Source organism: Kitasatospora sp. NPDC003701, assembly GCF_053587085.1.
Map to the genome: position 1 here is coordinate 1 of NZ_JBSFNM010000044.1, position 80,995 is coordinate 80,995.

General features: G+C 74.4%; 72 protein-coding genes and 5 pseudogenes. 32 read left to right on the top strand and 45 right to left on the bottom strand.

The window, feature by feature from the left end; translation table 11 throughout:
- The coding region (locus ACWDRR_RS30985) for a hypothetical protein (RefSeq protein WP_449775565.1) at positions 1-222 on the top strand (222 nt) is incomplete at its 5' end.
- Between the two features lie 7 nt (positions 223-229).
- On the opposite strand, the gene ACWDRR_RS30990 is transcribed toward ACWDRR_RS30985, so the two are convergent.
- The gene (locus ACWDRR_RS30990; RefSeq protein ID WP_449775566.1) at positions 230-1,273 is read right to left on the bottom strand and encodes a substrate-binding domain-containing protein; all 1,044 of its coding nucleotides are present in this window, start codon (positions 1,271-1,273) and stop codon (positions 230-232) included.
- A 389-nt stretch (positions 1,274-1,662) separates the two neighbouring features.
- On the opposite strand from ACWDRR_RS30990, the gene ACWDRR_RS30995 reads away from it, so the two are divergent.
- From ACWDRR_RS30995 to ACWDRR_RS31005, 3 genes and pseudogenes are all read left to right on the top strand, one after another.
- Positions 1,663-3,741 carry an alpha-galactosidase gene (locus tag ACWDRR_RS30995; RefSeq protein WP_449775567.1) on the top strand — a complete coding sequence of 693 codons (2,079 nt, stop codon included), beginning with the start codon at positions 1,663-1,665 and terminating at the stop codon, positions 3,739-3,741.
- Positions 3,742-3,819: 78 nt separating this feature from the next.
- A pseudogene (locus ACWDRR_RS31000) lies at positions 3,820-5,511 on the top strand (NPCBM/NEW2 domain-containing protein); the annotation flags it as partial.
- A 39-nt stretch (positions 5,512-5,550) separates the two neighbouring features.
- A pseudogene (locus ACWDRR_RS31005) lies at positions 5,551-5,964 on the top strand (NPCBM/NEW2 domain-containing protein); the annotation flags it as partial.
- 94 nt (positions 5,965-6,058) lie between these two features.
- Here ACWDRR_RS31005 and ACWDRR_RS31010 read toward each other — a convergent pair.
- From ACWDRR_RS31010 to ACWDRR_RS31025, 4 genes are all read right to left on the bottom strand, one after another.
- Positions 6,059-7,276, bottom strand: a complete 1,218-nt coding sequence (locus tag ACWDRR_RS31010) for a PP2C family protein-serine/threonine phosphatase (protein ID WP_449775568.1) — start codon at positions 7,274-7,276, stop codon at positions 6,059-6,061.
- A gap of 119 nt (positions 7,277-7,395) precedes the next feature.
- A complete protein-coding gene (locus tag ACWDRR_RS31015) occupies positions 7,396-7,902 on the bottom strand; it encodes a DUF6328 family protein (protein ID WP_449775569.1) in 507 nt (168 codons plus the stop codon).
- A gap of 46 nt (positions 7,903-7,948) precedes the next feature.
- Complete coding sequence (locus ACWDRR_RS31020) at positions 7,949-8,428, bottom strand: flavin reductase family protein (RefSeq protein WP_449775570.1); 480 nt, start codon at positions 8,426-8,428, stop codon at positions 7,949-7,951.
- A gap of 349 nt (positions 8,429-8,777) precedes the next feature.
- The gene (locus ACWDRR_RS31025; RefSeq protein WP_449775571.1) at positions 8,778-10,364 is read right to left on the bottom strand and encodes a threonine/serine exporter family protein; all 1,587 of its coding nucleotides are present in this window, start codon (positions 10,362-10,364) and stop codon (positions 8,778-8,780) included.
- Positions 10,365-10,493: 129 nt separating this feature from the next.
- Between ACWDRR_RS31025 and ACWDRR_RS31030 the strand changes: the two genes are divergently transcribed.
- The 4 genes from ACWDRR_RS31030 to ACWDRR_RS31045 all read left to right on the top strand — a co-directional run bounded on the left by ACWDRR_RS31030 (position 10,494) and on the right by ACWDRR_RS31045 (position 14,312).
- On the top strand, positions 10,494-10,781 hold the full coding sequence (locus tag ACWDRR_RS31030) for a hypothetical protein (RefSeq protein WP_449775572.1): 288 nt from the start codon (positions 10,494-10,496) through the stop codon (positions 10,779-10,781).
- 227 nt (positions 10,782-11,008) lie between these two features.
- The gene (locus ACWDRR_RS31035) at positions 11,009-12,079 is read left to right on the top strand and encodes a fatty acid desaturase family protein (protein WP_449775573.1); all 1,071 of its coding nucleotides are present in this window, start codon (positions 11,009-11,011) and stop codon (positions 12,077-12,079) included.
- A 71-nt stretch (positions 12,080-12,150) separates the two neighbouring features.
- Positions 12,151-13,296, top strand: coding sequence for a glycosyltransferase family 4 protein (locus tag ACWDRR_RS31040; protein ID WP_449775634.1), 1,146 nt, complete (start codon positions 12,151-12,153; stop codon positions 13,294-13,296).
- A 56-nt stretch (positions 13,297-13,352) separates the two neighbouring features.
- Complete coding sequence (locus ACWDRR_RS31045; protein ID WP_449775574.1) at positions 13,353-14,312, top strand: alpha/beta fold hydrolase; 960 nt, start codon at positions 13,353-13,355, stop codon at positions 14,310-14,312.
- Positions 14,313-14,517: 205 nt separating this feature from the next.
- On the opposite strand, the pseudogene ACWDRR_RS31050 reads toward ACWDRR_RS31045, so the two are convergent.
- The 8 genes and pseudogenes from ACWDRR_RS31050 to ACWDRR_RS31085 form a co-directional block, all read right to left on the bottom strand.
- A pseudogene (locus ACWDRR_RS31050) lies at positions 14,518-15,081 on the bottom strand (ATP-binding protein); the annotation flags it as partial.
- Positions 15,082-15,225: 144 nt separating this feature from the next.
- The gene (locus ACWDRR_RS31055) at positions 15,226-16,461 is read right to left on the bottom strand and encodes a low temperature requirement protein A (protein ID WP_449775575.1); all 1,236 of its coding nucleotides are present in this window, start codon (positions 16,459-16,461) and stop codon (positions 15,226-15,228) included.
- 251 nt (positions 16,462-16,712) lie between these two features.
- Complete coding sequence (locus ACWDRR_RS31060; protein WP_449775576.1) at positions 16,713-17,879, bottom strand: alpha/beta hydrolase family protein; 1,167 nt, start codon at positions 17,877-17,879, stop codon at positions 16,713-16,715.
- A 95-nt stretch (positions 17,880-17,974) separates the two neighbouring features.
- Positions 17,975-18,271, bottom strand: a complete 297-nt coding sequence (locus tag ACWDRR_RS31065) for a hypothetical protein (RefSeq protein WP_449775577.1) — start codon at positions 18,269-18,271, stop codon at positions 17,975-17,977.
- Between the two features lie 307 nt (positions 18,272-18,578).
- Entirely contained in the window at positions 18,579-19,622 is a 1,044-nt protein-coding gene (locus tag ACWDRR_RS31070; RefSeq protein ID WP_449775578.1) for a hypothetical protein, read from the bottom strand.
- Positions 19,619-19,771, bottom strand: coding sequence for a hypothetical protein (locus tag ACWDRR_RS31075; protein WP_449775579.1), 153 nt, complete (start codon positions 19,769-19,771; stop codon positions 19,619-19,621). Before ACWDRR_RS31075 ends, ACWDRR_RS31070 begins: the two co-directional genes overlap by 4 nt.
- Before the next feature lie 110 nt (positions 19,772-19,881).
- Complete coding sequence (locus ACWDRR_RS31080; protein ID WP_449775580.1) at positions 19,882-20,184, bottom strand: putative quinol monooxygenase; 303 nt, start codon at positions 20,182-20,184, stop codon at positions 19,882-19,884.
- Positions 20,185-20,604: 420 nt separating this feature from the next.
- A complete protein-coding gene (locus ACWDRR_RS31085) occupies positions 20,605-21,519 on the bottom strand; it encodes a spherulation-specific family 4 protein (RefSeq protein WP_449775581.1) in 915 nt (304 codons plus the stop codon).
- A 383-nt stretch (positions 21,520-21,902) separates the two neighbouring features.
- Here ACWDRR_RS31085 and ACWDRR_RS31090 point away from each other — a divergent pair, with 383 nt between their 5' ends.
- Positions 21,903-22,337 carry an ester cyclase gene (locus ACWDRR_RS31090; RefSeq protein WP_449775582.1) on the top strand — a complete coding sequence of 145 codons (435 nt, stop codon included), beginning with the start codon at positions 21,903-21,905 and terminating at the stop codon, positions 22,335-22,337.
- Between the two features lie 102 nt (positions 22,338-22,439).
- On the opposite strand, the gene ACWDRR_RS31095 is transcribed toward ACWDRR_RS31090, so the two are convergent.
- From ACWDRR_RS31095 to ACWDRR_RS31105, 3 genes are all read right to left on the bottom strand, one after another.
- Positions 22,440-23,645, bottom strand: a complete 1,206-nt coding sequence (locus tag ACWDRR_RS31095; RefSeq protein ID WP_449775583.1) for an FAD-dependent oxidoreductase — start codon at positions 23,643-23,645, stop codon at positions 22,440-22,442.
- A gap of 185 nt (positions 23,646-23,830) precedes the next feature.
- Positions 23,831-24,655, bottom strand: a complete 825-nt coding sequence (locus tag ACWDRR_RS31100) for a hypothetical protein (protein ID WP_449775584.1) — start codon at positions 24,653-24,655, stop codon at positions 23,831-23,833.
- Between the two features lie 247 nt (positions 24,656-24,902).
- Positions 24,903-25,604, bottom strand: a complete 702-nt coding sequence (locus ACWDRR_RS31105; RefSeq protein WP_449775585.1) for an NAD(P)-dependent oxidoreductase — start codon at positions 25,602-25,604, stop codon at positions 24,903-24,905.
- A 132-nt stretch (positions 25,605-25,736) separates the two neighbouring features.
- On the opposite strand from ACWDRR_RS31105, the gene ACWDRR_RS31110 reads away from it, so the two are divergent.
- Both ACWDRR_RS31110 and ACWDRR_RS31115 read left to right on the top strand, forming a co-directional pair.
- Complete coding sequence (locus ACWDRR_RS31110; RefSeq protein WP_449775586.1) at positions 25,737-26,447, top strand: TetR/AcrR family transcriptional regulator; 711 nt, start codon at positions 25,737-25,739, stop codon at positions 26,445-26,447.
- Positions 26,448-26,581: 134 nt separating this feature from the next.
- Positions 26,582-27,277, top strand: a complete 696-nt coding sequence (locus ACWDRR_RS31115) for a hypothetical protein (protein ID WP_449775587.1) — start codon at positions 26,582-26,584, stop codon at positions 27,275-27,277.
- Positions 27,278-27,303: 26 nt separating this feature from the next.
- On the opposite strand, the gene ACWDRR_RS31120 is transcribed toward ACWDRR_RS31115, so the two are convergent.
- The 4 genes from ACWDRR_RS31120 to ACWDRR_RS31135 form a co-directional block, all read right to left on the bottom strand.
- Entirely contained in the window at positions 27,304-27,936 is a 633-nt protein-coding gene (locus ACWDRR_RS31120; RefSeq protein WP_449775588.1) for an isochorismatase family protein, read from the bottom strand.
- Positions 27,937-28,059: 123 nt separating this feature from the next.
- Entirely contained in the window at positions 28,060-28,665 is a 606-nt protein-coding gene (locus ACWDRR_RS31125; protein ID WP_449775589.1) for a TetR family transcriptional regulator, read from the bottom strand.
- Positions 28,666-28,986: 321 nt separating this feature from the next.
- Positions 28,987-29,337, bottom strand: a complete 351-nt coding sequence (locus ACWDRR_RS31130) for a nuclear transport factor 2 family protein (protein WP_449775590.1) — start codon at positions 29,335-29,337, stop codon at positions 28,987-28,989.
- Positions 29,330-29,941: a TetR/AcrR family transcriptional regulator gene (locus ACWDRR_RS31135; protein ID WP_449775591.1), complete on the bottom strand. Its 612-nt coding sequence runs from the start codon at positions 29,939-29,941 to the stop codon at positions 29,330-29,332. Before ACWDRR_RS31135 ends, ACWDRR_RS31130 begins: the two co-directional genes overlap by 8 nt.
- 367 nt (positions 29,942-30,308) lie before the next feature.
- On the opposite strand from ACWDRR_RS31135, the gene glsA reads away from it, so the two are divergent.
- A complete protein-coding gene (gene glsA / locus ACWDRR_RS31140) occupies positions 30,309-31,925 on the top strand; it encodes a glutaminase A (RefSeq protein WP_449775592.1) in 1,617 nt (538 codons plus the stop codon).
- 26 nt (positions 31,926-31,951) lie between these two features.
- Here glsA and ACWDRR_RS31145 read toward each other — a convergent pair whose 3' ends face one another.
- The 5 genes from ACWDRR_RS31145 to ACWDRR_RS31165 form a co-directional block, all read right to left on the bottom strand.
- Entirely contained in the window at positions 31,952-32,275 is a 324-nt protein-coding gene (locus ACWDRR_RS31145; RefSeq protein ID WP_449775593.1) for a hypothetical protein, read from the bottom strand.
- 137 nt (positions 32,276-32,412) lie between these two features.
- Positions 32,413-33,261, bottom strand: a complete 849-nt coding sequence (locus ACWDRR_RS31150; protein WP_449775594.1) for a helix-turn-helix domain-containing protein — start codon at positions 33,259-33,261, stop codon at positions 32,413-32,415.
- A 364-nt stretch (positions 33,262-33,625) separates the two neighbouring features.
- Positions 33,626-34,663, bottom strand: coding sequence for a GNAT family N-acetyltransferase (locus tag ACWDRR_RS31155; protein WP_449775595.1), 1,038 nt, complete (start codon positions 34,661-34,663; stop codon positions 33,626-33,628).
- Complete coding sequence (locus ACWDRR_RS31160; protein WP_449775596.1) at positions 34,656-35,921, bottom strand: YcaO-like family protein; 1,266 nt, start codon at positions 35,919-35,921, stop codon at positions 34,656-34,658. Before ACWDRR_RS31160 ends, ACWDRR_RS31155 begins: the two co-directional genes overlap by 8 nt.
- An 88-nt stretch (positions 35,922-36,009) precedes the next feature.
- Complete coding sequence (locus tag ACWDRR_RS31165; protein WP_449775597.1) at positions 36,010-36,141, bottom strand: hypothetical protein; 132 nt, start codon at positions 36,139-36,141, stop codon at positions 36,010-36,012.
- A gap of 651 nt (positions 36,142-36,792) precedes the next feature.
- Here ACWDRR_RS31165 and ACWDRR_RS31170 point away from each other — a divergent pair.
- On the top strand, positions 36,793-37,794 hold the full coding sequence (locus ACWDRR_RS31170; RefSeq protein ID WP_449775598.1) for an AraC family transcriptional regulator: 1,002 nt from the start codon (positions 36,793-36,795) through the stop codon (positions 37,792-37,794).
- 352 nt (positions 37,795-38,146) lie between these two features.
- On the opposite strand, the gene ACWDRR_RS31175 is transcribed toward ACWDRR_RS31170, so the two are convergent.
- A complete protein-coding gene (locus ACWDRR_RS31175; RefSeq protein WP_449775599.1) occupies positions 38,147-38,512 on the bottom strand; it encodes a hypothetical protein in 366 nt (121 codons plus the stop codon).
- Positions 38,513-38,655: 143 nt separating this feature from the next.
- Here ACWDRR_RS31175 and ACWDRR_RS31180 point away from each other — a divergent pair, with 143 nt between their 5' ends.
- From ACWDRR_RS31180 to solA, 4 genes are all read left to right on the top strand, one after another.
- A complete protein-coding gene (locus ACWDRR_RS31180) occupies positions 38,656-39,015 on the top strand; it encodes a hypothetical protein (RefSeq protein WP_449775600.1) in 360 nt (119 codons plus the stop codon).
- Positions 39,012-40,019 carry a hypothetical protein gene (locus ACWDRR_RS31185; protein WP_449775601.1) on the top strand — a complete coding sequence of 336 codons (1,008 nt, stop codon included), beginning with the start codon at positions 39,012-39,014 and terminating at the stop codon, positions 40,017-40,019. Before ACWDRR_RS31180 ends, ACWDRR_RS31185 begins: the two co-directional genes overlap by 4 nt.
- Positions 40,016-40,411 carry a roadblock/LC7 domain-containing protein gene (locus ACWDRR_RS31190; protein WP_449775602.1) on the top strand — a complete coding sequence of 132 codons (396 nt, stop codon included), beginning with the start codon at positions 40,016-40,018 and terminating at the stop codon, positions 40,409-40,411. The genes ACWDRR_RS31185 and ACWDRR_RS31190 overlap by 4 nt, the downstream gene beginning before the upstream one ends.
- 250 nt (positions 40,412-40,661) lie before the next feature.
- Positions 40,662-41,762, top strand: a complete 1,101-nt coding sequence (gene solA, locus ACWDRR_RS31195) for an N-methyl-L-tryptophan oxidase (RefSeq protein ID WP_449775603.1) — start codon at positions 40,662-40,664, stop codon at positions 41,760-41,762.
- Between the two features lie 116 nt (positions 41,763-41,878).
- Here the strand turns inward: solA and pip are convergent, their stop codons facing one another.
- Positions 41,879-42,838 (bottom strand): prolyl aminopeptidase, encoded by a 960-nt coding sequence (gene pip / locus ACWDRR_RS31200; protein ID WP_449775604.1) that lies wholly within the window; start codon positions 42,836-42,838, stop codon positions 41,879-41,881.
- Positions 42,839-43,152: 314 nt separating this feature from the next.
- Between pip and ACWDRR_RS31205 the strand changes: the two genes are divergently transcribed.
- Entirely contained in the window at positions 43,153-44,094 is a 942-nt protein-coding gene (locus ACWDRR_RS31205; protein WP_449775605.1) for an RICIN domain-containing protein, read from the top strand.
- Positions 44,095-44,149: 55 nt separating this feature from the next.
- On the opposite strand, the gene ACWDRR_RS31210 is transcribed toward ACWDRR_RS31205, so the two are convergent.
- The 4 genes and pseudogenes from ACWDRR_RS31210 to ACWDRR_RS31225 all read right to left on the bottom strand — a co-directional run bounded on the left by ACWDRR_RS31210 (position 44,150) and on the right by ACWDRR_RS31225 (position 54,607).
- The gene (locus ACWDRR_RS31210; protein ID WP_449775606.1) at positions 44,150-45,886 is read right to left on the bottom strand and encodes an amidase; all 1,737 of its coding nucleotides are present in this window, start codon (positions 45,884-45,886) and stop codon (positions 44,150-44,152) included.
- 404 nt (positions 45,887-46,290) lie between these two features.
- A complete protein-coding gene (locus ACWDRR_RS31215; protein ID WP_449775607.1) occupies positions 46,291-49,047 on the bottom strand; it encodes a molybdopterin-dependent oxidoreductase in 2,757 nt (918 codons plus the stop codon).
- 152 nt (positions 49,048-49,199) lie between these two features.
- Positions 49,200-50,012, bottom strand: a pseudogene (locus tag ACWDRR_RS31220) (FAD binding domain-containing protein); the annotation flags it as partial.
- Positions 50,013-50,278: 266 nt separating this feature from the next.
- Complete coding sequence (locus tag ACWDRR_RS31225; protein ID WP_449775608.1) at positions 50,279-54,607, bottom strand: molybdopterin-dependent oxidoreductase; 4,329 nt, start codon at positions 54,605-54,607, stop codon at positions 50,279-50,281.
- 223 nt (positions 54,608-54,830) lie between these two features.
- Between ACWDRR_RS31225 and ACWDRR_RS31230 the strand changes: the two genes are divergently transcribed.
- Positions 54,831-55,610 (top strand): HAD hydrolase family protein, encoded by a 780-nt coding sequence (locus ACWDRR_RS31230; RefSeq protein WP_449775609.1) that lies wholly within the window; start codon positions 54,831-54,833, stop codon positions 55,608-55,610.
- A gap of 43 nt (positions 55,611-55,653) precedes the next feature.
- Here the strand turns inward: ACWDRR_RS31230 and ACWDRR_RS31235 are convergent, their stop codons facing one another.
- On the bottom strand, positions 55,654-56,514 hold the full coding sequence (locus ACWDRR_RS31235) for an alpha/beta fold hydrolase (RefSeq protein ID WP_449775635.1): 861 nt from the start codon (positions 56,512-56,514) through the stop codon (positions 55,654-55,656).
- A gap of 63 nt (positions 56,515-56,577) precedes the next feature.
- The gene (locus ACWDRR_RS31240) at positions 56,578-56,949 is read right to left on the bottom strand and encodes a gamma-glutamylcyclotransferase family protein (RefSeq protein WP_449775610.1); all 372 of its coding nucleotides are present in this window, start codon (positions 56,947-56,949) and stop codon (positions 56,578-56,580) included.
- A gap of 223 nt (positions 56,950-57,172) precedes the next feature.
- Here ACWDRR_RS31240 and ACWDRR_RS31245 point away from each other — a divergent pair, with 223 nt between their 5' ends.
- Complete coding sequence (locus ACWDRR_RS31245) at positions 57,173-57,940, top strand: hypothetical protein (RefSeq protein ID WP_449775611.1); 768 nt, start codon at positions 57,173-57,175, stop codon at positions 57,938-57,940.
- Positions 57,941-58,042: 102 nt separating this feature from the next.
- Here ACWDRR_RS31245 and ACWDRR_RS31250 read toward each other — a convergent pair whose 3' ends face one another.
- Positions 58,043-58,237: a hypothetical protein gene (locus tag ACWDRR_RS31250; RefSeq protein WP_449775612.1), complete on the bottom strand. Its 195-nt coding sequence runs from the start codon at positions 58,235-58,237 to the stop codon at positions 58,043-58,045.
- Positions 58,238-58,444: 207 nt separating this feature from the next.
- Here ACWDRR_RS31250 and ACWDRR_RS31255 point away from each other — a divergent pair, with 207 nt between their 5' ends.
- Together ACWDRR_RS31255 and ACWDRR_RS31260 are read left to right on the top strand one after the other, a co-directional pair.
- The gene (locus ACWDRR_RS31255) at positions 58,445-59,086 is read left to right on the top strand and encodes a TetR/AcrR family transcriptional regulator (RefSeq protein WP_449775613.1); all 642 of its coding nucleotides are present in this window, start codon (positions 58,445-58,447) and stop codon (positions 59,084-59,086) included.
- 73 nt (positions 59,087-59,159) lie between these two features.
- Complete coding sequence (locus ACWDRR_RS31260) at positions 59,160-59,873, top strand: VC0807 family protein (protein ID WP_449775614.1); 714 nt, start codon at positions 59,160-59,162, stop codon at positions 59,871-59,873.
- A gap of 52 nt (positions 59,874-59,925) precedes the next feature.
- Here ACWDRR_RS31260 and ACWDRR_RS31265 read toward each other — a convergent pair whose 3' ends face one another.
- Positions 59,926-60,858, bottom strand: a complete 933-nt coding sequence (locus ACWDRR_RS31265; protein WP_449775615.1) for a MerR family transcriptional regulator — start codon at positions 60,856-60,858, stop codon at positions 59,926-59,928.
- A gap of 60 nt (positions 60,859-60,918) precedes the next feature.
- Here ACWDRR_RS31265 and ACWDRR_RS31270 point away from each other — a divergent pair, with 60 nt between their 5' ends.
- The 5 genes from ACWDRR_RS31270 (at position 60,919) to ku (ending at position 67,019) form a co-directional block, all read left to right on the top strand.
- Complete coding sequence (locus tag ACWDRR_RS31270) at positions 60,919-61,683, top strand: maleylpyruvate isomerase family mycothiol-dependent enzyme (protein ID WP_449775616.1); 765 nt, start codon at positions 60,919-60,921, stop codon at positions 61,681-61,683.
- A 292-nt stretch (positions 61,684-61,975) separates the two neighbouring features.
- Positions 61,976-64,264 (top strand): FUSC family protein, encoded by a 2,289-nt coding sequence (locus ACWDRR_RS31275; RefSeq protein ID WP_449775617.1) that lies wholly within the window; start codon positions 61,976-61,978, stop codon positions 64,262-64,264.
- Between the two features lie 130 nt (positions 64,265-64,394).
- Positions 64,395-64,640, top strand: a complete 246-nt coding sequence (locus tag ACWDRR_RS31280) for a hypothetical protein (protein WP_449775636.1) — start codon at positions 64,395-64,397, stop codon at positions 64,638-64,640.
- Positions 64,641-64,778: 138 nt separating this feature from the next.
- On the top strand, positions 64,779-65,741 hold the full coding sequence (locus ACWDRR_RS31285) for a hypothetical protein (protein ID WP_449775618.1): 963 nt from the start codon (positions 64,779-64,781) through the stop codon (positions 65,739-65,741).
- 213 nt (positions 65,742-65,954) lie between these two features.
- Positions 65,955-67,019: a non-homologous end joining protein Ku gene (gene ku / locus ACWDRR_RS31290; protein WP_449775619.1), complete on the top strand. Its 1,065-nt coding sequence runs from the start codon at positions 65,955-65,957 to the stop codon at positions 67,017-67,019.
- A gap of 125 nt (positions 67,020-67,144) precedes the next feature.
- Here ku and ACWDRR_RS31295 read toward each other — a convergent pair whose 3' ends face one another.
- The 3 genes from ACWDRR_RS31295 to ACWDRR_RS31305 are packed head-to-tail and all read right to left on the bottom strand — an operon-like array spanning position 67,145 to position 70,763.
- Positions 67,145-69,229 (bottom strand): xanthine dehydrogenase family protein molybdopterin-binding subunit, encoded by a 2,085-nt coding sequence (locus tag ACWDRR_RS31295; RefSeq protein ID WP_449775620.1) that lies wholly within the window; start codon positions 69,227-69,229, stop codon positions 67,145-67,147.
- Positions 69,226-70,221: an FAD binding domain-containing protein gene (locus ACWDRR_RS31300; RefSeq protein WP_449775621.1), complete on the bottom strand. Its 996-nt coding sequence runs from the start codon at positions 70,219-70,221 to the stop codon at positions 69,226-69,228. The genes ACWDRR_RS31295 and ACWDRR_RS31300 overlap by 4 nt, the downstream gene beginning before the upstream one ends.
- On the bottom strand, positions 70,218-70,763 hold the full coding sequence (locus tag ACWDRR_RS31305) for a (2Fe-2S)-binding protein (protein WP_449775622.1): 546 nt from the start codon (positions 70,761-70,763) through the stop codon (positions 70,218-70,220). Before ACWDRR_RS31305 ends, ACWDRR_RS31300 begins: the two co-directional genes overlap by 4 nt.
- A gap of 214 nt (positions 70,764-70,977) precedes the next feature.
- Here ACWDRR_RS31305 and ACWDRR_RS31310 point away from each other — a divergent pair, with 214 nt between their 5' ends.
- The gene (locus ACWDRR_RS31310; RefSeq protein WP_449775623.1) at positions 70,978-71,394 is read left to right on the top strand and encodes a hypothetical protein; all 417 of its coding nucleotides are present in this window, start codon (positions 70,978-70,980) and stop codon (positions 71,392-71,394) included.
- A gap of 24 nt (positions 71,395-71,418) precedes the next feature.
- Here ACWDRR_RS31310 and ACWDRR_RS31315 read toward each other — a convergent pair whose 3' ends face one another.
- The 4 genes from ACWDRR_RS31315 to ACWDRR_RS31330 all read right to left on the bottom strand — a co-directional run bounded on the left by ACWDRR_RS31315 (position 71,419) and on the right by ACWDRR_RS31330 (position 74,207).
- Positions 71,419-72,405, bottom strand: coding sequence for a SigB/SigF/SigG family RNA polymerase sigma factor (locus ACWDRR_RS31315; RefSeq protein ID WP_449775624.1), 987 nt, complete (start codon positions 72,403-72,405; stop codon positions 71,419-71,421).
- A 296-nt stretch (positions 72,406-72,701) separates the two neighbouring features.
- Complete coding sequence (locus tag ACWDRR_RS31320) at positions 72,702-73,154, bottom strand: ATP-binding protein (RefSeq protein WP_449775625.1); 453 nt, start codon at positions 73,152-73,154, stop codon at positions 72,702-72,704.
- A gap of 170 nt (positions 73,155-73,324) precedes the next feature.
- Positions 73,325-73,783 (bottom strand): STAS domain-containing protein, encoded by a 459-nt coding sequence (locus ACWDRR_RS31325; protein ID WP_449775626.1) that lies wholly within the window; start codon positions 73,781-73,783, stop codon positions 73,325-73,327.
- Positions 73,784-73,970: 187 nt separating this feature from the next.
- A complete protein-coding gene (locus tag ACWDRR_RS31330; protein WP_449775627.1) occupies positions 73,971-74,207 on the bottom strand; it encodes a DUF6296 family protein in 237 nt (78 codons plus the stop codon).
- Between the two features lie 128 nt (positions 74,208-74,335).
- Between ACWDRR_RS31330 and ACWDRR_RS31335 the strand changes: the two genes are divergently transcribed.
- Together ACWDRR_RS31335 and ACWDRR_RS31340 are read left to right on the top strand one after the other, a co-directional pair.
- Positions 74,336-74,761, top strand: coding sequence for a helix-turn-helix transcriptional regulator (locus ACWDRR_RS31335; protein WP_449775628.1), 426 nt, complete (start codon positions 74,336-74,338; stop codon positions 74,759-74,761).
- A 720-nt stretch (positions 74,762-75,481) separates the two neighbouring features.
- Positions 75,482-75,889 (top strand): nuclear transport factor 2 family protein, encoded by a 408-nt coding sequence (locus tag ACWDRR_RS31340; protein WP_449775629.1) that lies wholly within the window; start codon positions 75,482-75,484, stop codon positions 75,887-75,889.
- Between the two features lie 57 nt (positions 75,890-75,946).
- Here ACWDRR_RS31340 and ACWDRR_RS31345 read toward each other — a convergent pair whose 3' ends face one another.
- The 3 genes and pseudogenes from ACWDRR_RS31345 to ACWDRR_RS31355 all read right to left on the bottom strand — a co-directional run bounded on the left by ACWDRR_RS31345 (position 75,947) and on the right by ACWDRR_RS31355 (position 77,691).
- Positions 75,947-76,315 (bottom strand): low affinity iron permease family protein, encoded by a 369-nt coding sequence (locus ACWDRR_RS31345; protein ID WP_449775630.1) that lies wholly within the window; start codon positions 76,313-76,315, stop codon positions 75,947-75,949.
- 367 nt (positions 76,316-76,682) lie between these two features.
- Positions 76,683-77,141 (bottom strand): annotated as a pseudogene (locus ACWDRR_RS31350) (SRPBCC family protein); the annotation flags it as partial.
- 118 nt (positions 77,142-77,259) lie between these two features.
- The gene (locus tag ACWDRR_RS31355; protein WP_449775631.1) at positions 77,260-77,691 is read right to left on the bottom strand and encodes a hypothetical protein; all 432 of its coding nucleotides are present in this window, start codon (positions 77,689-77,691) and stop codon (positions 77,260-77,262) included.
- Between the two features lie 434 nt (positions 77,692-78,125).
- Here ACWDRR_RS31355 and ACWDRR_RS31360 point away from each other — a divergent pair, with 434 nt between their 5' ends.
- Together ACWDRR_RS31360 and lanL are read left to right on the top strand one after the other, a co-directional pair.
- On the top strand, positions 78,126-78,293 hold the full coding sequence (locus tag ACWDRR_RS31360; RefSeq protein ID WP_449775632.1) for an SflA family class IV lanthipeptide: 168 nt from the start codon (positions 78,126-78,128) through the stop codon (positions 78,291-78,293).
- A gap of 2 nt (positions 78,294-78,295) precedes the next feature.
- Positions 78,296-80,866: a class IV lanthionine synthetase LanL gene (gene lanL / locus ACWDRR_RS31365; protein ID WP_449775633.1), complete on the top strand. Its 2,571-nt coding sequence runs from the start codon at positions 78,296-78,298 to the stop codon at positions 80,864-80,866.
- The last annotated feature ends 129 nt before the right edge of the window (positions 80,867-80,995 follow it).

Consider the following 80,995-nt stretch of genomic DNA (forward strand, 5'->3'; position numbering starts at 1 on the left):
CTCCACGACCTGGTCCGGCTCTGCGGCGGGCTGCCGCTGGCACTCCAGGCGGTCGGGTCCGAGCTGATCACCCGCGGCGGGCTGCCGGTGGAGCGTGAGTTCGCGGAGCCGCCGGTGCGGAACGCTCGACGAGAGGCCCCGGCACCGCACGAGCAGAGCCCGGGCACCGGGCGGGTCGGCGCGCAGCGGGTGGCCGCCCGCCCGTGGGGCGACCCCCGATGACGACCGGTCAGGCGCAGGTGACGCCGGCGCTCTTCCAGCTGGCGGCGTCCACCATGGTGGTCTTGGCGAACGCCTCGGCGGGGATCTCCTTGCCGTTCTTGAGCCTGTCGTACATGGTCTGGACGGCGAGCGCGCCGACGTCCTTGCCGTTGATGAAGAGGGCGGCCTTCATCCCGGAGGGCTGGGTGCCGCTCCAGTCCTTGCAGGCGAGGTAGGCGCCGAGGCCGACGCCGATCACGTTGTCGGCGCTCAGGCCGGCGTTGCGCAGCGCGGTGACGCCGCCGTGCACGTTCTCGTCGTTGCAGCCGACGACGACCCAGTGCTTCACGCCGGGCTTGGTGTTGATGATCGCGGCGACCCTGTCCTGGGCGCCGGTGGGGGTGTTGTCGGTGGCGACGTCGATGGTCTGGACGCCGGGGGCGACGGTGCCGAAGGCCTCCTTCGCCGCCTTGACGCGGTCTCCGCAGACGGTGACGTCCTGCTTCCAGGCCGCGATGACCCGGGTTTCGGCGGGGTTCCAGCCCGCCGCCTTGAACTCGTCGGCGGCCCGCCTGCCGACGTCGGTGCCCATCTGGGCTCCGGAGAAGCCGACCCGCGGGACGAGGTCGCTCTTGGCACAGAGCGCCGGGTCCGGGCCGGTGGAGCAGATCTGGTCGTCCGAGGTCAGGAGCGCGACCTTGGCGTCCTTGGCGGTCTGCACGACCTGCGGGCCGACCGCCGGGTCCGGGACGACGACGATCACTCCGTTGGTCTTCTGGGCGATGGCCGCCTGCACTTCGCTGACGGTCTTGTTGGCGTCGCTGCCGAGGTTCACGACCTTGAGGTCGATGCCGAGCTCCACGGCCTTCGCCCTGGCGCCGGCGGCCTCGCCGACGAAGTACTCCTGGTCGCCCTGCTTCTGCAGGTAGGTGAGCGAGATCCTGCCGTTCACCTTGGCCACCGACCCGGCGCCGTCGGTGGAGTCCTGGCCGTTGGAGCAGGCGGTCGTGCTCAGGCCCAGGGCGAGCAGGAGGCCGCCGGCGGCGGTACGACCGGTGGTGCTTCGGATCATGGGGGGAACGCTCCTTTGTGCCGGTCGGGGGGTGGTACCGGCACGGGTGGGGACGGAGGGTGGCGCCGAACGGCCAGGGCTGAGCGCATGTTCGATAAGCGATCAGAACCAAACGGATTTCAACGTGATGTGAAATATCACATGACTCGCGGATCTCCCGTCAAGCACGTTGTCACGCCGAGATCAACCTGTGACATGACATGGCGCGAAAGGGCATCCGTCGCACCCGACGGGCTGAACCGGCATCATCGGCCGGTCCGTGCAAGGCACTTGAGCACGGCCCGAACGTGTGCCTATGCTGCGTTGCTTTCTGTTGGGAGTTCAAACAGAAACCAACGGCAACGGACTGCCGATCCCCCACCCCCACTTGCGCACCCTGGAGCGCCTCCATGCGGATACCCCTGCCCCGTGCCCTGCCCCGCGCCCTGGTCGCGCTGTCGCTCGCAGCGACCGGACTCGGCGCCCTCGTCCTCGGCCCGGCCTCCCCCGCGGCCGCCCTGGACAACGGACTCGCCCTCACCCCGCCGATGGGCTGGAACTCCTGGAACACCCTGGGCACCGCGGTGACCCAGGAACAGGTCCTCCAGACCATCGACTTCATGTCCGCCAACGGGCTGGTCCAGGCCGGCTACGACACCGTCACCATCGACGACGGCTGGTCGCTCGGCCACCGCGACGGCCAGACCACCGACCTGGTCAAGAACTCGTACGGCGCCATGCAGCTCTACGACGCGAACCACAACCCCGTCAGCGGCACCGACGGCACCGGCTTCGACCCGACCACCGGCCACCTCGTCGCCGACCCGGGCCGCTTCCCGGCGCACACCGTCAACGGGCAGACCCTGAACGGGATCCAGTACCTGTCCTGGTACGCCCACAGCAAGGGCATGAAGTTCGGCCTCTACGCCACGGACACCTACACCACCTGCCAGGGCCGCCCCGGCAGCCTGGGCCACGAGTCCACCGACGCCGCCGACTTCGTCTCCTGGGGCGTGGACTTCGTCAAGTACGACGACTGCCCGTACGGCCCGCAGATCATCGGGCCCGACGGGCACAACTACTGGACGCAGGGCGAGGGGAGGGAGCTGACCCGGTCCGTCTACGCCCGGGTGCGCGACTTCCAGCGGGCGCTGGACTCCGCCTCCCAGGCCCAGGGGCGCCCGCGGGTGGCCCTCAGCGTCTCGGCGCAGCCGGTGCACAGCGGCGTTCCCTACCTGCTGGCCTCCGACGACCCGGCCCGCACCGACCCGGTGGTGGTCACGGCCGGCACGCCCGCGTTCCAGGCGCCCGGCTACGCCCCGACCGGCGTGTGGTGCGGGCAGGTCGCCAACCTCTGCCGGATCGGCGGCGACCGCGGCCCCGACCTGGAGGGCGTGCTCTACAACGGCCAGTTGCAGACGGCCCTGAAGTACCCGGGCAACGCCCGGCCGGGCAGCTGGAACGACATGGACATGATGTTCGCCGGCTGGCAGAACCCGTACGGCGTGTACGGGGTCACGGACACCTGCACCTGCCACAAGCCGATGTCCCTGACCGAGTCGCGCAGCGAGATGTCGATCCTCGCCATGATGGCCTCCCCGCTCATCTCCGGCGCGGACCTGCGCACCGCCGCCGACTCCCAGCACACCCGGGACGGCCTCACCTGGTCCACCGGCATCACCGCCGACCAGCTGGCCGTCTACAAGAACGCCGACGTCATCGCGATCGACCAGGACCGGCTCGCCAAGCCCGCCACCCTGGTCGGCGCCCCGCCCACCAGCAGCACGGCACCGGTCGTCCTCAAGCGGCAACTCGCCAACGGTGACACCGCCGTCGCGCTGATCAACCAGGACCCGGCCGGCTACCGGAACATCTCCACCAGCCTGAGCGACCTCGGCCTGACCGGCCCCGGCTACTCGGCCAAGGACCTGTGGACCGGCTCCACCGGCAACGTGACCGGCAGCCTCGGCGCCCAGGTGGAGCCGCACGGCGTCGCCCTGTACCGCCTCAAGGCGCTGCCCGCCACCATCCCGGCGGCGGTCATCGGCGACGGCCGCTACCACGGCATCAGCGCGGGCGGCACCGGCGGCCAGGCCCTGGAGGTCCAGGGCACCTGCAGCGCCCCCGACGGCTCCCCCACCGACATCAACACCTGGTGGAACACGCACACGTCGGAGCAGTGGAACTTCGCCGCGAACCCGGACGGCACGGTGCACATCACCGACAACTGCTACACCGGCACGCAGATCCACGGCACCCTCACCGGCGGCGCGGCCGGCCAGCCCGCCCGGGCCCAGAACGCCTACGACCCCGGCAACCCCGCCCAGAAGTGGCGCGTCGTCCAGAACACCGCGACCGGCGCACTCACCATCACCAACGTCGCCACCGGTCTCGTCCTGTCCGCGCCGCAGGCCGCCGCGACGTCCCCGGTCGTGACCGGTGCGCCCGACGGATCGTTGGCCGGGCAGTCCTGGAGCCTGCTCTCCTGACGCCCCCTGTTCCCCCGGCTCCGGCACCTCGCCGGAGCCGGGTCCGGCTCCACCCACCACACCCTCCCTGGAGGACCCTTGCGCTCCCCCAGCACCGCACCGCCACGCCGCGGGACGCTCTCCCGCCGCATGGCATCGGCAGTGACGGCCCTGTCCCTGTTCACCGGCGGCGGCGCCCTCGCCGTCGGGCTCCAACTCGCCACCGCGCCACCCGCGCTGGCGCTGGACAACGGCCTGAACCTGACACCGCAGATGGGCTTCAACAACTGGAACTCCACCCAGTGCGGCACCCAGTTCGACGAAGCCATGATCAGGGGCATCGCCGACGCCTTCGTCAACAAGGGCCTGAAGGCCGCCGGCTACCAGTACGTCAACCTGGACGACTGCTGGGCGCTGCCGGAGCGCAACGCCGCGGGCGACCTCGTCCCCGACCCGGTCCGCTTCCCGCACGGCATCAAGGCGCTCGCCGACTACGTCCACGCCAAGGGCCTCAAGTTCGGCCTCTACTCCAGCGCGGGCGACCACACCTGCGACGCCAACGGCTTCCCCGGCGGGCTCGGCCACGAGCAGCAGGACGCCCGGCTCTGGGCCTCCTGGGGCGTGGACTACCTCAAGTACGACAACTGCCACAACCAGGGCATCGACGCCCGGACCCGCTACAAGGCGATGGGCGACGCGCTGAAGGCGACCGGCCGCCCGATCCTCTACAGCATCTGCGAGTGGGGCAGCACCGGCCCGTGGGCGTGGGCGCCTCCGGTCGGCAACTCCTGGCGCACCACCGGCGACATCAGCGACACCTGGCAGAGCATGATCTCCATCGCCACGGCCAACCAGGGCCTGGCCGGCTACGCCAAGCCCGGCGCCTTCAACGACCCCGACATGCTGGAGGTCGGCAACGGCGGCATGACCGCGACGGAGTACCGGACCCACTTCAGCCTCTGGGCCGAGATGGCCGCACCCCTGATGATCGGCACCGACCTGCGCACCGCCGTCCCGGAGACCCTGGAGATCCTGACCAACGCCGACGTGATCGCGGTCGACCAGGACCCGCTGGGCCGGCAGGGCACGGTGGTCTCCAGCCAGCAGGGCCTGGTGGTGATGTCCAAGCCGCTCGCGGACGGCGGCCGGGCGGTCACCCTGACCAACGAGGGCTCCTACGACGCCACCATCACCGCCACCGCGCAGACCCTCGGCATCGGCGGGGCCGACTCGTACACGGTCAAGGACCTGTGGTCGAAGCACTCCACCAGCGGCAACGGCACCGTCAGCGCCACCGTGCCGGGACACGGGACCGCGATGTTCCGGGTCGCCCCGAGTTCGCCCGTCCCCCCGCCGACCGGGGTGACGCAGCTGAGCGACCTCCCGTTCTCCACCGCCACCAACCAGTGGGGCCCGGTCGAACGGGACCGCAGCAACGGCGACCACCAGGCCGGTGACGGCCACACCCTCGCCATCCGCGGCGCCACCTACGCCAAGGGCCTCGGCGTGCACGCGCCCAGCGAGGTCGGCTTCCACCTCGGGGGCGCCTGCCGGAACCTGGTCACCGACGTCGGGATCGACGACGAGACCTACGGCAACGGCTCGGTGGTGTTCCAGATCCTCAAGGACGGTGCCAAGGTCGCCGACAGCGGCCCGATGACCGGCAAGGACCCGGCCCGGCACCTCACCGCGGACCTGACCGGCGCCACCACCGTCCGGCTGGTGGTCACCGACGCCGGTGACGGCACCAGCTACGACCACGCCGACTGGGCGGGCGCGCACATCGCCTGCGGCCGCGGCCCGGCCGCCGGCGCCCACCCGCTCTCCGACCTCGCCTGGGTCTCCGCCGGCAACAGCTGGGGCCCGGTCGAGAAGGACATGAGCAACGGCGAGAACCAGGCCCGGGACGGACGGACCATCACCGTCGCGGGCACCACGTACGCCAAGGGCCTGGGCGTCAACGCGCTCAGCGAGGTGGTCTACTACCTCGGCGGCTCCTGCACCTCGCTCACCACCGACGTGGGCGTGGACGCCGAGGCGAACGGCCGCGCCAGCGTCTCCTTCGAGATCTACAAGGACGCCGCCAAGGTCGCCGACAGCGGCCTGATGACCGTGAGCTCCGCCCCCAGGCACCTCACCGCCGACCTGACGGGCGCCGACGAACTGCGCCTCGTGGTCACCGACGGCGGCGACGGCACCGTCAGCGACCACGCCGACTGGGCGGGCCCCGTCCTCACCTGCTGACGGCCCGCGGAGCTCGAAGGCGCGGCGCCGGACCTCACTCCGGCGCCGCGCCCCCGGGGCCGCTGCGGGCGCCCCCGGCGCACCGGCGCGGGCGTCACGGAAGCCGGTCGGGATCGGAGGCCAGCAGGTCGGCCGGCTGCCACTCGATCATCATGATGGTGGCGTCGTCGGTCAGCGTGCTGTCCTGGTTCTCCAGGAGGGCGTGGATGAGGCGGCGCAGGGCCTCGGGGGCCGCCTCACCGGCGGCCGTGGCGCGGATGACGAAGTCGGCGAAGCGGTCCAGCCCGAACATCTCGTGGTCGGCGCCCTTCGCCTCGATGACGCCGTCGGTGTAGAGGAGGATCCGGTCACCCGGCCGGAGCGAGAAGGTGTGGACGCCCCGCGTGCCGTCCGCCAGGGCGGACAGCCCGAGCGGTGGCTCGGCGCCGCGGGTCAGGGCGTCCGTCACGACCTCGTGACCGCGGATCAGCAGCGGCGGCGGGTGGCCGCAGTTGGACCAGTGCAGCGTTCCGGTGGCGAGGTCGAGCCGGGCGAAGATGCCGGTGGCGAAGCGGTCCGGGAACCAGCGCCGGAGCGCGTCGTCGATGGTGTCGACGAGATCGGGGAGGTCGGCGCCGTTGCGGCGGGCGTTGCGGCAGGCCGCGAGCGCCACGGCCGCGGTCAGGCCGGACGCCAGGTCGTGCCCCATCGCGTCCAGCACGGCGGCGTGCAGGACTCCGGCGGCCAGGGAGTGGTCGAACGCGTCGCCGCCCAGGTCGTAGGCGGGCTCCAGGACGGCGGTCGAGATGACCTGTCCGTTGCAGACGGTTCGCAGCGGGAGGAAGGCACGCAGCATCTCGGCCGGGAGGCTCATCGTCTCCACGCGCGTCCCCCGGGCGTAGCTGTCGCTGGTGTCGCGCTTCGAGGTGATCACCATCGCCAGCACGGCGGCGAGCAGCCGGCAGCGGCGCAGCGCGCCGTTGTCGAGGCCGGCGGTCCGCACACCGAGGACGCCGAGCCGTTCGGCCCCGTCGAACAGCGGGAACCAGGCGAGCAGCATGCCGCCGTCGGTCTCCGCCACCCGCAGCGATCCGGTGCGGTACGTCCAGCCGGCCAGGGTGCCCTCGATCGGCAGGCTGGCACCGGCGCCGAGGGGGAACAGCCGGTTCTGCTGGATGTCGGCGAGGTACACGGTGCTGACGCCGATACCGAGTGCCTGGGTGTACCGCTGGGCCATGTCCGGGACGTCGGCCGGGTCCAGCGTGCGTCGCGTGGTGAGGAACTCTTCCATCAGTCGCTCACCCAGGTTGAGCGGCAAGGTCTCGTCGGTCATCGCCCCAGCCGATCCGGGCCCGTCGGTGGCGTCCAGCCGACGCGGAGGGATCCGCTCCGGAGTTCACCCCCAGGTGGGCAACGGCGTCGGCCGGACGGCGGCCGCGGCTCGGCGCGCCGTCAGCGCCGGCGCGCGGCGGTGCGGCGCAGCACGACCAGGGGCAGCACCAGCCAGGCGGCGGTGAACCAGGCCAGCACGACACCGCCGAGGATCCACGCCACCGCCGGGTTGCCGGTCGCGGTGCGCAGCAGCAGGAGCAGGGCTCCGGTGATGGTGAGGGCGAGGGTGACGAGGCCGACGGCGATGAGCCGGGCGGCCACCCGGATGAGTTCGGGCTTCATGCCGTGGCCGGCCAGGAAGCGGTGGAAGGCCACGGGTGCGATGAGTGCACCGGTGGCGACGGCGCCGAGGACGACGGTGGCGACGTACAGGTTCCGGTCGAAGTCGGGCAGGCCGGCGAAGAGCGGGGTGAAGGCGACGCTCAGGAGGAAGCCGAAGAGGATCTGTGCGCCGGTCTGGGCCACCCGGACTTCCTGGAGCGTCTCGTTCCAGACGCGGTCCGCCCGCTCCTGCGGCGTCTCGTCGCGGCCGGATGCCGCCGGGCCGCCGGGCTCCTGCGCCGTCACCGCCCGCCTCCGCCGCCGCCGGCGCCGCCCCGCCCGCCCGGCGCCGTCATGCGGGATGCCCCGCGTCGATGTCCGTGACGTCGCGGAAGGTGAGCGTGTCACGGAGTGCGGTGGTCCGGGTGGCGACGGGGTCGAGGAGGAAGCCGGTGTGGTCGCCCCCGTCGGTCCGGTCGTGGACGCGGCCGGCGAACCAGGCGGCCGCGTCCGTCAGGACGGGGGCCCCGCCCGGGCCGGGCGTCCAGGGGACGGCCGCGAACTTGTCCACCTCGTCACCGCTGCGACCGCCGAAGAGCTCGGCGAGGTCGTGGCGCCGGCGCGGGAGCAGGTGGACCACCAGGACGCCCGCTCGCGAGGCCACCCCGTGGGTGTGGTTCGCCTTGGAGATCCACACGGCGAAGCGGAGCGGCCGGATCGAGCACTGCCCGGCGAAGCCGACCAGGCAGCCGGCCCGCTCCTCGCCGACCGCCGCGGTGACGACGTGGACGGGGTAGTCCAACAGGGCGACGAAGGCGTCGAAGTCACCCACGGTGTCGCTCCTTCCGTAACGGCGCCCACGGCTCGCCGTGGGCGGGGGCGTCGGGCCGGTTCGGGCCCGGCGACCGGGGCCCGGTGCGGGGAAGGCGTCTCCTTCCCGGGCCCGCGGCGGCCATTCCTGCCGTCCCGGCGGCGCGCCTCCTCGTCGTCGCGGCGCCGGGCGCGCGCCCCTGCCCGCCGGGCACCGGCCCCCGGCGTCGTCCGTCCCTCGCGCGTCTCGTCGTCGGTCAACGCCGAACCTACGTCCGTCGGCGGTGCGTCGCCTGCCGAGCCGGCAGCGGCCGAGCCACGGCCGGTGATCGATGCGGCTCCGGCCGGCGCCCCGGGCGCGCACGGCGGCCTCAGCGGCGGTGGCGGCCGGAGGGGCGCCGGGAGGTGAACGCCGGCCCCGAGGCCGGGAGGAAGAGGCGGGCCACCTCGCCCCCGAGGTTGACGCCGATGGCCAGGGCCATCGCGGAGGCGCACGCCCGGCCGACCCAGGTGCACCCGGCTTCGGGCCGGCCCTGGACGAAGGCGAGCATGCCGAAGTACAGCACCGAGCCGGGCATCAGCGGCCCGAGGGCCGCCGTGACGTGCGGCAGCGCGGACATCGCCCGGTAGCGGGCCATCAGCTGACCGAACAGACCCACCAGCCCGGCCGCGAGCCCGGTGGCCAGGATCGGCTCGACGCAGGCCTCGGCGAGGACGGCGTAGGTGGTCCAGCCGATGACGCTGTTGAGGGCGACCAGCGCCAGGGTGGCCCGGTCGGTGCGCAGCAGGACCGCGAAGGTCAGGGCCAGCAGCATCGCGGCGGCCAGTTGGAGCGGCGGGTTCACCGTGCTGCCGGGCCTCACGTCGGGGGTCAGGTCCGCGTCGTTGCTGACGCCCAGGTACAGCACCGTCATCACGCCGATCACGATGCCGGCCATCAGGTAGAGCACTTCGAGCAGGCGGGCGGCGGCGGTGAGGTAGAAGCCGGTCAGCCCGTCCTGTGCGGCGGCCACCAGGGGGCGGCCGGGCAGCAGGGCGAACAGCCCGCCGGTGATGACCACGGAGCCGCGCAGATGGAGCCCGTTGAGCGAGAGCAGGCTGCCGATCGCGGCGGCCGGCGTCGCGGCGATCACGAAGCAGTAGAACTCGGGCAGGTCGTGGCGGGCGACCAGGGCGGCCAACCGCTCTCCTGCCAGGGCCGCGACGAACGCGGTCGCGAACACCAGCCAGGCCCGGCCGTCGGAGCGCCCGCCGACCAGCAGGGTCGCGGAGCCGGCCAGCAGCCCGGAGGCGAGGACGAGGAGCCACCCGGGGTACGGGGGCCGCCGGTGCGCGGTCAGGGCGGCCAGCCGGCGACAGGCCTCCTCGGCCGCCACCTCGCCGGCCGTGATGGCGGAGACCAGGCGGAAGACGGCGGCGAGCCGGGTGTAGTCGCTGGCGGGGCGGCGGACCGCCCGTTCCACCGTCAGGGGAGGATCGTCCGGCGTCGGCTGGTAGGAGACCGCCACCAGCGTGAAGGTCACCTGCGGCTCGCAGGGGTACACCCGGTAGGCGTGGGCGACGCCCAGCATGGCGCCCTCCACGTCCTCGGCGGACTCGCCGCTGGCGAGCAGCGCCTCCCCCACCCGCACGGCGAGGTCCAGGACGCGCGACGCCTCGGCCGGACCGGGCCGCTCCTGCGGCTCAGCGCCGGTGACGACCGGGCGGTCGGCCATCGGCGTGCGCACCAGCGGCCGCATCCGGTCCGGCCAGGGGGTGGCGCCGCGACCGGCACGGCCGGGACCCGGGACGCCCTCCCCTGCGGCCGGCGGCCGGGGGGTGACCAGCCCCTCGCGGGCGCCCTCGGGCCGGGACCCGCGCGGCCCCGCGCGGTGCGGGGCGGGGATCCTGCCCGGCTGCGGCCCCTCGCCACCGGTGCCGGCACCGGGCCGCCTGCTCGGGTGACGTCGCTTCGACACCGCCGCTCCTCACCGTCGCGCCTCGCACCGTGCCGGTCACCGGCGGCGGGGTGTGGCCGCTTCGAGGCGGTGCATGACCATCCATGGACAGCTGCTACTCATGGTCATTGCTCTGCTACCCATAGTGACGTGAAGGAGAACGTTCAAGGCGGCGCGCGCCCCGCCGCCCGGCGTCCGGCCGGCGCCGTACGCTCGGCCGACCGGGTGGCGCAGTGCGTCGACGGACGGGTGGGCCAGGAGGCGCGGGGCGCCGCGGGGCCGTCGTCCCAGCAGCACTCCTCGGCGAGGTGGTCACCCGCCCCCGCCGGCGGGCGGACCGGTCCCGCCGGCCCGCTCACCGTCGCCGCCCTCCGTCCGGAGACGGCCGAGCGGGCCGAGCGGGCCCACCCGGCCGAGGAAGCGGCTCGAACGGGCTGACGACGAACCGCGGCGCCTCGCACACAGAGGCGGACGGGCGGTCGCGTTCCCGTCCCGTGACGGCACGTCAACGCCCTTGGCGCGTGGGCCCGGACCGCTCGCACGACGGAATCCGAGTGGCAGCGGGACAACAGCGGTGCGTCTACGGAAGGCTGGCGTCATCCGGTCCGGGCCGCGCGGTACGGCGGCCACGGTCGACCGGAGCAACCCGAGACGGGGACGGTGACATGACCGGTCAGGACACCTCGAACGCCGGCACTGCTCGGCGCAGTGACTTCGGCGAGCTGTACCGGCGGATCACGGACGCCGGGCTGCTGCGCAAACGCCCGCTCTACTACGCGTTCCGGGCCGCGGGGCTGCTGGCCGCCCTGGCCCTGCTGCTGACCTGGTTCACGGCGGTCGGCGCGAGCTGGTGGCAGCTGCTCCTCGCACCCCTGTTCGCCTTCGTGCTCGGTCAGTTGGCGCTGCTCGGCCACGACATCGCCCACCGGGCGGTGTTCACCGGCCGCCGGGCGAACGACCTGGCAGGCATCCTGGTGGGCAACCTGGTGGTCGGCATGAGCTACGGCTGGTGGGTGAGCGACCACAACCGCCACCACGCGCATCCGAACCGGGAGGGGCACGACCCGGCCGCGGACGCCATCCTCTTCGCCCGGACCACCGAACAGGCGGTCCGCACCAAGGGGTTGAGGCGGTTCGTCGCCCGTCACCAGGCGGCGCTGTTCTTCCCGCTGCTGTCCTTGCAGGCGCTCGGCCTCGTGGCCGCCACCTGGCTGACCCTGACCCGGGGCCCGGTCCGTCACCCGGTCCTGGAACGCACCCTCGCCGCGCTGCACTACCTGTTGGCGGCCGCCCTGCTGGCCGTCGTCCTCTCGCCGCTCCAGGCCGTGCTCTTCGCCGTGCTGTGCGGGGCCGTGCTCGGCGTGTACCTGGGGTGCATCTTCGCGCCCAACCACAAGGGCATGCCGATGACGGGCAGGGACGCGGAGCGGGCGGACTTCCTCCGCCGGCAGGTGCTGCCCTCCCGCAATCTGCGGGCCGGCCGGGTCGTCCACTTCGTGTTCGGCGGCCTCGGCTACCAGATCGAGCACCACCTCTTCCCCGCCATGCCGGTGGTGGCGCTGCGCCCCGCCTCGCGCATCGTGCGCGACTACTGCGCGGAGATCGGCGTGGAGTACTGCGAGGCGGGCCTCGTCGACTCGTTCCGGGAGATCCTCCGGGACCTGCGCGAGGTCGGCCGGTCCGTCCCGGCGGGCCCGGCCCGCGCGGCCGTGCTGGGCACGGGGAGCGCCGGGTGAGCCGGGTCCTGCCCGGGCCGGCGGCGCCCGCCGCGGACGCCCCCGCGGCCGGTGGTGACCGGCTCCGCGTCATGATCGTCGCCGAGTCCTTCGCTCCGCAGCTCAACGGCGTCGCCCACAGCGTGCTCAGGGCGGCCGAGCACCTCCTGGCCCGGGGGCACACCCCGGTCGTGGTGGCACCGGCCGCGGGGACCGCCCGCCGGTACGGGGGCGACGGCGCCGAGCGGGCGTACGGCTACGAGGTGGTCCGGGTCCCGTCGGTGCCGCTGCCCGGCTACCCGGAGGTGCGGATCGCGCTCCCGGGCCGGCGGGTGGCCGACGCCATCGGGCGCCACCGCCCCCATGTGGTGCACCTGGCCGGCCCGTTCGTGCTCGGGGCGGCCGCTGCGGCCGCCGCCGAACGAGCGGGGATCCCGGCCGTGGCGGTGTTCCAGACCGACCTGGCCGCCTATGCCAGGACGTACCTGCCGGTGGCGGGAGGGGCCGGCGCGCGGCTGGCCTGGCGCCACCTCCGGCACATCCACGCCACCGCCGCACGCACGCTGGCGCCGTCCCGGGCCTCCCTGAGCGCCCTGGTGGCGCAGGGGGTTCCCCGGGTCCACCTGTGGCCGCGCGGCGTGGACCACGTGCGCTTCCACCCCCGCCACCGGGACGAGGCGCTGCGCCGGCGGCTCGGCTCCGAGGGGGAGGTCCTGGTCGGGTACGTCGGGCGACTGGCGGCGGAGAAGCAGGTCGACCGGCTGGCGGAGGCGTCCCGGCTCCCGGGCGTACGGCTGGTGGTCGTCGGCGACGGTCCCTTCCGGTCCCGGCTGGAGGCGGCGCTGCCGGACGCGGTCTTCCTGGGCCGCCGGACCGGGCACGAACTCGCCCGGCTGTACGCCTCGTTCGACGTGTTCGTCCATGCGGGACCGTTCGAGACCTTCGGCCAGACCCTCCAGGAGGCCATGGCGAGCGGACTGCCCGTGGTCGCCCCGGCGGCCGGCGGGCCGCTGGACCTGGTCCGGCCGGGGCGGACCGGCTTCCTCGTCCCGCCCGGCGCGGGGCAGGGGTTCCGGGAGGCCGTGGAACGCCTCGCCCGCGACCGCGAGCTGCGGGTGGCGCTCGGGCGGGCCGGCCGGGCCGCCGTGGCGGAACGCAGCTGGGCGGCGGTCGGCGACCGCCTCGTCGGGCACTACCGGCTCGCCCTCGCGGAGACGGCCGGGCCGCGGCGGGAGTGAGCCGGCCGGCCGCAGCCGACGCCCGAACCGGAACCACCCCGAAGGAACGGACCATCATGCAGCACACCCTCGCCGGCGAGTACGTCCGCAGCACCGACCCGGACGCCGACACCGCCGTCCTCCTGCACGGGCTGGGCGGGTGGACCCACAACTGGGCCGCCCTGATCGACCGGCTGCGGCCCTCGGTGCACTGCCTGGCCCTCGACCTCCCCGGTTTCGGGAGGTCGGCGCCGCCGCCCGACGGCGTGGTCACCGTCGAACGCCAGGCCGCGGCCGTGGCCGACCACCTCGACCGGACCGGGCACCACCGCGTGCACCTGGTCGGCAACTCCCTCGGCGGCCTGATCGCACTCCACCTCACCGCCCGACGGCCGGATCTGGTGGCCACCCTGACGCTCGTCTCGCCCCTGCTGCCGACCGTCCCGCCGGCGCAGGCCCTCCGGGTGGCCCTGCTCGGCGTGCCGGGCACCCCGCGCCTGTACTCCCGGCGGCTGGCGGCCCAGAGCCCCGACCGCCAGCTGGACGACCTCTACCGCCTGATCTACGCGGACCCCGCCCTCGCCGGTGCCGAACAACGCGCGGTGGAGGCCGGCGAACGCGCGCGCCGGGCACAACTGCCGTACGCGCAGGACATGCTGGCCGAGGGGGTCCGCTCGGTGGCCCGCGCCTTCCTGCGGCGGGGCGAGGCATCGGCCTGGCGCCAGGCGCACCGGATCACCACCCCAACGCTGCTCGTCTACGGACGGGACGACCGTCTCGTCCCCGTCCGGACCGCACCCCGGGCCTACGCCGCCTTTCGCGACGCCCGCCTCCTCACCCTGCCCGGCGTCGGCCACGTCGCCATGCAGGAGCGGCCGGCCCCCGTGGCCGCGGCGCTGCGTGCCCTGATCGCCGAGACGGGCCGCCGGTCGCCGTCCGGGGGCGACAGGCGGCGCGGGATGGCACCGGGTCACCGTCCGGCGGGACCGGTGGCGGCGTCGCCGGACCCGTCCTCCGCCCGGACGACGGGAGTCTGACCGCGGACGCTACTCCTGCGGCAGCCGGTCGAGCGCGTCGCGCAGGGCGGCCCGCGAGGTCACCCCGCGCTTGGGGAAGAGCTGGTGGAGGTGGGTCGAGGTCGAGGTTCGCCGACCGGTGCACCGTGCTCTGCCGCGCCCGGCCGGGCGGCAGTCCGGCGGGACGGGACGCCAGGAGGAAGCCGACGGGTTCGCCCCGGAGGCGTCGGGCGCACAGGCTCAGGAGGTCCCGGGTGGACCGGTCGACCCACTGGAGGTCGTCGACGATCACGAGGACCGGCCCCGCGCCGGCCCACCGGGACAGGACCCTCAGCAGGGCGCCGGCCAGGGCGAGCGTCCCCGCGGCCGCCGCCTCTCCCCCGCGCAGGGCGGTGTCGAGGACGGTCCGGTCCTCGGCGTCGAGGCCGGCCGAGGTGCTGCGCCACGGGTGCAGGAGGGTGTCGAGCCCGCTGAAGGCGAGCCCGGCCTCCTCGGCGCGGCCCGCCACCCGGCGGGCCTGCCCGCCGTGGGCCCTGACGCGTTCGGCGGCGAGCTCCAGCAGCGCCGTCCTGCCGATGCCCGGCTCTCCGACCAGCAGCAGGGTGCGCTCGGTCGCCCCCGCCTCGGGGCCCCGAGGGATCGGTCCCCGACTCTGCGCCCAGGCGTTCCAGGAGGGTGTCGACGGCGTCCAGCGTCCGATCCCGGCCGAGCAGCCTCGTCCGAACCGCCGACCTCGCGCCCCCGTGCCTCGCCCTCCCCCGCAACTGACGGCCCAACACTGACGGAGCAGCGCAGCGCGGTTCTGCCGATCGGCCCCGTCGGGGCAGGTGGCGGAGGGGCAGGTGGCGGGGGGGTCGGGCGGCTGGGGGTCGGGCGGCGATCGACGCCACGAGGCCGGGCGCCGGAGCCGTGCCCCGGTCGGCCGGTCGGCCCGCTACCCGGAAACGGCGGCGGACCGGCGGAGCCGGTGGCCGACGGCGAAGGTCCAGGGGATGCTGAAGACCAGGACGAGGAGCAGGCCCAGCACGATCGGCGCGGGCCGTGCCGCGCCCAGCCCGAGGCAGGCCAGCGCCGCCGCGGCGCAGATGCGGGAGAGCGGGCGGTACAGCTCGCGCTCGCGCCGCCAGGTTTCGAGGCCGGCGGCCACCAGCATGGTGCTGACCAGGACCACGGCGGCGCAGCCGCAGAGCATCCAGGAGGTGGCGGCGGCGGTCCGCGCCGCGTGGGCGTGCTCGACGAGACTCACCATCGCCGCGCCCATCGCGGCCACCGCGGCGGTGAGCGGCAGGTGGGCGAGCATCCACTGCGCGGTGGCGGCCTCGGTCCGTCGCGGTTCGCGGTGGCCGGCGAAGTCGAAGTACGTCCACCAGGCGCCGAAGCCGACCACGACGGCGGTCAGCGCGACGGCGATGGTGAGCGCGCTGACCGGCTCGGCGGCGATCCCGCTCACCACGCCGGTGACGGTCTCGCCGAGCACGATGATGATGAGCAGCCCGAACCGCTCGATCAGGGCGTCGGTGACGTTGAGCGCGACGGTGGCCCCCGGCGTCGCGCCGAGGATCACGGCGCCGAGGCCCACCAGGTAGGCGAGGTCGAGCGCCCCCCACGTCCACATCCGGGAGGCGGCGGGCAGCAGCGCGCTCGTACCGAGGATGACGGCGCAGAAGACGGTCCCGGTGACGAAGAGCCTGCTGGAGGTGCGGTACTCGGGCCGGTCCCCCCGGGAGGCCAGCAGCCACAGCACGGCCAGCACCGCGAACAGCACGCCCGCCGTGACGGCGAACGCCGCTCCCCGCTCGCCGCCCGCCTCGGGGATGAAGGCCCCCATCGGGACGAGGACCAGGATCTGGAGCAGGAAGGTGCTCCGGGCCCGGGCGTCCTCGCGGCCGTGCAGTTCGTGGTGGAGGCTGCCGTTGGCCCAGGCGATCCAGACCAGTCCGAACACCGCGGCGTACTCGCCCAGGCCGCGCCAGGTGAGCTTCCCGGCGAGGTGGTGGGCCGCCTGCGCGACCAGGACGACCACCACCAGGTCGTAGAAGAGCTCCAGCGGGCCGACGACGCGCTTGCTCGGCTGCTCGCCGTGGGGGCGCGGCGGCTGCCAGAGCTGTCGCCGCAGGCGCTGCCAGAACGTCGGCCCGCCGGTTGCCGGGCCGGCGCCTTCGTCCGTCATCCGAATGCGCTCCTACGGTCGGTGCGGCGGCCCCGGCGCTCAGGGTGTGCGGGGGCGGGTCTCGGTCCAGTCGACCATCGGGCGGCGCTCGGCGAAGTACCCCGCGCCGCCCCGCGGGCCGAATTCGTCGAGGTAGCGGATCGGCGCGACCGGCGTCCGCGCTGTAGGAGCTGCAGCGTGCCCGGCGGGCGTGCCCGGGGCCGACGGGGGCGCGCGCCGTGACGTGCGCCCCCGGACGACCGGACGAAGCGTCAGCTCCGGTGGAACAGGACCTCCGGATCGGCCGCCGTCGGCCCGTCCAGGCGGGGCGCCGGGAGGCCGCGCAGGTGGAGGTCGAAGAACGCGCCGACGTAGGCCCGCGTGATCTGCTGCGAGCGGGTGCCCGACAGCGGGGTCTCCGGGTGGGGGTAGCCGGCCGCGTCGCCGAGCACGGGCCAGTCGGTGAACGTGGGGTGGCCCGCCCCCGTGACGGTCAGCCAGCGCTTCCAGCCGTCCAGCCGGGACCAGGTGTCCTCCCAGGAGGTGTCGGGGAAGTCCGGCGGCAGCAGGGCCGGATCACCGGCCAGCATCAGGAAGGGGCGCCCGCCGAGGCCGCCCTCGGGGACCGGCGTGAAGAAGGTGCCGTCCAGGTTGACCCCGGCGTCCACGCGCGGGTCCACGGCCATGGTCGCCGAGGAGGCCGCGCCGCCGATGGAGTGCCCGGCCATGCCGATGTGCCGGGAGTCGATCAGTGCGGAGTAGCGCCACGCGGAGCGCGGGCCGGTGAGCCGGTCCAGGACGAACGGGATGTCACGGGCCCGGCCGTCGGAGACCCGCCGCACCGAGCCGTCGGGGCGCACCTCCTCGCACGCCGTGCAGGTGAGGAGCCTTCCGCCGGGGAACACGGTGCCGTCCGACTCGTACGCGTGGTCCACCGCGGCCACGACGTACCCGCGGCTGGCGAGGTCCTCCGCCAGGACGGTCAGCGAGGCGCGCGGCATGGTGAAGCCCGGGGAGAGCACGATCAGCGGGTAGCCGGCCGGCGTGGCCCGGGGCACCGCGCCGACGCGGGAGTGGGTGCGGACCGCCGCGACGCGCTCGGGCGTGACGTACTCGCCGAGTTGCCCCCGGTCGGTGAGCAGCGCCTTGGCCTCGGGGACGGACATGTAGGGGGCCGGGGTGCCGGTGCGGGCGAGCGCCGGGTAGTAGAGCGACAGCATCAACTCCCGGTCCTCGGTGGGCACCCAGGGGTCCTTGCGGTGCCGGTCCACCAGGTGCAGGGTGTCCCGTCCGACGGCGAGGTCGCCGGTGGGGGGCGGGAGTTCGATCCTCACGGAGCCCCCGGCCGGGGCGGCGGCGGCCGGGGCCGCGGAGGCGCCGGGTACGGCCAGGACCAGGCCGGCGGCCAGCGCCGCCAGCGCGCAGATGATCTTCTTCATGTGCGCATCCTAGGATACTTAGGCAAGGCTTGCCTAAGTATCCGTCATCTCGGAGCCTCCATCTCCGGACCGGGTGCCGGCAGACCTGAACGGGCCTACCGCGTCACCGTGTTGAACACCGGGTAGATCTTCGGCTGCACGTCCGGCGCACCGACCTCGCGCAGGATCGGCTTGATGACCTCGCCGAACCGCGCGAACGCCTCCTCGGACTCCCAGACGTCGGCGACGAACCACCCGTCGGGGGTGGGCGCCGCAGTGTGCGAGATGAGGCCGGGCACGGGCCAGTCGGCCGGGCTGTTGAGCCCGCCGGGACCACCGCTCACCATGACGGTGGTCCGCTCGTAGGCGGCCTGGGTCATGCCGGGCAGTTCGAAGATCACGACGATCGCCATGGGGGCTCCACTACAGAAGAGGGTTACCGTGTGCGGCCCAGTCGACCACCTCCGGTCGGCTCCCGCGCGCCGGCCTGCGCCGGACAGGCGGGCGGCCCCGGACCCCCGGTCCTGACTCCTCGCTCCCCACTCCCCCCAGCCACCCGCGGGTGCGGCGCCACGGAGTGGTGCGCGTCGGCCGCCCACCCGACGCCGACCAGCAGGGCCCGGCGGCGGAGCACCTGATCCGGCGCGCCGCCTCCCGGTACCCCCGCCGGCCGCACGGAGCAGGGCGGACACCGGATGGCGGACGCCGGACGCGGTCCGGTCAGACGGTGGTCAGGCCCAGACCGTAGAACCTCACCGTGTAGGGACCGATGTCCTCCGCCTCGCCTCCGAGCAGCAGGTCGTCGACCGAGGCCACCCCCTGCGCACGCGCCGTCGCCACGACCATCTCGGCCAGCTCACGACCCGCCGGCTCGCCGGGCCCGCCCGCGTCGCGGCGCCACCTGGGCTCGTAGGAGTCCGCCCAGGTCTCCTTCGTCCCGGGGTGATCGGCGACGGTGCCCCAGCCGAAGGACGCCGGGCCGATGTCGGAGTCGGCGAAGGACGCCAGCATCAGCCGGCTGTCGGCGTCGATGTCGAACAACCTCGGCGCCTCGCCGCCCACCCGGCCGTACAGCCGCATGATCTTGGCGATGCCGAGTGCGGCGAACTCGGCGGGCAGCGTGGCGAGGAACGTGGCCAGCGAGCCGGTCAGCGTCTCCCAACTCCGCGCCGACCAGCGGCCGGGCAGGCTCAGACCGGCGGTGGACGGGCCCGAGCGGCTGCCGATGAACCCGCCGATGGCGTCCTCCTCGCCGTGGCCGAGACTGCCGTACCAGTTCTCCAGCGGGGCGGTGGGTTCCAGGACGAGCTCGGGGCCCTGACGGCCCGCCCGCAGTTCGAGCGTGTCACGCTCACCGCGCCACCGCAGGAAGGGCGAGCCCCAGGCGGGGGTGGAGCCGTAGTAGGGCCCCAGCCGGCCGTAGGAGCCGATGATCGACGCCTCGCCGAGCGCGCCGGTCAGTTCACTCCTCGCCCTGCCGAAGGCCCGGGCCTGGCCGGCGGCATCGGGCCCGGCACCCGGCACCGTCACGGCCAGCTCCAGGTACGCCTCCTCGTCGACGTAGCGGCGCTCGGACGGCCCGACCGGTCGCAGCCGAGGCCCGTCCGGTGACGCCGGGTCCGTGACGTGCTCCCACCGCAGGCCCAGGTCGTGGACGAGTGCGCGGGCACCCTCCTCGGTCCAGCGGCCGGTCCTCGCCCCGTCGAGCCGGCGGGCCAGATCGGCGAGCGGTTCGCCCGCGACGGTGAGCTGTTCTTCGGTCACGGGGCAATTCTGCCCCAGCGGGCGGCGGGGCCGGAGCACGGTGCCGCCTCGACGTCCGGGCCGGGCAGGGCGGTCAGGTCGAGCAGGGCGTGAGCGACGTCCTCGAAGCGCAGGCCGGCGCCGCCGGTCTGCAGTTCCTGGACCGCCATGGCGGGACCGTCCCCTGTGGTGCAGCAGCCCGGATCGGTCGCGACGCCCTGCCGACAGTGGGCTGCTCGGCACCTCAGGCAGGCTTGGCACCTCAGGCGGGCTCCGCACCTCAGGCAGGCTTGGCGGCCAGGATGTCGACGGCGCGGATGCTCGGCTCGGTCGCCAGCAGCCTCGGGGCGACCTCCATGAGCGCGGCGGCGATCGGGCCCTCCAGGTGCGCGGCCCGCCCGGCCTCGTCGGCGAAGGTGTCGAAGATCCCGAACACGGTCGGGCTCTCCCTGAAGGCGAACCAGGTCAGCGTCTGTTCCTCGGCCCGGGCCGCGTCGAGCGCCCCGCGCAACAGCGCAGCGACCTCGTCCGCGTGCTCCGGCCGGGCTTCGATGCGGGCCAACAGACCGTTCTTCGATGGCATTCCGCTGTTCTCCGATCATGTCCGTGTCACCGCCGCGTGCGTCGACGGCCTTGGAGCAACCGGTAGCACGGCGGGCCGCCGCATTCCGGTGTCCCCGCACCGGACGGGGCGACCCTTCACCTGTTCGGTCGCGTCCCGTCGGCTCGGGGCGGCGACCACCGCTACGCGGGGAAGGACGGTGGGCGTCGGCATCGGCGGGGAGGCCGCGCTGGGTCCGGGCGTCGGAGCGGGCGGGGCCTGGCCGGTGGGCAGGGTGATGGTCATCAGCGGTGCAGTCGAACAGCTGCAAGTCGGTTCCCGCCGGCCCGAGTCCGCTCGCTCCGCCGCCGCCGTGCCGGAGTGCGGCCCACCACCGGGGACCCCGGGCCGGGCTGTGCGCGGGGTGCGCACAGCCCGGCCCGGGGCAGTGGCCGGTACCGGTCAGCCCTTGGTGGCCGCGTGGGCGGTCTCGGCGGCGAAGCCCCAGGCCGGGGCGGCGTCCCAGGGGATGTCCATGGCGTCGTCGGTGGCGTAGGCGTAGCCGGCGCCACGGGTGAAGGCGGTGTCCAGGGCGGAGCGCATGGCCGCCGCGTCAGGGGTGTCGTAGACCAGGTGCCAGAACGCCGTGCCGCTGGGATCGAGGGTGGCGCCGGAGTAGTAACCGGCGGTGTAGTTGAAGACGTTGCCGCCCAGCCAGCCGTCGGCGTAGTCGTCGTAGCCGCCCTCGAAGGTCACGAAGACGTCGGCCGTGCGGTGGCCGGGTTCCAGGTAGCAGTCCGCGACCGCGGTGCCCGGGTTGTCCACGACCAGGTCCTGGGCCTGCGGGGATATCGCGTAGACGGTCTCCTGGACGTAGGTGCGCAGCTCCGCGTAGTAGTCCCGGATGGCGTTGCCGGCCCCGCAGTCGCGCTGGGACTGGTCGAAGAAGATGCCGTCGACGTGCAGCCGGTGGTCGGCGGTCCTGAGGTAGTTGTCCACGGTCGCCCGGACCGCGGCCTGCGGAAGCGTGCCGTGGGCCGTGTCGACGTAGCCCAGCACCCGGGTGCGGCCGCCGTGCGCGGTGACACCCGTCCGCAGGGCGTCGGCCTGCGCCTGCCAGGCGGCGTCGAACGGGGCGTAGCCGTTGTAGGGGTTGAGGATGACGATCGACGGCGCCGGGTGGGTGGTCGGCAGACCGGCCAGCATCGGGTCACCCGGGAGGACGTAGGCGGGGACGGCGACCTCCAGGCCCCGCGGTCTGTCGGCGGTCACCTGGCCGGCCCCGCCGGGTGACGCCGGCGCGGCGGGCGCCAGCACGGTGACGGTCAGTATCCCGCCCAGCAGAAGGGCGGGAAGGGTCTTGGTGAACGAACGCATCGTGTCCCTTGATCGGAGAGATGGACGTCGGAGCGAGGGAAGCCGAGGGGCGCGCCGTCCCCTGTGGCGCCCGGGCGCCGCGAGCTCCGCACCCTCTGCTCCCCTCCGCCCGGCCCGGACGGGCCGAACGCCCCCCATTCCTACCGGGCCGCCCCCGTCCGGGTGGCCAACTTGGAAAGAACGCACGGAACTTCGGCGCCTCGATCGACCCGCCGGTGCGCTTGCGCCGACTGCGCGGGCGCGCTCCGCCGTCGGAGATCGCCGCCGCCGGGGCGTTTCCCGGGCCGGACCCGTCGAGTTATGGGAGCGGTGCCCCGCTCGTCCCCGACGGCGGCCCCGGGCACCGACAGGCAGACAGAACAGTCCCCGCAGGAGGGCCTCCCATGAACCAGATCGATGTGAGCGAAGCCGCCAAGGCCGTCGTCCGGCGCAACACCGAGGAGATCCAGGGCGGCGGCAACTGGGCCCTGTTCGACGAGCTCTGGGCAGACGACTTCGTCGACCACACCCCCCAGCCGGGCCGCACCCCCGACCGGGCCGGCGCGCTGGAGCTCTACCGGGTCCTGCGCGCGGCGTTCCCCGACTTCCGCCCCGAGATCCACTGGCAGGCCGCCGACGGCAACCTGGTCACCACCTTCAAGACCTACCACGGCACCCACCACGGCGAGTTCCTCGGGATCGCCCCCACCGGCCGGAGGATCCAGTTCGAGACCGTCGACGCCATGCGGGTGGTCGACGGCAGGATCACCGAGCACTGGGGCGTGGCGAACCTCTACTCCCTGGTGGAGCAGCTCGGCGCCGCTCCCGGTGCGAAATGAGCGGCGCCCCACGGTGCTTCCGATAGGTCCGGCCCGGGCCCGACCCGGCGGTCGGGGCCGGGCCGGGGCCGAAGAGGCGGCCGGGGCCGGGCCCGCCGGGTGCTACCGCTGCCCGACCCGCTGCCGGCCGGTCCGGCGGGAGTCGGCCACGATCGCGAAGGCGTAGTCCCTCATGCGCCGCTCGTACCCGCGGACCGCCTCCAGCAGCGCGGCGCCGGGGTCGGGGGCGCCGGACACACCGCCCAGGGCGTGGGTGAGTTCACCGGCGTCGCGGAGGGCGGTGTTGGCGCCCATCGCCAGGACCGGGCTCATCGCGTGGATCGCGTCGCCGATCAGCGTGACCGGACCGGTCTCCCAGGCCGGGACCGGAGCGGCGGTGGAGATCCGGAGCGGGAACAGCGAGCCGGTGTCCCACCGGGCCAGCAGACGGTGGACGTCCTCGTGCCAGTCCCCGCCCATCAGCTCCAGCGCGAGCGCGCGCAGCGCCGGGGGCGCGAGCCGGCGCAGGTCCTCGAAGGCCGGCATCGCGGGGTGGTCGGCCGGGGCGCCGACCATGCAGGCGACGTAGTCACCGACCGGTGCCAGCGCCACCGGCGGGCTCTGGGCGGCGCCGGCGAGATCGGGCCGGGCCGCGAGCTGCACCGGGCCCAGCCCGAGGTGCGGGTGGCCCGGACCGCCGGTGACCACGGTGAAGACGCTGTCGAAGACCCAGTCGGGCATGCCCTCCCGGGTCGTGGCGTCGAGCGGTATCCGCCCGTAGACCAGCCGCAGGCCGGCGTCCTCGACCCGGGCACCGGGCAGCAGGAGCGGGCGGACGGCGGAGTTGACGCCGTCCGCGCCGACCAGCAGGTCGGCGGTCGCCGTGCGGCCGTCGGCGAAGCGGGCGGTGACCCCGCCGTCCGCCTCGTACCGGTAGTCCACCAGCCGCGCGCCGTGGTGTACGTGGCCGGCGAGACCGCTGAGCATGATCTGCCGCAGGGTCGGGCGGTCGAACGCGTACGGGCCGGGCCCGGCGGAGTCGGCGGGCCGGTCCGCCAGGGTCTCCAGCCGGCGGTTGCGGACCGAGACCCGCGCGGGCGGCGCGCCGGCGGTCGCCAGGCAGAGCCGGAACAGCGGGTCGGGCAGGCAGCGCCGCAGACCGGTCAGGCCCGGTTCGTCGAGCTGGATGCGGTAGCCCTGGGGGCGGGCGCCGGGGTGGGCGTCACGCTCGTGGACGGCGACGTCAACGCCTTGTCCGCGCAGACCGTGGGCGAGCGCGAGCCCGCCCGGTCCAGCGCCGACGATGATCACCCGGTACGGAAGATGCACAGTCCTCTGCCTTCGTTCACGATCACGAAGGAAGCACCGGGTTCCTCGGAGAGGAACGAACACCGCACGGGCGCCGCTCCGAAACACCATTCAGGAGCGAGTTTTTCGCGCATTCCAGTTTGCGACCGCGACCCTAGCACGCACCCGAGGGCCACCGCGCAGGAACCCGGACCGGCCCGGAGGCGTCAGCCGGTCGGTGCGGTCGGTGTGCCCGGGGACGCTCCCGCGGTGACGAGTCGACGGATCTGGGCGGCCACCAGGTCGGCCCGCAGGGCCGGTGCCTGCGCGGTGTCGTCGACCATGGAGAACAGGATGCGGTTGTCGCCGACGGCCGCGTAGAGGTAGACCCGGGTGGTCCCGCCCACCGAGGCCACCGCACCGGTGGGCGAGAGGATCCGGAAGCCGACCGCCGGTGCCTCCAGCGCATCGGCGGGCACCTCCTCGACCCGCAGTTCCGCCGCGCCGACACCGCTCTCCATCCGGAAGCCGGGGCAACCGCCGCGCACGGCGGCGGCCAGCGCGTCGAAGCGCTCCCGCACCCGGCCGCCGGGGAAGCTGCCCACGTCCACCAGGGTCCGGTTGCCGAGCACGTTGTTCCCGGTGACGTACAGGCTCCGGGCGGACGCGGCGGGCTGCTCGGACAGGGCCGTGAGGATCGGCGCACAGGCCGGACGGCGCTGCGCGGCCGCTTCGTAGCGCGCGGCCGTCCCGGGAGCGGGCGTGCCGTCGGCGGCCTCGGCGGTGCTGCCCGGCGGCAGATCGGCGACGGGCAGCAGTGCGGCCGTCAACTGCTCGCGGGACAGGGGCTCCAGGGACCGCCAGGCCGGCGCAGCGGCCGGTGGCGCCGAGGACGGCGCCACGGTCGCCGGGGCAGGGGCAGCCCGGCCACCGTCCGTCGGCGCCGGCCCGGCCGGGGGCGAGCCGGCCACGGGCGAGCCGCCCGAGCAGCCGGCCGTGAGCAGGAGCAGCGCCAACGCGATCGGTACCGCGCGGGCGGCGGGCCTGGCCAAATGTCTCTCCCGAGCTCCGTCCGAGCCTCCAACGACGGCGGCAGGCCGAACGTGGAAAACCCAGGTGAGCCGCCATTATCGCCACCGACCGGGGCCGCGCGCCCGGAATTTCCCGGCACCCGGCCGGAGCCGAAGCGCCGGGACGGACCCGGCGTGCGCACCAGCCGGGCCCCCGCGCACCGGCGGGCCCGGTGACGCGCACGTCCAGGGCCGGCCGGTGGCTGACGGGGCGTCCCGTCGGCGGCGGTCAGTAGCCGATGGTGAAGCGGCGCTGGACGAAGCGCGGCAGCTCCGCCTCGTCGACGAGGGCGACGGCGGCGTCCTCCGCGGAGATGCGGGAGCGCCCGTCGGCGTCCCGGACCGGCTGGTCGCCGCCGATCCGGAAGCGGCCCGTGCGCTCGCCGGGGGCGATGTCCTCGGCCGGGCTGAAGTACGTCCAGAGCCGGTTCGACGTGCGCAGGACGTTCAGCCCGTCCCGTGCACCGCGCACGGATGCCGCGTACCCGCGGGGCAGGCCGAGCCCGTCGAGGGTCTTGTGCAGGAGCTCCTCCGAATCGGCCAGCACCACCCCCGGTTCGACCTCCAGACTGCCCGCGCCACCGATCACGATGAGCCGCGTCCGGGGGTGGCGGTCGAGCGCGGCCAGCAGCGCCCGCGCCGCGGTGACGTAAACGGCGGGATCGGCGATCGAACGCTCGACGGTGTCGGCGAAGTCCCGGGCGGCGTTGCCGGGCTGGAATCCGCTGATCAACACGTCCAGACCGGGCAGGACCGCCGCGATGCTGCCCGCGTCGAGGACGTCGACGCTCTTCCAGACCACGTCCTCCCGGACCTCGTCGATCCGGGAGGCGTCCCGGCTGAACGCGGTGATGCGGTGCCCCCGGCCGAGGGCCTCGGTGACGACGCGGCTGCCGATGGTGCCCGTGGCCCCGATGACTCCGATGTGCATGGTTCTCCCCAGTTCCGTGCGCTGTTCTCTGCCCAGCCGCTTGTACACGGCGTACGAAAACTATACGGCGTGCAGTTTTGATACGGCAACCAGCACGGTGACGCCGTACAGGCTCCGCTGTAGGGTGAGCGCGTGGGAAGCACAACGGGGCGCCGGGAGCGCCTGCGGGCCGAGACGACCGCCGAGATCAAGAAGGTCGCACTGGAGCTGATGGCTTCGGGCGGCCCCGACGCGATCACGCTTCGGGCCATCGCCCGCGAGATGGGGATGACGGCCAACGCCATCTACGGCTACTTCGCCACCCGGGACGACCTGGTCACCACGCTGATCGACAACGTCTACACCTCACTGGCCGACGCCGTGGAAGCCGCCTGGGCGGCCGCTCCCGCCCCGGACCCGGCCACCCGGATCCGGGCCTGGGCCGGCGCTTTCAGGAACTGGGCGCTGGCCAACCCCGAGGGCTTCCGCCTCGTCTACGGCGACCCCGTTCCCGGCTACCGGCCCCCCGAGGGCGGAGCCGCCCCGGACGCCGCCCACCGGGTCTGCACCGGCATCACCGCGCTCGCGGCCGAGGCCTGGCCGCACGCCGAACCCCGGTACGCCGACAGCGAGTTCGAGTGGGCCGACTTCGACCCCGGCCTGCTGGAGAAGGTCCGCCCGGCCTTCCCCGAGCTGCCCCCGGCCGCCGTCGCCCTCGCCCTGCGCATCTGGAGCCACCTGCACGGCCTGGTGTCGCTCGAAATCTACGGCCACCTGCGGACCCAGACCCTCAGCCCGGAGAAGCTCTTCCGCGAGGAACTGACCCAGCTCGTCCGGTCCCTGGGCATCCCCTCCCAGGGGTGATGCCGCCCGCCGGCGGCCCGGCACCACGGAACGGAGTCCACCCGGTGGACCACGGGAGTCACCACGGGCCCGGCGCCTCCTGCGACCGCCTGCCCCGCCCGGGGCGACCCGGGGCCGACGGCGGTCCCGCGCCCGTGCCCCACGGCGGAAGGCCGCTGCTCGCCGGCTACTTCGTGGCCGTCCCGGAGGCACTGCGCGGCCCGGGCCTGCCCCGGGTGGCGCGGCTGACCACCGCGTCCGACTGCCTGATCGACCGGGTCCCGCAGGACGACTGCTGGTTCGCCACCGCGCAGGAGGCCCTGGCCGCCTGCGCACCGGTCCGGGTGCCCGCGCGGGCGCGGCTGTACGCCCTGCTGGTGCCGGCCGGGCACGCCACGGATCTGGTCGCCGACATCCGCGCGGCCGCGACGTACGAGCCGGTCCTGCTCGCCAACCTCGACGGCCCGGGAAGCCGCGCGCCCGCCCGGGAGGTGGTCGAGGGCGGGCACGGGATCGGCTGGGAGGTGCTCGGCTACGACCACGGCCTGATGCACAGTTGGCTCTGCAACGACCTGTACCGGGGCGCCGTGCTCGGCCTCGGCGTGGACACCGACGAGCGCGGTCTGCTGCCCGACCAGGACACCGCCGAACGCGTCGCGGCCTGGGCCAACGGTCTCGGCGACACCAAGCCGGTCACCTGGTTCCCGGCCGCGCTGATCGAGTGGGACACCCCGATCGAGAGCCGGTTCGCCCCGGTCGCGACCGACCCCCCGCCCCCGCGAACGCCCTGGTGGCACCGGCTCGTCCCGTCGCACTCACCGCACGAGGCCGAACGCCCACCCGCCCGCTGAACCCCCTCGCCCGGTGGGCGAGCCCGTCACCGGGCGGACAGCGAGGCGGCGAAGGTCGCGGCGTCCGTCTCACCGCCGAAGTGGTGGATCACGTGTTCGCGGACGTGGTCCTGCTGGACGCGGGTGAACGCCGCACTGGCGTCGTGGATGACGTGGGCGCTGTAGCCCCGGTCATGGGCCTCGCGCAGCGTGGACTCGACGCACACGTGGGTGGCGAAGCCTGCCAGGTACAGGTCGGTGACGCCGAGCCGGCGCAGGATCAGGTCGAAGTCGGACGAGCCCGCGAAGGCACTCGCGCCGGCGCGGCCGCGCACGACCGGTTCGCCGGGGGCGGGCCGGAAGCCGTCGGCGAACTCGACGCCGGCGCTGCCCTCGATCCAGGTGCCGGCCTTCGGGATCGCCGCACGCAGGCCGAGCACGGCCGGGGTCCAGCTCTCCAGCTCCGGCGCGCCGGGGGTGAGGACGAGCGGCACGTGCACGACGGGGACGCCGTGCGCGCGGGCGGCGGCCAGCGCGGCCGAGGCGCCGTGCACGGCGGTGTCGAGCAGCTCGCGGTCCTCGACGAGATGGTTGAGCCCGCCCCGCTCGGGGTCGAGCCACTCACGCTGGAACTCGATCAGGACGAGGGCGGCGTTCGGGCGTGCGGACGTGACCGTCATGGTCAGTCTCCTTGTCCGGAGTATTTCCAACTGATGAGTTGGACCCTAACGGCAGCAGGCCATATTTCCAACCTGTCAGTTGGAAATATGGCCTCGGGAGACGGAGCCGTGCCGTTCGGCGACTCAGAGCGCGAGTCTTCGCACCATGTCCACCACGGCGGCGCGCCGGGCGACCGGATCCTCGCCGGCCGTGCCACCGAGGATCATCCGGGCGAGCTGCGGCGCGGCGAACTGCCAACCGGCCAGCGCGACAACGGCGTACAGCAGGTCCCCGGGCGGGAGCTGCGCCCCGGCCCGGGCGGGGCCCCCGGCGCCCTGGCGGGCACGGGAGACCGCGGCGACCTTCTCCGCGTAGTAGGCGGCCCGCCGCTCCTCCCCCGCGACCGCGGCACCGGCGGCGCCGTACAGGGCCTCCCACTGCAGCAGGCGCAGCAGGTGCGGATGGGCGAGGTGGTAGTCGAACACCCGGCCCGCGTACTCGGGGAGGCCGACCGACCGCCCGTCCGCCTCCTCCAACGGCACGGCGGCGGCGAGCTGTTCCAGCTCGCGCTCGACGACCGCGTCGAAGAGTTGCTTCTTGCCGCCGAAGTAGGGGTAGATCCGCTCCTTGTTGACCCCGGCCGCGGCCGCGATGCGGTCGATCCGCGCACCCTCGGGCCCGTGCGCGGCGAATTCGTCCACGGCGGCGTCGAGCAGCAGTCTCTTGGTCTTCGCGGTGTCCCATGCCATGCGCCCAGCATACGAAGCAGCCAACCCGCCGGTTGGCGATCGGTCCGCCGGAGCCCGGGACGGCCCGGCGGGCCGATTCCGGGGGATCACCACGGAGACGGCGCGAGAGTGTCCGGGCCCGGTCGGTGACGACCAGGCCCGGACACCCTCGCGGCCGAACTCCCCGTGCGCGTCGACGATCTGCCGGAGAGTTCGCCCGCACCGGCATCGAGGCCGTCGGGCGCGAGGCGCCGCCGAAAGCCGTGACCGCCGCAACCCGTGACCGCCGAAGGCCGTGACCGCCGCCGGGCCGGAGCCCGCACGGCAGCGGGCCGGCCCCGGCTAGGCCGGGAGGAAGAAGCCGGTGATGTCGGCGAGGCGCCCGTCCTCGTGGTGGCGGGCGGTGCTGATGCCGGTCGACGCGGCCTCGCCCTGCCCGTCGAGCTGGGTCCAGCGGGCCAGGGAGCGGTCGTGGTGCTCCAGCACCTCGTCGATGCGGAACCGGTGGCCGGGGAAGGCTCCGGCGAAGCCGGCCATGTAGGCGGCGAGTTCGGTCAGGCTGCCGACCTCGGTGCCGGGGTCGCGGTAGGCGACCTCGTCCACCGCGACCGCGCCGAGGGCGGCGGGCCGGTCGGCGGGGTCGGCCGACCAGCAGGCGGCGTAGTCGTTCCAGAGCCGCTGGGTGTCACTCATGGTCGTCCTGCTTTCGAGGAGTCCTCAGGGAGCCGATCGACGCCATCGCGCCGTCGGTGACGCTGTGCAGTGTGGTGCGGGGCAGGCCGGCCCGGACGAGCACCAGCAGGCCCTGGTAGAGCGCGAGCAGGTGGGTGGCCGTGGCCCCGACGTCGAGCTCCGGCGGCGCGTCACCGCGCTGCCGGGCGCGGGTCAGCGCGTCGGCGAAGCCGCCTTCGATCGCCGCCAGGCCGTGGTGCACGCCGGCGACGGTCCGGGGAAGCGCGAAGGACTCGACGGCGGTGTTGGTGAGCAGGCAGCCCGGGTCGGGCTCGGCGCCGGTCTCGATCGCCGAGCTGAAGAACGAGCGGATGCCGGCCAGGGAGTCCGCCGGATCCAGCAGGTGGACCCGGACCCGCTCCTGCACCACCCGCTCGTTGTAGGCGGCCAGGGCGGCGTCGAACAGGCCGTCCTTGTTCCGGAAGGTCCGGTACAGGCTCCCCGGGTGCAGCCCGGTGGCCTCCTCGATGTCCCGCAGCGAGGCGCCGAGGTACCCCCGGTGACGGAACAGCCGCATGGCCGAGGCCAGCACCTCGTCCTGGTCCCAGACCTGCCTGCGCCCCATCCCGGCCTCCGTAGTTGAACGACTGCTCACAAAAAATAGCACGGCCGGGGCGGCTGATCTCACCATCGGGGGTCGTGGGCGGTGAGTGGTCGCGGAACCGGCCGGCCGCCGGAGCCTGACACCGGGGGCCGCCCGCCCGCTGCGAGGGCGCAGCCGTGCCCGGGCCCGAGTCCCTGCCGAGCCGGAAAGGGCGTCAACGGGTGTGAGCCCCATCGGTCGCCGTCGTGCGCCTGCCCGGACGAGTGCCTCCCGACGGCCGGAAGCGGCCGTCCGGTCGGCGGTGGAGGCACCGGCCGACGGGAAGCCTTCGGGACGGCAGGCGCCGGGGCCCCGGCGCCGCGCTCCGCCGATCGCGAGGAGGCGTCCCATGGCCGATGGCCGGACCGCACGGAGCAGCGATGCGCAGGGCACGTACCGGGCGTTGTTCCGCGCCCTCAACAACGGCCGGCCCGTGTCGCCGGCGGGCCTGGTGGCGCGGCTGCGGTCCGCCGGGATCCTGGAGGACGACCCGAGGATCGCGGGGATCCTCGGCGCCGCGGCCCAGGAGGAGGGGCTCGGACTGGCCGAGTTCACCGCGGTGGTGCAGCAGTGCTCGGGCCTGGTCCAACGGACCTTGCGGGGCAGCCTGGTCGTCCCCGAGTTCGCGGAGCTGGCGGGCCGGATCGCGAGCATCTACCAGGACCTGCTGCCGCTGCGGGACGGCACCGTCGCCAGCTACATACCGCAGCTGGCCCGGGTCGATCCGGAGCAGCTGGCGGTGTCGGTGTGCACGGTGGACGGCCAGCGGTACACCGTCGGCGACGGGGACGTGCCGTTCTGCCTCCAGTCGGTGTCCAAGACGGTCGGCTACTGCCTCGCCCTGGAGGAGCACGGCGTCGAGGCGACCCACCGGCACGTCGGGCGCGAGCCCAGCGGGCAGGGCTTCAACGGGCTGGCGCTGGACCGCTTCGGCCACCCGCACAATCCGATGGTGAACGCGGGGGCGATCATGTCCTGCGCGTTGATCCGGCCGGACCTGCCGCCGGCCGACCGGTTCGACCTCGTCGCGCAGACCTGGCGGCGCCTGTCGGGCGGCAGCCGGCCCTGGTTCAACAACGCCGTCTGCCTGAGCGAGCGGGAGACCGCCGACCGGAACTACGCCCTCGCGTACTCGATGCGCGAACGGCACGCCTTCCCCCCGGGCACCGACATGCAGGCGGCGCTGGAGTTCTACTTCCAGTGCTGCAGCATCGAGGTCACCTCACGGATGCTCGCCACCGCCGCGGCCTCCTTCGCCAACGGCGGGGTCTGTCCGCTCACCACGGACCGGGTCTTCTCGGAGGAGACCGTGCAGCACTGCCTGTCTCTGATGGCCAGTTGCGGCATGTACGACTACAGCGGGGAGTTCGCGTTCACCGTCGGGCTGCCCGCCAAGTCCGGGGTCTCCGGGGCGCTGATGATCGTCATCCCCAGACTCGCGGGCATCTGCGTGTGGTCGCCGCGCCTGGACGAACTGGGCAACAGCGTGCGCGGCATCGAGTTCTGCCGGCGCCTCGAACAGGCCTACAACATCCACCCGCTCACTCCGCCGACCCTCGGCACCCGCACCGACCTGCGGTTGCGCCGCAACCAGAGCACGGTGGAGAACACCGTCGGGCTCTGCTGGGCGGCGCGCCAGGGCGATCTGGACGACATCCGCCGCTACGCCGCGGCCGGTGCGGACCTGGCGGGCGCCGACTACGACGGCCGCACCCCGCTGCACCTCGCGGCGAGCGAAGGGCGCGTCAGGATCGTCCGCTATCTGCTGGCCCACGGCGTCCCGACGACCTCGGCGGACCGCTGGGGCAACACCCCGCTGGACGACGCCGAACGCGAGGGACACGACAAGGTCGCCCGGATCCTGCGCGGCGCCGCGGGCCCGGCACTCCCACGCCGACGGTCCGCGCCGCCCGCCCCGCGCCGCCGCGCGACCGGAAGCACCGACCGCGGGTCCGCCTCACCCTGACCGGCCGGCGCACCCCGGCGGGCCCGTCACCGCCTCGCCGACGAGGTGTAGTCCGCGCGCAGCGCCACCAGGGCCAGCAGCAGGTCGCCGGTGCGCAACAGGGCGCGCCCGTCCGGGGCGTGGATGTCCCAGACGGCGCTCCCCGAGCGGACGGCGACGCCCAGGGGCAGCGGCCGGGTGATGTCGGTGACGTCGCTGACGTCGATCCGGTCCTCCCCGGTCAGGGCGCAGTAGGTGCGGCCCATGCACTTGACGAGCTGGCCCCGGCCGGGGCTCTGCCCGCAGCCGAGGGGCTGCGGGCAGGAGTCGATGGAGGCTTCGGTGAGCGGGCTGGGCGGGGAATCCGGCATGACCTGTCACTCCAGGAAATCGGACCGATACACACCGTTAACTGTGGCACAGTCGCAGCTCCCGATCAAAACGCCACCGCACAGGCGCTACCCGGCGCGTGGGGAGCCTGGCCCGCGCCGCTCGGCCGCTGCCTCGGTCAGGCACCGGCCGGTCGTGCGCCGTCCCGCCGGCCGGCGGCGTGGAGGGATCCGAGGAGCGCGAGGGAGTCCGCGTCGGCGCTCCCCGCTTCCGCGGTGCCGACCAGCAGGTACTGGCCGGGCGCGGCCTGCACGTCGAACGCCTGGTAGGTGAGGGTGATCCGGTCGACGTCCGGATGGTTGAACACCTTGGTCTTGCGGCCCAGGCCGCTGACGCCGTGGCCCCGCCAGAGGGCGGCGAACTCCGGGCTGTCGGCGAGGAGTTCCCGGACGAGCGCGGCGAGCTCCGGATCCCGGCGGTCGTGCCCGGCCGCCAGCCGCAGCGCTTCGACGGTGTCACGGGCGACGCTCTGCCATTCGGCGAAGAGCTCGCGCGCCGCCGGGTCGTGGAAGAGCGAGCGGACCATGCGGCGCGGGTCGGCCAGCGGGGAGAGCAGTGCGTCGGCCAGGGCGTTGGAGGCGAGGACGTCCAGGCGGCGGTTGACGACGTAGGCCACGGCCGCGGGGAAGGCGTCCATGAGCTGGAGCAGGGCGGGGTGCACCCGGTCCTGCGGGTCCGCGGGCGCCGACCTCGGCAGCAGGCCGGCCAGCCGGTGGGCGTGCCAGCGGGCCTCCGCCCCCAGCCGCAGGGCGCCCGCGATGGCGTCGAGCACCTGCCCCGAGGGGTTCTTCTCCCGGCCCTGCTCCAGACGCGCGTAGTAGTCGGCGCTCACCCCGGCCAGGACGGCGACCTCCTCCCGCCGCAGACCGGCGACGCGGCGCGTGCCGGACGTCGACAGACCCACGTCCGCGGGCGTCACCCGGGAGCGACGTGCGCGGAGGAACTCGCCCAGCTCGTGACCACTCACCCTCGCATCGTACGCCGCTCCCCGGACCGGCCACGGGGGTGCGAACGGGCACGAGGGCAGGCCATCCCGCCGGCCCGGGACGGCTCTCGGGCAGTCGTTCGCCGGGCCTCGGCACTGTACGAACGGCCGTTCCCGGGTGTGGCACTCCTAGGCAGGCCCGGCCTTCCTGTCGGCCGGCGGAACGCCGACAGTGGGTGAGGTACCGGTCCGCGACCGCAGTGCGGCCACAGCCTCGGACGACCACCTCGAAGGAGCCCGACCGTGCCCACGAAGCAGCAGGTGGAGAAGTGGGTCGCCGCCTACGTGCGCGCCTGGCGCAGCAACGCCTCCGAGGACATCGCGGCGCTGTTCTGGCGGCGCCGGCTCAGGCAGCCGTGACTCCCGGTCTCTCCAAGGGCGTTGCGACGCCCGGTGCGTCGGCCTCCCACCGCTTCGCCTCGCCGGTGAGGTTGAGCGCGTGCCCCGTCCAGGTACGGAAGGTCTGCAGGCCGATGCGCTCGTAGAAGCCCCCGGCCGCCATGGGATTGGTGGAGTCGACGTCCAGCACGGCCCAGCGGTAGCCCTGGGCCCGGGCGCGCGCCAGCGTGTGGGTGAACACCGCCCGGTACAGGCCCTTCCCGTGCAGATCGGGACGGGTACCGGCGTTGGCCAGGTACAGCTCGCGTTCACCGGCGGTGTCGGCGAGTTCGGTGGACAACAGGTAGCAGAGGATCTCCCGACTGTCGGCGGACAGCAGGAGGCTGGAGGCCTCCGGGCGGAAGTACGGGCTCCCGGTGACCGAATGGCGCCACGTCTCGGGCGTCATCGGGACGCTGCCCGGGTTTCCGGCGAAGATCTCGTTCCGGGCGGCCAGCAGCAGCGCCTCGTACCCGTCCTCGAACGGCACGATCGCGGTGCCGGGCGGCAGCGCGGGGGCGGCCGGTGCGTGCGCCGCCAAGTCCAGCCGCATGCCCCGGTAGCTGCGCACCCGCCGGTAGCCGGACGCGTCGAGCACGTCGGCGAGCCACCGCTGGTGGCCGTGCGTCCGGGTGTGGAGCTCCGCCGGGGTGTCGCCGAAGCGCTCCCGGTGCCGGCGAACCGCGGTGCGCCGGCACCGGGCGAGCAGCTGCGCGGCCGTGTCCGGCGTCCGGTGGGCGGGGTGCACCGCGAGCTCCACCGTCATCTCGTGGACGGGGCCCGCGTGTTCACGCGTGCGCGTGACGGCGTGCGCCACCAGCTCGGCCCCGGCCCAGCCGGCGATCGTGCCGGTGGCGAGATCGACGCCCGAGGCCGCCCAGCCGTCGAGGACGTCCTGTGCACCGCGCCGGTCGCCGGTGCGGTCGGCCCGCTCGCAGGCCGCCAGCAGCTCCGCCGCCCGGGGTGCGTCGGCGGGGGCGAGCGGCCGCCACGCCAGCTCACTCACCGCGGGCCGCCGCGAGTCCGCGCCCACCGGGCACCACGACCTGACCGTCGGTGACCAGCATGAACCGCTCCAGCCCCGGCACCAGCACATTGACCACGGCCACGTCCGGCGTGACGTGGTGGTCGCGCTGGTAGGCGGCGAAGCCGCGGTCCCGCAGGAGGCCCAGGAGACGGTCGAGGTGCCCGCCGGGGGTCTCGGGCGCGGGGGTCGGCGCGAACGGGCGCACCTCGGCCACGGCGAGCGCGGCGCTGAAGTCGGACAGGTAGCAGGCGTGCAGCTTCGGATAGGGCACGGTGTCGTCGCGCTGCTCGGGCAGCAGGTGCGCGTACTGCTCGCGCAGGCCCATGGTGCTGTGGAGCTGGACGAGTTCGCTCACCGCGCGCGAGATCGCGTACCGGCGGGAGAGCGACGCCCCCCAGCCGCAGATCCGCGCGGGCCTGCCCGGGGGCGCCGACTGGTGGGCCGCGTACGCCGGGACGCCCAGGTCGGTGGTCATGTCGATCAGGTGCACCGGTCGGCCGGTGCGGTCGGTGGCGAAGTCGAGGAGCGCGGTGAGGTCGGCGGGCAGCGTCGCCGGGTCGACCACCGCGAGCGGCCGCGGCTTCTCGCGCAGGAACTGGCCGATCAGCAGCAGGGACAACGCGTCGCGCTCGATCAGCTCGTTGATCGCGTGCACGGCGGCCTCGACCGGATCGGCCCCGGCGGCCCAGCCGTTGTTGACCGAGTACCGGCCCACCGAGCGGTAGTCGTAGGCGTCGCCGACCTCCCGGCGCAGGCTCTCGCCGGCCGGCCGCAGGTACTCGGGCATGGCGAGGAAGAGCGGGACGTCGACGCCCGGGCCGCCGTCCAGCGACCGGTACGGCAGGCAGCCGAGCGGCCGGTCGGGCCCCTGGGCCAGCAGCGCGGCGGCGACGTCCGGCGCGAGCGGGCCGGCGGCGACGCCGTGCGCGGCGGCCAGCCGGATCTGCGAGCCGTCCAGCCCGTCCACCCCGCTGAGGTAGTGCTCCAAGGCCTCGAACAGCGCGCCCGCCCGCGCCTCCTCGCGGCTGCCCTTGCCCAGGCCCAGCCCGGTGCGGATCGGCACGCCGCGGCGGCCGAGCACGCACCGCCACGTCCCGGGGCTGCCGTCCAGGATCGGCGCCAGATCGGCCTCCAGCCCCAGGGCCGCGATCGCGGCCTCGGCCCTCGTGAACGCCTCGTGCAGGGCGAGGCTGCGTTCCCCGGACTGGGGAGGTGCGAAGTGCGTGGTGGTGGTCACGGCCGTCCCGTCTGCTGGGCGGGTCCCGGGACGCGGCGGGCGACCGCCACGGCCCGGGACCCGTGGGTACTCGTGCGTCCGGACTGGGTCAGCCCTCGTCCGCGGACTCGCGCGGGTCGCTCTGGCCGTCCTTCGCGAGCTCGGCGATGACGCTCTGCTCGGCCGCCGACAGCACGACCTCGTCCGGGTGGAACTTGTCGCGGTCCTGGAATCCGCCCATGGGAACTACCTCCTGGAACTCGATGGCCGGCCACCGGTGAGCAGCCGGGTCGGGCCGCCCGGCACAGTGTGCGTATGCGTCCCGTCACCCATCGTGATGCTCCGCCGACGGCGTGTGAATGCTCGATCGTCCGCGCGACCTGCGCGAGAGTCCGAACCTGGGGCGCCGGACGCCGAGCACGACGGCGCTCACGTCGGCCTGGGCGGCGGTCCTGCGGAACCCCACGGTGGCACCCCTCCGTCGGCGGGGAGTCGGACGAGCGCGGCCGACCGCCGACGCCGGTTCGGGAGCGCGCGGCCGGCCGCGGTCGGATTCTCTCCCCGCCCGCGGATCGCGGTGGCCGGCCGGGCCGCGCGCCCGTCCGCCGGATCCGCGCAGGCCTCCGGCGCGCCTCCGGGGCCGTGCGCGCGACTCGCCCGGACGGTCCCTTCCGGGGCCGACGGCACTCCCTCGTCCGGATGAAAGGGCCGTGGCCCGGGAATCCACCCACCGGACGGCCCGGCCCGGGGTCCGCGGTCCGATCACGTCGGCGGCGCCCCGGGATCACGCCTCCCGGCCCGGGGGGCGCCCGCGTTCGGGCCCGCGCCGGCGGGGGGCGCCGACCGCCCGGGGGCGCTTGCCCGCCCCGGCGACGTGCGCGACAGTCCCGCCATGGACGTTCTGCCCGCGCCACCCCCGCGCCCACCGGGGTGGGGCGACCCGATCGCGCAGACCCTCGAACTGGTCGGCGCCCGCTGCGTGCTGACGCGCGGCTTCACCTTCTCCGGCGCCTGGTCCCTCCTGTTCCCCGCGCCGGGACGCCTGAAGATCCACGCGCTCCTGGAGGGCACCAGCTGGCTGGTGATGGACGGGACCGGCAAGCCGATCCCGCTGGAGGCGGGCGACGTCGTGGTCTTCGCCGGCGACCGGCCGTACGTGCTGGCGAGCGCCCCGGACCTGGCCCCGGTCGAGGCCCTGCCGCTGCTGAAGGCGACGGCGGACCCCTTCCACCACACCGGGCCGCCCGGCACCCCGGACGTCGTCGCGATCGGCGGCCACATCGAACTCGAAGCCGCCGGCAAGGACTTGATCCTCGACGCACTGCCGCCCCTGATGCACATGCGGGCCACGACCGCCGAGGCACCGGCCGCCCGCTGGCTCCTCACCCAGGCCTTCCACGAGATGCGCGAGGGCCGCCCCGGCGCCTCCTTCGCGGCCGACCACCTGGCCCAGTTGCTCTTCGTCCAAGTCCTGCGGACCTACCTGGGCGAGGCGCACACCTTCCCCGCCGGCTGGATGCGGGCCATGGCCGACGAGCACATCGCACCGGCGCTGCGGCTCATGCACGGCGACCCCGCCCGGCCGTGGACCCTGACCGAGCTGGCCAGGGCGACGGCCATGTCACGCACCAGCTTCGCCGACCGCTTCAAGACCGTGGCCGGCGTGCCGCCCCTGACCTACCTCTACAACTGGCGGATACGGCTGGCCCGGCACGGCCTCCGGCTCCACGACACACCGGTCGCCGCCCTCGCCGCCACCCTCGGCTACTCCTCGGAGAGCGCCTTCAGCAATGCCTTCAAACGCGACACCGGCCTGGCGCCGCTGCACTACCGCCATGCCGTGCGGACGGGGGTCGTCCCGCCACCACGGCCTCCGGTGCACGGCGACGCGTGATCGGTGAGATGTCGTCACGATCCGGCCCCGCCGGACGGCGGGCGCGTCCCCCCGCGGACGGCGCGATCGTCGCCGTCCGCACCCGCGCCGGGTGGGCGGCCGCGTTCCGGGCCGCTTCTTCCGGCGTTCCGGCTCTGGATCCCCGGCACCCCGGAATGAATATGACGCCCAGTCATCGGAATGTCACTCATTTCCGCAATCGGCGCCCACCCGTGGGATCCCGCCCCTCTTCCACGGGCCGCTCGCGGTAGTCGGTTCATCACGCATTGTTTTCGCCTCGCCCGGCAATTGCCGGGCGGCGCACGGCCCGCCGGGAATTCCCCCGGGACGGGGCGGTCGGCCCCGTCCGGGCCTAGACGTCCAGCCCGGACTCGATGCGCTTGAGGCTGTGCCGGGCGAGCGCCAGGTTGGCGCGCGACCGGTCCAGCGCCAGGTAGAGGAAGAGCGAGCCACGAGCACCGGCCAGCGGGCGTATCAGGTGGTACTGGGAGCCGAGCGTGATCAGGATGTCCTCGATGACGTCGTCGATCGACAGCGCGGCCATGGCGCGCATCTTCGCGCGGACGACCTCGGTGTTGGTGGCCGCCGCGACCTCCAGATCGAGCTGCTGGCTGCCGCCGAGAAGCCCGAGCGACATACCGCTCTCGTAGTCGACCAGAGCCACCCCGATGGCGCCCTCGATGCCCATCGCGTCCGTGAGTGCGCTGTCAATGTTCATGAACTGTTCGTCCTTTGCGAGCCATCCGGGCGGAACCCCCGTGTGCAGGAACAAAGTAGCAAGAAGGTCATCAGGTGTGACCACCGCACGGAATTGGTGAAATAAAGTACGCTGCCAGCGGTTCAGAAAGTGAAGGGGTACTGGTGCACGCGCTCGAAGCTTCCCTCTCCGATGTGCTCGACTCCCCCGGAGTGGTCGGCGTCGCGCTCGTCGACGCCGTCACGGGCCTCGGCTACCGGGCCGCCGGGGAGCACCGGCTCCTCGGTACCGGCGCCGAGCTCGCCGAGCTGACCAATCTGATCAGCGAGCAGCTCTGCGAGGCCGGAGCCGAGGGCGAGTTGGAGAGCCTGGTGGTCACCAGCACCCGCCACCACCACGTCGTCCAGCTGGTGCCCCGGCAGGGCGACCCGCTGCTGCTGGCCACGGTGCTGGACCGGGAGCGGACCAACCTGGCGCTGGCGCTCCGCCAGAGCGCGGACCGGGCACAGGACCTGCTGGCATGACGGACCGCACCCACGCGGCCGCCCGGCCGGCCCGGCCCACCGCGCGCAACGTGCCGGCGCTCCTGCTGACCCTGCGCCAGGAGGAGTTCACCGGCTCGGTCACCGTCTCCAGCGCGCCGGGCGGCACGATCCACCTGGAACAGGGGTTGGTGACCGCGATCGAGACCCCCGGGGCCCCGACGGTCGAGACCCTGCTGCTGAAGTCACGGCGCGTCGGCGAGGCGGACTGGGCCGCCGCCGCGACGACAGCGGCCGCCGCACCGGGCCCCCGGGCCGGCGACCTCGGTGCGGCTCTGGTGGCCCAGGGGTCGATCGGCGCCGCAGAGCTCGAAACCGTCTGCGCGGCCGCCGTCTTCGACGGCGCCTTCGCCCTGGTGCTGAGCCCGCCCGGCAGTTGGGAGGTGGCCGAGGCCGCCGCTCCCGCCGGGCTCGCGCTGCGCCCCGGCGTCGAGCCGCAACGGCTGTTCGAGGAGACCGGTCAGCGGGTGGCCCTGTTGACCCGCCTCTGGGGCCCGCCCGGTGAACTGGCCCGCAGCCGGATCCGCCCCGCCGCGCAGACCGAGTCCAAGGCCCTGCGGATCCCGGCCCGCCACCGGGAGATCCTGGTCGCCGCCACCGGCCGGCGCACCGCGCGCGACATCGGATTCGCCCTCGGGCGCGGGCTGTTCGCGGTGCTGCTCGACGTGGTCCGGATGGACGCCCGGCAGTTGCTCCACCGGGAGCCGATACGCCCGGCGACCGGTGTGCCGAGCGTGGCGCCGCGCACCCCGCACACCGGCCCGCCACCGGCCTCGGCCGGCCCGCTGCCGCGACGGATCCCCGGCCGGCGCGGCCCCGAAGGTCAGGGCGGAACGGGCGGAACGGCCGTGCTCACCACAGCGACCGACCCCGCCGGCCCGGCCACGCGGCCCGGGGCCCCGGCCGCCGCTTCCGACCGACCACCGAACGATCACCGCGCCGAGCGGACCGAGAAGACCGAAGAGACCGAGAAGAGCGCACCATGAGCAGCCAGACCTCACCCGCAGCACTCGTCGACGAGCTGAAGTCCCTCCGTGACCGGGTCATGGGCATCTCCGAGAGTGTCATCTCGACCGCCGACGGCCTGCTGGTGGCCGCCGACACGGCCGCCGTCCACCCCGAGTCGGCCTCCGCGCTGTCGGCCGCCATGCTCGGCCTCGGCCGGCGCACCGCCGCCGAGGTCGGCCTGGGCGGTCTGCGCGACGTGGTCACCCGCTGCAACGGCGGCTACGTCGTGGTGCTGGCGATCGGGGAGCAGGCGCTGCTGATGATCCTGGGCGACGAGGGCCTGGACATCGCCGGCCTGCACCGCGAGGCTCCCGCCACGATCCAGCGGCTGAGCGAACTGCTCGGGATGGTCCCCGCGGTCGAGGTGTAGGGGTCGCGCGGTCGAGGTGTAGGGGGGCGCGCGGTCGAGCGTCGGTTCGCCGACAGGGCGGTCGCCCGGCCGAACGGTGCGCCGTCGCACCGGAGATCACGCCGCGATAGATTCCGGGTAGTCGGCGACCGGAGCGCACCTCGCCACCGCAACCGAGCCCTCGGCGAGCGGCCGCTCCTTCGAGGTCGCCGAAGGCACGGTGCATCAGCCACGCCGGCCCCCGGGCCGCCGAACACCTTATGGAGCACGCATGACCGGTGATGTCGTTGTCGTCGGGGGCGGGGTCATGGGATCGTCGGCGGCCTGGCATCTGGCGGCGCGGGGCCACCGGGTGACGCTCCTGGAGCAGTTCGCCCCGGGCCACAGCCGGGGCAGTTCGCACGGCAGCTCGCGGATCTTCCGGTTGGCCTACCCGGAGCCGTTCTACGTCTCCCTCGCCCTGCGGGCCCTGCCGCTGTGGCGGCGGCTGGAGGAGGAGACGGGCACCCGACTCCTGGACCTCACCGGTGCGGTGGACCACGGTCCGACCGCTGCGACCTCGGCCCTGCACCGGGCGCTGACCGCCGCCGGGCGGCCCGCCGAGCTGCTCGACCCGTCGCAGGTGGCCGAGCGGTGGCCCGGGTTGCGGGCCGACACCTCCGCGCTGTTCCACCCCGAGGCCGGACGGCTGCACGCCGACGACTCGGTGGCGGCGTTCCAGCGCGCGGCCGAGGGGCACGGAGCCGAGGTCCGGCACGGGGTCGGAGTCCGCCGACTCGCCGTCCGCGGCCGGGGCGTCGAGCTGGTGACCGACGGCGGGGAGGTGATCGTCGCCGAACACGTCGTGGTGGCGGTCGGCGGATGGGCGCCGCGCCTGCTGTCCGGGCTCGTGCCCGGCCTTCCCCCGATGCGGGTGACGGAGGAGCAGCCGGTGCACTTCCCGGCCGCCGCGCCGCTGGACTGGCCGAGCTTCATCCACCACGGCGGCGCGCGGCTGGCGTCGGAGGCCGGCGTGTACGGTCTCGGCAGTGCGGACGGCGTCAAGGTCGGCTTCCACGGGGTCGGCCCGGTCGTCGACCCGGAGCGCCGCGGGGGCGGCCCCGACGCGCGCGCGGTGGAGCAGGTCCAGGAGTACGCGCGGCGGTGGCTGCCGGGCGTCGACCACACCGCGCCGACCGCCGCCACCTGCCTGTACACCACCACCCCCGACCACGACTTCGTCATCGACCGGCACGGCCCGGTGACGGTCCTGGCCGGCTTCTCCGGGCACGGCTTCAAGTTCGCGTCGGTGCTGGGCGAGCTCGCCGCGGACCTCGTCGAGGGCCGCCCGGCGGCGAGCCGGTTCGCCCTCGGCGCTTCCCGGGCCGGCTGAGCCGCTGCGGGCCGGCCGGACCGCGCGACGACGGGCAGCCGGCCGGACCGTACGCCGGCGGGACGGCGGGCAGCCGGCCGGTGAGCAGGTTCGAGGCCTTCCACGGCCCCCGAGGATCAGCGGTGCTTGAACTCCTCGATGGCCGCGCGGGCCGCCTCCTTCATCGCCTCGCTGCCGACGTGCCCGGAGTCCTCGAAGATGCGCAGCCGGGCATCCGGCCACACCTTCGCCAGCTCCCACGCCGACTCCACCGGGCTGCCCATGTCGTGCCGCCCGTGCACCAGCGCGCCCGGGATTCCGGCCAGCCGGTGGGCGTCGCGCAGCAGTTGGTCCTCCTCCAGCCAGGCGCCGTTGCTGAAGTAGTGGGCGCAGATCCGGACGAAGGCGATCTGCGCGTCGACCTCCCGGTCGCTGTAGATGCCGGGCACGCCGTTGGGCTCGTCCGAGATGACCGCGTCCTCCCAGGCGAGCCAGTCGGCCGCGGCCTTCGCCCGGATCGCCCGGTCGGGGTTCTCCATCAGCCGCGCGTAGGCCGCGAGCAGGTCGCCGTCCCGTTCGGCCTCGGGCACGCCCTCGCGGAACCGGTCCCACGCCTCGGGGTAGAACCGCCCGGCGCCCCGGTAGAGCCAGTAGGTCTCGGAGGGGCGGGTCATCGTCACCGCCTGGATGGATATCTCGCTGACCCGCTCGGGGTGCTGCTGCGCGTAGGCCAGGATCAGGGTCGAGCCCCAGGAGCCGCCGGCCAGCAACCACCGCTCGATGCCGAGGTGTTCCCGCAGCCGCTCCATGTCGTCGATCAGGTGCTGCGTGGTGTTCAGGCTCATGTCCGCCGCCGGATCACTGGCGTGCGGGGTGCTGCGACCGCAGTTGCGCTGGTCGAAGCGGATCAGGCGGTAGCGCTCCGGGTCCCAGGCCCTCATCGGCTGCCGCGACGCGCCCGCCCCCGGGCCGCCGTGGACGGACAGGCCGGGCTTGCCGTCGGGGTTGCCGAGCTGTTCGTAGTAGACGCGGTTGCCGTCCCCGGTGTCGAGGAACCCGCTGTCGTAGGGGCTGGTGGGAGGATAGAGATCGACCATGACCGTCGATCGTACGGGAATCGAAGCGACCCAACTCCGCCACGAGGAGGACCGGTTCGGAACCCCCACCGACCGGTCCACCACCCACCGGTCCGCCGGCGGGCGTCGCCCGGTCGCCGCGCACCGTGGAGCACCGTGCGGGTCGCACCGTCTCCCTCCGCCGCGGGCCCGGTCCCCACGAATCTGGGATACCGGCGGCTCACCCGCTCCTGGAACACTGGCCGCGGCCCGCACCGCGCCGTGTCCGAACGCCCTCCCGCGCGGACCGCGCCCGGCCCGCCCGTCCACAACCGCCCACTCCCCCGGAGGACTCGGTGTCCGCGCTGCTCAAGCGACTTGTCACGGCGGTGGTGCTCGCGCTGCTCGCCGTGGCGCTCGCGCCGTTCACCGCCTCGGCGGGGAGCCCGGCGACACTGCTGTACAACCAGGCGAACGGCCAGTGCCCGTCCGGCGGGGCCCTGCCCAGGGTGGACCTCATGGGGTGCGACCCCCCGAACACGCCGTCCAAGTGGCAGCTCCTGCCGGTCGGCAGCCGGCCGGGCGAGGTGACGATCAAAGCCGATGCCGGCCCCGGACGGTGCATCACCGCAGGTGAGCGGGTGGGGGTCGCCCCCTGTGTCGCCGACGCCGACAGCCAGCGGTGGCAGGCCAGTCCGTACCAGACCACCGGCTCGCCGCCCGCGCACGGCATGCGCGGACTGCGCCTGCGGAACGTGGCGACCGGCCTCTGCCTGGACAACGACAAGCTGCTCATCGGCCCCCGGTTCCTCTACCTGCACGAGTGCAACGACGGCGAGTACCAGCAGTGGAACGTCGACCCGGCGGCCTACCTCGCCGTGTTCGCCGCCAGGCACGCGGGACTGAGCTGGGCCCTGCTCGAACGGCGCGCCGACAACCTGGTCCACGTCGGCCACGACGGCGCCAGCAACCCGTACGCCGGCGACACCCCGCCCGAGACGGCCCTGCCGCTGCTCTGCCTCAACCGGGACGGCCGCCCCGCCCCCGCGGGGATCCCCGCCGGCGGCTACCACGGCTGGGCGGGCGGCGAGGTCGCGCCCACCCCGCCGTTGCGCGGGTCACTGCTCACCAGCCGGGCCGCCGCGGACGCGATCTGCGCGACCGGCTTCGGCCCCGGCTGGCGGATGGCCGAGTTCCACGACGGTCAGGGCTGGTCCTTCTGGGCCAACGGCTCCCTGCCCTCCGGCCTCCGCTTCTGGACCGCCATCGACGACCAGCCGGCCAACCCCTGGAGCTGAGCCGGGGCCGGGCAGGCGGCGCGGCACCGCAGCGGGCGGTGCCGCGCCGCCGCCGTCACTCCGCCGGGAGCCGTGGCGTGCGCAGGGGCGCCGTCCGCCGGTCGCCGGTCGCCTCGAAGGCGGCGGCGAGGGCCAGCAGCGCGTTGTCGTCGTAGGCGCGGCCCGCGAAGGTCAGTCCGACGGGCATGCCGATGTCCGCCATGGTGCCCATGGGCACGGTCACGGTCGGGATGCCGAGGTGGCGGGGCACCAGGTTGCCGTTGGCGACCCAGACGCCGTTGCGCCAGCCGAGGTCGGCGGAGGCTTCGGAGACGTCCATGTCCGCGGGCCCCACGTCGGCGACCGCGGGGAACACCACCGCGTCCAGGCGCAGGTCGTCCATCCACAGCTCCAGGTCGACCCGGCGCGTCTCCTCGAGCCCGCGCAGCCCCTCCTCGAGGTGCGGCATGTCGGTGAAGTGCGCGTACGGGCGCTCGCGCACGAAGCGCGGGTAGTCGCCGATCGTGTCGTCGAAGCCGGCGTAGCGGTCCGGGAGTTCGCCCTGCTGCTTGGGCCAGATGCCGGCTCCGTCGACCTCGGTCAGGGTGGCGAGCTCCGGGTCGCCGTTGGCGCGCAGGAAGTCGTCCCACGCCCAGGCGGACAGGTCCTCGATCTCGACGGTGAGGTAGTCGCGGCCGACCAGGCCCCGGGTGAGCAGCGAGGGCGCGCCGGGCCGGTCGGACTCGTAGTTCGAGACGACGGGGAAGTCGACCTCGACCACCTCGGCGCCGGCGGCCTCCAGGTCGCGGCGGGCGGCTTCCCACAGGGCGATCACCGAGGGGCGTGTCTCGATGCGCTGTCCGGTCTGGCCGCCGATGCCTCCGTCGGGGTTCGTTCCGGCGTCGGGGTCGGCGTTGATGTACATCCTGGGCACGCCGACGCGCTTGCCGGCGAGCGCGGCGCGGGCGGTCCGGGCGTCGGCGGGTGCGAGTGCCGGGTAGGAGGCGGGGCGCACCTGCGACGCTGCGGGCAGCGGCACCCACGGCTGTGCGCGCCACAGGTCGCCGCGGGTGTCCTGGTCGTCGGCCACGATGACGTCGAGCAGTTCGAACAGGTCGGCCATGGTGCGGGTGTGCGGGACCACGACGTCCATGGTCGGCACGAGCGGCCAGTTGCCGCGGACCGAGATCACGCCGCGGCTGGGCGTGTAGGCGCACAGCGCGTTGTTCGACGCGGGCGCCCGGCCCGACGACCAGGTCTCCTCGCCGAGGCCGAACGCGCCGAACGAGGCCGCCGTCGCGGTGCCCGAGCCGTTGGAGGAGCCGGAGCCGTAGGCGCTGGTGAGCCAGTCGGCGCTGTACGGGCTCTCCGCGCGGCCGTACACGCCGCGCTGCATGCCGCCGTTCGCCATCGGCGGCATGTTGGTCAGGCCGATGAGGACGGCCCCGCCGGCGCGCAGCCGCTCGATGGCGAAGGCGTCGCGCTGGGCGACGAGGTGCTCGAAGGCGGGCGAGCCGGCGGCGGCCGTCAGGCCCTTGGCGAGGTAGCTGTCCTTCGCGGTGTACGGGATGCCGTCCAGCGGGCCGAGCGTCTCGCCGCGGGCGCGGCGTGCGTCGGAGGCCTCCGCCTCCGCGCGGGCGTCCGGGTTCATCACGACCATCGCGTTGAGCGCGGTGGCGGTGCCGGGCCGGTCGTACGCCTCGATCCGGGCGAGGTAGGCGTCGAGCAGGGCGACCGCGGTGGTCTCGCCCTTCTCCAGCGCCGCGCGCAGGCCGGCGATACAGGTCTCCACAACGTCGAATCCGCGCGTCATACGGATGTCTCCTGGATGGTTCGGGTCGGGCAGGGCGAACTACCGGGCGCCGCGCCGATGGCTCGTGCACGGCGGTCACGCTTCCAGTCGCACGGCGGGTCGAAGTCGGCAGCCGCTGCTGGAACGTTCCACTGGGCGCATCGTAGGCAATGCTGGAACGTTCCAGCAAGCGTGGAGCGGCGGAGGGGAGATCGAGGCGGGCCCGCGTCCGGACGTCCGGGGCCGTGACCGGCCACTCCGTGCCCCCACCGGGCCGGGGCTTCGGACCGGCGGGCGTGGTGCGGAGGACACTCGGCACGCGCGGGTGGACCGGGTCAGGCCGGTGCGGGGGGGGTGGCACGCGGGCCGACGCGGGCGGGGTCCCGGGAGCTGCTCCCGGGACCCCGCCGACGGCCGCCCGCCGCTCACCCCCGCGGCGGTCGAGTCCCGGCGCGGTGCTCGGCGATGGCCTGCCACACCTTGTCGCGGAGGAACGGCGCCTCGGTGAAGCGGATCCCGGTGGCGTCGCGCAGCGCGTTGGCGAAGGCCGGCGGGACGGGGTTGAACGGGCTCTCGCTCATCGACTTGGCCCCGAGCGGGCCGATCGCGTCGGAGGTGTCCGTGAAGTGGACCTCGGTGCGCGGCACGTCGGCGTAGGCGGGCAGCCGGTAGCGGCGGAAGGCGGCGGTGGTGACCTCGCCCCGCTCGTCGACGAGCACCTGTTCGAACAGGGTGGCGCCGAGCGCCTGGGCGACGCCGCCCTCGACCTGGCCGCGGCACTGGAGCGGGTTCATCACCTTGCCCGCGTCGGCGCCGTGGACGCTGCGCAGGATCCGGATCTCGCCGGTGTCGGGGTCGACGGCGAGTCGGAACCACTGCGAGTTGAACGCCACCGAGCGCGGCGAGCCGCCCCAGTGCCCGTCGGCCGTGAGCTCGACGCCCCGGCCGCGCGCGGCCTCGAAGACCTCCTTGAGCGGGACCGGCCGGCCGTCGCAGTCCACCGCGTCGGCGTTCAGCCGGACCAGGCTGCGAGGGGTGCGGGCGTACTCGGCGGTGAAGGAGAGGATCTGCTCGGCGAGGGCGTTGGCGGCCTTCATCACGGCCTTGCCGGCCACCACCGTGCCCGCCGAGCCGAACGCGCCGGTGTCGTGCTTGACCACGTCGGTGTCGGACTGCCGGATGGCGATGCGGTCCACCGTGGTGCCCAGCGCGCCGGCGGTGATCTGCTTGTGCACGGTGGTGGTGCCGTTGCCGAACTCCGCGGTGCCGACCGCGATGTCGTACGTGCCGTCCTCCAGCAGCTTCACCGTGGCGTCGGCGAAGTGGCCGCCGGGCGGGCCGGTGGCGATGGCGGACATCGCGAAGCCCTGGCCGACGAGCCAGCCCGGCGGGGCCAGCTCGGCGCTGCGGTCGTCGGCCAGGGCGGTGCGGACCACCTGGAGGCACTGGTCGAGGCCGTAGCTCGCGATGTGCAGGTCCTCCTCCTCGCCGCAGGGGCCCTCCATGTGCTCGCCGGGGCCGATGACGTTCTTCTCGCGCAGGACCAGCGGGTCGATGTCCAGCCGGCGGGCCAGCTCGTCCATCGCCGACTCCAGCGCGAAGGTCACCTGGCCGAGCCCGTAACCGCGGAACGCCCCGGCGGGGACGCAGTTGGTGTACACGGAGTAGGCGTTCACCTTCTTGTTGGGAGCCCGGTACACGCCCATCGACTCGCCCACACTGTGGAACATCACCGCCGGGCCGTGGTTGCCGTACGCGCCGGTGTTGGCGACGACCCGGAACTGCAGGGCCGTCAGGACGCCGTCGCGCCTGGCGCCGACCTTCACCGTCACCTTGAACGGGTGCCGGGTGGTGGCGCCGTAGAACTGCTCGGGGCGGGTGAACTCCAGCTTGACCGGCCGGTGCAGCTTCAGCGCGGCGAGCACGACGATGTCCTCGGTGAGCATCTCCTGCTTGCCGCCGAACCCGCCGCCCACCCGGCCGGCGACCACCCTGACCTTCTCCATCGGGAGGTCGTACAGCGCGCACAGCGCCCGCCGGGTCAGGAAGGGCACCTGGGTGCTGGAGCGCACCGCGATCCGCTCCTCGCCGCTCTCCTCGTTCTCCTCGAACCACGCGACGCACCCGTGCGTCTCCAGGCTGGCGTGCTGGACCCGCTGGGTCTGGAAGGTCTCCTCGTACACCACGTCGGCCTCGGTGAACCCCTTCTCGACGTTGCCCAGTTCGCCGTGCACCTCGCCGCAGACGTTGTCCTCGGCGCGGAAGATCCGGGACTCCGGCCCCTTCGGGTGGATCACCGGCGCGCCGGGCAGCATCGCCAGCTCGGGGTCGATCACGTGCGGCAGCGGCTCGTACTCGACCACGATCCGGCGACACCCCTCCTCGGCCGCGCCCTCGCTGTCGGCGACCACGGCGGCCACCCGCTGGCCGACGAAGCGGACCACGTCGTCCAGCACCCGGGTGTCGTCCGGGTCCTCGGTGGGGTGCTCGTGCCGGGCCGAGGAGTACAGCTTGTCCGGCACGTCGTGGTGGGTGAACACCGCGCGCACGCCGGGCACCCGCAGGGCGGCCGAGGTGTCGATGGAGACGATCCGGGCGTGCGGGTGCGGGGAGCGCAGCAGCTTCATGTGCAACAGCCCCTCCACCTCGACGTCGAAGGTGTAGCGGGCCGTGCCGGTGACCACCTGCGGCCCGGCCGGCGCGCCGAGGCTGCGCCCGACGGCCTGCCCGGCACAGGGCTCCTCCGCGTGCTTGACGCCGCGGACGGAGTCCTCGATCGCCCGGTAGCCGGTGCAACGGCACAGGTTGCCCTTCAACGACCTGGGCAGGTCGGTGAGTTGCTCCTCGTTCAGGGCCGAGGTGGTCATCAGGAAGCCGGCGGTGCAGAAGCCGCACTGGAAGCCCTGGGCGTCCAGGAACCGCTGCTGCATCGGGTGGAGTTCGCCGTCCTTGGCCAGCCCCTCGACGGTGGTCACCGACCGGCCCTCGGCGCGCACGGCCGGGTAGACGCAGCTGTGCACCGGCTCGCCGTCGACCTGCACGGTGCACGCGCCGCAGTCCCCGGCGTCGCAGCCCTTCTTCACCCCGAACCAGCCGCGCTCGCGCAGGTACGTCCGCAGGCACTGACCGGGCCTGGGCTCGGCGACGAAGTCCTGGTCGTTGACGCGGATCTCGAAGCTCATCGTCCGGCCTCCTCGGTCGGGGCGCAGGTACCCGGGGCACAGGTACCCGGGGCGCAGGCGGCGGGCGCGCAGGCTCCCGGGGCACAGGCGGCGGGCGCGCAGGCTCCCGGGGCACAGGCGGCAGGTGCGCAGGTGGCGGGGGCGTCGTCGGCCCGTGCGCCGTCGATCAGTTCGCGGCGGATCTCCTCGGCGAAGCGGAAGGTCATGTGCCGTCGCCAGGCGGGCAGCCCGTGGATGTCGTCGTAGTACTCCTCGGGCCTGACGGCGTACTCGACCGCCTCCCGCACGGCCTCCGCGTTCGGCGGCACCGGGAAGCGCAGCTGGACCGGCCGGACGGTCGAGGCGGTGATGGTGAGCGTCAGGGTGCCGTCGACCGGGTCGACCGCGCCGACGAGCAGCGCACCGGAGCGGCCCAGCCCGTACAGCGAGGCCTGCCGGAACGCCGTGCGGCTCGCGAGCGCGCGGGCGGGCAGGGTGATCGAGCGGAGCAGCTCCCCCGGTTGCAGGACCTTGACGCCGGCTCCGACGACGAAGTCCGCGACCGGCACCCTGCGCACCGAGCCGCTCTGGGAGAGCAGTTCGCAGACGCCGTCCAGCGCGGCGGTGAGGGAGATCATCGGCCCGGCGGGCAGCCCGTTGCACAGGTTGCCGCCGACGGTGGCCATGTTCCAGATCTTCCAGGAGGCCAGGAAGGCGCGGCAGCACTGCTCGAAGAGCGGGCCGGCCGTCCACGGCTTCGGGAAGCGCGAGAGTGTGGCGATCGTGCAGGTGGCGGCGATCTCCAGGTCGCCGTCGGCGGTCACCTTCAGCGGCTCCCAACCGGTCCGGCTCAGGTCGATCAGCCGGCGGATGTGCGGCTGCGGCTCGGAGAACAGGTACGTGCCGCCGCCCAGCCAGGCGTCACCCTGCTGCCACACCTCGCGACGGCGGGCGTCGCGTACCTCCACCACCGTGTTCAGATCCATGTCGTTCCACCGTCCGAATAGCTCGATACGGCGATTGAAGCAACGCGGCGACGGCGCGGACGAGTGGTGCCGAACACCAGTGATCCACGGTCGGGCTGGACGATCAACCAACGAGCACAGACACCTGCCGGCTTGCATCTGCCAGGGTTGCACTCATGGTGACCTCGCAGATGCAAGCAGTAGACCGTGATGCTCGCCGCTACCCCTCCAGCAGCGCCCGCCCGACGCAGTCCCCCGCCGCGACGGCCGACCGGTCCGGTCACCGCTCAGTAGACGTCCCGGACGTAGCGCTTGTCGCCCGCCAGCTGCCGGACGTAGGCGGCGGCCGACTCCTCGTCCATTCCACCGTGCGCCGCGACGATCTCCCGCAGGGCCCGGTCGACGTCCTTGGCCATCCGGCCCGCGTCCCCGCAGACGTAGACGTGCGCACCCTCCTGGAGCCAGCGCCACAGCCGCGGGCCGTGCTCGCGCATCCGGTCCTGGACGTAGACCTTGTTGCGTTGGTCGCGCGAGAAGGCGAGGTCGAGGCGGTCCAGGTGGCCGGAGGCGCGGAAGTCCTCCAGCTCCTCGCGGTAGTAGAAATCGGTGGCTTCGCGCTGCTCGCCGAAGAACAGCCAGTTGGGGCCGGTGTGACCGCGGGCCCGCCGGTCCTCCAGGAAGCCGATGAACGGCGCGACGCCGGTGCCGGGGCCAACCATGATCATCGGAGTGGCGGAGCCGGCGGGCGGGCGGAAGTGCGGGGAGCGCCGCACGAACACCTGCACCGGGCCGTCGTCGGCGCAGTCGGCCAGATAGCTGGAGCAGACGCCCTTGCGCTCCCGGCCGAGGTCGTTGGCGTAGCGGACGACGGACACCGTGAGGCGGACCTCGCCGGGGTGTGCCAGCGGGCTGGAGGAGACGGAGTAGAGCCGGGGTTGCAATCGTTTGAGCACGGCGGCCCATTCGGCGGCCGAGGCCCGGACGGGGAAGGCGCCGACCACGTCGGCGGCCTGCCGGCCCCAGCTCCACTTCGCGAGCTCGCCCTTGTTGTCGGGGCGCAGCAGCCGTTTCAGGGAGCGGTCGCCGGTGCGCTCGGCGACGAACCCGAGCAGGTCGGGGGTGATGCGGGCGATGTCGAGGCGGGTCCGCAGGGCCTCGACGAGGGGGATGTCACCGCTGTCGGGCAGACAGACGTTCTCCTCGGGGTCGAGGCCCGTCAGGGCCAGCCATTCGGCGACGAGTCCGGAGCCGTTGGCCGGCCACACGCCGAGGGCGTCGCCGGCTTCGTAGGCGAGCTCACCGCCGCGGGTGTCGAGGGCGAACTGCCGTACCTCCTTCTGCGAACCGGGCAGGCTCAGCAGCCGGTTGCCGATCAGGAGGGTCGCGAAGGGGGACGCCTTGGTGTGACCGGTCGGGGCGGCGGGCGGGGGCGGGAGGGGGACGGCGGCGGCCGGCCTGACGGTCGCGGCGGCGGGTGGCGCTGCAGCTGGCGCTGCGACGGGCGACTGCTCGGCCGGTGCGGCGAGCGCGTCGGTGACCTGGTCGAGCCACTGCCCGGCGAGCTCGTCGTCGTCGGGCTCGCAGTCGGTGCGGGCGTGCAGGCGGGTGGCGCCGAGTTCCGCGAGACGCGCGTCCAGGCGACGGCCGTGACCACAGAAGTCGTCGTAGCTGGAGTCGCCGAAGGCGAGGACGGAGTAACGCACGCCCGCCAGTCGCGGGGCGTCCGGGGCGGTGAGGCGCTGCCAGAACTCGGCGCCGTTGTCCGGCGCGTCCCCGGCGCCGAAGGTGCTGGTCACGATCAGCAGGTCGGTGCCGGGGGTGAGCCGCCGGGGGGTGGTGTCGGCCATCGCCAGCAGGCTCGCGGCGCGGCCCTCCCCGGTCAGCCGGGCCGCTGCGGTGGCGGCGAACTCCTCGGCGGTGCCCGTCTGCGAGGCCCACAGGACGAGCAGTTCCCGGGCCGGGACGGATGCGGCGCCGGCGGGACCGGCGGCAGGACCGGCGGCACGTCCCGGGGAGTCGGGGGCGGCCGTCCCGTTGGCGGGGGTGGAGGGAGCGGGGGTGGAGGGAGCGGCCGTCCGGGAGAACATGCCGGCCAGCACGCCGTCCACCCAGAGCACCGTCCCCGGGGCGAACGGCGCGCCCGCGGGCAGCACCGGGACTTCGCCGGGCGGGGCCGTGGCGCCCCCGGCGGCGTAACCCGAGAGGTACCCGGACAGGTAGCGGCGCTCCGGTTCGGCGAGCACCGGCGGGGTCAGATCGGCGATGCCGAACAGCGCGGCCAGGGCGGACACGGCCGCGGGCCCGCCGCCGGCCGCGGCCGGGCTCGCGGCCTCGGCCACCGGAGGGGCGGGCTCGTCCTGCGGCTGCCGTGCCGGGACGGTGGGACCGGCGTCCACCGGCACGGGAGCGCTCTCCTCGGGCAGCGGGGCGGGCACCAGGCGCAGCGCGACGGCGCAGGCCTTGAACTCCGGCTGGAAGGAGATCGGGTCGACGGCGTCGTTGGTGACGGCGTTGATGCCGAGGTACTCGCCGAAGAGGTCGTTCCAGTGGAACGGCGCGAAGCAGTTCCCGGGCCGGACCCGGTCGGTGACGACGGCGGGCAGCACGGCGCGGCCGCGGCGGGAGGCCACCTCGATGCGGTCGCCGTCCTCGGCGCCCAGGGCGGCCGCGTCCTCGGGGTGGAGTTCGACGAAGGGGCCGGGGTCGAGCCGGTTGAGCCTGGCGATCCTGCCGGTTCTGGTGAGGGTGTGCCACTGGTGCGGGAGGCGGCCGGTGTTGAGCACGAACGGGTGGTCGTCGTCGGGCAGTTCGGCGGCGGGCAGGTGCGGCCGGCCGAAGAAGCCGGCGCGGCCGGTGGCGGTGGGGAAGGCGAGCCGGGGCCTCGTCCCGTCCGCGCGCTCCAGCAGGGTCTGGCTGACGCCGTCGTTGAGGTAGCGGATCGGGTTGCGGTCGGGGCCGTCCGGGGAGGACGCCGGCCACTGCACCGGGGTGTCGCGCAGCCGCTGGTAGCCGATGCCGCGCAGGTCCCAGCCGGTCGCCGGGTTCCAGGCCCGCTTGAGCTCCTCGAAGACGTCCTCGGCGCTCGCATAGGTGAACGCGTCGGCGAAACCCATCTCGCAGGCCACCCGGGCGATCAGCTGCCAGTCGGGCAGGGCCTGCCCGGGCGGGTCGACGACACCCTGGACGAGGGTGAGGTTCCGCTCCGAGTTGATCATGGTGCCGTCCGACTCGGCCCACAGCGTGGCGGGCAGCACCACGTCGGCGTACGCGTTGGTCTCGGTCTCCGTGAACACGTCCTGGGTGATGACCAGTTCGGCGGCCTCCAGGGCGGCGACGACGGTCTTGCGGTTGGCGACGGAGGCGACCGGATTGGTGCAGATGATCCAGCAGGCCTTGATCTCGCCGTCGGCCATCCGCTCGAACATCTCCACCGTGCCGCGCCCGACCTCGGTCCGCAGCGTGCCCGGCTCGACGCCCCAGAGCTCCTCGACGAAGGCACGCTCCGCGTCCACCAGGACGGAGCGCTGCCCGGGCAGCCCCGGTCCCATGTAGCCCATCTCGCGACCGCCCATCGCGTTGGGCTGACCGGTGAGCGAGAACGGGCCGGAGCCGGGGCGGCAGATCGCGCCGGTGGCCAGGTGCAGGTTGACCAGGGCGTTGGTGTTCCAGGTGCCGTGGGTGGACTGGTTGAGGCCCATCGTCCAGCAGCTCATCCACTCACCCGCCGCGCCGATCCATTGCGCGGCCTGCCGGATGTCCGCCTCCGGTATCCCGGTGATCGCGGCGACCTTCGCGGGCGGGTAGTCCGCCAGGAAGGCGGGCATCTCCTGCCAGCCGTCGGTGAACTCCGCGATGAACGCCTCGTCGGTGTGGCCGTTCTCCACCAGCAGGTGCAGCAGGCCGTTCAGCAGGGCGAGGTCGGTCCCCGGCCTGATCTGCAGGAACAGGTCGGCCTTCGCGGCGGTGGCGGTGCGCCGCGGGTCGACGACGATCAGCTTCGCACCGGCGGACTTGATCCGGTCCATCATGCGCAGGAACAGGATCGGGTGGCAGTCGGCCATGTTCGAGCCGATCACCAGGAACGTGTCCGCGTGGTCGAAGTCCCGGTAGGAGCCGGGCGGCCCGTCCGCTCCCAGCGACAGCTTGTAGCCGGAGCCGGCGGAGGCCATGCACAGGCGGGAGTTGGACTCGATCCGGCTGGTGCGCACGAACCCCTTGGCGAGCTTGTTCGCCAAGTACTGCGCCTCCAGGGACATCTGCCCGGAGACGTAGAAGGAGAGCGCGTCGGGGCCGTGCTCGTCCAGGATCGCCCGCAGCCGTCCGGCGACCGCCGTGATCGCCTCGTCCACGTCCACCTCGGCGGGCTCGGCGCCGCGCTCGGCGCGGACCAGTGCCGTGGCGGCCCGCCCGGGAGCGGCCATCATCTCGGCGCTGGTGGCACCCTTCGTGCAGAGCCGCCCGGCGTTCGTCGGGTGGTTCCGGTCTCCGGACACCTTCCCGGCGGTGCGCCTGCCGGTGGCGCCGTCCCGACCGATGTCGAGCACGATGCCGCAGCCCACGCCGCAGTACGAGCAGACCGTCCGCACGCTGTCCGCCTTCGAACCCGGCACCGTCACCGAGACTCCCTCCCGGGGATCACACCGTGGGAAGGTCCCACGGTCGTGACCATAGGAACGCCGCGTTTCCGCGCCGTCACAGCACATGATTCACGGAGTTAACCCGATCGCACGACCTGCGCGCGGTGACTGTGAGCGGCAGCACGAAGTCACCGGCACACGAGGGCGCGGGAGCCTCCCCGGCTCAGCCCTCCGCCGCCAAGCCGCCGGATACAATCCGATCATGCTCAACCTTCGCGCCCGCACCGTGGTCTTCGACATCGACGGCACCCTCTGCTTCGACGGACGAACGATCGACGACCGGATCCTCACGGCCGTCGACGCCTGCGAACGCGCCGGCCATCGGCTGGTCTTCGCATCCGCGCGGCCCGTCCGTGACCTCCTGCCCGTCCTCGACGGCGCCTTCCCCTCGGCCACCCTGATCGGCGGCAACGGGAGCCTGGTCTCGGCCGACGGCCAGGTCCGCGCCCGGGCCGCGTTCGACCCCGCCGGACTCGGCGCGCTGATGGACGCGGTCGGGCGGTTCGAGGCGACCTACCTCGCGGACGGGCCCTGGGACTACGCCTACACGGGCCCGGTGGACCACCCGATCCGCAGCCGCGTCGACCAGGGCGAGCTCGCGCGGAGGGTGGACCTCGCCGAACTCCCCGAGGTCGTCAAGTTCCTGGTCGTCGGCGCCTCGGACATGGCCGGACTCGCCGCGGCGGGCCGCCGCCTCGGCCTCACGGTCAACCACCACCTCGACGAGGCGATCGTCGACTTCGCACCGGGCTCGACGACGAAGTGGGAAGCCCTGACGTCGATCGGGATCGACGAGTACGTCGCGTTCGGCAACGACATCAACGACTTCGACCTGCTGCGCAACGCGGAGCGTGCGGTCCGCGTCGGATCCCACCCGGGCCTCGACGACGTCGCCCACGTCACCGTCGCGGCCGAGCCGGCGGCGGTCGCGGCCGAGATCTCCCTGCTGGCGCAGGCGGCCCCGGCGTACCCGTCGGAGTGATCACGGTCGGGCCGACGGTCGAGGTCGGACCGCGGAGGACAGGCTAGCGGCCCACCGTGCCGTGCACGAACGCCCTGAGGCGCTCCCGCACGGCGCCGGGCCGCTCCAGCCACGGCTCGTGTCCGGCGCCGTCGATCCGCCTCAGCGGCACCCTCCACCGGAGCGCGAGCGCTTCCAGCGCCGACAGGGGGCGGGGGTCCTGGACCCCGCCGAGGAGCTCCACCCGCGCCGGCAGGCACGCGCGCACCGCGTCCAGGTGCGCGTCGAGCGGATCCGCGCGTCCTTCCGCGCCGAGCTCGCTGTTCATCGCCCAGTTGACCGGGCGACGCCGCAGAGCGCCCTGCGCCGCCCACTCCCGGCCCCGCTCCGGGTCGGCGTGATCGGTGAACCACGACAGCGTGAGCAGCTCGACCTCCTGCTCCTCCGTGCGGTCGGAGAGCTCCGCCAAGGTGCGGAGGCGCTCCTGCTCCGCCGCGGACATGCGGCGATCGCGTTCGGCCCGGTCCCCCGTGCGCCAGTCGCCCACGAACGGCCCGCACATCAGCAGCATGGCCGCCACCCGGTCGGGGTGCGCCAGACAGAACCGGCTCGCCAGGTCGGTGCCGTAGGAATGCCCGATCAGCACGGCCTCGGCGGCGCCCCAGTGATCGAGCAACCCGGCGAGATCGTCCACATGCCCGGCCAAGGTGTGACGGCCCTGCCACGGCGATCCGCCTGTGCCGCGCTGGTCGTAGCGGTACACGGGGGCGAGATCCGCGACCATGGGGGCGACGTCGCCCAGGTAGTCCGGCAGGCCCGGGCCGCCGTGGAGCAGGACGACGGGTGGCGTCCGGCCCGTGTCCCCCAGTGCCGTCCAGCGGATCAGCGCCCCGTCCGCCATCGGCGCGAGGCCCGCTGTCTCCATCGAGGTCACCACCGAGAATCTACCGCCGGCCCCGAAGACCGCGCAGGAGGTCGAGGAAACAGGCTAGGAGGCGGCGCTGTCCTGCGCGGTCGCGGCGAGGTAGGCCCAGGCCTTGGCGCCCGACCGCAGGACGACCTCGGTCCTGGCGTAGTCGTCGACCTCGTAGTCGTCCGCGGCGGCGAGTTCGGCGTCCGTGATGGCGAAGACGCTGCCCTCCACGGCGTCACCGTCCTGCGAGGAGGCGATCACGAGGGGGTGGCGGTCGGTGCCACTGGCCGCGATCACCTCCGGGTCGGTGATCGTGACATAGGTCAGGCGGAAGCCCGGAAGCGCATCGGAACGCCCCTCCAGAAGCCGGCCGAACCGGTCCAGCTGGACCTCGGGAAGCTGCAGCGTCCCGTAGGAGAACAGCTGGTGGGCAGCCTGGTCGACCATCGTGAAAACCCCTCCGCAGAGCCTGGACCGCGCCTGTCGGTGCCCCAACCTATCGAACGCCTCCCGCACGGAACGATCAGGGGTCCGGCCCCGCGGGACCCTCCACCGGACACCGCCGCACCGCCGGCGAACCGGCCCGAACCGATTGCCCCACCAGCCCGGCGACAGTAACGTAGCGATCTTCGCCGGCGCCGGCCCGCGGAGCCCTCGAAGGCGAACACCGATGACCGATGCGCACGCCCTCAGGGCGGGACTTCGCCTCGACGCCGCCGTGGAAGGCCTGGCAGTCGCCTTCCACGGGGCAACCGCCCGCGCCGACGAGACCAACTGCGAGTGCCACTGGGGCAGTGCGCGGGAGCTCGCTCTGCTGAAGGTGCCGGGCGTGGAACTCGACGCCGACCTCCTACGGCGGACCTGGCAGGCGCCCGACTGGACCGACCACGCCTCCGTGCTGCGCCGCGTGCTACCCCAGCTCGCGGTCGCCGTGGTCGACAGCCGAACGGAGTCGTTCCGGTACCAGGACGAGATCGGCCTCTCGCTCGCTCGCGGCCGCTGGCAGGACTGGCCCCGTGAACAGGCCGCTGCAGTGCAGGAATTCCTGCACGCCTTCTGGGTCAACAGCCTCCTCACCCCGGGCCCCGTCACGCACGCGGAACAGGCCCTCGTCCTCTGTGCCGAGGCCTCCGGCAGTCTGAGCCCCTGGCTCGACGTCTGGGAGTCGGTGGAACACCCGACGGCCGACCGGCACCTCGCCGAGGCCGTCGGCATGTGGGCGTACGACCTGCTCGCCGACGAGCTTCCCTGGAGCACCTGGCACGACAAGGACGACATGCTCGCCGTACTCACCACCTGGCTCACCCGCCACGCCGCCACCCGGCTGAGAGCTCGCGACACCCCGGACGGCCTGCTCCAACGCCTACGGCTGATCGGCCTCGCCGGGCCCGCCCGTTGGGAGGATCCGCATTGGCCCGGCCACACCTACGGAGTGTGAGGACCTGACCTGATCGGGGTGGGCACCGGCATGCTGCGTTGGGCGCCGCTCGAACCGCCCGCCCTCATGCGGACAGGCACGCGCCCTCCGTCAGGTGCCCGTTCACGGAGCCCGGCCATCGCCCGCTGCCGCTGCCGCCGTCGTGCCGTCGATCGCGAGGCCGAGGCAGACCGGGGAGCGGGAGTGTTCCACGGCCTGCCCGAGCCGGGCGACGAACAGCACGACGGCCACCGTGAGGACCAGCAACAGCACAGTGGCTGACAGCGCGACAGCGTTCTGCAGACGCCTGCGTACCAAGGAGCACTCCGTACGGTCGGGGCGAGGCCGACCTCGCCACCCTTCTCGCCGCGCGGCCCGCGAACCCGCCGCGGGCCTCGTCGGCCTTCCACTCCTCCAGAGCCCGCCGCCGACGGGAACCGCTTCCACGCCACCGCGACCGGGATCCGACCGGCAGGCGGCCCCGATGTCTTGCTCGGGCGAGCAAGACGCTCTATGGTTTTGCTCATGCAAGCAAAGAGCAGCGCGGATGAGCAAAAGGGCTCCGGGGCCGGACGGACCTTCACCGAGTCGGCGCGACGCACCCAGATCGTCCAGGCCGCCATCGTGGTGCTCGCGGACGCCGGGTTCGCGAAGACCTCGTTCGCGAGGATCGCGAAACAGGCCGGGCTGAGCAGCACCGGGATGATCTCGTACCACTTCTCCGGCAAGGACGACCTGATGCACGAGGTGGTCGCCGAGGTCATGCGGGTGTCCGAGGCGTTCATGCTGCCCCGGATCGCCGCCGCCGAGGGGTACTCGGGCAGGCTGCGGGCCTACATCGAGTCGAATGTCGAACTGCTCGCGGCCTACCCCCACCACCTGCCGGCACTGACCGAGGTCGTCACCAACCTCAAGGGCGACGACCCGCACCGCGTCGGCTTCTCGGACTCGCTGAAGTCGATCATGGACGTGCAGGAGCAGCGGATGCGCGAGGCCCAGGCCGCCGGGGAGTTCAGGGAGTTCGACGCCCGGGTGATGGTCACCGCGCTGCGCGGAGCCATCGACGGGGTGGTGCTGCGCTCGGTCGCCGAACCGGGGCTGGACGTGGCCGCGTGCGGGCGCGAACTGGCCGACATCTTCGACCGGGCGACGCGCCGGACGCCGTAGCGGCCCGCCGGCGCGGCCCGACAAGGGGGCCACGACCATGACGGAACACGAAGTGACTGTGGGGGAAGACGACATGCCGAACACCGTCCGGGACATCGAGGGGGACATCGTGCAGGACACCGCAGAACCGGTACCGGCACCGGCCCAGGCGCCGGCGAGGCCGCGGAACACCCGCGCCGGTCGCCTGGCACTGGCGCGGGGGCTCGTCCTCGAACTGGCGCTGCCGCTCGCCGGCTACTACGTGCTGAAGGGCCTCGGGGCGAGCCAGTGGGCCGCCCTGGCCGTGAGCGGCCTGCTGCTGGCCCCGTGGATCGCGTACGGGATGGTGAAGCGCCGCCGGGTCGAGGCGATGCCGGTGTTCACCCTGACGCTCCTGGTCGTCGGCGCGCTCATGTCGATGGTCACCGGAGACCCCAGGACCCTGCTCGTCCGGGACAGTTGGCTGTTCGGCGTGGTGGGCCTGTGGGTGCTCGGCACGCTGGCCACCCGGCGGCCGTTCATGCTCAGCGCCGGACGGTCGGTCGTCGCCACGAAGGTCGGCGAGGAGGGCGCGCGGGAGTGGACGGACCGCTGGGACCACGAGCCCGACTTCCGTCACCACATCCGCGTGATCACCGCCGTCTGGGGCGTCGGATTCACGGCGGACGCGGTGATCAGGGTGGTCCTCGCCCGGACGCTCCCGATCGACTCGGTCCCCCTGGTGAACAGCCTGCAGTGGCTGGCGGTCCTGGGCGGCCTGTTCGGCTTCCACTACTGGTACGTCACCCGCCACGGCCTGAAGGTCTGAGCGCGGGGCGCACCCGGGCGGACCACCCCTCAGGGACCACGCGCCGGACACCTCAACGGCCCGCGCCGCCCCGGCGGACGGTGTGTTCGAGGGAGTCGGTCAGCCACAGGTGGGCGGCCCCGATCGTGGCCGGGTCGCCGCCGGCCTCGGCCACCAACCGCCAGTAGCGGCGCATCCGCGGGTCGCGGTCGGCCGCCACCTGGGCCAGCAGCCGGCGCCGGAAGCCCGGGGTGTCACCGCCGCCGCGCACCGAGGCGTGTGCCGCGACGAACCGGTCGAGTTCGGGGCCCGCGCGGGGCGGCTCGCCCGCCCGCACCGCCGGCTGCGCCAGCGCGCACGCCTCGCCGATCCCGTTCAGCAACTCGGCCTCGTCGGTGACCAGTTCGGCGTTGGCCCGCGCCATCGCCAGCAGACCCCGGGTCAGTTCCCGGTCGCCGGCCAGGGCGAACAGCTCGGCGAACGCGAGCACCTGCGGCGGCGTCGGGTCGGCGGGCGGCTCGGGCACGGCCGCGGTCACGAAGGCGGCGAGCATCACCTCGGACACCGGGGCCACCATCGTGCGCCGCCAGAAGGCGGTCAGTGCGTCACGGGCCGCACCACCGTCCTGCACGGCGGCCAGCAGTGCCAGCCGTGCCGCCCGGTCGGCCGGTCCGGCGGCCTCCTCGACCGCGCGCAGCGAGGCCCGGCGCCAGGAGAGGTCCGCGAGCCGCCCGTCGAGCGCGGCCCGCTCGGCCGCGACGACCTCGGCCACCGAGCGTTCGCCGGCGAGCACCTGCCGGACGGCGGGCAGCCCCAGCCCGAGCCCGCGCAGCCGGCGGACCAGGCCGAGCCGCTCCACGGCCGCCCGCTCGAACCTGCGGTGCCCGCCCGCGCTGCGCACCGAGTCGACGATGCCCTCGTCGCAGTAGAAGCGAACGGTCCGCACCGGCACACCGGTCAGCCGCGCGAGGTCGCCGATCCCGAGCGTCCCGTCGAGCCAAGGCACTTGAACCTCCACCGGGCTGGAGGTTCTACGGTACCCGCGAGACCCGTGAGAGGAGCTTTCGTGAGGGCATCGACGCTTGACACCGCACGGCTCGTGGAGGGCCTGCGGGAGCAGACCGGAGGGCTCGCCCGGGCGGTCGCCGGCCGGGACCCGGAAACCCGGGTGCCCACCTGCCCGCAGTGGCCGCTGCGCACGCTGGTCGGGCACGTCGGCCAGGAACACCGGTGGGCGGCCGAACTCGTGCGCGGGGGCGAGCAGTTGCCCGTGCCCGACCCTCGGCAGGCCGAGCCCGGCGCCCCGGACGCCTGGGGCCGGTGGCTGCGCGAGGGCGCGGAGGAGCTGATCCACGCGATCGGGGAGACCGGCGCGGACAGCGGGATCCGGACGTTCCTGGGGCCCCGGCCGGCGGTCTTCCTCCTGCGCAGGATGCTCGGCGACACCTGCGTCCACCACTACGACGCGGCGCTCGCGACGGGCACCGCGTTCGAGATCGCCGAGGACCTCGCGGCCGACGTGATCGGCGAGAGCCTGGAGCTGCTGTCCGACCCGGCCTTCGAGGCAGCCAGGCCGGCGCTCGCCGAGCTGCGCGGCCGGGGCGAGCGGATCGGGTTCCGGCCGGACACCGCACCGGGCTGGGTGATCACCAGAGCACCCGGGGCACTGCGGTGGGAGCGCGGCCCGGTCGAGGCCGACGTGGTGGTGACGGGGGCGGTGGCCGACCTGATGCTGGTCCTCGCCCGCCGCGTCCCGCCGGAGCACGGGCGGGTGACGGTGACGGGCGACCGCGCGCTGCTGGACCACTGGCTGGCCCGCACGGCGCTCTAGCCCCGGGCGCCGCGCACCCCGCTGCCCGCTGCCCGCTGCCGCCGCACACCCGCACACCCGCACACCCGCACACCGAAGTGCCGGACGGGCGCCGGGTGTTCCCGGACGGCTCTGCGGGCACGGTCCCGGCGCCCTAGGGTGGAGGTGTGCGGCGCCGCCCGGACGACCGGTGTGCCGGTGTCCGGACCGACCGCGGCCAGGACCGGTCCGCGCACTGCGGCACGCCACGGGCCGGCCGGGCCCCGGGGACGGGACGCCGCCGGATCCGAACTCCCCACCGGAGCGAGGTGCGATGCGCCAGTTGCCCGACCGGCCGGTGCCCCCGCACCGAGCCCGCCCCGATCCGGCGGTGGTGCATCGCGCCGTCCGGGTCACCGCCGCCTCGTGCGCGGGTTTCTACACCTTCCGTTACGGCCTCCACCAGCCGGTGACGGCCACCTACGCACTGTTCGGGGCGATCGCGGTCGGTGTGCTGGCCCGGGTGGAGGGTGGTGCGCGGGCCCGTGCGCGCACGCTGCTGGTGACGCTGCCGTTCGCCTGGGTGCTGGTGTGCCTGGGCACCGTCCTGGCCGTGCACGCCTGGACGGCGGCGGTGGGCATGGCGGGCGTGGGCTTCACGGTGGCCTTCGCCTCGGTGGGCGGGCCCCGACTGGTCGGGCTCACCAACGGGCTCCAGCTGTTCTACATCCTTCCGTGCTTCCCGCCCTACGCCCCGGACACCCTGCCGCAGCGGCTGGCCGGGGTGACGGCGGGCCTGCTGCTGCTCGCGGCGGCGGAGCGGCTGCTGTGGCCGGAGCCGTCGCCGACGGACTACCGCGACCGGGTGGCCCGCGCCGCCCAGGCGGTGGCGCGGCTGGCCGACCTCGCCGCCGCCGACTGCGCCGCACGCCCGCCCGCCGTTCCACCCGGCAGCACCGGCCCGCCACCGGATCGGCCACCGGAACCGCCACCGGGCCCGCCACCGGAAGCGCGCGGTACCCGCGCCGAGGAGCGGGCCCTGGCCCTCCTCGACGACCTGCGGTTCTCCCGGATCCCGATGATGGAGCGGCCCGCCGGCCCCGGAGCCGTCGACCGCGCCCTCACGCACTGCGCGATCACCCTGCGTTTCATCGGCACCGAACTGCTGCGGGTCCGCCGGCTCGGCCGCACCGGCGGCCCGTACCCGGAGGCGGCCGGCCTGGTGACGGCCACCGCCCACGCCCTCCGCGCGGCCGGGGAAGGGGTACGGACGAGCGGCCCGGTCCCGTCCGCCGCAGCGATCGAGGCGCGGATCGCCGCCTTCGAGGCCATCCGCACCTCCCCCGGCGGCAGCGTGCCCACCACCGCCGGGGCCACCGGCCCCGGGGGGACGACCGTGGCCCGCCTGGCGCTCGGCACGCTCGCCCTCAGCGCCGCCGAGGGCGCCCGGTTCCTCACCCTCGCCACCCGCACCGCCCGCCGTGCGGCGCCACCGCCCGACCGCACGCCCCCCGACCAGCGGCCCGGGCCGTTCTGGTACGCCTACGAGCCGGCCGCGATGCTCTGGTGGCGCCGGATCCGCGGCAACCTGACGCCCCGCTCGGTGTACTTCCGCAACGCCCTGCGCACCGCCGGCGCCCTCAGCGCGGCCCGTCTGGTGGTCGGCGCCCTCGACCTCACCCACGGCTTCTGGGTCCTGCTGGCGACCCTCACCCTGATGCGGACCAGCGCCATCGACACCCGGATGACGCTCCGCCCGGCCCTGGTCGGCACCGCCGGCGGCGCCGCCGTGACCGCGGCGCTGCTGATCGCGGTCGGCGACCACCCGGTCTTCTACGCCGCCGCACTGCCGCCCACGATGCTGTTCGCCTTCACGATCAGCCCGGTGCTCGGGCTGGCCTGGGCGCAGGGGACGTGCACCGTCGTGGTCGCCATGGTCTTCACCCAGCTCACCCCGGCCGGCTGGCGGCTGGCCGAGGCCCGGCTGATCGACGTGGCCACCGGCGCGACGATCGGCATCCTCGCCGGGTTCTGCGCCTGGCCGCGCGGCGGTGGCCACGACCTGCGGCGGCGCACCGCCGAGCTGCTGGACCGCAGCGCCGCGGCGCTGTCCGAGACCGTCGCCGTGGTCACCGGGTCGGGCCCGGCCCGGGGCGCCCTGCAACGGGCCCGGCACAGCGCGCTGCTCACCGAGGCGCTGTACGCCCAGTACCGCTGCGAACGGCACCAGCCGGCCGGGGACGGCGCGAACTGGCAGGCCGCCGTGCTCACCGGGCAGCACACCGTGCGCGGCGCCGAGCCCCTGCTCGCCCGCATCCCGCCCGGTACGGCGGCCGTCGGCCCGCGCGGAGCGGCGGCCCTGGTGCACCACGCGGAAAAGGTCGCCGCGGCGTTCCGCCGGCAGGGCGCGGCGCTGCTCGAACCGGCCCGGGCCGGTTCGGCGGACCGGGCGCTGGCCGAAGCCCGCGAAGCGCTGCACGAGGACCGCGTCACGGCCACCCGGACGCCGGCCGACCCGACCTCGCTGCACACGGTCGACGTCACGCTGTGGCTCACCGGCCTGCTGGACGACCTGGCCCGCATCCACGACACCGCCGGGGCCGCCCCCGCAGGCACCCGGTGACACCGACGTCGCCGGGCCCGGGCGCCTCGCTTGACAGATAGGCAAGCCTTACCTAAGTTCAACGACCATGTTCCGCAACCTCCCCGGCGCCACCCACCCGGCCACCCTCGCCCGACGCCTGCGCGTCGGACTGGGCCTCCTGCCGATCGACCCGCAGGCCGACGTCGGGCGACGCGCCTGGGCGGCCTGCCCGAGCTGCGACGACGCCCAGGGCTGCACCAGCTGCGCGGAGCGGCGCAACTGCCGGGAGCACTGGCGCTACCTGCTGTCCAACACCGGCAGCCTGCTCCACCTCCAGTGCCCCACCTGCACCCACGTCTGGGACCACGAGACCGGTTTCGGCGCCACCCGGCAGCACGTCCAGCGCCCGGCCTGAGCACCGGCGCCGAAGGGTGCCGGCGGATCCTTCACGCCAGGATGCCGACGCTCACGACGGCGGGCGAGGTGCGCCGTCCGGCCCCCGCTCGGAAGCCACGGGGGCGCGACCACCGCGGCGCCCGTAGAGTCCGAGGTGATGGCCAGCAGCGGACCCGGCTTCGACGAGGTCGCCGACGAGCTCTACGCGCTCGCTCCGGCGGACTTCACCTCCGTCCGCGACCGGCACGCCGACCGGCTGAAGAAGGACGACCCGCAGCTGGCCCGGCGGATCCGCGCGCTGCACCGCCCGACCCGGGCCGCCTGGGCCGCCAACCTCCTCGCCCACCGGCACCCCGGCCTCGTCGGGGAACTGCTCGACCTCGGCCGGGCCCTGCGGGACGCACAGGCCCACCTCGCCGGCGAGCAGCTGCGCGGGCTCGTCGAGCAGCGCCGGCAGCTGGTGCGGGCGCTGACCGGGCAGGCGGAGCAGGACGCCGAGGCGGCCGGGCATCCGCTGGGCGCGGACGCGGTGGCCGCCGTGGACCGGACGCTCACCGCCGCGCTCGCCGATCCCGACGCCGGCCGGGCCCTCGCCGCGGGCCGGCTGACCGCCCCGCTGGAGCCGGTGCTCTGGCCGGGAAGCGCTGGCGACGGGCCGCCGGCCGGGGAGCCGGGCCGTGGCACGCGGAAGGCGCCCGCGCCCGGGGTGACCGCCGAGCTCAAGGCGCCGACCGCGGCCGAGCGGAAGCGCCTGAGTGAACGGGATCGCGCCCGGAAGGCGGTGACCGCGGCGGAGCGGGCCGCGAGCGCGGCCGGCGGCCGGTCCGAGGACGCCGAGCGCGCGCTCGCCGAGGCCGAAGCGGCCCTCCGGGAGGTGGCGGACGAAGCCGGGCGGGCCCGCGACGCGCTCGCCGAGGCCCGCGACGCCCTCGCCGAGGCCCGGGAGCGCGAGGCCCGTGCCCGGAAGGACCTCCCCCGCGCCGAGAAGCGGGCACGCGCCGCCCGGGCCGCCGCGGACGCCGCCGGCGAGCAGGCCGGACGGGCGCGGGACGCCGCCCGGGAGGCGGCCGAGCAGCTGCGGGAGCTGGAGGCCGGCGACCACGGCGGGAGCACCGGCTGAGCACCGCCGGTCACACCCGCGCCGCCGGGGTTTGGGCAGCCGGGCGACCGGCCAGGCTCCGGACAGGGCGTCGCCGTGCCTCCGGGCGGGGCGATCCGGCGGCGCCTGTCGGCCCAGCGCGGCGTGCGGGAGACGGGTCCGGCAGCGACGCTGACGGTGAAGCCGCCCCGCGCGACCGGCGACGGACCGGCCTGGTTCGAGAAGGAGGCCGTCATGGCCCGACCCGTGTGGACCGGAGTGCTCACGTTCGGCCTGGTCACCGTGCCCGTCGCCCTGTACACCGCGACGCAGTCCCACGACGTGCGCTTCCACCAGCTGCAGCGCGGCACCTCCGACCGGGTCCGCAACAAGCGGGTCAACGAGCGGACCGGCAAGGAGGTGGACTACCAGGAGATCGTGAAGGGCTACCCGGTCGCCGAGGGCGAGTACGTGGTCGTGGAACCGGAGGAGCTGGAGCAGCTCTCCCCCGGCCGCTCCCGCACCATCGACATCGCCGGTTTCGTCGACCTCGCCGAGGTGGACCCGATCTTCTTCGACAAGACCTACTACCTGGGCCCGAAGGGGGCGGAGTACGCCAAGATCTACGCCCTGCTCGTCGAGGCCCTCGACCACTCCGGGAAGGCCGGGCTGGCGATGTTCGCGATGCGCGGCAAGGAGTACCTGACCGCCGTGCGCTCCGAGAGCGGCCTGCTGGAGCTGCACACCATGCACTTCGCCGACGAGGTCCGCAACCCCCGCAGCGAGATCGACGACCTCCCCGAGAACGTCGAGCTGTCCGCCCAGGAGGTCAGGACCGCCGAGCAGCTGATCGGCATGCTCGCCGTCGACTGGGCTCCCGAGGACTGGCACGACACCTACGAGGACCAGGTCAAGAAGCTCATCGAGGACAAGCTCGCCGGCCGCGAGATCGCCGTCTCCGGCGGCCCCGCCCCCGAGGCCACCAACGTCATCGACCTGATGGACGCCCTGCGCCGCAGCCTCGACGATGCCCGCACGGAGGAACCGGGCGGGGCGAAGAAGAGCGGCTCCCGGTCGACGGCCGCCCGCACCGGCCGGACGCCCAAGCAGACCGGCGGCAAGAAGAGCACCTCGGCCAGGGCCGGCGCCGGCGCCGGGACGTCGACGAAGCCGACCGGGCCGCAGCTCTCCGGGCTCACCAAGGCCGAGCTCTACAAACGCGCCACCGACCTCGACATCCCCCACCGCTCCACCATGACCCGCGACGAACTCCAACACGCCCTCGAAGAGGCCGGCCGCCCCCGCCGCGCCGCGTCCTGACCCCGACACCCTCACCGGCACTCCCGCTGCCGCCGCCGCACGACCGCGCCCGCCCACCGGCGATTCGGTGGGCGGGCGCGGTCGTGCGGTACGGACCGGTGTCCGGCCCGCGGGCCGGACAGGGCCTACCCCGGCAGGGCGTCCAGCAGTGCCTCCGGGCGCACCGGCAGCTCCCTCACCCGTACCCCGGTGGCGTGATGGACGGCGTTGGCGACGGCCGCGGCGGTGCCCACGATGCCGATCTCGCCGATCCCCTTCGAGCCCATGGGGTTCAGGTGCGCGTCCTCCTCGTCGATCCAGTGGGCCTCCACGGAGGGGATGTCGGCGTTCGCCGCGACGTGGTACGAGGCCAGATCGCGCTCGGCGTGGTCGCCGAACTCCCGGTCCATCGTGCTGTGTTCGAGGAGCGCCATCGAGACGCCCATGATCATCCCGCCCACCAGCTGCGACCGGGCGGTACGGGCGTTCAGGATCCGCCCGGCCGCGAAGACACCGAGCAGCCGGCGCAGCCGCACCTCCCCGGTGTCGGCGTCCACCGCGACCTGGGCGAACTGGGCGCCGAAGGCGTGCCGGGCGTACTCGCGCCCGGCCGACACCGCCGCGGTGGTGTCGGCCCGGTGGCGCAGCCCGTCGGCGGGCAACGGCGCGTCGCCCCGCTGCGCCAGGGCGCGGCGCAGCCCGGAGCAGGCCTCGTGGGCCGCCCAGCCCCAGGAGGCGGTGCCGGCGGAGCCTCCCGCGAGCGGGGCCCGCGGGAGGTCGGTCCGGCCGATCGCGACGGTGACCCGGTCCGCCGGCACGCCGAGCGCCTCCGCCGCGATGTTCGTCAGGACCGCCCGGGCTCCCGTGCCGATGTCGGTGGCGTTGGTGCGCAGGAGGAAGGTGCCGTCGGGGAGGGCGACGGCCTCGGCGGTGGAGGGGGAGACCAGGACGGGGTAGGTCGAGGCGGCGACGCCGCTGCCGAGCAGCCAGGCCCCGTCGCGGCGCGGCCCCCGGGCGCGTTCGCCCGGCCAGTCGAACCGGCGCGCGCCCTCCCGCAGGCACTCCACCAGGTGGCGGCTGCTGAAGGGGCGGCCGGTGTCCGGCTCCACGGCCGGTTCGTTGCGCACGCGCAGTTCGACCGGGTCCAGGCCGCAGGCCTCGGCGAGTTCGTCCATGGCGCATTCGAGGGCGAACATGCCCGGCGCCTCGCCCGGCGCCCGCATCCAGGAGGGGGTGGGCACGTCCTGGCGGACCACCCGGTGCGCCGTCCGGCTGTGCGGCGCCGCGTACATCACCCGGGCCGGTACGGCGGCCTGTTCGACGAACTCGCGCACCGTCGAGGAGCGGGTGACCACCTCGTGCGCCAGTGCGGCGAGCCGACCGCCGTCGTCGGCGCCGAGGCGCAGCCGGTGCACGGTGGGCGAGCGGTGGCCGGTGAGGGCGGACAGCTGGGAGCGGGGCAGGGCGAGCCGGACCGGACGGTCGACGTGCCGGGCGGCCATCGCCGCCAGGACGACGTGCGGCCGGGTGGTGCCCTTGGCGCCGAAGCCGCCGCCGACGTGCTCGCTGATCACCAGCACGTCCTGCGGGTGCACCCCGAACAGTGCGGCGAGCGTCTCCTGGACGTTGTTGCCGCCCTGGCTGGAGTCGTGCACGGTCAGCCGGCCGTCGGCCCACCGGGCGGTGGCGGTGTGCGGCTCCATCGGGTGGTTGTGCAGCGGGCCGATGCGGTAGGTGCGGTCGATCCGGACGTCGGCCTGCCGGTAGGCGTGGTCGAAGTCGCCGTGGGTGCGGACGGCGGGGTGGCCGCCGTTGGCCTTCTCGGGTGTGTAGAGGCCGGGGTGGTGGTCGGTGAGGACGACGTCGTGCGGTTCGACGGCGTAGCCGATCCGGACGGCCTCCGCGCCGGCCCGGGCGTCCTGCGGGGTCTCGGCGACGACCAGGGCGGCGACCTGGCCGCGGTGCGCGACCCGGGGTGACTGCAGCACGGCGAGCGTCGGGTCGCCGTCCGCGGGCAGGGCGAGGGCGGGCGCGTCGCGGTGGGTGAGCACCGCGAGGACGCCGGGGATCGCCAGGGCGGCGGCGGTGTCGACGGCGGTGATGTCGCCGCGGGCGACGGTGGTGGGCACCGGCCAGGCGTGGACCAGCCCGTCGGGCCGCTGGTCGCCGGCGTAGCGGGCGGTGCCGGTGACCTTCTCCAGGCCCTCCGGTCGGGCGAGGTCGGTGTTCACCGGGCCTCCCGGTCGGTGGCGAGCAGGCCGAGTTCGCGGACGGCGAGCCGGCGGGCCAGTGCCAGCTTGAACGCGTTGTCGGGCAGCGGACGGGCGCTCGCCAGTTCGGCGTCCATGGCGGCCGCGACGGCCGCCGCGGTGAACGGCTCGCCGCGCAGCGCGGCCTCCGCGGTGAGGGCCCGCCACGGTCGGGGGGCGAGGGCGCCGAAGGCGAGCCGTACGGTCTCGATCCGGCCGTCGCGCAGGGCCAGGAGGGCGGCGAGCGAGCACGTCGCGAAGGCGAAGGAGGCCCGCTCGCGGACCTTGCGGTACTCCGAGCGCGCCCCGGCCGGGGGCGGCGGCAGCTCGACGGCGGTGACGAGTTCGGCGGGCCCGAGCTCGGTGTCCCGGTCCGGGGTCTCGCCCGGCAGGCGGTGGAACGAGGTCAGCGGCAGTGCCCGGTCCCCGGCGGGGCCGGTCAGGTGCAGCACGGCGTCCAGGGCGACGAGCGCCACCGCCAGGTCGGACGGGTGGGTCGCCACGCAGTGTTCGGAGGTGCCGAGCACGCCGAGGTCGCGGTGGACCCCGGTGCGGGCCGGGCAGCCGGAGCCGGGCAGCCGCTTGTTGCAGGGCTTGGAGACGTCCTGGAAGTAGAGGCAGCGGGTGCGCTGGAGCAGGTTGCCGCCGGTGGTGGCGACGTTGCGGAGCTGGCCGCTGGCGCCGGCCAGGACGGCGCGGGAGACCACCGGGTAGCGCTCGCGCACCAGCCGGTGGGCGGCGAGGTCGCTGTTGCGGACGTTCGCGCCGATCAGCAGGCCGCCCTGCGGTGTCTCCTCGACCCGGTCGAGGGGCAGGCGGGCGATGTCGACGAGCAGTCCGGGCCGTTCGACGCCGAGCTTCATGAGGTCGACCAGGTTGGTCCCGCCGGCCAGGGCGCGCGCGCCGGGGTGCCCGGCCAGCAGGGCGACGGCGCCCGCCACGTCCGTGGGCCTGGTGTAGCCGAGGGGCTTCATGCCGAAGCCTCCCGGGTGGCCCGGTCGGCCCGGACCTCGGCCCGGACCTCGGCCTGCGCCTGCCGGACGGCCCGGACGATGCCCGGGTAGGCGCCGCAGCGGCAGATGTTGCCGCTGAGCAGTTCGCGCACCGCCGCCTCGTCGGCCGGGGCCGGATCGTCGGCGGTCTCGGCGAGCACGCCGGCCGCCGAGCAGAGCTGGCCCGGGGTGCAGAAGCCGCACTGGAAGGCCTCCTGTTCGAGGAACGCCCGCTGGAGCGGATGCGGCCCGTCCGGCCCGGCCAGGCCCTCCACGGTGGTGACGGCGCGGCCGTCCTGGGCGACGGCCGGCAGCAGACAGCTGTTGACCCGCCGTCCGTCCAGCAGCACGGTGCAGGCGCCGCACTGGCCGTGGTCGCAGCCCTGTTTCGCACCGGTCAGGCCGAGCCGCTCGCGCAGCACGTCGAGGAGGGTGGCGCGGTGGTCGACCGTGAGCGTGTGCGGCCGGCCGTTGACGGTCAGGGCGATCCCGCTGCCGGTCGCGAGGGTGTCGGTGGCTTCCATGGGCCCACGCATTCCACGCGGCGCCCGGCCGGACACCCGCCGGTCCGCCCGACAACCGCTTCGCCGTACACCGTCGCGACGGTGGCGGGTCGGTGCGGCGGGTACCGGCCGGGGCGGGCTGCGACGCGCCGCCGGTGAGCGACGCCGCGCGCCCGGCCGCCGCAGTACCCTGGACGGTTCTGTCGCGTCCCGGTGTCCCAGGGGGTGCAGTCCCATGCAGCGTGCCGATCGAGATCTGACGACGCTCGGAGAGATCATCGAGCCGGTGACCGCGGTCGCCCCGGCGCCGGTCCGCGCCCGGGCGAGGTTGGTGGTGGCCGCCCACTCCCGTGACCGGGAGGACTGCCGGGCGCTGCTCCAGGCGCTCGGCCTGGACCGTGTGGAGGCCGACGACACCGTCGCCCCCGGTGCCGCCGCCCGGATCTGCGTGCACTGCGGTCGCGCGTACCAGCACCCGGGGGTCAGACGGCGCGACCGTTTCTGTTCCACCCGGTGCTACCGGCTCTCCGGGGAGCAGCCCGGCGCCGCTGCGGCGGCGGCCGACCCGGAACCGTCCGGCGACGGGACGGCCGGCCCGGGGCCGGCCGTGGCGTCCGGACCGCGCGGGCCGGGGCAGCCGCAGGGGATCTGAGGGCCGTCCGGGGCGCGCCGGCGGTCAGTGGCGCCCGCGCCCCCGACGGGACGCGGTGGCGGTGGCGGTGCCATCGGCGGCCGGGCCGCTCGGGTGCCGGGCCGGACGGGCCGGGTCGACCGGTGCACAGCTCCAGCCGGGCGCGTCGCAGTCCTCCAGTTGCTCGCGCAGCCCGGCCAGGACGGCGGAGAGCAGCCGGGACACCTGCATCTGGGAGACCCCGATCCGCTCGGCGATCTCCGACTGGGTGCGGCCCTCCCAGAAGCGGAGCTTCAACACGGTCTGTTCACGCTCGGGAAGCCGGCCGAGCAGCGGGCGCACGGCGGTACGGAACTCGACGAGTTCGAGGTCGGGGTCGTCCGCGCCGAGCCTGTCCAGGAGGGCGCTGCCGGTCTCGTCGGTGTCCTGCTCGCGCAGCGCGTCCAGCGAGTTGGGCCGGTAGACCCGCCCGGCGACCAGGCCCTCGACCACCTGGTCGGCCGTCAGGCCGAGGTCCTCGGCGAGCTCCTCGGTGCGGGGCAGCCGGCCCAGCCGCTGCTCCAGCCGGTCGGACCCGCGGACGACCGCCAGGTAGAGCTCCTGCATGCTGCGCGGCACGCGCACCGGCCAGGAGGTGTCGCGGAAGAACCGCTTGATCTCCCCGGCGATGGTGGGGATCGCATAGGTGACGAACTCCGCCCCGCGTGCGGGGTCGTAGCCGTCGACGGCCTTGATCAGTCCGATGGTGCCGACCTGGAGGATGTCGTCCATGTCCTCCGAGCGGTGCCGGAAGCGGGAGGCGATGAAGCGCACCAGCGGCATGTTGAGCTCGATGATCGTGCCGCGGACGTAGCTGTAGGCGTGGGTCTCGCGCTCCAGGGCCGACAGCCGCTCGAACAGCGCGTCGCTGATCTCGCGGGCCTCGAGCTTTCCCATCACCCGCAGCTCCTCGGCGCTGGGGCGGCGGGGCAGCCCGGGCGGCGGGGCAGCCGTCCGGCCGGCTTGACGACCGGTCTCTACGGTGGTGGACACGGCGCTTCTCCTGGGCATCTGAGCCGACCGCCCTGGTCCGACGGCGCTTGCCGCCTGCTGCGCGCGTGGCGCGTCCGGGCTCTCGTCCCGGGGACCTGCCCGGCTTCCTCGTCGGACCGGGACCCCGGCACACCCCGGCGGGGTGCGTGCGCGACCGACTCGCTCGCTCGGCCGCCGCGTTGGGTCTGGTACCCGCTATCGACCGATTGATTCGGCTATCTCCTGGTTTACTCCCCACCGACCAGATGAGAGAAGCGGCCCGGCACACGGACCCGGGAGCGGCGCGGGCCCCGGCATCAGGCGCGGCACCCGGGCGGTGCGGGCACTTCCAGCCAGACCGCCTTGCCGTCCCCCTCCGGCAGCGAGCCCCAGGCCCGGGCGAGCCGGTCCACCACCCGCAGCCCGTGCCCGCCCGGCCGCCCCGGCTCCGCCGGCCGGCGGAGGAACGGCTCCACCGGGCTCAGGTCCACGACCTCCGCCCGCAGCAGCACGCCGTCCCAGCCCAGCCGCAGCTCCCGAGGCCCGCCCGGGGCGTGCAGGCAGGCGTTGGTGACCAGCTCGGAGACCATCAGGAGGACATCCTCGGCGACGCCCTGCTGCTCCTCGTCGCGGGCCGGCAGCCACGCCCAGTCGGTCAGCGCCCGCCGGGTGAACTCCCGGCAGCGATGCACCGCGCCGTGGCTGCCGAACAGCGCCAGCCGTCTGACCTGCGGTGCGCCGGCCGGCCGGGGCTCGTGGGGAACAGTCATCGTGCGACCCTCGTTCGGCACCGGAGGATCCCGTCGGGCGACCGACGATCCGGGTCGTACCGGCCGACTCAGGCACCCGCCGGAGGCATCCGGCATGCCCTTCGCGTCCTCCATGCCGGGCGGATGCCCAGCCCCGGGACCGCTACACACGCACGGTGCGCCGAGGCGGATCAGGGCGGGGGGCCGTCGGTTCCCGGCTGCCCGCCGGCGCCCTCGGGGTCGGGGCTCGGCGCGAAGAGCCCGCGGGTGTCGGTGATGCCGAGAAGCCGCCCCACCTGGGCGCTGACCTCGGTGAGGACCACGTCGCGTCCGGTGCGGAGGGCGGTCATACGAAGCTGCAACAGGGAGTTGAGGCCGGTGCTGTTGCAGAAGGTGACCGCCGACAGGTCGATGTCGATGCCGGTGCGGCTGGCCCGCAGGGCCTGTTCGAGAGCTTCGTCGAGAGGAGCCGCGACATCGAGGTCGATCTGGCCGGACACCCGCACCCGGACGCGGTCCTGCGCGGCTTCCGCGACCACCCACAGGTCGTCGGCAAGGCGCCGCCCGCCGAGCGGACCGCTTCCGTTCACCGTCGCCGGCGGGGCGGCGGGCGGAACGTCGGAACTCCTCGTACGCGGATCGTCAGCCATGGCCTCCTCCTCCGAGCGACGAAGGCGGACTTCTCAAGCGTGGAATGCAATGCTTCTCACGTCAAGCGATACGTGAACGAAAATACGTATATGAGAAAGCGGGAAGATCGGATCCTACGATCGAGCCATCCGGATCGGACCAAGCCAGGTCGGATCGGGCCGGGCCGGGTTAGGTCAGGCCGGGTGCTCAGGGCATCGGCACGGCTTCGAGGCACGGGTGCGCCGTCCCGTACTCGGCGGGCAGCTCCAGGACCTCGGCGACCGCCCCACTGATCTGGAAGCGGAAGTGCCCGGTGGCGTCCTCGTAGACCGGCTCGGACGCGGGCCCGAGCGAGTCGGTGCGGTGCACGATGACCGTGCGCGGTGCGGCCTGGCCGCCCGGCGTGCCCGGCAGGGCGACGGCGTAACGGCGGACGGTGTTCATGGGCGCACCTCGGAGGCACGAGGAGGACGACACCTCCAGGGTGACCCGCATCGCCATTCACGTCAACAGATGCTTGAACGGGAATTCGCATGTGGCGAGAAGTGAATCGACACTCCTACGATGGACGCATGGCCCTCGAAGAATCCGCGCGAACGGGCTGGACGTTTGTGACCAACCACGCCCGGGTGCTCGCCGCGATCGCCCGTGATCCCGGCGTGCGGCTGCGGGACGTCGCGGTGGAGGTCCAGCTCACCGAGCGTGCCGTCCAAGCCATCGTGACCGACCTCGAACAGGCCGGCTATCTGACCCGGTCCCGTGCCGGGCGCCGCAACCGCTACCGCATCGCTACCGGCACCTGGCTCAGGCACCCGGCGGAGTCCGGGCTCAGCGTGGCCGCGCTCCTCGACCTGCTGGCCCCGTCCCACACCCACGCCGCCGAGGACGCGGACGGGGACGGAGGCGGAGGCGGAGCCCGGGAGGGCAACGGACACGAACGCACGCCGGAGCCGGGCCGGCCCCTTCCCGAACGGTCCGGCCACCACGCCGAACGCTGAGAGCGCCGCACCGGCGGGAGCGGCCGGCGGCACGAGGCCGGTCTCCCGGTGACGCGCCCGGATCACCCGATCGGACGGAAACGACCGGCATCCCGCTGATTCCGGCGACCGGTGACGCATATCCGAGGGCGCCCCGGGCAGGCGCGGCGACCGAGGAGGTCGATCCGCGCTCGGGTGCGCCGGTTCCCGTCCCGTCGTCCCGACGGGGCGAACGACGAACCGCAGGGCAGCCCGGCCGGCGCGGGACACCTCCCGGAAGGCGTGATCCCCGAACCAGGAGCCTGCCATGGGTACACCTCCCAACGATCCGGTCCCGCCCAGTCCCGTGCCCTCCCCGGGCCCGGGGCCCCGTCCCGGCCCGCTGCCGGGGCCCGTACCGGGACCGGGCGGACCCGACCCTGTACCGCCGGCCCCGCCGCAGCCCGAACCCGATCCCCCGCCGCCGCCCGCCCCCGGGCCCGGTCCGGGGCCCCGGCCGGGACCCTTGCCGGGGCCGCCCGCCCCCGAGCCGGTGATGTGAACGGCGGCCCGCGCCGTCCGGCCCGCCGTCCGGCACCGCACGCGGCGGGTCGGACGGCGGGCGTCGGGAGACCGGCGCGGTAGCCCCGGGTTCCGGGGCCCGGCCGTTCCGGGGCTCGGCCGTTCCGGGGCTCGGCCGAGGAGCGCCCGGCGGCCACGGCCGGGTGGCGACCGGGGGTCGGGTCGCGGAGGATCCGGAGCATGGTGAGCGACGAGGAACAGGTCCGGGCGCTGATCCTGGACTGGGTGGCGGCCGTGCACGCGGGCGATCTCGACAAGGTCCTGGCGGACCACGCGGCGGACGTGGTGATGTTCGACGTGCCGCCGCCGTACGAGGGCGTGCGCGGCATCGACGCCTATCGGGAGACCTGGCCGCCGTTCTTCGAGTGGCAGGCGCAGGGCGCGGCGTTCGAGACCGAGTCGCTGGAGGTCACCGCCGGGGCCGACGTGGCCTTCGCGTTCGCCCTGTTGCGCTGCGGGACTCCGCAGGACTTCGCCGACCGGCCGGCGCAGCGGCTGCGGCTCACCGTCGGGCTGCGCAAGGAGGGCGGGCGCTGGGTGGTCGCGCACGAGCACCACTCCTTCCCCGACCCGGGCGACGCCCGGTAGACGCGGCGGTCGATTCTCGGGCCGTCGCCGGCCGCCCGTATACGCGGCCCGACGGCGTCAGAGACGCTGCTCCATCCGGATCGCCTTGCGCAACTCCTTGTGGGCGTCGCCCTCGTGGCCCTCGTGCTCTTCGAGGAGGGCGGCGGCGATCGCGTCCAGCTTGCGCTGGACGGCGTGCTCGGCGCGCCGCTCGGCGTTCTTGAGCAGCGCCAGCAGGAGCAGGGTGATCGCCGTCATGGTGTCCCCCACGAGGATCTGCCACTCCGTCGACAGGCCGGCCACGTGGACGGCGACGAAGGCGGCCACCAGGAGGATGCAGAACAGCGAGAACGCCGGGGAGCTGGTGAGGTTGGAGGCGGCTTCGGCAAGCCGCTCGAAGCGGCCGCGCTCGCCGTCGCTGCGATCGGCGGGGTGCGAGAGGGTCATGCCTTCTCCTTACCGCCGGCCGGCCGCCGTCGCGTCCGGGCGGCGACCGGCTGCTCGCTCACGTCGTGCGGGACGTTCCTCCGCGACCGGTACGCGGTCGTGGCCCCCGGTCCTTCCGGGTGGCCGGTGGCGGCCCGGAGCGGTGCCGCCCGGGCCCCGGCACCGTGCTTCGAAGGGTGCGTGCTTCTTCGAAGGGCGGCGGGGCCCGGGCGTTGGTGCGAGGTCAGCCGTGCCGCATGTCGTCCGGGTCCTCGGGCAGGGGCGGCGCGCCCTCGCCGGTCATCCGGGCCTGCGGCCGCTCGCGCGGGGGCGCGTCAGCGGGACCGCGCGATCCGCCCGAGCCGCCGGTGCTCCCGGTGGCCGGGCCGCCGTCCGGTGCCAGCCGACCGCGCCAGCCGCCGCTCTCGCGGCCCTGGTCCTCGATGAAGCCCTTGAACCGCTTCAGGTCGCCCTTGACCTGCCGGTCGAGGACGCCGAGCATCGCCCCGGCCTTCTCGGCCATGCCGTGCGGCTCGAAGTCCATGGCCAGGCTCACCCGGGTGTGGGACTCGTCGAGGCGCTGGAAGGTGACCACACCCATCTGCTGGACGTCTCCGCCCACCGTGCGCCAGGAGATCCGCTCGTCGGGCAGCTGGTCGACGATCTCGGTGTCGAACTCGCGGCGCGCTCCGCCGACCTTCGTCGTCCAGTGGCAGTGCCGGTCGTCGGTCTGGCGGACCTCCTCCACGCCGTCCATGAACTGCGGGAACTCCTCGAACTGCGTCCACTGGTTGTAGGCACTGTGCAGCGGGACGTCCACCTCGATGGATTCCTTCACCCTGCTCACAACGGTCTCCTTCCGATACACGACAAGCGCGGACATTCCGTACGCCCGAGCGCCTGCCCCATCGGCGGAGAAGCAATCACGTCGGCACCGGAGTGAGCCGCCCGCCGGGTCCGGCGGCTCAGGAGACGACGACCGTGACCTTCCACCGGCCGACCCACGGCGGGCAGACGGAGCCGCGCTCCACCACGACGCAGCGCGCGTACGTGGCGATGTCACCGGTGCCGGCGGCGGCTGCCGTGAAGGTGGCCTGCGCATCGCCGTTCGGGGACTCGCTGCCCGAGGTCTGGCTCAGCACCGAGGGCGCTGTGGCCCACGGCGTGACCCACAACCACCTGACGGTGTGGTCCGGGAAGCCGTACAGGCTGAGCTGGATCACGTCGCCGCTGTGCGCCTGCACGGTCCTGCCGTTGTCGTCACCGGAGAGGGTCAGGACGGAGAACAGCTGCGGGCCGGCGGCGGGCGCGGCGGCCGTGGCGGCGGCGGTGCCGCTCAGGGTGGTCACCAGCGCGAGGCCGGCGGCGGCCGCGGTGAGCCGCTTGACGGTCTTCATGGGTACTCCCGGTGCTCGGAGGTTCGGGGCAGCTACCCGTCTACCCGCCCGCGGCCGCCGTGGCAATGACGACCCCGGGCCGGACGCCGTGCGTGCGGTCAACAGATGCGCCGCACTACGGATCCCGCGCTCCCCCAGGCGGCGCAGGCGTCCCGTCCACCGCCTTCCCGGCGGAGCGGCCGCCCTTCCCCGGCCCTCGAACCGGCCGGTGCCGCGCCCCCGTCGGCGGCGGGAGCGCCGTCGGACAGCGGCCGCACCACCCCTCCATGGATGTGTCGGCCCTGTGAAAATCCTGCGTTCTGACCTCTTGTCAGGCCGATCATTCCTCCCTACCTTCGGGGGTCAGGACCCGCCGGCCCCATCAGGCCCGGCGGTCCCCCGGCGGGCGCAACCCGCGCCGTCGCCGGACGCGCGACAAGACCTGGAGGCGTCACATGCCTGTTGCCATGATCGACGAGATCCGCGATGCCGGCCCGCTCGTGGTCGACGACGAGGCCATCGTGTTCGAGGACGACGACCGCAGCGACCACGACGCCACGGCGTGTCTCGCCGACCCGTGGGTGACCGCGACCACCCGCTTCGCCTGCGACTTCAACTCCTGACGGTGACCGAGCCCATCGCCGGCCGCAGCGGATGGTCCGACGACACCTGGTCGTACCTGAACGATCCGCGGATGCCGGCGATGGCGCACGGTTGGAAGCTCCACATCTCGGCCCGGCCCGGCGACCTCGAGGCCGTGACCGGCCTCGTCCTGCCGGTGCTCTCGCGACACGTCTGCCACGCCAAGTGGGCCAGGAGTCCGGAGACCCTGCGGGCGATCAACTCCGGCACTTCGAGCGCGGGTGCCGTCGGGAAGGCGATCACGGTCTATCCGGGACCGGGCTCCGTCGTCGGGCTCGCCGACGAACTCGTCGCCGTGCTGCGCGGCCGGGAGGGCCCGCAGATCGTCAGCGACCGGCGGGTCGATCCGCACTCCCCCGTCTACTACCGCTACGGGCCCTTCACGGGCGACTACCGGACCGGCCGGAGCGGGCGCCTCGAATCGGTCATGGTGGGTCCGGACGGTGAGGTCTTCGACGGCCTCGCCTCCGGTGCGTACCGGTGCCCGCCGTGGGCCGAGGATCCCTTCCCGAAGCGGCCCGGGCACGGCGCCCGGGCGGACTCCTCCCCCGGGTTCGGCGACGGGCGCTACCGGGTCACCGGCGGCATCGTGCGCAAACCGCAGGGCAACGTCTACCGCGCGGTCGACCGGGCCACCGGGTTGCCGGTGGTCGTCAAGCAGGCGCGGGCCTTCGTGGCCGAGGACGAGTCCGGGGCGGACACCCGCGACCGGCTGCGCAACGAACGCACCGTCCTGGCCGCGCTCGACACCGCCGAGGGAGTGCCCCGCGCGCTCGACTACTTCCGGCACCGCTCGGACGAGTACCTGGTGATGACCAGCTGCGGCGACCGGGACCTGCGGCGGGAGGTCCAGGAGAACGGCCCGTACCGGGACGACGCGGCGCGGCCGTCGCGCACGCCCGCCGGTCTCGCCGGCCGGCTCCTGCGCGTCCTGGACGGCATCCACCGCCGGGGCGTGGTGGTCCGTGACCTCAAGCCCGACAACGTCGTGCTCGACGCCGCCGGCCGGTGCCATGTGATCGACTTCGGGATCAGCGCCCTGGGCGGCGCCGGTCCGGACGGCTCGACCCCCGGCTACAGCGACCCGGTCCGACGCGTGAGCGGGCCGGCCGAGCCCGCCGACGACTACTACGCCCTGGGGGCGACCCTCTGCTTCGCCGCCACCGGCATGGATCCGGTGGTCGTCGACGGCGACACCGCCGTCAACCGGGACCGCACCCTCGCCGGTCTGGCCTGGGCGCTGCCCGGCGACGAGCACCGGTGGATCCGGGCGGTGATCGCCGAGTTGACGAGCCTCGATCCGGCCGTGCGGACCGCCGGCGCCGAACGGCTGCGCGGCGGGGCGCCCGGCGCGTCAGCACCGCCCGCGCCGTCCCGAACGCCCGGCGGGCCCGGGCGGCTCCGGTACGACGACGGCCTGGTCGAGGAGATCATCGAGCACACGGTCGCGTACTGCGTCGACGAGGCCCGCAGGATCGCGGACCCGGTGCTCGCCGCACGCGCGACCGTCCCGACGCCGGTCGACGTCTACGGCGGAAGCTCGGGGCTCGGGCTCGAACTCCTCCACCACCTCCACCGGAGCGGGGTGCGCGAAGCCGTGGACGCCCTGGCGCAGTGGACGGCGGGTCAGTCCAGGAACCTGTCACCGGGCTTCTACTCGGGCCGTACCGGCGTGGGACTCTTCCTCGCCGAGGCCGGGGCGGCCACCGGCGGCCGGGGCCAGGACCCGGTCGGCGAAGGACCCGCCCTGCCGACCCGGGGGCCGGGCGGCGGAGCACCGGAGGCGGACCTGATCGAGGGCGTCGCCGGAATCGGCATCGGCCGGCTGCTTCTCGCCCGACACGCCTCGGCCGGCGGCCGGGCCCGACTCGCCGAACGCCACCTCGCCGTCGCCGCCGAGTGCGACCGGATGCTGGCGTCCGGCGAGGCCCGGCTGACGCCCGCGGGGGCCGACACGACCGGCAGCGCCGCCCTGCGCGAAGGGCTGGCGCACGGCGAGGCGGGAGTCGCGTACTTCCTGCTCGCGTACGCGGGCGCGACCGGGGATCCCGCCGCCCTCCGCCGGGCCGAGCTCGCCTGCGCGCGGCTCGCCGCCGTCACCCCGGGCATCGTCGCGGCGGCGACCAGCCCCGGCGGAACCCGCCGCTACGGCTCCTGGTGCCGGGGCCTGGCCGGGATCGGAGCGGTACTCGTCCGGGCCGCCGACCACCTCGGCGAACCCGGGTACCTCGCCCTGGCCCGGCAGGCCGCGCGCACCTGCGCCGCGCTGGCGCCGCGCATGCCGCTGGTCACCCAGTGCTGCGGGCTGTCCGGGGTCGGCGACCTGATGGTGGACGTCGCCGGGGCCTGCGACTCCGAGGAGTTCCGGCACGCCGCCGAGACCGTCGGCGCGATCATCCTGAGCCGCAGCGGCGGCACCCCGGCCCGACCGGTGTTCCCGGACGCCGGCCTGACCCGGTCGAGCGCCACCTGGGCCGGCGGCTCCGCCGGTGTGCTCGCCTTCCTCCGGCGCCTGCACGGCCGGGGCGGCCGGCGGCTCGGCCTCCTCGACTGACGGGCCGGCCGCCGGGCGCTCCGCCCCGGTGCCGGTCGAGGGCTTCGACCTGGACGGCCTGGACCTCTCCGAGGCCGACCGGGACCTGCTGTTCACCGTGGACGCCGACATCTGGCGTCAGGAGGCCGC

Bases quoted from the DNA above. Each gene is read 5' to 3' on its own strand.
- ACWDRR_RS30990 (WP_449775566.1), bottom strand. From the start codon at position 1,273: ATGATCCGAAGCACCACCGGTCGTACCGCCGCCGGCGGCCTCCTGCTC.
- ACWDRR_RS30995 (WP_449775567.1), top strand. From the start codon at position 1,663: ATGCGGATACCCCTGCCCCGTGCCCTGCCCCGCGCCCTGGTCGCGCTG.
- ACWDRR_RS31010 (WP_449775568.1), bottom strand. From the start codon at position 7,276: ATGACCGACGAGACCTTGCCGCTCAACCTGGGTGAGCGACTGATGGAA.
- ACWDRR_RS31035 (WP_449775573.1), top strand. From the start codon at position 11,009: ATGACCGGTCAGGACACCTCGAACGCCGGCACTGCTCGGCGCAGTGAC.
- ACWDRR_RS31040 (WP_449775634.1), top strand. From the start codon at position 12,151: ATGATCGTCGCCGAGTCCTTCGCTCCGCAGCTCAACGGCGTCGCCCAC.
- ACWDRR_RS31045 (WP_449775574.1), top strand. From the start codon at position 13,353: ATGCAGCACACCCTCGCCGGCGAGTACGTCCGCAGCACCGACCCGGAC.
- ACWDRR_RS31055 (WP_449775575.1), bottom strand. From the start codon at position 16,461: ATGACGGACGAAGGCGCCGGCCCGGCAACCGGCGGGCCGACGTTCTGG.
- ACWDRR_RS31060 (WP_449775576.1), bottom strand. From the start codon at position 17,879: ATGAAGAAGATCATCTGCGCGCTGGCGGCGCTGGCCGCCGGCCTGGTC.
- ACWDRR_RS31065 (WP_449775577.1), bottom strand. From the start codon at position 18,271: ATGGCGATCGTCGTGATCTTCGAACTGCCCGGCATGACCCAGGCCGCC.
- ACWDRR_RS31075 (WP_449775579.1), bottom strand. From the start codon at position 19,771: ATGGCGGTCCAGGAACTGCAGACCGGCGGCGCCGGCCTGCGCTTCGAG.
- ACWDRR_RS31080 (WP_449775580.1), bottom strand. From the start codon at position 20,184: ATGCCATCGAAGAACGGTCTGTTGGCCCGCATCGAAGCCCGGCCGGAG.
- ACWDRR_RS31085 (WP_449775581.1), bottom strand. From the start codon at position 21,519: ATGCGTTCGTTCACCAAGACCCTTCCCGCCCTTCTGCTGGGCGGGATA.
- ACWDRR_RS31090 (WP_449775582.1), top strand. From the start codon at position 21,903: ATGAACCAGATCGATGTGAGCGAAGCCGCCAAGGCCGTCGTCCGGCGC.
- ACWDRR_RS31105 (WP_449775585.1), bottom strand. From the start codon at position 25,604: ATGCACATCGGAGTCATCGGGGCCACGGGCACCATCGGCAGCCGCGTC.
- ACWDRR_RS31120 (WP_449775588.1), bottom strand. From the start codon at position 27,936: ATGACGGTCACGTCCGCACGCCCGAACGCCGCCCTCGTCCTGATCGAG.
- ACWDRR_RS31125 (WP_449775589.1), bottom strand. From the start codon at position 28,665: ATGGCATGGGACACCGCGAAGACCAAGAGACTGCTGCTCGACGCCGCC.
- ACWDRR_RS31130 (WP_449775590.1), bottom strand. From the start codon at position 29,337: ATGAGTGACACCCAGCGGCTCTGGAACGACTACGCCGCCTGCTGGTCG.
- ACWDRR_RS31135 (WP_449775591.1), bottom strand. From the start codon at position 29,941: ATGGGGCGCAGGCAGGTCTGGGACCAGGACGAGGTGCTGGCCTCGGCC.
- glsA (WP_449775592.1), top strand. From the start codon at position 30,309: ATGGCCGATGGCCGGACCGCACGGAGCAGCGATGCGCAGGGCACGTAC.
- ACWDRR_RS31145 (WP_449775593.1), bottom strand. From the start codon at position 32,275: ATGCCGGATTCCCCGCCCAGCCCGCTCACCGAAGCCTCCATCGACTCC.
- ACWDRR_RS31165 (WP_449775597.1), bottom strand. From the start codon at position 36,141: ATGGGCGGATTCCAGGACCGCGACAAGTTCCACCCGGACGAGGTCGTG.
- ACWDRR_RS31170 (WP_449775598.1), top strand. From the start codon at position 36,793: ATGGACGTTCTGCCCGCGCCACCCCCGCGCCCACCGGGGTGGGGCGAC.
- ACWDRR_RS31175 (WP_449775599.1), bottom strand. From the start codon at position 38,512: ATGAACATTGACAGCGCACTCACGGACGCGATGGGCATCGAGGGCGCC.
- ACWDRR_RS31185 (WP_449775601.1), top strand. From the start codon at position 39,012: ATGACGGACCGCACCCACGCGGCCGCCCGGCCGGCCCGGCCCACCGCG.
- ACWDRR_RS31190 (WP_449775602.1), top strand. From the start codon at position 40,016: ATGAGCAGCCAGACCTCACCCGCAGCACTCGTCGACGAGCTGAAGTCC.
- solA (WP_449775603.1), top strand. From the start codon at position 40,662: ATGACCGGTGATGTCGTTGTCGTCGGGGGCGGGGTCATGGGATCGTCG.
- pip (WP_449775604.1), bottom strand. From the start codon at position 42,838: ATGGTCGATCTCTATCCTCCCACCAGCCCCTACGACAGCGGGTTCCTC.
- ACWDRR_RS31210 (WP_449775606.1), bottom strand. From the start codon at position 45,886: ATGACGCGCGGATTCGACGTTGTGGAGACCTGTATCGCCGGCCTGCGC.
- ACWDRR_RS31215 (WP_449775607.1), bottom strand. From the start codon at position 49,047: ATGAGCTTCGAGATCCGCGTCAACGACCAGGACTTCGTCGCCGAGCCC.
- ACWDRR_RS31230 (WP_449775609.1), top strand. From the start codon at position 54,831: ATGCTCAACCTTCGCGCCCGCACCGTGGTCTTCGACATCGACGGCACC.
- ACWDRR_RS31235 (WP_449775635.1), bottom strand. From the start codon at position 56,514: ATGGAGACAGCGGGCCTCGCGCCGATGGCGGACGGGGCGCTGATCCGC.
- ACWDRR_RS31240 (WP_449775610.1), bottom strand. From the start codon at position 56,949: ATGGTCGACCAGGCTGCCCACCAGCTGTTCTCCTACGGGACGCTGCAG.
- ACWDRR_RS31245 (WP_449775611.1), top strand. From the start codon at position 57,173: ATGACCGATGCGCACGCCCTCAGGGCGGGACTTCGCCTCGACGCCGCC.
- ACWDRR_RS31255 (WP_449775613.1), top strand. From the start codon at position 58,445: ATGCAAGCAAAGAGCAGCGCGGATGAGCAAAAGGGCTCCGGGGCCGGA.
- ACWDRR_RS31260 (WP_449775614.1), top strand. From the start codon at position 59,160: ATGCCGAACACCGTCCGGGACATCGAGGGGGACATCGTGCAGGACACC.
- ACWDRR_RS31275 (WP_449775617.1), top strand. From the start codon at position 61,976: ATGCGCCAGTTGCCCGACCGGCCGGTGCCCCCGCACCGAGCCCGCCCC.
- ACWDRR_RS31285 (WP_449775618.1), top strand. From the start codon at position 64,779: ATGGCCAGCAGCGGACCCGGCTTCGACGAGGTCGCCGACGAGCTCTAC.
- ku (WP_449775619.1), top strand. From the start codon at position 65,955: ATGGCCCGACCCGTGTGGACCGGAGTGCTCACGTTCGGCCTGGTCACC.
- ACWDRR_RS31300 (WP_449775621.1), bottom strand. From the start codon at position 70,221: ATGAAGCCCCTCGGCTACACCAGGCCCACGGACGTGGCGGGCGCCGTC.
- ACWDRR_RS31305 (WP_449775622.1), bottom strand. From the start codon at position 70,763: ATGGAAGCCACCGACACCCTCGCGACCGGCAGCGGGATCGCCCTGACC.
- ACWDRR_RS31310 (WP_449775623.1), top strand. From the start codon at position 70,978: ATGCAGCGTGCCGATCGAGATCTGACGACGCTCGGAGAGATCATCGAG.
- ACWDRR_RS31320 (WP_449775625.1), bottom strand. From the start codon at position 73,154: ATGACTGTTCCCCACGAGCCCCGGCCGGCCGGCGCACCGCAGGTCAGA.
- ACWDRR_RS31325 (WP_449775626.1), bottom strand. From the start codon at position 73,783: ATGGCTGACGATCCGCGTACGAGGAGTTCCGACGTTCCGCCCGCCGCC.
- ACWDRR_RS31330 (WP_449775627.1), bottom strand. From the start codon at position 74,207: ATGAACACCGTCCGCCGTTACGCCGTCGCCCTGCCGGGCACGCCGGGC.
- ACWDRR_RS31335 (WP_449775628.1), top strand. From the start codon at position 74,336: ATGGCCCTCGAAGAATCCGCGCGAACGGGCTGGACGTTTGTGACCAAC.
- ACWDRR_RS31340 (WP_449775629.1), top strand. From the start codon at position 75,482: ATGGTGAGCGACGAGGAACAGGTCCGGGCGCTGATCCTGGACTGGGTG.
- ACWDRR_RS31345 (WP_449775630.1), bottom strand. From the start codon at position 76,315: ATGACCCTCTCGCACCCCGCCGATCGCAGCGACGGCGAGCGCGGCCGC.
- ACWDRR_RS31355 (WP_449775631.1), bottom strand. From the start codon at position 77,691: ATGAAGACCGTCAAGCGGCTCACCGCGGCCGCCGCCGGCCTCGCGCTG.
- ACWDRR_RS31360 (WP_449775632.1), top strand. From the start codon at position 78,126: ATGCCTGTTGCCATGATCGACGAGATCCGCGATGCCGGCCCGCTCGTG.